Annotated in this window: 105 protein-coding genes and 1 tRNA gene (1 of these 106 running past the window's edge); 24 read left to right on the forward strand and 82 right to left on the reverse strand. The window is 40.1% G+C overall.

Going from position 1 to position 115,343, the window contains the following annotated elements; all coding sequences use genetic code 11:
- The 3 genes from AEQ18_RS15520 to AEQ18_RS14400 form a co-directional block, all read left to right on the forward strand.
- The coding region (locus AEQ18_RS15520) for a zinc ribbon domain-containing protein (RefSeq protein WP_152911862.1) at window positions 1–126 on the forward strand (126 nt) is incomplete at its 5' end.
- Window positions 127–344: 218 nt separating this feature from the next.
- Window positions 345–1,214, forward strand: a complete 870-nt coding sequence (locus AEQ18_RS14395; RefSeq protein WP_054117052.1) for an alpha/beta hydrolase — start codon at window positions 345–347, stop codon at window positions 1,212–1,214.
- A 103-nt stretch (window positions 1,215–1,317) separates the two neighbouring features.
- Window positions 1,318–2,463 (forward strand): cation:proton antiporter, encoded by a 1,146-nt coding sequence (locus AEQ18_RS14400; RefSeq protein WP_054117053.1) that lies wholly within the window; start codon window positions 1,318–1,320, stop codon window positions 2,461–2,463.
- Between the two features lie 169 nt (window positions 2,464–2,632).
- Here AEQ18_RS14400 and AEQ18_RS14405 read toward each other — a convergent pair whose 3' ends face one another.
- A complete protein-coding gene (locus AEQ18_RS14405) occupies window positions 2,633–4,462 on the reverse strand; it encodes a beta-glucoside-specific PTS transporter subunit IIABC (protein ID WP_054117054.1) in 1,830 nt (609 codons plus the stop codon).
- A gap of 69 nt (window positions 4,463–4,531) precedes the next feature.
- A complete protein-coding gene (locus tag AEQ18_RS14410) occupies window positions 4,532–7,159 on the reverse strand; it encodes a hypothetical protein (protein WP_054117055.1) in 2,628 nt (875 codons plus the stop codon).
- 145 nt (window positions 7,160–7,304) lie between these two features.
- Between AEQ18_RS14410 and AEQ18_RS14415 the strand changes: the two genes are divergently transcribed.
- Window positions 7,305–8,282: an AraC family transcriptional regulator gene (locus tag AEQ18_RS14415; RefSeq protein ID WP_054117056.1), complete on the forward strand. Its 978-nt coding sequence runs from the start codon at window positions 7,305–7,307 to the stop codon at window positions 8,280–8,282.
- A 53-nt stretch (window positions 8,283–8,335) separates the two neighbouring features.
- On the opposite strand, the gene fucO is transcribed toward AEQ18_RS14415, so the two are convergent.
- The 4 genes from fucO to rhaB all read right to left on the reverse strand — a co-directional run bounded on the left by fucO (window position 8,336) and on the right by rhaB (window position 13,113).
- Window positions 8,336–9,487, reverse strand: a complete 1,152-nt coding sequence (fucO, locus tag AEQ18_RS14420; protein WP_054117057.1) for a lactaldehyde reductase — start codon at window positions 9,485–9,487, stop codon at window positions 8,336–8,338.
- Window positions 9,488–9,568: 81 nt separating this feature from the next.
- Window positions 9,569–10,393, reverse strand: coding sequence for a rhamnulose-1-phosphate aldolase (gene rhaD, locus AEQ18_RS14425; RefSeq protein ID WP_054117058.1), 825 nt, complete (start codon window positions 10,391–10,393; stop codon window positions 9,569–9,571).
- A 7-nt stretch (window positions 10,394–10,400) separates the two neighbouring features.
- Window positions 10,401–11,654, reverse strand: a complete 1,254-nt coding sequence (gene rhaA, locus AEQ18_RS14430; protein ID WP_054117059.1) for an L-rhamnose isomerase — start codon at window positions 11,652–11,654, stop codon at window positions 10,401–10,403.
- On the reverse strand, window positions 11,629–13,113 hold the full coding sequence (gene rhaB, locus AEQ18_RS14435; protein ID WP_054117060.1) for a rhamnulokinase: 1,485 nt from the start codon (window positions 13,111–13,113) through the stop codon (window positions 11,629–11,631). Before rhaB ends, rhaA begins: the two co-directional genes overlap by 26 nt.
- Before the next feature lie 149 nt (window positions 13,114–13,262).
- Between rhaB and AEQ18_RS14440 the strand changes: the two genes are divergently transcribed.
- On the forward strand, window positions 13,263–14,156 hold the full coding sequence (locus AEQ18_RS14440; RefSeq protein ID WP_054117061.1) for an AraC family transcriptional regulator: 894 nt from the start codon (window positions 13,263–13,265) through the stop codon (window positions 14,154–14,156).
- A 119-nt stretch (window positions 14,157–14,275) separates the two neighbouring features.
- On the opposite strand, the gene AEQ18_RS14445 is transcribed toward AEQ18_RS14440, so the two are convergent.
- The 18 genes from AEQ18_RS14445 to srlA all read right to left on the reverse strand — a co-directional run bounded on the left by AEQ18_RS14445 (window position 14,276) and on the right by srlA (window position 30,021).
- Window positions 14,276–15,685 carry a glycoside hydrolase family 1 protein gene (locus AEQ18_RS14445; protein ID WP_054117062.1) on the reverse strand — a complete coding sequence of 470 codons (1,410 nt, stop codon included), beginning with the start codon at window positions 15,683–15,685 and terminating at the stop codon, window positions 14,276–14,278.
- 15 nt (window positions 15,686–15,700) lie between these two features.
- A complete protein-coding gene (locus tag AEQ18_RS14450; protein WP_054117063.1) occupies window positions 15,701–17,548 on the reverse strand; it encodes a beta-glucoside-specific PTS transporter subunit IIABC in 1,848 nt (615 codons plus the stop codon).
- A gap of 95 nt (window positions 17,549–17,643) precedes the next feature.
- On the reverse strand, window positions 17,644–18,489 hold the full coding sequence (locus tag AEQ18_RS14455; protein ID WP_054117064.1) for a PRD domain-containing protein: 846 nt from the start codon (window positions 18,487–18,489) through the stop codon (window positions 17,644–17,646).
- Window positions 18,490–18,659: 170 nt separating this feature from the next.
- Window positions 18,660–19,586 carry a metal ABC transporter substrate-binding protein gene (locus tag AEQ18_RS14460; protein WP_054117065.1) on the reverse strand — a complete coding sequence of 309 codons (927 nt, stop codon included), beginning with the start codon at window positions 19,584–19,586 and terminating at the stop codon, window positions 18,660–18,662.
- A gap of 53 nt (window positions 19,587–19,639) precedes the next feature.
- On the reverse strand, window positions 19,640–20,047 hold the full coding sequence (locus tag AEQ18_RS14465) for a NusG domain II-containing protein (RefSeq protein ID WP_054117066.1): 408 nt from the start codon (window positions 20,045–20,047) through the stop codon (window positions 19,640–19,642).
- 15 nt (window positions 20,048–20,062) lie between these two features.
- A complete protein-coding gene (locus AEQ18_RS14470) occupies window positions 20,063–20,464 on the reverse strand; it encodes a hypothetical protein (RefSeq protein ID WP_054117067.1) in 402 nt (133 codons plus the stop codon).
- Between the two features lie 38 nt (window positions 20,465–20,502).
- Window positions 20,503–20,673, reverse strand: coding sequence for a 50S ribosomal protein L32 (gene rpmF, locus AEQ18_RS14475; protein WP_054117068.1), 171 nt, complete (start codon window positions 20,671–20,673; stop codon window positions 20,503–20,505).
- A 23-nt stretch (window positions 20,674–20,696) separates the two neighbouring features.
- Complete coding sequence (locus AEQ18_RS15635) at window positions 20,697–20,816, reverse strand: putative metal homeostasis protein (protein WP_152911928.1); 120 nt, start codon at window positions 20,814–20,816, stop codon at window positions 20,697–20,699.
- A gap of 22 nt (window positions 20,817–20,838) precedes the next feature.
- Entirely contained in the window at window positions 20,839–21,108 is a 270-nt protein-coding gene (rpsN, locus tag AEQ18_RS14480) for a 30S ribosomal protein S14 (protein ID WP_054117069.1), read from the reverse strand.
- Window positions 21,109–21,123: 15 nt separating this feature from the next.
- Window positions 21,124–21,276, reverse strand: coding sequence for a 50S ribosomal protein L33 (rpmG, locus tag AEQ18_RS14485; RefSeq protein WP_054117070.1), 153 nt, complete (start codon window positions 21,274–21,276; stop codon window positions 21,124–21,126).
- Between the two features lie 252 nt (window positions 21,277–21,528).
- Complete coding sequence (locus AEQ18_RS14490) at window positions 21,529–23,487, reverse strand: alpha/beta hydrolase family protein (RefSeq protein WP_054117071.1); 1,959 nt, start codon at window positions 23,485–23,487, stop codon at window positions 21,529–21,531.
- A gap of 89 nt (window positions 23,488–23,576) precedes the next feature.
- Window positions 23,577–24,521, reverse strand: a complete 945-nt coding sequence (locus tag AEQ18_RS14495; RefSeq protein ID WP_054117072.1) for a tocopherol cyclase family protein — start codon at window positions 24,519–24,521, stop codon at window positions 23,577–23,579.
- A gap of 325 nt (window positions 24,522–24,846) precedes the next feature.
- Window positions 24,847–26,325, reverse strand: coding sequence for a xylulokinase (locus AEQ18_RS14500; protein WP_054117073.1), 1,479 nt, complete (start codon window positions 26,323–26,325; stop codon window positions 24,847–24,849).
- Between the two features lie 152 nt (window positions 26,326–26,477).
- Complete coding sequence (locus AEQ18_RS14505) at window positions 26,478–27,317, reverse strand: class II aldolase (RefSeq protein ID WP_054117074.1); 840 nt, start codon at window positions 27,315–27,317, stop codon at window positions 26,478–26,480.
- 20 nt (window positions 27,318–27,337) lie between these two features.
- Complete coding sequence (locus AEQ18_RS14510; protein WP_054117075.1) at window positions 27,338–28,009, reverse strand: triose-phosphate isomerase; 672 nt, start codon at window positions 28,007–28,009, stop codon at window positions 27,338–27,340.
- Between the two features lie 50 nt (window positions 28,010–28,059).
- A complete protein-coding gene (locus tag AEQ18_RS14515) occupies window positions 28,060–28,434 on the reverse strand; it encodes a transcriptional regulator GutM (RefSeq protein WP_054117076.1) in 375 nt (124 codons plus the stop codon).
- 21 nt (window positions 28,435–28,455) lie between these two features.
- Window positions 28,456–29,481, reverse strand: coding sequence for a PTS glucitol/sorbitol transporter subunit IIB (srlE, locus tag AEQ18_RS14520; RefSeq protein ID WP_054117077.1), 1,026 nt, complete (start codon window positions 29,479–29,481; stop codon window positions 28,456–28,458).
- Between the two features lie 21 nt (window positions 29,482–29,502).
- On the reverse strand, window positions 29,503–30,021 hold the full coding sequence (gene srlA, locus AEQ18_RS14525; protein WP_054117078.1) for a PTS glucitol/sorbitol transporter subunit IIC: 519 nt from the start codon (window positions 30,019–30,021) through the stop codon (window positions 29,503–29,505).
- A gap of 308 nt (window positions 30,022–30,329) precedes the next feature.
- Here srlA and AEQ18_RS14530 point away from each other — a divergent pair, with 308 nt between their 5' ends.
- Together AEQ18_RS14530 and AEQ18_RS14535 are read left to right on the forward strand one after the other, a co-directional pair.
- The gene (locus AEQ18_RS14530) at window positions 30,330–30,686 is read left to right on the forward strand and encodes a PTS glucitol/sorbitol transporter subunit IIA (RefSeq protein WP_054117079.1); all 357 of its coding nucleotides are present in this window, start codon (window positions 30,330–30,332) and stop codon (window positions 30,684–30,686) included.
- 20 nt (window positions 30,687–30,706) lie between these two features.
- Window positions 30,707–31,447 carry a GntR family transcriptional regulator gene (locus AEQ18_RS14535; protein ID WP_054117080.1) on the forward strand — a complete coding sequence of 247 codons (741 nt, stop codon included), beginning with the start codon at window positions 30,707–30,709 and terminating at the stop codon, window positions 31,445–31,447.
- A gap of 285 nt (window positions 31,448–31,732) precedes the next feature.
- Here the strand turns inward: AEQ18_RS14535 and AEQ18_RS14540 are convergent, their stop codons facing one another.
- The gene (locus tag AEQ18_RS14540; protein WP_054117081.1) at window positions 31,733–32,767 is read right to left on the reverse strand and encodes an oxidoreductase; all 1,035 of its coding nucleotides are present in this window, start codon (window positions 32,765–32,767) and stop codon (window positions 31,733–31,735) included.
- A 192-nt stretch (window positions 32,768–32,959) separates the two neighbouring features.
- Between AEQ18_RS14540 and AEQ18_RS14545 the strand changes: the two genes are divergently transcribed.
- Entirely contained in the window at window positions 32,960–35,122 is a 2,163-nt protein-coding gene (locus tag AEQ18_RS14545) for a HelD family protein (RefSeq protein WP_054117082.1), read from the forward strand.
- 20 nt (window positions 35,123–35,142) lie between these two features.
- On the opposite strand, the gene AEQ18_RS14550 is transcribed toward AEQ18_RS14545, so the two are convergent.
- Window positions 35,143–36,513 (reverse strand): CHAP domain-containing protein, encoded by a 1,371-nt coding sequence (locus tag AEQ18_RS14550; RefSeq protein WP_054117083.1) that lies wholly within the window; start codon window positions 36,511–36,513, stop codon window positions 35,143–35,145.
- Window positions 36,514–36,967: 454 nt separating this feature from the next.
- On the opposite strand from AEQ18_RS14550, the gene AEQ18_RS14555 reads away from it, so the two are divergent.
- Window positions 36,968–38,314, forward strand: a complete 1,347-nt coding sequence (locus tag AEQ18_RS14555) for a metallophosphoesterase (RefSeq protein ID WP_235505561.1) — start codon at window positions 36,968–36,970, stop codon at window positions 38,312–38,314.
- A 309-nt stretch (window positions 38,315–38,623) separates the two neighbouring features.
- Here the strand turns inward: AEQ18_RS14555 and AEQ18_RS14560 are convergent, their stop codons facing one another.
- From AEQ18_RS14560 to AEQ18_RS14580, 5 genes are all read right to left on the reverse strand, one after another.
- On the reverse strand, window positions 38,624–38,842 hold the full coding sequence (locus AEQ18_RS14560) for a hypothetical protein (protein WP_054117085.1): 219 nt from the start codon (window positions 38,840–38,842) through the stop codon (window positions 38,624–38,626).
- 66 nt (window positions 38,843–38,908) lie between these two features.
- Window positions 38,909–39,109, reverse strand: coding sequence for a cold-shock protein (locus AEQ18_RS14565; protein WP_054117086.1), 201 nt, complete (start codon window positions 39,107–39,109; stop codon window positions 38,909–38,911).
- Window positions 39,110–39,305: 196 nt separating this feature from the next.
- Window positions 39,306–40,766 (reverse strand): glycoside hydrolase family 1 protein, encoded by a 1,461-nt coding sequence (locus AEQ18_RS14570; protein ID WP_054117087.1) that lies wholly within the window; start codon window positions 40,764–40,766, stop codon window positions 39,306–39,308.
- A gap of 1 nt (window position 40,767) precedes the next feature.
- Window positions 40,768–42,210 (reverse strand): glycoside hydrolase family 1 protein, encoded by a 1,443-nt coding sequence (locus tag AEQ18_RS14575; protein WP_054117088.1) that lies wholly within the window; start codon window positions 42,208–42,210, stop codon window positions 40,768–40,770.
- Entirely contained in the window at window positions 42,207–44,078 is a 1,872-nt protein-coding gene (locus AEQ18_RS14580) for a beta-glucoside-specific PTS transporter subunit IIABC (RefSeq protein WP_054117089.1), read from the reverse strand. Before AEQ18_RS14580 ends, AEQ18_RS14575 begins: the two co-directional genes overlap by 4 nt.
- A 108-nt stretch (window positions 44,079–44,186) precedes the next feature.
- Between AEQ18_RS14580 and AEQ18_RS14585 the strand changes: the two genes are divergently transcribed.
- Both AEQ18_RS14585 and AEQ18_RS14590 read left to right on the forward strand, forming a co-directional pair.
- Window positions 44,187–44,987, forward strand: coding sequence for a MurR/RpiR family transcriptional regulator (locus tag AEQ18_RS14585; RefSeq protein ID WP_054117090.1), 801 nt, complete (start codon window positions 44,187–44,189; stop codon window positions 44,985–44,987).
- 147 nt (window positions 44,988–45,134) lie between these two features.
- Window positions 45,135–45,716 carry a polymer-forming cytoskeletal protein gene (locus AEQ18_RS14590; RefSeq protein ID WP_054117091.1) on the forward strand — a complete coding sequence of 194 codons (582 nt, stop codon included), beginning with the start codon at window positions 45,135–45,137 and terminating at the stop codon, window positions 45,714–45,716.
- Window positions 45,717–45,894: 178 nt separating this feature from the next.
- Here AEQ18_RS14590 and AEQ18_RS14595 read toward each other — a convergent pair whose 3' ends face one another.
- From AEQ18_RS14595 to AEQ18_RS14610, 4 genes are all read right to left on the reverse strand, one after another.
- Window positions 45,895–47,562 carry a peptide ABC transporter substrate-binding protein gene (locus AEQ18_RS14595; RefSeq protein ID WP_054117092.1) on the reverse strand — a complete coding sequence of 556 codons (1,668 nt, stop codon included), beginning with the start codon at window positions 47,560–47,562 and terminating at the stop codon, window positions 45,895–45,897.
- Between the two features lie 220 nt (window positions 47,563–47,782).
- The gene (locus AEQ18_RS14600; RefSeq protein WP_054117093.1) at window positions 47,783–48,730 is read right to left on the reverse strand and encodes a hypothetical protein; all 948 of its coding nucleotides are present in this window, start codon (window positions 48,728–48,730) and stop codon (window positions 47,783–47,785) included.
- A 161-nt stretch (window positions 48,731–48,891) separates the two neighbouring features.
- On the reverse strand, window positions 48,892–50,511 hold the full coding sequence (locus AEQ18_RS14605; RefSeq protein ID WP_054117094.1) for a C40 family peptidase: 1,620 nt from the start codon (window positions 50,509–50,511) through the stop codon (window positions 48,892–48,894).
- A gap of 337 nt (window positions 50,512–50,848) precedes the next feature.
- Window positions 50,849–52,327, reverse strand: coding sequence for a UDP-N-acetylmuramoyl-L-alanyl-D-glutamate--2,6-diaminopimelate ligase (locus tag AEQ18_RS14610; RefSeq protein WP_054117200.1), 1,479 nt, complete (start codon window positions 52,325–52,327; stop codon window positions 50,849–50,851).
- A 207-nt stretch (window positions 52,328–52,534) separates the two neighbouring features.
- Between AEQ18_RS14610 and AEQ18_RS15795 the strand changes: the two genes are divergently transcribed.
- Window positions 52,535–52,678: a hypothetical protein gene (locus AEQ18_RS15795; protein ID WP_162838233.1), complete on the forward strand. Its 144-nt coding sequence runs from the start codon at window positions 52,535–52,537 to the stop codon at window positions 52,676–52,678.
- 302 nt (window positions 52,679–52,980) lie between these two features.
- Here AEQ18_RS15795 and AEQ18_RS14615 read toward each other — a convergent pair whose 3' ends face one another.
- The 4 genes from AEQ18_RS14615 to AEQ18_RS14630 all read right to left on the reverse strand — a co-directional run bounded on the left by AEQ18_RS14615 (window position 52,981) and on the right by AEQ18_RS14630 (window position 56,537).
- On the reverse strand, window positions 52,981–53,436 hold the full coding sequence (locus AEQ18_RS14615) for a GNAT family N-acetyltransferase (RefSeq protein ID WP_054117095.1): 456 nt from the start codon (window positions 53,434–53,436) through the stop codon (window positions 52,981–52,983).
- On the reverse strand, window positions 53,429–53,755 hold the full coding sequence (locus AEQ18_RS14620; RefSeq protein WP_054117096.1) for a hypothetical protein: 327 nt from the start codon (window positions 53,753–53,755) through the stop codon (window positions 53,429–53,431). The genes AEQ18_RS14615 and AEQ18_RS14620 overlap by 8 nt, the downstream gene beginning before the upstream one ends.
- A gap of 78 nt (window positions 53,756–53,833) precedes the next feature.
- Window positions 53,834–55,147, reverse strand: coding sequence for a PTS sugar transporter subunit IIC (locus tag AEQ18_RS14625; RefSeq protein ID WP_054117097.1), 1,314 nt, complete (start codon window positions 55,145–55,147; stop codon window positions 53,834–53,836).
- 10 nt (window positions 55,148–55,157) lie between these two features.
- A complete protein-coding gene (locus AEQ18_RS14630) occupies window positions 55,158–56,537 on the reverse strand; it encodes a glycoside hydrolase family 1 protein (protein ID WP_054117098.1) in 1,380 nt (459 codons plus the stop codon).
- Window positions 56,538–56,738: 201 nt separating this feature from the next.
- On the opposite strand from AEQ18_RS14630, the gene AEQ18_RS14635 reads away from it, so the two are divergent.
- Window positions 56,739–57,437 carry a GntR family transcriptional regulator gene (locus AEQ18_RS14635; RefSeq protein ID WP_054117099.1) on the forward strand — a complete coding sequence of 233 codons (699 nt, stop codon included), beginning with the start codon at window positions 56,739–56,741 and terminating at the stop codon, window positions 57,435–57,437.
- 45 nt (window positions 57,438–57,482) lie between these two features.
- Here AEQ18_RS14635 and AEQ18_RS14640 read toward each other — a convergent pair whose 3' ends face one another.
- The 5 genes from AEQ18_RS14640 to groES all read right to left on the reverse strand — a co-directional run bounded on the left by AEQ18_RS14640 (window position 57,483) and on the right by groES (window position 62,244).
- Window positions 57,483–58,796 (reverse strand): glycosyltransferase family 2 protein, encoded by a 1,314-nt coding sequence (locus AEQ18_RS14640; protein WP_054117100.1) that lies wholly within the window; start codon window positions 58,794–58,796, stop codon window positions 57,483–57,485.
- A gap of 3 nt (window positions 58,797–58,799) precedes the next feature.
- Window positions 58,800–59,303 (reverse strand): hypothetical protein, encoded by a 504-nt coding sequence (locus AEQ18_RS14645; RefSeq protein ID WP_054117101.1) that lies wholly within the window; start codon window positions 59,301–59,303, stop codon window positions 58,800–58,802.
- A gap of 129 nt (window positions 59,304–59,432) precedes the next feature.
- Entirely contained in the window at window positions 59,433–59,990 is a 558-nt protein-coding gene (locus AEQ18_RS14650; protein ID WP_152911933.1) for a YcjF family protein, read from the reverse strand.
- A gap of 311 nt (window positions 59,991–60,301) precedes the next feature.
- On the reverse strand, window positions 60,302–61,930 hold the full coding sequence (gene groL, locus AEQ18_RS14655) for a chaperonin GroEL (protein WP_054117103.1): 1,629 nt from the start codon (window positions 61,928–61,930) through the stop codon (window positions 60,302–60,304).
- Window positions 61,931–61,959: 29 nt separating this feature from the next.
- The gene (gene groES, locus AEQ18_RS14660; RefSeq protein ID WP_054117104.1) at window positions 61,960–62,244 is read right to left on the reverse strand and encodes a co-chaperone GroES; all 285 of its coding nucleotides are present in this window, start codon (window positions 62,242–62,244) and stop codon (window positions 61,960–61,962) included.
- Window positions 62,245–62,449: 205 nt separating this feature from the next.
- Here groES and AEQ18_RS14665 point away from each other — a divergent pair, with 205 nt between their 5' ends.
- Window positions 62,450–63,094 (forward strand): CPBP family intramembrane glutamic endopeptidase, encoded by a 645-nt coding sequence (locus AEQ18_RS14665; RefSeq protein ID WP_054117105.1) that lies wholly within the window; start codon window positions 62,450–62,452, stop codon window positions 63,092–63,094.
- 49 nt (window positions 63,095–63,143) lie between these two features.
- Here AEQ18_RS14665 and AEQ18_RS14670 read toward each other — a convergent pair whose 3' ends face one another.
- From AEQ18_RS14670 to AEQ18_RS14715, 10 genes are all read right to left on the reverse strand, one after another.
- Window positions 63,144–64,571 (reverse strand): 6-phospho-beta-glucosidase, encoded by a 1,428-nt coding sequence (locus tag AEQ18_RS14670; protein ID WP_054117106.1) that lies wholly within the window; start codon window positions 64,569–64,571, stop codon window positions 63,144–63,146.
- A 23-nt stretch (window positions 64,572–64,594) separates the two neighbouring features.
- Window positions 64,595–65,890 (reverse strand): PTS sugar transporter subunit IIC, encoded by a 1,296-nt coding sequence (locus tag AEQ18_RS14675; protein WP_054117107.1) that lies wholly within the window; start codon window positions 65,888–65,890, stop codon window positions 64,595–64,597.
- Between the two features lie 146 nt (window positions 65,891–66,036).
- Entirely contained in the window at window positions 66,037–66,783 is a 747-nt protein-coding gene (locus tag AEQ18_RS14680; RefSeq protein ID WP_054117108.1) for a MurR/RpiR family transcriptional regulator, read from the reverse strand.
- A gap of 38 nt (window positions 66,784–66,821) precedes the next feature.
- Entirely contained in the window at window positions 66,822–67,628 is an 807-nt protein-coding gene (locus tag AEQ18_RS14685; RefSeq protein ID WP_054117201.1) for an MBL fold metallo-hydrolase, read from the reverse strand.
- 58 nt (window positions 67,629–67,686) lie between these two features.
- Window positions 67,687–68,541 (reverse strand): two-component system regulatory protein YycI, encoded by an 855-nt coding sequence (locus AEQ18_RS14690; protein ID WP_054117109.1) that lies wholly within the window; start codon window positions 68,539–68,541, stop codon window positions 67,687–67,689.
- Window positions 68,542–69,852 carry a two-component system activity regulator YycH gene (yycH, locus tag AEQ18_RS14695; RefSeq protein WP_054117110.1) on the reverse strand — a complete coding sequence of 437 codons (1,311 nt, stop codon included), beginning with the start codon at window positions 69,850–69,852 and terminating at the stop codon, window positions 68,542–68,544.
- Complete coding sequence (gene walK / locus AEQ18_RS14700; protein ID WP_054117111.1) at window positions 69,849–71,690, reverse strand: cell wall metabolism sensor histidine kinase WalK; 1,842 nt, start codon at window positions 71,688–71,690, stop codon at window positions 69,849–69,851. The genes yycH and walK overlap by 4 nt, the downstream gene beginning before the upstream one ends.
- Before the next feature lie 3 nt (window positions 71,691–71,693).
- Window positions 71,694–72,398 carry a response regulator YycF gene (gene yycF / locus AEQ18_RS14705; RefSeq protein WP_054117112.1) on the reverse strand — a complete coding sequence of 235 codons (705 nt, stop codon included), beginning with the start codon at window positions 72,396–72,398 and terminating at the stop codon, window positions 71,694–71,696.
- A 147-nt stretch (window positions 72,399–72,545) separates the two neighbouring features.
- On the reverse strand, window positions 72,546–73,406 hold the full coding sequence (locus AEQ18_RS14710) for a DegV family protein (protein WP_054117113.1): 861 nt from the start codon (window positions 73,404–73,406) through the stop codon (window positions 72,546–72,548).
- Window positions 73,399–73,965 (reverse strand): DUF1836 domain-containing protein, encoded by a 567-nt coding sequence (locus tag AEQ18_RS14715; protein WP_054117114.1) that lies wholly within the window; start codon window positions 73,963–73,965, stop codon window positions 73,399–73,401. Before AEQ18_RS14715 ends, AEQ18_RS14710 begins: the two co-directional genes overlap by 8 nt.
- 356 nt (window positions 73,966–74,321) lie before the next feature.
- On the opposite strand from AEQ18_RS14715, the gene AEQ18_RS14720 reads away from it, so the two are divergent.
- Window positions 74,322–74,394, forward strand: a tRNA-Lys gene (locus AEQ18_RS14720).
- A gap of 98 nt (window positions 74,395–74,492) precedes the next feature.
- Here AEQ18_RS14720 and AEQ18_RS14725 read toward each other — a convergent pair.
- The 8 genes from AEQ18_RS14725 to AEQ18_RS14760 form a co-directional block, all read right to left on the reverse strand.
- Window positions 74,493–74,861 (reverse strand): DUF7006 family protein, encoded by a 369-nt coding sequence (locus AEQ18_RS14725; RefSeq protein ID WP_054117115.1) that lies wholly within the window; start codon window positions 74,859–74,861, stop codon window positions 74,493–74,495.
- Window positions 74,862–75,172: 311 nt separating this feature from the next.
- Complete coding sequence (locus AEQ18_RS14730; RefSeq protein ID WP_054117116.1) at window positions 75,173–76,627, reverse strand: helix-turn-helix domain-containing protein; 1,455 nt, start codon at window positions 76,625–76,627, stop codon at window positions 75,173–75,175.
- A 142-nt stretch (window positions 76,628–76,769) separates the two neighbouring features.
- A complete protein-coding gene (locus tag AEQ18_RS14735) occupies window positions 76,770–80,204 on the reverse strand; it encodes an InlB B-repeat-containing protein (RefSeq protein WP_054117117.1) in 3,435 nt (1,144 codons plus the stop codon).
- A 28-nt stretch (window positions 80,205–80,232) separates the two neighbouring features.
- Window positions 80,233–81,279: a DUF916 and DUF3324 domain-containing protein gene (locus AEQ18_RS14740; protein WP_054117118.1), complete on the reverse strand. Its 1,047-nt coding sequence runs from the start codon at window positions 81,277–81,279 to the stop codon at window positions 80,233–80,235.
- Between the two features lie 101 nt (window positions 81,280–81,380).
- A complete protein-coding gene (locus tag AEQ18_RS14745; protein ID WP_054117119.1) occupies window positions 81,381–82,148 on the reverse strand; it encodes a WxL domain-containing protein in 768 nt (255 codons plus the stop codon).
- An 86-nt stretch (window positions 82,149–82,234) separates the two neighbouring features.
- On the reverse strand, window positions 82,235–83,044 hold the full coding sequence (locus AEQ18_RS14750; protein WP_054117120.1) for a WxL domain-containing protein: 810 nt from the start codon (window positions 83,042–83,044) through the stop codon (window positions 82,235–82,237).
- Between the two features lie 36 nt (window positions 83,045–83,080).
- Window positions 83,081–83,407: an LPXTG cell wall anchor domain-containing protein gene (locus AEQ18_RS14755; protein ID WP_152911929.1), complete on the reverse strand. Its 327-nt coding sequence runs from the start codon at window positions 83,405–83,407 to the stop codon at window positions 83,081–83,083.
- A gap of 192 nt (window positions 83,408–83,599) precedes the next feature.
- Entirely contained in the window at window positions 83,600–85,075 is a 1,476-nt protein-coding gene (locus tag AEQ18_RS14760) for a helix-turn-helix domain-containing protein (protein WP_054117121.1), read from the reverse strand.
- 293 nt (window positions 85,076–85,368) lie between these two features.
- On the opposite strand from AEQ18_RS14760, the gene AEQ18_RS14765 reads away from it, so the two are divergent.
- Window positions 85,369–85,671, forward strand: a complete 303-nt coding sequence (locus AEQ18_RS14765) for an ArsR/SmtB family transcription factor (RefSeq protein WP_054117122.1) — start codon at window positions 85,369–85,371, stop codon at window positions 85,669–85,671.
- A 184-nt stretch (window positions 85,672–85,855) separates the two neighbouring features.
- Window positions 85,856–87,043 (forward strand): NADH-dependent flavin oxidoreductase, encoded by a 1,188-nt coding sequence (locus tag AEQ18_RS14770; RefSeq protein ID WP_054117123.1) that lies wholly within the window; start codon window positions 85,856–85,858, stop codon window positions 87,041–87,043.
- Window positions 87,044–87,138: 95 nt separating this feature from the next.
- Here the strand turns inward: AEQ18_RS14770 and AEQ18_RS14775 are convergent, their stop codons facing one another.
- Window positions 87,139–87,672 (reverse strand): phenolic acid decarboxylase, encoded by a 534-nt coding sequence (locus AEQ18_RS14775; protein ID WP_054117124.1) that lies wholly within the window; start codon window positions 87,670–87,672, stop codon window positions 87,139–87,141.
- A 99-nt stretch (window positions 87,673–87,771) separates the two neighbouring features.
- Between AEQ18_RS14775 and AEQ18_RS14780 the strand changes: the two genes are divergently transcribed.
- Window positions 87,772–88,317 carry a PadR family transcriptional regulator gene (locus AEQ18_RS14780; RefSeq protein WP_054117125.1) on the forward strand — a complete coding sequence of 182 codons (546 nt, stop codon included), beginning with the start codon at window positions 87,772–87,774 and terminating at the stop codon, window positions 88,315–88,317.
- Between the two features lie 75 nt (window positions 88,318–88,392).
- Here AEQ18_RS14780 and AEQ18_RS14785 read toward each other — a convergent pair whose 3' ends face one another.
- The 6 genes from AEQ18_RS14785 to rpe all read right to left on the reverse strand — a co-directional run bounded on the left by AEQ18_RS14785 (window position 88,393) and on the right by rpe (window position 94,454).
- A complete protein-coding gene (locus AEQ18_RS14785; protein ID WP_054117126.1) occupies window positions 88,393–89,658 on the reverse strand; it encodes a CapA family protein in 1,266 nt (421 codons plus the stop codon).
- A gap of 129 nt (window positions 89,659–89,787) precedes the next feature.
- Window positions 89,788–90,396 (reverse strand): DUF4867 family protein, encoded by a 609-nt coding sequence (locus AEQ18_RS14790; protein WP_235505562.1) that lies wholly within the window; start codon window positions 90,394–90,396, stop codon window positions 89,788–89,790.
- 32 nt (window positions 90,397–90,428) lie between these two features.
- Window positions 90,429–92,264 (reverse strand): beta-glucoside-specific PTS transporter subunit IIABC, encoded by a 1,836-nt coding sequence (locus AEQ18_RS14795; protein ID WP_054117128.1) that lies wholly within the window; start codon window positions 92,262–92,264, stop codon window positions 90,429–90,431.
- Window positions 92,265–92,364: 100 nt separating this feature from the next.
- A complete protein-coding gene (locus AEQ18_RS14800; RefSeq protein WP_054117129.1) occupies window positions 92,365–93,294 on the reverse strand; it encodes a DUF7916 family protein in 930 nt (309 codons plus the stop codon).
- Between the two features lie 45 nt (window positions 93,295–93,339).
- Window positions 93,340–93,786, reverse strand: a complete 447-nt coding sequence (gene rpiB / locus AEQ18_RS14805) for a ribose 5-phosphate isomerase B (protein WP_054117130.1) — start codon at window positions 93,784–93,786, stop codon at window positions 93,340–93,342.
- On the reverse strand, window positions 93,783–94,454 hold the full coding sequence (rpe, locus tag AEQ18_RS14810) for a ribulose-phosphate 3-epimerase (RefSeq protein WP_054117131.1): 672 nt from the start codon (window positions 94,452–94,454) through the stop codon (window positions 93,783–93,785). The genes rpiB and rpe overlap by 4 nt, the downstream gene beginning before the upstream one ends.
- A 205-nt stretch (window positions 94,455–94,659) precedes the next feature.
- Here rpe and AEQ18_RS14815 point away from each other — a divergent pair, with 205 nt between their 5' ends.
- On the forward strand, window positions 94,660–95,664 hold the full coding sequence (locus AEQ18_RS14815; RefSeq protein WP_054117132.1) for a LacI family DNA-binding transcriptional regulator: 1,005 nt from the start codon (window positions 94,660–94,662) through the stop codon (window positions 95,662–95,664).
- A 17-nt stretch (window positions 95,665–95,681) separates the two neighbouring features.
- On the opposite strand, the gene AEQ18_RS15640 is transcribed toward AEQ18_RS14815, so the two are convergent.
- From AEQ18_RS15640 to AEQ18_RS14825, 3 genes are read right to left on the reverse strand one after another with little or no spacing between them, the layout of a single operon-like run.
- Complete coding sequence (locus AEQ18_RS15640; protein WP_152911930.1) at window positions 95,682–95,837, reverse strand: FeoB-associated Cys-rich membrane protein; 156 nt, start codon at window positions 95,835–95,837, stop codon at window positions 95,682–95,684.
- Window positions 95,834–97,972 carry a ferrous iron transport protein B gene (gene feoB / locus AEQ18_RS14820; RefSeq protein ID WP_054117133.1) on the reverse strand — a complete coding sequence of 713 codons (2,139 nt, stop codon included), beginning with the start codon at window positions 97,970–97,972 and terminating at the stop codon, window positions 95,834–95,836. Before feoB ends, AEQ18_RS15640 begins: the two co-directional genes overlap by 4 nt.
- 1 nt (window position 97,973) lies before the next feature.
- The gene (locus tag AEQ18_RS14825) at window positions 97,974–98,438 is read right to left on the reverse strand and encodes a ferrous iron transport protein A (protein ID WP_054117134.1); all 465 of its coding nucleotides are present in this window, start codon (window positions 98,436–98,438) and stop codon (window positions 97,974–97,976) included.
- A gap of 357 nt (window positions 98,439–98,795) precedes the next feature.
- Between AEQ18_RS14825 and nrdH the strand changes: the two genes are divergently transcribed.
- From nrdH to nrdF, 3 genes are all read left to right on the forward strand, one after another.
- Entirely contained in the window at window positions 98,796–99,020 is a 225-nt protein-coding gene (gene nrdH / locus AEQ18_RS14830; RefSeq protein ID WP_054117135.1) for a glutaredoxin-like protein NrdH, read from the forward strand.
- A 97-nt stretch (window positions 99,021–99,117) separates the two neighbouring features.
- Complete coding sequence (nrdE, locus tag AEQ18_RS14835; RefSeq protein ID WP_054117136.1) at window positions 99,118–101,277, forward strand: class 1b ribonucleoside-diphosphate reductase subunit alpha; 2,160 nt, start codon at window positions 99,118–99,120, stop codon at window positions 101,275–101,277.
- An 89-nt stretch (window positions 101,278–101,366) separates the two neighbouring features.
- A complete protein-coding gene (gene nrdF / locus AEQ18_RS14840) occupies window positions 101,367–102,332 on the forward strand; it encodes a class 1b ribonucleoside-diphosphate reductase subunit beta (RefSeq protein ID WP_054117137.1) in 966 nt (321 codons plus the stop codon).
- Between the two features lie 56 nt (window positions 102,333–102,388).
- On the opposite strand, the gene AEQ18_RS14845 is transcribed toward nrdF, so the two are convergent.
- The 6 genes from AEQ18_RS14845 to AEQ18_RS14870 all read right to left on the reverse strand — a co-directional run bounded on the left by AEQ18_RS14845 (window position 102,389) and on the right by AEQ18_RS14870 (window position 110,428).
- The gene (locus AEQ18_RS14845) at window positions 102,389–103,420 is read right to left on the reverse strand and encodes an alpha/beta hydrolase (RefSeq protein WP_054117138.1); all 1,032 of its coding nucleotides are present in this window, start codon (window positions 103,418–103,420) and stop codon (window positions 102,389–102,391) included.
- A gap of 80 nt (window positions 103,421–103,500) precedes the next feature.
- Entirely contained in the window at window positions 103,501–104,217 is a 717-nt protein-coding gene (locus AEQ18_RS14850) for an MIP/aquaporin family protein (RefSeq protein WP_054117139.1), read from the reverse strand.
- 1 nt (window position 104,218) lies between these two features.
- Window positions 104,219–106,039: a type 1 glycerol-3-phosphate oxidase gene (glpO, locus tag AEQ18_RS14855; RefSeq protein WP_054117140.1), complete on the reverse strand. Its 1,821-nt coding sequence runs from the start codon at window positions 106,037–106,039 to the stop codon at window positions 104,219–104,221.
- A gap of 2 nt (window positions 106,040–106,041) precedes the next feature.
- Window positions 106,042–107,562, reverse strand: coding sequence for a glycerol kinase GlpK (glpK, locus tag AEQ18_RS14860; RefSeq protein ID WP_054117141.1), 1,521 nt, complete (start codon window positions 107,560–107,562; stop codon window positions 106,042–106,044).
- Window positions 107,563–107,685: 123 nt separating this feature from the next.
- Window positions 107,686–109,131: a helix-turn-helix domain-containing protein gene (locus tag AEQ18_RS14865; RefSeq protein WP_054117142.1), complete on the reverse strand. Its 1,446-nt coding sequence runs from the start codon at window positions 109,129–109,131 to the stop codon at window positions 107,686–107,688.
- The gene (locus AEQ18_RS14870) at window positions 109,121–110,428 is read right to left on the reverse strand and encodes an NAD(P)/FAD-dependent oxidoreductase (RefSeq protein ID WP_054117143.1); all 1,308 of its coding nucleotides are present in this window, start codon (window positions 110,426–110,428) and stop codon (window positions 109,121–109,123) included. Before AEQ18_RS14870 ends, AEQ18_RS14865 begins: the two co-directional genes overlap by 11 nt.
- Window positions 110,429–110,562: 134 nt before the next feature.
- Here AEQ18_RS14870 and AEQ18_RS14875 point away from each other — a divergent pair, with 134 nt between their 5' ends.
- Complete coding sequence (locus AEQ18_RS14875) at window positions 110,563–111,366, forward strand: DUF92 domain-containing protein (protein ID WP_054117144.1); 804 nt, start codon at window positions 110,563–110,565, stop codon at window positions 111,364–111,366.
- A gap of 46 nt (window positions 111,367–111,412) precedes the next feature.
- Here the strand turns inward: AEQ18_RS14875 and AEQ18_RS14880 are convergent, their stop codons facing one another.
- The 3 genes from AEQ18_RS14880 to AEQ18_RS14890 form a co-directional block, all read right to left on the reverse strand.
- Window positions 111,413–112,123, reverse strand: a complete 711-nt coding sequence (locus AEQ18_RS14880) for an MgtC/SapB family protein (protein ID WP_054117145.1) — start codon at window positions 112,121–112,123, stop codon at window positions 111,413–111,415.
- 101 nt (window positions 112,124–112,224) lie between these two features.
- Complete coding sequence (gene nagB / locus AEQ18_RS14885; protein ID WP_054117146.1) at window positions 112,225–112,926, reverse strand: glucosamine-6-phosphate deaminase; 702 nt, start codon at window positions 112,924–112,926, stop codon at window positions 112,225–112,227.
- A gap of 171 nt (window positions 112,927–113,097) precedes the next feature.
- On the reverse strand, window positions 113,098–113,721 hold the full coding sequence (locus AEQ18_RS14890; RefSeq protein ID WP_054117147.1) for a LysM peptidoglycan-binding domain-containing protein: 624 nt from the start codon (window positions 113,719–113,721) through the stop codon (window positions 113,098–113,100).
- Window positions 113,722–113,954: 233 nt separating this feature from the next.
- Here AEQ18_RS14890 and AEQ18_RS14895 point away from each other — a divergent pair, with 233 nt between their 5' ends.
- Window positions 113,955–114,332, forward strand: a complete 378-nt coding sequence (locus AEQ18_RS14895; RefSeq protein ID WP_054117148.1) for a DUF1093 domain-containing protein — start codon at window positions 113,955–113,957, stop codon at window positions 114,330–114,332.
- A 213-nt stretch (window positions 114,333–114,545) separates the two neighbouring features.
- On the opposite strand, the gene AEQ18_RS14900 is transcribed toward AEQ18_RS14895, so the two are convergent.
- A protein-coding gene (locus tag AEQ18_RS14900) for a DUF4340 domain-containing protein (protein ID WP_054117149.1) crosses the window boundary here: on the reverse strand, window positions 114,546–115,343 show its 3' portion. The gene runs 201 nt beyond the window's last position; 798 of the gene's 999 nt are visible here — the last part of the coding sequence; the start codon falls outside the window, past its right edge; its stop codon occupies window positions 114,546–114,548.

Raw genomic sequence — 115,343 nt, forward strand, 5'->3', positions numbered from 1 at the left:
GATGGCAAGAAATCTCTCGAAATTCGAGAATGGACTTGTCCTATTTGTCATGCTCATCATGACCGAGACATCAACGCTAGTATCAATATTCTGACCGAAGGTCTAAGAATAAAATCGTTAGCTTAGATAGAATCAAGAACCGTAGGAACTACGGAGATAGCTTGGTAAATAAGAGATACCGCTGTTAGTAAAGAAATAAGCTATCAAGTATGCTCTCTTCCCAAGAAGCTCCCACTTCAAGCGTTAAGAACCGTTAGGTTTAGCTAAGTGGTGAGTAGTTCACTAAACCCCTTACACTTTCTATACTATAGGAAATCATTCTATGAAAGAAAGCAGGAATCTATATGGGAGAAAAAGTAATCAATTGCCGCTCATCACAAGAATACATCTTTGGCTATTTAGGGAAGCTTCCCTTGAAAGCAACGTTCTTCCCCGCGACTAAAGTGAAAGGTTGTATTTTGTATTTCCATGGGGGCGGCTTCGTTTTTGGACACCGCAATGATTTGCCCACCGTCTATCGTCAATTACTGGTTGAGGCTGGATACACAGTCATAACCCTCGATTATCCATTGGCACCCGAAGCGGATTTAACAACGATCTATCTTGCAGCAAAGCGTGGTGTTGATTGGTTTATCGAGGAAGGATGGCGCTATAGCGGTCACACAAATAGCGACTATATCCTATTTGGGCGATCCGCCGGTGGTTATTTGGCTACGCTGCTCACAACCGCTGCCCCCTATGCATCACAGAAGGGATTGATTCGTTTTTATGGATACCAGCAACTATTAGACCCGAGATTTTTGGCACCCTCAGCTTATTACCTGCACTATCCGAAAGTGACCCCTAGCAGTGCACAACACTTAAAGCGAACATCGCCTGTCACTTCAGGGGAACTATCTGAGCGTTTTCCCCTTTACCTTTCAGCACGTCAATTTGGAAATTGGCATACGTATTTAGGCAAGCGCCAAACATTGCTTGAATTAGATAAGCAAATACAGGACTTTCCTAACTTGATGCCAACATTCTTAGCTCACTGTGAAAACGATCCTGATGTTCCTGTCCAACAGTCGAAAGATTTTGCAAACCAATTGATTCAGACGGAAACATATTGGCTTTCTCAGGCTGAACATGATTTTGATCGCCAAGAGACCCCCTTTGCGGACCGTTGTTATCGTCAACTGATTGGCTGGCTCGATCAAGTCGGGAAGCGTTAAATAATCAGTTGGCTATAATTTGATAAAAGCAGACGTTTAGTAATCGTATGATAGATATTAAGTGCTATAATAAAATCGCACATTTATCAGAAAGGAAGATTGAATGGCTTTTATCGGTATTTTATGTTTGATTTTGATCACGACCACCTTATTTGCACAAATCGCCAAACGGCTTGGCGTACCCGCTGTGATTGGGCAATTGTTGGCTGGGATTCTTTTAGGAACTGGGGGTCTGAACTGGGTTGAGCCGGATATACTGGTGACCGATTTTTCTGAGATAGGCGTCATTTTGCTGATGTTTTTGGCTGGGATGGAAAGTGATCTCTCTTTGCTGAAACGATACTTCAAACCGGGGATGTTTGTGGCAGTCTTAGGGATTTTGCTGCCCATGGGTGTCAGTTGGCTCGCAGGATTGGGGCCAACAGGATCTCACGCAGAAAGTTTCTTTTTCGGTATTGTCTTAGCTGCTACATCCGTAAGTATCTCTGTCGAAGTCCTGAAAGAATTAGGGGTCGTCAATACCAAAGAGGGTTCGACAATTTTGGGGGCATCGGTCGTCGATGATATTCTGGTCGTATTGATTCTGAGTCTGAGTTTATCATTTCTAGGCGCAAATACTGACAGTCCGTCACTGCCGCTGACGATCGTTGAAGAGTTGCTGTATTTTGGTCTGATCTTTTTGATCGTTAAATGGTTGGCCCCTTTGTTGTTCTCATTTGCAGAAAAACTATCCACTACGGCTTCCGTGATCATCGCCTCTTTGGTCCTTTGTTTCTCGATGGCTTACTTGGCGGACATTGTCGGATTAAGTTCCGTGATTGGTGCATTCTTTGCAGGGATCGCTGTGGGTCAAACCAAAGTCAAACGCGAAGTAATGGTCAATATTGAAGCAATCGGCTATGCCTTATTTATTCCCGTCTTCTTTGTCAGCGTGGGTCTATCCGTTGATCTGTCTAGTCTGATCACACAATCTGGATTTATTCTCCTCTTTACAGCAATTGCCGTTGGCACAAAATTAGTGGGGGGCTTTGCAGGCGGAAAATTAGCTAGATTCTCAAATCAAAGTGCATGGATGGTGGGTGCAGGCATGATTTCCAGAGGAGAAATGGCCTTGATTATTTTACAGATCGGTCAACAAAACCAACTGATTGCTGCCACCTATTATTCACCGCTGGTCATCGTCGTCTTATTCAGTACCTTGATTTCCCCGTTGATACTTAAATACTTTACGCGAAAAATTTACACATAAAAACGATGCAACAATCAGCGGTTCTTTGCTGGTTGTTGCATCGTTTTGTTCTTTATACCTCCTCGACCACAATCGATGCTTGCGTCGGTGGATTTTTTTTTGACCAAGTAAGGGAACTTTTTGTACTAAAAAACCGGTCCTACACTGTGTAAGAACCGGAATCTTTTTTCTAATTTGCTAATATCAAATTGTTATTTTCATGACTAACTTTGCTAAATTTATCTGGATTGGTAATTAATATAGGTGTGATTATTTGAAAATTAGATTGTTTAAGAACTGCTAAATCAATTTCAAGCAACAAATCACCCTTGCTTATCTTTTGATCACTTGCAACAAAACTCTTAAAGCCAACTCCGTTTAGCTCAACTGTGTCTACACCTACGTGAATCAATAACTCAATACCATCAGAACTAGTCAATCCTATTGCATGCTTTGTTGGGAAGATCATTGTGACAACGCCGTCGAAGGGCGCATATACTTTTCCGTCGTTTGGAATAACCGCTAAGCCTTGACCCATCAATCCTTCTGAAAAAACTTTATCCGGCACTTCTGATAAAGCCACCACTTCCCCAGATAAAATATCATTGACATTGATTTTGGTGTTTAGCAATGTATTATTTCCGCTGTAATCATCAGAATCAACTGTACTCTTTTCCTTGAATCCCCAAGTATAAGTCAATGCAAAGCCAACAATAAATCCTACGATTTGAGATGCAATACCTCCATAAAAGCCATTATCAATACCGGATGTATTGATAATCAAAGGAATCCCTAAAAGACCAGAACCGCCAAATGAATATTGTACTGTATTAGCAATACCAGCTATAACCCCTCCAAAACTACCACCAATAATAGCAGCAATCAGCGGTTTTTTATTGGGCAATAAAACACCATAGAGAGCTGGTTCACTAATGCCAAACAATGTGGTAACTCCCGTGGACAAAGATAGGGCTTTAAGTTTATCATTCTTCGTTTTTATTCCAACTGCAATCGTTGCGCCTGCCATAGCAAATTGATTGGCCAACAACAAACCCATCATTGGGTCATAACCTTGACTTGCCATATTCGCAATAAATATCGGAATAAAAGCCCAATGCAGACCAAACATCACCATTAAAATCCACGGCCCTCCAATGACGGCACCCGCTAGTGCTGGGCTAAAATTATAAATGGCATTCACCGCGTCAGCTAGAACATTGCTTAGTAGTGTAATAATAGGTCCAATGACAATAAGCGTCACAGGAACTGAAATTAATAGAACAATTGCAGGAACAAGTAAAAACTTCAAATCTTTCGGCATGAATTTCTCAGCGATCATATTCACTTTAGAAGCGAACCAAACAGCAACAATTACTGGAAAAACAGTGGATGTATAATCCATCATATTTACGGAAATACCGAGAAAGCTTAATTCCCCCTCGGAAGCGAAAGGTATAAATGTCGGATATATCAAAGCTGCACCGAGCACGGCACCAACAAATATATCCATTTTAAAATATTTGGCAGCAGATGCACCTAAAATCACAGGCATAAAATAGAAGAAAGCATTTGATAAACCATATAAAATAATATAGGTACCAGACTCTTCCGAAAGAAGATTAGTAATTGTCAAAATCGCAAGAACGCCCTTAATCATCCCTGAACCTGCCATCGCTCCCATCACTGGCATAAAGATTCCTGAGATCATTGCAGTAAACTTGTCAAATAGAGATTTATGATGCGCTTTAGATTCAATTTTGTCAGTTGGATCAGAACCATCTAATTCTTTAAGCACCTCATCATATACTTCTGATACCTTATTGCCTATCACTACTTGATATTGGCCCCCCTGTTCAATCACAGAAATAACGCCGTCAATGCTAGCAACTTCTTCTTTATTTGGTAATGAAAAATCACGTAATACAAATCTTAACCTAGTAACACAATGCGTGACTGATTCCACATTCTTAGAACCGCCAATTTTTTTTAGAACTTCTTGTGCAGTTTCTTTAACTGACATCTAACTTCCTCCTATTTTTTACATAATTCGCAACAAATCACCTGATTCTGATCAGCTAGCTACTTCACATCAGTGTTCTGAAGAAAGTAATCTGATATTTCCAGAAATACCTAAAGGTTCTGATTCAATAAACTGTGACAGAAAATCCCGTTGATTTTTACCTAAATTATTTATCACCTCAATCTTCAATTGATTTTTATTTGTTTGATTTATAGCAGCTAAGTCAAAGCTATATGGAGAACTGATTCTTGTACCGACATATTGATCGTTTAAATAGACGATTACGATTTCAGACGCATTATCAATCGTCAGTGTATCAGCCTTCATTATTTCTGTTTTATAAGTGATCTTTCCAGCAAAGTAACTATACGCATCGCCATTCCCTAGTATTGGCAGCTCAGATACTTGAAGTTGCCTTTCAGCTTTTTCTGACAGACCTTCACCAGAAAACAAAATGTCCCACCCCTGATCATTTAAACTGGTTTCAAAAAGTTTTCTCTCATTTGTTTCCAATAGAGGAAAGATATTGGCGTGATCTTCAAAATAAATCATGGACTCGCCCTTTGCCAATTTTATATCATATAGACCATCTTTATTTTTTAATCTATAAGCTTCATTGGTTACAGGATTATAGGCAGCAATTGCAGTTGAGGTTGGGAAAATCACTTTGAACTCCATATCTTCTACAGTATTTTCATTAAACAGCATAAATACTTGCCCATCTGATTGCTGATACTGGTAAAATCTCAGAAAAGATAACTTCTTGTCTGTAATCAATCGACTTGCTGACGAATCGACAAATGCAGCAATTTCCTTTAAGTTGATCACATTGACTTGTTGCTTAAGTGCTTCCAATAATTGATCATGTTCACTAGAATCACTCACACTTATTGGCAACCCATCAATAAAAATAATTGAAATGCCCGCTTGCTGCATGATCAAAAGCCGTTGCAACAATGATAGTGGTAGTCGTTCCGCATACGGTACGATCAATGTTTTGAATTGCTGCTGGTTGATTTGATAAGAACCACGATCAATCAAAGCGTTCTCTATAAAACTTTTAGGAATAATCTCAAACTCGATTTGATTCTCAGTTAATTCTCTAGAAACTTTTTGTACGAACATTGCTTTACCCGCCCATTCAGCTTCTGCATGATAAAGAATGCCTATTTCAGCATAATGATTCCCTCCACTTAGCAAATAGCCCAAACGATTTAAATGTTTGATCAGAAGATGGAAATAAGGAAATTGGGGATTATGACCATTTCCATAAAAATGCGGCGGGCAGTCTGGATCTGGGAAAGCTTTCATCGTAAATGCATGGGGCACAAACTGATTCACCCCCCGCACGAGCATATGATCAGAAATCCATTTCATGAGTTTTGTTCCTTCTGACCAACCATATGCACCAAAAACTTCGCACATCGTTCTGCCTTGCTTCTTCGGATCTAAATGTCCTAACGATGCACCCATTTTTGCTAAAGCATAATGAAAAAACTCTCCATCCCATCCCGTTGATGTCATCGACTTAAAAAAGCTGTTGTTCTGTTGCGGCAACAATTGATGCAATACAACATCAATACCGGACATGTCTTGCCCAGCCATGGACTTAAAAAAATGTCCTGGTCCATAACCTAAACGAGCGTGCGCATTATTGTCCTCAATCACATGCCCTATATATTCAACATGATGGTTTTTGCACCAATCGCCTATTCTCTCAGAAAAGTTTTCTTTATATAAATCAGTGACTAAATCCATATATCCATACCTAACGGTTGCAGCTAAGTCAGTGTCTTCTCTAAATAGTAAGGGCAATTTCAGTAACGTTTCGTCTACAGATAGCTCGAGTTTGGCTGCTAAATCTTTTTCAAAGCCAGGACGCCACGGCAATGGCATATCAATACCTATTTTTGCATCTGGTCCTTTTATATTCCCAAACCTTGGTTCGTCTGAAAAGAAACCTTGAATAACATTTCCGAATTTATCGGAGTAGTGATCAAAATGCGCTTGATAAACAGTATCAATCAAAACATCTGTCGCTTCTTTAACGATTGGATTTAAATAGCCATTTGTCGATTCTTCACCGCCATCATTGGTTTCAGTAAAAACCAATATACTCCAATCTCCGGCTGGAATGTCCCAATATAATGTGTCCTCTTTAACATTGTCCGTAAGATTTATGAGTGTTTGCTCATCTATTCCCTCGTATCTAGTTTTTTTAGCAGCAATTACAGCTTTTATTGGGGATTCTTTTACTTCTTCCTCTTCTTTCTGATCAACACCAACTTGCATCACATTTGGTCGACCAGATAGCACCCATTTTAATAGAATTCCTGCATTTTTTTTGGGTCCTACAAAATCAAATTGTTTCATAGTCAAAAACATTTTTTGGAGCTCAGGATGATTTTTTTTGATTTCTCCATTGGCATAGCCTGTTGGAAAATGCTTGTCATCTAGAATCCATAGCTTCATGTCACGTTTTTCACATTCATCGATGATTATATCAACATCCTGCCACCATCTTTCTTCCAGAAAATCTTCATGCGGCCTAGATTCAATACATACAGCGCCTATTCCTGCGTTTGAAATTTGTCTCATATATTCACGAATTTTATCCTCATTTTCACCATGCATCCACAAAAATGGCAGGACATGATTATCATATTTATCGATTAACAAATTTTTTATTTTTTCCATTTACATTTCCACCTCAACTATTTACCTTACCGTCATGACCTAGATAAATATCTTTGTTACCTGTATAATAGTATCAAACATGATTTACCACAATGTCAGAAAGCGCTTTTAAAGTATCATATTTTACGATTTAAAGGTGGAGAAAATGGATATAAACAAATTAGAAAAAAAATTAAGAAAATTAAGTCCGCGAGAGATATTTCATCAAAAAGATGGTCAGATGTCTGACTATTATCAACGGTTAGATACCATAACAATTAATAAGGAACACGTATATGTTTTTGATAATTTGATTCCTGAAGGCCAACATTTTTCTGTAATCAAACATACGCGTTTCGTCCCTGTACCATTACACATCCATAGTTTCATCGAGTTAAATTACATTTACTCAGGAAACTGCGCACAAATAATAGCTAAAAGAAAAGTTGAACTACAGCAAGGTCAAATCTGCTTAATTGATACAGCTGTACCTCACTCGATTGAAACGACTGGAAAAGATGACATTATCATCAATGTGCTGATCCATAAAGACTACTTTGCTAAGAAGTTTTTATCAGGGAATTTTGATGGCGGAATAGTCTATGACTTCGTTTTGAATGCGCTATCAAATCGACAAACGCACAATCAGTATATCGTGTTCAACAATCATCAAGATGAACAAATTCGTACAACACTCCAACACATTATTTATGAAACGTATTATCCAGAAATAGGCAGCCATAAAATCATTGAACATTTGATAGCCATTCTTTTCACTCAGTTAGTCAGAGAATTTGACTATGAAACAAACAAAATCACGAAACAAAGCAAATTAAAGATGAAAGATATCCTAATGATCATAGAGCAAGACTATTTATCGATTACATTACCAAAATTGGCAGAGGCTTTGAATTATACGCCAACATATATTAGTTCGTTCATCAAAAAAGAAACCGGAAAGACATTTTCGGAATTGGTTCTGGAACTTAAGCTTGAGTATGCCAGTGTATTAATTACAAATACAGAAAAACCTATTTATGTCTGTGCAGAAGAAGCTGGATTTTCTAACATTACCTATTTTTACCAAAAATTCAAGAAACGTTTTAAGCATTTACCGGGTGAAATGATGCATAAAGATTCTTGAACGCAACAAAAAACCTGTTGACGTTTTACTGTCAACAGGTTTTTTGTTGTCTTTTACATTAACGAACGATAAATTGACACAATCTCTTCAATAGACGTATCTCGCGGGTTTCCGGGTGTGCACACATCTTTCAAGGCGTCTTGGGCAATAGCTGGAATATCTTCTGCTTTGACCCCCAGTTCGGATATTGTAGCAGGAATGCCGACATCTTTGCTTAACTGATCAATTGCCTCACAAGCAGCATCTCGTACCGCTTCTATCGACATGGTTTCAGCATCCTCAATCCCTAATGCTTTTGCGATGTCCCGGTATTTATCGCCGGTGAAGTCTTTGTTGTATTTCATGACAGTTGGCAATAAGGACGCACACGCGACACCATGGGGAATATTGTACCATGCAGACAACGGGTGGGCCATCCCGTGGACCAAGCCCAATCCAACATTCGAGAAACCCATCCCAGCGATATACTGACCCAGTGCCATCTCTTCACGGCCACTCTGATCGCCATTCACAGAATCTCGTAGTGAACGACCAATGATCTCGATTGCTTTAAGATGCAGCATATCGGACATTTCCCATGCACCCTTTGTGATCAAACCTTCGATGGCATGCGTCATTGCATCCATCCCTGTAGCTGCAGCAAGTGTTTTGGGCATGCCCATCATCAAATCACTGTCGACAAAAGCAACGATAGGAATGTCATGCGGATCAACACAAACAAACTTGCGATGGTTTTCTTCATCCGTGATGACATAGTTGATCGTGACTTCAGCAGCCGTACCAGAGGTTGTGGGGATCGCAAAGATTGGCAGTGAAGGTTGCTTCGTATCTGCAACGCCTTCAAGACTGATCACATTGGCAAATGTTGGATTGGTGATGATGATCCCAATTGCTTTAGCGGTGTCAATCGGTGATCCCCCACCAATAGCGATGATACAGTCTGCTTTAGACGCTTGAACAAATGCTACACCATCTTTGACATTTTGAATCGTCGGATTCGGGACAATACCGTCATACAACGCGTAATTGATAGCCGCCTGATCTAGTAAATCGGTCACTTTTGTTGCAACCTCGAATTTGACTAAATCTTTATCCGTGATCACAGCAGCCTTTCGATATCCTCTTGCTTTAAATTCTGACGCAACAGCTTCAATTGCACCTTTTCCAAAATATGATGTTTCATTCAAAACCATTCTGTTTACCATCAAAATACCTCCCATTGTTCATTTATTCACAATTAAATCCAATAGAAAAGAGATACCCTTTTCTATGATTTCCTCTTCTCATCAAACAGTTAAATATCCTGTCCGTGGCGCTACACCAAAGGCATCAGCTAATTGTTGCAGCTGATCATCTGTTATGGTCTGTAAAATCGGCCCTTGCGCTTTGACATACGTATACACTTGCGCGGCTTTTTCTGCGGTTTCAATCAGTCCGAAGACTTCGTCCATGTCATTACCCGCACCATAGATACCATGTTGTGGCCAAAGGACCAATCGGGTTTCCTTCATCTTAGCAGCTGTCGCTTCACCAATTTCATTTGTGCCAGGGACCATCCAAGGAATGATCGACACACCTTCTGGAAAAACAACCAAGCATTCGGTACACATTTGCCATAAAGTTCGTGTGAAGCTGCGTTCATCTAAAACATGTGTAAAACTCATAGCCAACAAATGTGATGCATGATTGTGCATCACGATCCGATGGTTAGGGTCAACGGATAAACGGGCAATATGACTCATAAAGTGACTAGGCAATTCACTGGTAGGAACCGCCCCATTGTCTAATCCCCAGAGCAAGTCCAATGTCCTACCATCTTCTTTAACACGAATCACGCCTAAGTTTTCTGCTGGGTGGGCCGCAACGTTCTTGAAGTATTTACCTGAGCCAGTCACAATAAAATAGCGACCTGCCAATGCACTTGCATCAAAAATCATGGGAATTTCCCGGATAACGACTGTTGGATCTAAGAAAGGCAAGACTTCTTCTTCCTGTAGCAAGTATGAAATGTTGCCTCCGTTGCGTTCATCCCAGCCTAAGCGGTACAAATTGGCGGTTGTTTCCATCATTTCTTGCACAAAATTGGCTTGTAACATATCGATTTTCTTCATTTTTTTCCTACTTTCTCTCTTGCAAGACAGTTGCTTCATATTCTTTGACGGTACTCAACCAATCGAGTCCCACGGGTACGCCTTGACTTTCACAGTAATAATTCCAGACATCCGCAAAAGGATAGTCTTTTAATTCCTCAGTTAACGCCAGTCTTGTAGTAAAGTCACCAGATAATTCAATTTCTTTCAGCTCATCGATGGGTTCAAGCATCGCTTTTAGCAACGCTTTTTGGGTATTGCGGGTGCCAATGACCCACGCTGCCACACGATTGATGGTTGCATCAAAGAAATCTAAACCGATGTGTGTCTGACCCAATAAATCATTGCGCACCAATTCTCGTCCAATCTCTTGGAGCTCATCATCCATGATCACGACATGATCACTATCCCAACGAACCGGGCGACTGACATGCAGTAAGATCCCTTTGCTGAAAAGTGCCAATGAAGATAGTTTGTTCGAAATAACTTCAGTAGGATGGAAATGCCCAGCATCTAAGCAAATTAATTTATCCCGGGTAAGTCCATATCCCATATAAAACTCATGAGACCCAACAGTATACGCTTCTGCCCCTAACCCAAACAATTTACTTTCAACAGCGTCTACTGTATATTCCGCTGGCAGTTCTTCTGCAAAAATTTCGTCTAGTGCAGTCATCAAGCGCTCTCGTGGCGTATACCGATCGATAGGATTGTCTTTATAACCATCGGGTACCCAGAAATTATTGACACAGACTTGGCCTGTTTCCTGACCCATATAGGCCGCAATCTTGCGGGTGCGCTTGCCATGTTCAATCCAAAATTGACGGACAGTTTCATCGGGAGAAGCAAGTGTAAAACCGTCTTTGAACATAGGGTGAGAAAAGAAAGTAGGATTGAAATCTAATCCTAAACCTTGTTCCTTCGCCCATGACACCCATTTTTCAAAATGTCTTGGCTCCAATTGATCTAAATCAACTGCTTCATCTGTATCCAAATAGATCGCATGAAGATTTAATTTGTGTTTGCCGGGAATCATGGCGTAAGCTGCTTCCAAATCTTGCCGCAATTCATCCGGTGTCTTTGCTGCTCCAGGATAATTTCCTGTAACTGAGATCCCGCCTGAGAGTTCTTCATCGCTTAAAAAACCTTTGACATCATCCCCTTGCCACACATGCATCGAGATTTTGACCTCATTTAATTTTTTCAATACCGCTTCAGTATCCACACCAAGTTGGGCGTATTTAGCTTTCGCTTCTTCATAGCGTTGCTGGATTTTTGTCATGTTGTTGCGCTCCTTTAAGAAAAGATTGATATGTCAATACGATCGTTTGGTCGAAAGCGCTTGGCTGATGAATCGTACATGGAAACGATCTTTTGATTGCCGCTCGTGCTTCTTCCAAAGTCGTGAATAAACCGACTGCCATCATTTGCAGGACAAGATTGCCGATTGCCGTGGCTTCCCCTGGACCGGCTTCAATGGTGCATTGGGCAATATCTGCGGTCAGCTGATTCAAAAATGTGTTATTTGATCCGCCTCCAACTATGTGAAGGGTCTGCAATGTACGGGTAGTTCCCGTCAGTGCTTCCAGTTTTTGCAGTTCACTCCCGTAACAAAGAGCCAGGTTGTCGTATACACACCGCGCGATTTCTCCTGGTGTTTCAGGAACTTTCTGATTTGTTTCTCGGCAATAATCTTGCAATTCACTGATCATATTTTCTGGATGCAAAAAGCGGGGATCGTTGACATCAATAAACTGTTGAAAACCAGGCGTTTCCTTTGCCAACTCAGCTAATTCTGCAAAGGAATAGCGATACGCTTGTTGTCTGGCAACTTCTTGGATCAACCACATACCCATGATATTTTTGAGGAAGCGAATCGTATTATGCGCCCCCCATTCGTTGGTGTAATTTTCATCAAATGCGGCTGCAGAAATCTTAGGAACATTTGTTTCAATACCTAGCAAAGACCATGTCCCACTGCTGATATAGCCCCAATCAGTACCGCTGCCAGGTGTACCAATAATTGCAGAAGCAGTATCGTGACTGGCTACGGTGATAAATGTTGCATCCGGCAAGTCATAAGCAGGAAATTGTTCATAGGCTAGTTTGCCTAAGATCGTTCCGGCATCAACTAGCGGCGGAAAAAGTGATTCATCTACTTGAATCGCCGCCAAAAGATCAGAATCCCATGATTGGGTATTTGCATTCAGCAATTGCATCGTGGAGGCATTGGTTTTTTCAGTGACCATATTGCCTGTAAACACATATCCTAAATAATCCGGAATCAGCAACAACTTATCAGCCTTCGCCAACAAGTCTTTCTCTTCAACGTACAATTGAAAAATCGTATTGAAGGGTTGCAGTTGGATGCCTGTTTTTTCGTATAACGTTTGTAATGGGTATGTTTGACTGAAGCGCTCGATGACACCATTGGTGCGCTTGTCGCGATAAGCCACTGGATCGCCTAGCCGAAGCCCCTCTCTGTCAACCAGACAATAGTCGACAGCCCATGTATCGATACCAACGCAACAGGTGTCAAAACCTGCCTGTTTGACTTTTTCTAATCCAATCAAAATCTCTTTAATCAGGTAATCAATGTCCCATCGATCGAAACCATCAAGATGACGAAAACTATTTTTGAACCGATGGATCTCGGTTAATGATAATTGCTGATTGACCCATTGGCTGAGCATCAAACGTCCACTTGATGCACCAATATCTATCGCAATAAAGGTATCCATGCTTCCCCGCCTTTCATTATCTTGCTATCAAATAAAACGATTACAAACTCTAGTTTTTTATTGATAAGCCAATTTTAACTTGACAAAACAGCTTTTACATCACACAATTTTGATAAAGCATTATACTATATTGGTCAAAGGAGGAAGGCATGGATTATTGGGAGAAAGCCAATCATACTTGGTCGACAGATTCATTACGGTATATCAATACATCCACACAAAAACAGCGGGAACTTTTTTACTATATTCAAGAAATCGGGTATTTCAAGGCGCAGAAGCCATATTTTACCGAGCGGGAAAACTTGCCTTCGTATTTGATCAAATACACGCTTTCTGGCAAAGGAGAATTGTTTTATCAAGGGAAACGTACTGTGATCGAAGCTGGCGATGTCTTTTTTATTGATTGTAAGGAATATCAGTATTATAAAACAATCAGCAATGAGCCGTGGGAAATGGATTGGATCCATATATATGGCAGCAACACACGCGCATTTTATGAGGAATTTATCAAAAACGGCAACAATACGTTCAGAACAACACAAAAAGGATTGGTTCAAAATCCAATCCATCTAATTATTCAAGATTTACTGACTTTACAGCAAGAACCGAATGCAAAAACAGCTTTTCAAAGTTCGATCTTTATTCATCAACTACTGAATGAGTTGCTGCTGCAAAAGTATCGGCAAGATTTTTCTTCCACGGATATTCCTGATTATGTTGTGGCCATGCGGGAATTGATCGATGAAGAGTTTAGACAATCGATCACATTGGAACGGTTAGAGGAAACTTTTCATCGCAATAAATACCAATTGGTCAAAGAATTCTCCAAATATATAGGCGTGCCGCCGATTGATTATCAAATCAGCAAGCGTATTTCTTACGCCAAAGACTTGCTGCGCTATTCTAAGATGTCGATCAAAGAAATTTCTTTAGCTATTGGTATCGAGAATACAGCTTATTTTAGTCGATTGTTCAAAAATAAAGCAGGGATTTCTCCTAGTGATTATCGGCATACAGAGAATGGAAGGCAGGAGGATTCATAAATTTAGATTCATTTCCCCGTATATCAATACTAAAAATTGATCCAAGCAGTTCGTATACAGATAAATTCCGTAAGAAAGCATCCTCCAAACATGGATAGATGCTTTCTAATTATTTGTATTTATTTTTCTAAATCCGTACCATTTGTTGATATAACTTTCTTAAACCAAAAGAAAGATTTTTTTCTCGTACGTGCTAAAGTGCCTTGTCCGTCATTATCGCGATCCACGTAGACCAATCCATATCTTTTTTCCATTTCCGCTGAAGCAGCAGAAACTAAATCTATTATCCCCCACATTGTATAACCAAATACGTCAACTCCATCATCTACTGCCAGCCTAATTGCACTTAAATGCTCTTTTAGAAAATCAATTCGATATTGATCATCGATTGTAGGATTACCATCTTCATCAATTTCGATTACGTCTTTTTGTCCAAGACCATTTTCTGCCACAAATAAAGGTAATTGATATTTGTCATAGTATTCATGGAGCGTCAAATACAAGCCAGTCGGATCGATTGGATAACCATATTCACTATACTCTACGTATGGATTCTTTAATCCACGCAATAAATTCCCTTCAGACTGCTCGTACTTTGTTTCATCCAATGCTACAGTTTTACTATTATAATAACTAAATGAAATGAAGTCTACAGTATTCTTTAGTATGTCAAAATCAGAGTCAATTGTATCTAACTCGACATCATACTTTTTAAAAAGTCTTTTCGTATAGTAAGGATATTTCCCTTTGCAATGAATATGGGTAAAAAAATCTACTTCTTGTTTCTGCATCTCAGCTTCCCGAACATCCATAGGATTACACGTCATAGGATATTTTGCTGAGGCAGCTACCATACATCCTATTTTTAACTGAGGATGAATATCATGCGCTAATTTCGTTACCATAGCACTTGCTACTAACATATGGTGAGCAATTTGATATCTTTCTGACATTGATATCTTTTTTTTATCAGTTAACACACCGGCAGCTAACAATGGGGAAATTAAACTAATATTTATTTCATTAAACGTAAGCCAATACTTTACTTTTGTATGATATCTTCCTAAACACACCTCGACAAACTTATAATAATGTTCAATCATCTTTCGATTTCTCCAGCCATCATATTTCTTCGCTAAATACAACGGTGTTTCGTAATGAGATAAAGTAATCAATGGTTCAATGCCATGTTTTATACATTCGTCAATTAAGTTATCATAAAATTTTAAACCTTCTTCATTAGGCGCTACCTCAATCCCAGTAGGAAAAATTCGTGTCCAAGCAATCGAAAATCTATACACTTTTATGTTCAACTCAGCTAAAAGCGAGATATCTTGCTTGTACTTATGATAAAAATCTGTTCCTATTAGTTTCAGATTATCCTCTGTTGGTGCATCTGTCACATAGCCTTTTACACCTCTAGGCATAACATCTTGTATCGATAGCCCTTTGCCACCTTCATTATATGCACCTTCGTTTTGATTGGCGGCACTGGCACCACCCCATAAAAATTCTGCTGGAAATCCCATAAAATCCTACCTTTCTTAATCTATGATTGATAGAAGCAAGTCATTTGTCGTAACGTTAGTATTTTTAGTTTCAATAACATCTAAATAATCTTGACTATTAGTTACAATAATAGGTGTAATACATGAATAACCTGCAGTGTTAATCTTGCTTTTATCAAACGAAACCAATGTTTGCCCTTTTGTTATGCGATCATTTTCAGATACGAATGTTTCAAAATATTTACCCTCAAGTTTTACTGTATCCAAACCAACATGAATTAGTATCTCGACGCCCTCGTCGGATTTGATACCTAGAGCATGCTTTGTTTTAAATAACATAGTGACTTTCCCATCAAATGGTGCTACCAAAATACCCTCTGCAGGATCAATAGCAACACCCTTACCCATTACTAAAGAAGAAAAAGCCTCGTCTTCAATTTGATCTAGTGATAATGTCTTTCCTTTGATTGGAGAAATAAGCTCTATAGTCTTCTTGTTTTTATAGATCGAGTTATTTTTTTCTGTTTCTTGTTCCAGTGCAACAGATTCCTCTTTATAAAAAACAAAGGAAAAAACAAATCCTAATACCAGTGCTATAGCCACACTTATACAAGCATGCATAAATGAATTATCTTCACCAATATATATAGGCAATGCAAATATTGTTGAAGTACCTGCAGACCAGGCTTTGACTCCCATAATCCCTGAATAAAATCCCGCAATTCCCCCTGCTAACATCGTAGCGTACAAAGGTCGCTTATACTTTAAAGTAATTCCATATAATGCTGGTTCTGTTATTCCGCATATAGCAGTAATACCTACCGACGTTGCCAAGGTTTTTATACTTTTATTTTTTGATTTTACAGATACAGCCAGTACAGCAGCAGCTTGGGCCATGTTACTTGCTAGCGCTCCTGGAGCCAATATGGTGGCATACCCAACGGAAGCTCTTTGCACAGCTTGAGCTGCACCTACACTATAATGCATTCCTGTCATGACTAATAGTGGAAAGAATCCACCCACTAAAGTAGGAACTAACCAACTTATACGCTCATTTAGAAAATTAAAGAATGTTGCTAAATAATCTCCGGCAATCGCTCCTACAGGTCCTAGTATGATTAATCCAACTGGTGCAGTAATCAGTATAGTAATAATCGGAACTAAAAACGTTTTAACAGTGTTTGGTGAGATTTTTTTTGCATATTTTTCTACATAAGATTGAAAAAATACAATCAAGATAATTGGTACAACACTTGTAGAATACGTGGCTAATCTCAGAGGAATACCTAAGAAATACACTGATTCACCTAAATCTTTCAATCCAACAAATGTTGGATGAACAAGCATTCCTGCAAAAATCAGTGCTAAGAAAGCACTTGTTTTAAATTTTTTAGCCGCTGAAATTGCGATAAAAAATGGCAAATAATAAAATACAACATCTGATATCATAAATAATATTGTATATGTTTGAGAGTCAGGCGAAAGCCAACTCATTGCCGTAGCGACCGAAAGAATCGCTTTCAACATTCCTGCTCCAGCTAAAGCACCTACGATAGGAATAAAGATTCCAGCTATCGTATCAAAAAAAACTGAAATCATATTTTGTTTTGGTTGATTTTCTTCCTTTGAATCGCTTGACAAATTAGTTGTATCTATCAACTCCTGATAAACGTCCTCTACATGTGTACCAATCACTACTTGGAACTGACCACCTTTGTTTAAAACATTTACTACTCCATCATTTTCTTTAATCAATTCTTGATCTGTTAAATTATCATCTGCTAAATTAAATCGCAATCTAGTCATACAATGAGTAACCGATTTTATATTTTTTTCACCTCCAACACCAGATATGATCACTTTGATTAATTCTTCATATTTCATTTATATTTCCTCCTCTTTATAAAAAAAAACCTAAATCAACACACATGTATTGATTTAGGTTTTGCCTGAAAAATCAGTAACAAGCCTTTTATATATTAAATTGTAACTTCTCTATTCGTAAGACGCTGTATATGAAGCATAAAGTACAACTGTTGATCTTCATTCAATTCTTGCGTAAATTTTTTTTCTAAGTAAGCATTTATTTTTTTTACACATTCATAAGATTGTGGATATTTTGTTAAAACCTGTTCAAATAAATAATTATCGGGGTTTGAAGACATCGTTTTATTTCCTATACATTCCAGATAAAATCGTATGTGTGTAACAAATCGAATGAAATTCAATGAACTTTCCTCAAATTCCATCATATAATGAACTTTTACAATATTTAAGATGTCCTGTATCGTAGCTAGCTTGACTGCAACGCTCGTTTTATTGGAACGCTCTTGTTTTCCTGTAATAAAATGAAACGCAATAAATGCTGCCTCATCTTCAGGCAGATGAATTTTGTAGTCATTTTCAATCATTTTTAGGGCTAATAATGCTATTTTAAATTCTCTAGGATAAAATTTTTTTATCTCCCATAACATGGCATTAGGGATATACTCATCTTTCTTTGCTCGTATAATCATATGATTTATATGGTCTGCTAAACCAACATAACTTCCTAACTCTGAAAAATTTCCAAATTCTTTTTCTGCAACATCTATAATTCGTTTTGTAATCATTAAGTGATCAATTGGTACTTTACTAATAAGTTCTTCAAAGTTTTCAATATTATTATCTGGTAATAGAGCATAGATTTTTTCAACTTGATGTATATCGACTTTATCTCCAACACGCTTATTAAAACCTATACCATTTCCTAATAACATTTTCTCTAAATCATTATCATCTCTAACCAAGATTACATTATTATTGAAAATCCTCTTTACTCTCACCTCATCGCCCCTTCCAAAAAAAAATACCCGAATAGAGTGAGATTTACTCACTCTATTCGGGTATTGCCTAATTTACTAGTAACAAGCCCTATGCCGTCATAATAGCAAGCGTTTTCTGATTTGTCAACCCAATAAAAATTATTATCAAATACAGAAAATAGAAATCCAGATTATTTAATCGTCTTCATCAGACTCTTCAAATTATCTTCCATGATCGATAAATAGGTCACACCATCAGCTAGATCCGCTTGGGTGATACCTTCGATTGGATTTAACACTTCGGTTGCTACGCCAGTTTCATCTGCTAATGCTTCGGCAACTTTCGAGGATGCTGTTTCTTCAAAGTAGATGATCGACAGGTCATGATCCTCAACAAATGTTTTTAGTGCAGCAAGCCTTGCTGCACTTGGTTCTTCTTCAGGAGAAATCCCTGAAATTGCCTCTTGGGTCAATCCATATTCTTTTGCCAGGTACCCGAACGCTGCGTGTTGCGTCACAAAAGAGCGTTGGGTAGCATTGTCAAATGCTGCTTGATATTTTTTGTCTAGATCAGTTAATTTTGCAATATACGCCTCCGCATTTTTTTCAAATACATCTGCTTTATCCGGGAATTGATCCGTTAAACCGGCAGTGATCGTTTCGACTTCCTGTTTTGCAAGAACTGGATCTAACCATACATGGGGATCGAGTTCTCCAGCCTCTTCACTGGCGCCATCACTTTCAGACAATGTAATGCCTTCAGCTGCTTGGATCACTTTCGTTTTGTCTGTATCCACTGTGTCCAACCCATTGGCTACCCATCCTTCCAATGCATCACTATTGTATACAAAAACATCTGCATCAGTGATTTTCGTCATGTCTTGTGCACTGGGTTCATATTCATGGGGTTCGTTCCCCGCAGGGATCAATAAGGTGACATCACCTTCATCCCCAACGACAGCTTTGGTAAACTCATACATCGGGTAGAATGTTGTCACAACATTGATTGTGTCATCATTTTTTGTGCTGCTTGCTGATGAAGCTGTGCCTTGCGTGCCGCAGGCAGCAAAGATACTGGTTGAAAATAAAAGTGCCGCAGCAAATATCCATTTTTTCATAGGTTTTCCTTCAATCTATATAGGTTTTGTCAACCTGTCGGATGATCGGCAGATCAATAGATGAAATAATCCTCTGCACCAGATTGCTTGATTTCGATCACCAATTTGTGGGGCAAGCAAATACTTGTTTGTCCGTTCTTTGAGATCCAACCTGTTTTGACGGCAATCTGATCGGGGCTATTGTCCTCCTTCACACGAATACGACCATCATCGATCTCGATAATATTGTATTGTCCTTGTGCAGGATAGTAGGTTTTTTCTAACGTTGAAAGCGTGTCTAAATTGAAACGATCAACCTCTTGTCCATTGATCCGGATGACCCCATATCGATCTCCGGTTTGGCTTTGCGCTTGAGCTTGAAACAGAACCAAAGGCAAAAACGAACCCACGATCAAGAGGAAGATGATCAAATAATCATACGGTCTTAGTATGCGCAACAACCCTCTAGCGGTCTGTTTCATTCAGCACCCCGTTGTCTATCCATGGGTTGGAAACTCTGTAGAAAGACGGTCTTCAAAGAAAGCCGTTAAGTCAATGGTTTCTTCATCGCTAAACGCTTCATGTTCCCACTGATCAAGAATGTTTTCTTGCAAAGTCAGGTCCATTTCCCAAAAGTGATCGATTTTTTTGAAATGTCTGGCATCAAATTTTTTGAAAACAGGATATAATGCTAAAAATCCTTCAAAATCCAAATCCCAGTCTTCGGTATAGTCTTTGACATAGCCTTCAGACAAAGCCGCTTCTGTCGGCTCCCCATTTTCCTGGATCAAGCCTGCTTGGTAGAAATGACGATAGATTTCTTCATTGGTCAGACTAGAGTCAAACTTCTTGCTATGGCGGTATGCTTCTTCGATAAGTGCTGGATAGATAATCTGCATGTGCATCCTGCTTTCTTTAATATAATGAAGCGCAAATGCTATTTCGGTGTGATCGGGTTTTGCGCTTTGTATTCTTTCAAGGATACATGGTGACTCCGTTTGTAAGTCCCTGTGGAACCATCGAATGAAATAGCTGGACTTGCTGCTTTGTAGTGGGTACGTCGTTTATTTTTCTTTGCTTTAGACGTTTTTCTTGCTGGAACTGCCATTTGTTTTCCTTCTTTCTATACGGTTAATTGCTTTTCTTTTTGTTGCGTTTGACGTCATGTATGATTTTCAATGCGCGTTTTCGCGTTTTGATATTGGGGCTTTTCAATCGTCGATATGCGCTGGACAAGTCTGTTTTTTCCATGAGGTGTCCTCCTTACTGAATGTTACCAGCTGGCTTTTTTGATGCCAGGAATTTGGCCTAGATGGGCATATTTACGGAAATTGACCCGTGACATGCCAAATTTGTTCATGTAGCCTCGAGGACGGCCATCGATCATATCCCGTTTTTTCAAACGATTTGGATTTGAGGCGATCGGCAGTTTGGCTAACCCCGCATAATCTTTGGCTTCTTTTAATGCCATACGTTGTGCACGATATTGTTCAACGAGATCAACTTGCTTGTTATATTTTGCGATTTTAGATTTCTTTGCCATGTAAATAGACCCTCTCTATTTTTTGATTTCTCGAAAGATTGCTTTGCGTCTTAGCTTTGGTGAATATTTCTTTAATTCTAAACGTTCTGGTGTGTTGCGCTGATTTTTATTTGTTAAATAAAGTCTTTCCCCTGTTTCCACACACGCTAAAATAATATTGTTTCGCATCCGTCTGCTCCTTCCATCGACTTTCATTCATTTCAAAAAGACAAACTGTAACAATTACGTTTTGAATCATAGCACATATCTTTATCCAGTTCAAGTATAAAAAATATTTTTTTGTTATTTAACAAGTGATGCACTTTTCATATGAGTGATTGGTCTGTTGTTTATCCAAAACAGCAATCGATAGAAAGAAAAAAACACCTGTACCTTAATGGACAGATGTTCTTTTCTGTTATATGCGGTTGGGCGAATGATTCACAGTGTACCATGGTCATCGATCCAATCAGAAATGGCTCTGATTCGCTCGATTCTTACATTTGGCAAACCATTTCGCGAGAGACCGTGAGAGGACTGCGGGAATAATATCAATTTGGTATCGACCCCATGACGTTTCAACGCCATATAAAATTGCTGACCTTGCTCTTGCGGACAACGCAAATCATTTTCCCCATGCAAAACTAAGGTCGGTGTCTTCACTTGATCTGCATACGCAAGTGGTGACAAGTTCCATAATGCAGATGCCTCATCTAGTTCTCGTAACAATTGGTACTTCACGAAAAAAGGACCGATGTCGCTGGTACCATAAAAACTGAGCCAATTCGAGATCGAACGTTGAGTGACAGCTGAAGCAAAACGATCCGTATGCCCGACGATCCAATTGGTCATAAAGCCGCCATAACTCCCACCAATGACATGTACTTTTTGTGCATCGATTTCTGGATGTTGTGCCAATACTGCATCCAGACCTAGCATCAAATCTTCAAAATCTTTGTTCCCATAATCGCCCAAAATCGCTTTGACAAAATCTTGCCCATACCCTTGCCCTCCTCTAGGATTCAACAAGATTACGCCATACCCATTGGCCGCATGGACTTGCATTTCGTGGAAGAAGGTTTCACCATAACAGACTTGAGGGCCTCCATGGATATACAAAATCGCCGGATGTTTCGTCGTAGCTTCTATCGGTGGCAGATACCAGCCTTGAATCTGCCATTTATCCGCACCTTGAAACCAGAACGGGTCAGGTTGACTGATCCTGCGTGCAGCCATCACTTCTTCATTTGGATCGTAAAGGGGCATGATCTTACCGCTTTGTAAATCAATACGCCCTAACCGACTTGGTACCACTGGTGTCGAATAGACCACGATCAACTGCTCTCTAGATTCATAGGCAGTATCGACAATATCCAATGACTGATCAACTACTTTTTCCCATGTTCCAGCCGTTGTTCCCCGATAGAAGATCAACTTGCCTTGTTCTGTTACAGGGGCGATAAAGGCATCTTCATTGAGCCAATAGAATTTGGGTCCTCGATTGCGTTGCTGAAAATCACTAATGATTGCATTGCCAAATGCTTTATCTAATCCTTCTGATAAATTGGCAGCTGTCTTTTGGGCTACATCCACCAAAAACACCTGATCTAATGTGACAAAGCCATGGCTCAAATCATTGCCTAAAAGCAATAATTGCTCACCTTGCAGTGCAGCAAAAGAATAGCTTCCCTTTGGAAGATAGTCTGCCATGCTGGTAATTGATTGTGTCGCAGTGTTGATTTGATAAATCATCGATCCATAGTGCCACTCATCATCGGGATCAGATTTACTGCTAATATAGACATAATCCCCAGCATCTGTCAGCGCCTCAAACTGAAACGGCTGGTTTTGTGTAAATACCAACTCCGGTGTTTTTTTATCAATATCGATTTGATAGATAGCCGCTGATTTTTCTTCTAAAAAACCTACGCCATCAGCTAGATAATCGACCTTATTGGTCACTTTTATCTTTGGGAAAAGCTTCAGATCTTTGGTTGAATCACTCGAATCTTGCGTTTTTTCACTTGCTTTTTGATAATAAATAGTAGACGAATCTTTCACCCAAAAATACCGACCTAATCCCTGCTCACTGACGACAGTCTGGGCTTTGCCCCCTGCAAGCGGCATAATCCATAATGTTGACGCTTCACTTCCATCTTCTTTCGATACAAAACTTAGCCATTCTTGATTGGGGGATACTTGCAAATTATCATGATGGTAACCTTGAATTCCCCATTGGCGTATTTTATTCGTTCGTGTATGAAAACTGCGTATCTCTGTTCGGTATTGATTACTTGTTTCATCGATGGTCGTTTCGATAAAAAAGACTTCATCTTTGACAAGGACCGGTTGTGCCATACTCTTTAAATCAAAAAGTGAATGCGTTGTGATCTTATGCATATATTCCTCCTGTGTCGTTTTCTAGATTCTATTTTTTCCATTATAGCAAACATTGGTGCTGGATACATGCTATCTATAGATCGCTTGCCTCAATAATGAAAGCCTTGAACATTACCGACTTCCTCAAATCCGGCTAAGTTTCCTTTTTCTGATAGGATCTCTTGACCATCTTGTGAAAGAGTAACCCGAATCGTGGTACGCGCATGTTCTCTAATGATTCGGCTCATTTCACCACTGATAGGTGCTTGAAGCGCATGTCCAGTATCTGTGGCGATCTCAATGGTCATTTGCACACGTTTTTGCGAGATCTGCAGGATCAGCTTCTCTTGTTTGCGCACAATACTTGTTATTTTTCCTCCATGGTAAGTCGCAAATCGATATTCTTTTGTTCCTATCTGCAGGACACAAATCAGCCCCAGAAACGACAGACCTAAAAAAGGAATATTCGCTGCTGAAAAAAACAAACGCATCTTATCTTGACTAAACTGATTGCATTGTACCCATACATAAGCATCCGGAAATGAGCTTCCCCAATCTTTTTCAATATAGCCTTTGCCATTATCAAAATCGATCACCGCATCCCCCCATGTCAACGATCCCGAAACCACGTGTTCCATACTTAAGATGCCATGATAGCATGCCATAAAAGACAGATAAGAAAAAGGGCCCATGACACTAGGTGAATAGATGGAACGCTTGATGGCATGCAGATCATGATAAATGAGATGTCCTTTGATCGTCAGTTCATCACTGTGCAAGTCAATTACTAACCCATTCATACTAAAAACATTATTGCCGATCTTGATTTCTTGGTTTGATTCATCTATCTTTAGTGCATCATCTGGGAAAGAAAAATAATGGGAAGACGTTTGGCTGATCACTTGAACAAAAATCTGTTTTTTTCCGTACGCATCAATCGAGATGCCAGGAATAAAGGCGTACACTTGTGCATTGATTTGGTGTTTAAAATACCAACCTTCAAAGAAGCCCCGCGTTTGGTCTTGGACATGAAAAAATCGATCGGTTGAAATCATTATTCACATCTCCTTTTAAAAACAGTTTAACACGGTCTTACACTATAGATAAAAAAATTTGACCATCGATACAAGATGTTATTTAGATACGATTTATTTGTTCATAGCTAATCGGCCGTTTACAAACACAATACTATTAGCTTTTAGCATATAAACATGATACGCATAGAATAGATTGTTAATCTTTTATAACTGCCTTTATGTTATATTTAAATAGCTATTAATACTTATCAAGAAAAAAAGATTTTTAAAAAAAGATTAAAGAATTTTTTCAAAGTCTTTAACCACGAAGTGTTTTAAATTGACTTTACTAAACCTATTTTTACTATTGTTGTTTCATTTCAAAAACTTCTTTAGCTATGTTATTCATTTTCTCTAATACAAAATTAAACTCTTCGAATTTACTAAAATAGTGATCCCGCAAATGTTTATCTGGATGGAAGAGGACTTTGCTTTTATTCGAAACACAAATTTCTTCTTGTAATCCAATCAAACCAATAATACAAGCACCAGTAACCGCTTCTATTTTTTTATTGAATCTATATACATTTGCTTGAAAAATATCCGCAATAATTTTCAGCCAAGATTCACTCTTTGCTCCTCCTCCAATTACATATAAATTTTCTACGTCTTTCGTTTTATCACTTGAAATGTTATAAAGTGCTTTTAAGGCGAATGTAATTCCTTCTAAGACAGCCAAGTTTAAATCAAATCTATCTGATCCTAATTGCAAATTAAAAAAAGTGCCTGATAAATTAGGATTTTTAAATAAATACTTTTCACCTGATAAAAATGGTAGAAATATCACTTCATTCTTCTTTATTTTTTCAGCTGTGAAAGTCTGTTCTTTATCATATTCACTTGTATCTAAAATGTTGTTAAACCACCAATCCACAGATTTCCCTCCTGTCGAAAGTGATAGTTGAGATATAATCGGATTTTCATTTCCATAATTAAATAGTATATTTTTACCATAAAAAGAGAGATCGTCACTTTCAGTTAAAACTACTCCAGAAGTCCCTAACGACAGAACTAAACTTGATTCTCCAAAACTTTTAACTGCTAAAACAGTAGCAGCATTATCTCCCGTGCCAGTATAAACAGGAATAGACTTTCCTAATGAATATTTTTTAAAAAATTCATCTTTTAAAATACCTACTATATCAGTAGACTTTTGAATTTTCGGTAATATATCTATATCATATCCGAAATAGTTGGCTATTTCTTCTGACCACTCCTTTTTGTCTAAATCCATGAAGCAAGATGTGGACGCATCACAATAATCTGTGACAATATTACCCGTAAAAATATAATTTATGTAATCTTTACACATACATACCTTTTTTATCCGTCTAAAGTTTTCTTTTTCAACCTCTTTTACCCATAAGAGGTTTGCTAATGGACTTCCCGTTGAAATTAAATTACTATTGTGAATAAGATTTAAATCATTTAGTAAAGCTTTCTTGAGACTTTCAATACTTTGCTTAGTTCTCCTATCATTCCACATTATAGCATTTCGTACTGGCAGATCATTTTCATCCAAAAATATTAACGTATGCATTTGTGCTGTCGGGCAAATACCAGATATTTTATCTGCGAAGGAACACTGAAATATTTTATCTAGCTCATTGATCAATAGCTCCTTCCACACATTAGGATTTATTTCTGTCCATTCATTATTAATTGTTTCATATTCATATTTTATAGAATTAAAATAGTATTCCTTTAAATTATTATCAACAACAGAAATTTTGATAGATGAAGTTCCAATATCTATGCCAAGCATAAGTTTTTTTTCACACATTCATCTTTCCTCCTTAGTTCTTCAAAATAAAAATAAAGATAAATCATTTCACCATTCTTCTTAAATTTAAAGTTGGCTTCCAGAATCCATCTAGAAGCCAAAATAAATATATCGATAACTATTTAAATTTATTACTTATAGTTATATATAGTTTAATTAATGCTATTCATTATGTTCACAACAGTGTTTGAAACATTTTCAATTCCTTTTTCAGATAATGTCTTAACATCAAAAGCATTATGATTTAATTCATATGCTTGACCAAATGTTGAAATAAACTCTTTCCGCAAATCCGAACCATAATTCACTTTTATCACATTAAATTCTTTGGCATGAATGACATCCTTAAATGGAATTCCTGATCCACCATGCAATACCAAGGGTACCTTGGATATTTCTGATATTTCCTTAAGTAGAGGAAAATCAATATTTGGCTTTTGATCTAGTCCATGTACGTTGCCTATCGAGACGGCAAGTAAATCACAGTTAGTCATACGGACAAATTCTTCAACATCTTCTGGATTGGTTTTTCCTTCACTTTCACTTAGTGATTCAGATTCTTCTTTTCCTCCAATAGCTCCTAATTCAGCTTCAACCGGTATATTAAAGAAATGACAATATTGACTAATTCTATCCACTTCTTTGATATTTTCTGATAAGGGTAAATGTGACATATCTACCATAATAGAAGTAAAACCAGCATCAATACATTCCTTTACATCATCAAAAGATTTACCATGATCTAAATGCAGAGCAATCGGAATATCGATAGCTAATTTCTTCATCGAAAAGTCAACCATCTCTTTAATTATAAAAGGATTTGAGAGTTCTAAATTGCTCGAAGAAATTTGTACATATCCACCTTTTTTAGTCATCTGAAATCCTTTAATTATTCCGTGTGTTAGTTCAAAATTAGTAGTATTAAAAGCAGGTAGAACTATTTTATTTTTTTTTGCATATTCCATTAAAGTATAACCATTAACTAATTCCAATTTTAACGCTCCCTTATCAATTATTTCAATCCAATAAATAAATCTTTCAGTAATTTTTCTTTGTCCATATCTTTTGCTAATATACTAGAAACTCCTGTTCCATCCGCCCCAAGTCTAATTAATCTTCTCACATCCAATCCAGTAGTTATACCTGCACCTTCCATGATCAAAATATCTGAGTTGATTTTTTTTATTGCCGATATTGTTTCACGGATGTAACTTTCATCACTCGGTTTTCCAGTTCCAATTAATTCATTAGGCTCACATAATATAATATCAGGATTTGCATGTGCTATTACTTTTGCCTCTTCAACAGTATCGACACATACTATAGATATAATATCCAGATCTTTGGCTTTATTTATAGCTGCAATAACTTCCTTAAATGTAAGTTGTGCTTCCATATGGTTAATAAAAGTTGCTTGAACGCCTATCTCTTTAAGTGATTCTAATAAAGGTCTTCCCATACCTTTTCCCAATCCAAGTCCATCTGCACTTTGAGAAGTGATTACCATATTATTTGTGCATTGCACAATATTTGCAAGCTCTGTGGGTGGAGCTGTAAAAAAAATCGTAGATTCAATCTCTTCTGCTAAACGATCAGCAATTTTAGCTAATTCTATTAACTCTTTGCCTAATAAATATGATTTGGGACTTACAGAAAAAAATGGAGTAACAATTCTGGGCTTCATTCTAAATCACCTCTTTATTTATTCAATTTATTTTTTCTACATTGAGAGAACTAATTCATTTGTTCTCTTATTTTCATACTACAAGTTTTAATTGCGTTAAAAAATATATCTTTTTCATCTTGTATATCATCAATATTTTTCCCGACTAAATCGGACCTATTTTTAAAGGCAGCTAAGTTGGTAAAACCATATAGGTATTCACATTCAAGAATTTTTCCATCAATATTCGTAATTACTATTAACATAACTTTCCTGATTCGATTAACTTTTTCAACAGAAACGCCCATGTAGCCTTGGGTTTTCCCATACTTTCTTTTATTATCAGCTATTCTTCTATTTACTTTTTTCAAATAAAATATTGAAGATAAAGAGTTTACTAACCATAAAACAATAAAGAATAGTACAACGATTAATGGATTATTCATAAATGTATCTCCCATCTACTTTTAAAGTCCAAATGAAAAAATATAGCCGATAACTACCGCTAATGGGCCTGTAATTAATTTACTAAAAAGAAATGCTGGTACACCAGCTTCAATTGTATCTGCATCTGCTTCCATAAGTGTTAAACCTACTGGAACAAAGTCTGCTCCGACTTGAGCATTTACAGCATATAACGCTGGAAGAGCATAACTTGGTGGAATAGATCCTTTTGCGATTTCGTTACCTACTAACACACTCATCACTTGCGCGAGAATTGCACCGGGAACAATTAAAGGCGACAGGAAAGGTATACTGCAAATTAATGCTAAAAGCAGTAAGCCCCATAAACTTCCTGCTAATGGCGTTAAAACATTGGCTATTAATTCAGCAAACCCAGTATAATTGATTATGCCAATTAGCAAAGATACAAACAGCATAAATGGAATAATGTTTTTCATTAAATTATCAACAGTTTCTCTTGCTGCAGCATATATTACATTAATGGCATTTCCTACCCCAACACCAATTTTATTAACCGATTCCATTAAAGGGTTTTGCTTTTTCTTACCTAAATCTGATTCCTGATACTTTTTTCTAGCCTCTTTTGTGATACTTTTTTTACCGATATTACCTTGTATGTTATTTTCTTTTAAATCTTGATTTTCATTAATTACAGTTCCATCCAAAATATTTTCAATGTTTTCAAGTTTAACACCAGAAACAAAAATATCTTCTTTAATAAATTGTGCTAAAGGTCCAGATGGTCCACCTCTTTTAATATTAATAGTTGGGATACCTAATTTAGGATATGTTCCACAGCGAGCAACACCCGCGCAATCAATTACGACACAAAAAGCCAAAGAGGTATCAATTGGATTTGAAAATTGATCAATTACCTTAGCGCCAGTCATTTCGCCGATTTTTTTAGCAACTGGATGAATTCCGCCAGTTGTCACACTTAAAACAAACTCTTTTTCACCGTTTGGAGCAAGTATTAAAGGCCCACCCCATCCACCTTCACCATGAGATATTTTAACAGCATTAGTCATAATCATACTCCTCCTATTTATCTATGCTTGTTGTCTTCTTTTAAAGAAAATTGTCAATTTCTCAGTTATAATACCTCTCATTAGCACTACAACAAAACCACTAAGTAAAAACCTGACTGCTAATTCGCTCTCATTTGCTACTTGAGCGAAACCGGCAGAGATCCCTAACCACACAAACAATTCCGAAGAGTTTGCATGAGGAAACAGCCCTGTGATTGGATGTAACATGGAAACGGTGGCATCATAAAAACCGGGTTTATGATCTTCTTCTAAAAAAGCACCGACTGTATAACACATAGGATTAGCAAAAAAGAAACAAGAAAGAAACGGAAGAATTGTGTAACGCATAATAGTATACTTGGTAAGTTTTTTCATAAATCTCATAACACGTTGCTCACCTATAAATTGAATTAACGCATTTATAGCTAAAATCATGACTGCAACTAAAGGTATTACTCCTGTAATAAAACTAACGAACTGATCTGCAGCTGCTTGAAACAGACCAGTAAAGTGTTCCGCAAACGAAGTTAAATAATTCATCTCTATTTTCTCCTTTTCGATTTGCATTTCATAAAACTTGAAAAACTTGTCGTGTACGTTTGTATATGTTAGTATACGTCTATAGACGGCCATCTATGTGTACATCATAATCTATAACGCTTTCATTTGTCAATACTTAGATAACCAGTATAATAATAAATGATTCATAAATTTTTTTAATCGTTTTAAACTTCTTTCATCAATACTTCTTTATTCAAATTTTTTTAAGGTTCTCAGAGAATGAATAGCAACAAAATTATTGTTAACAAATGTCCCTAATAACTATATAATAAAAGGAGAAATTACTGATGAGTATCTTTTCAACTGAAGTATTAGAAATAGGCAATGAGGCTTTTGATATGCTTGAGGCAGGATTTTTTATCCTATTCGGGGAAAAAGTCCCTGCTGAATTAAAAGATTATTGTTATATTATAAAAATTAATGAGATTTTTGGAGAAATCAAACCCGGTCAAAAGATAATATTAGGTGATCAACAAATCGGTATTAGTGCCGTAGGAGAAGAAGTAATGAGTAATTTGGAAAATTTAGGTCATGTAACTATCAAATTTGATGGATCAAAATCAGCTGAATTACCTGGAACAATATACGTAGAAAAAATTGAAAATTTCAATTTAGAAATTGGTGATACCATTCAAATAATCTAAATTGCATAAAGGAGTATACAATGTTAGAACGTGATTCATTAATACCATTATATGAACAGGTTGAAGCAATAATCAAAGAAAATATTTTAAAAGAAGTCTGGTCTAAAGGCTCCAAAATACCTACAGAACCCGAGTTAATGAAAGAACTTGGTGTTAGTCGAGGAACTTTGAAGAGAGCAATTTCAAGTTTGCAACAAAAAGGTTATCTAGTTCAAAAACAAGGATTGGGTACTTTTGTGCATACAGATATCGAAATTCCATTAGCTGAGGGACTTTATTCGTTTTCCGAATATTTTTATGCGAATAATATAGACTTTGAAAATATTATCTTATTAGAGAAAATTCAGTATGCTGATGAGAATATAGCAAGCAAATTGGATATTTCTGTAGGAAGTGCTTATCTTTGTTTGCGCAGATTACGAAAAGTTGATGGGGAAGCAGTGATGCTTATAGAAAATAATATCAATATTGAAAATGCACCTCAGATCGAAAATGCTGATTTTACAAAAGAAAGTTTATTTTCTATAATTGAAAAGTATTCAAAGCAAACGGTAGTATCTAGCGAAACCAAATATGCTGCTGTAGCTGCCGATATGGAAATTTCTAACTACTTTAAGATTAAAGAAGGCGGTCCGATTTTATATCAGGAACAAGTTGTCCACTTGCATAGTAATAAAATTATTGAGTTTGCTAAAGTTTGGATAAAATCTAACCACTTTTCTTTAGGTACTATCTTATATAGAAAACAAGGTAATGCCTAACACCTTCAAGCACGTTTATTAATTAACAAATTTTGAAAATACATTTCAAACAAAATTGACTAACCTGTTCGGTGTTAAATTGCGAAGTCATTTTTATTCAAAAATAATTTGCATTTAAAGTGATATTTATCTTGATTACTTCTACATTTATGATTCCCTCTAATAAAAATGCGTTAGAATTAAATATAAATTAGAAATAAGATTTTTCAAAAATTCAATTAACACAATTAACCCATTCGTTATGCATAAAGCATTGCATATCGAATGGGTTAATTAGTTATCTAGTTATTTCATCCCTCTTTGATACGATCCATTATATGCTGTAAATGTCGGATCATGTAAGTCAACAGCCGCTTGTGCCAACCAATTGACCTGGTTAAGCAGGCTTCTTCCTTGTAAGATCAAATCGGCTTCACCAGTTTGCAGGATATGCTCGCACAATGCTGGGTTATCTAATAAGCCAACAGCCGCTACTGGAATACTGACAGCTTGCTTCATTGCCGCAGCATAGGGTACTTGGTACCCATCATAAATCGGAATCGTCGGTTTCTTATCCAATAATCCACCAGTAGAAACATCTAGGCAGTCGATCCCATCCGCTTCTAACCATTGGCCAATTTGCTGCCAATCAGCAATCGAGTTCTGGCGACCTTCGTCTTCAAAATCCGTTAAAGATAAACGCATCCACAGTGAGCCCTTGAATGAAGCACGTACGGCAACAACGATTTCTTTCACGAAACGATAGCGATTTTCCAGTGATCCACCATATTGATCTTTTCGTTGATTCACCAATGGCGAGAGAAATTGACTCAACAAATAACCATGTGCCCCATGCAGTTCAATCATATCGACTCCAGACGCAGCGGCTCTTTTGCAAGCAGCAACAAATGCCTCTTGCACATTGTTGATATCTGACAGTGTCATGTCATGCGGCATTGGATACGTATCGCTAAAGGCTAATGCAGAAGGAGCGAGAGGTGTGATCGCATCTGTGGCTTTACGCCCTGCATGACTGATCTGGATTCCTGCTTTACTGCCAAAACTTTGAATCAACGCTATTAATTTGGTTAATTCATTTTGTTGCTGATCATTCCATAAACCTAAATCTTGATTGGTGATTCGTCCGTCCGGCGCAACAGCGGTTGCCTCAATCACCACTAGACCAACTTTACTTAGTGCCCGTGCACCATAATGTACGAGGTGAAACGGTGTGATCACCCCATCTTCCTTCTTCACTTCGTACATACACATCGGCGACATCACCACGCGATTTGCTAAGGTTAATTTGGGGATCTCCACAGGGGATAATAATTTTGACATCTACTCACTCCTTGATTGACTTGAGATGTATGAAAAAACAGGAAAAAAAACAAGCATCTACACGCTTGCATCCAAATCTATTAGGTTCTCTTTCTATCTTTATTATACTATATTATACCATGAATAAATAGACTGGTAATTTTACCGCATCCTCGTATAATAAACCATACCTCTACCAAAGGATGTGTCTGCATGAATCAAATGATGGAAGAACAGCAACACTTGATATTCGTGTATCAAGAATTATTGGCCCAAAAAGAAGCACTGACACACTTGATTGCCACCCAAACCTCCGCGCAATTACAAGATCTGCGGCAAGTGGGTTCCGACATTCGCTTGAACTTCGATAGTATCACCGACAGCTTAGATACCTATGCGGCAATTGAAAGTAAAAATCGTGAAATTGATCAAATGAATTTATTGTTAGCATCGGCCCAAAACGAATTAGATAAAATCAAACGATTACTCAAACGGCCTTATTTCGGCAAACTGTCTTTGCGTTTTATTGAAGAAACAGAAGAAGACGCATTTTACATTGGCGTCAACGGATTCACTGATGAAAAAAAAGAGAGCTTGATCTACGATTGGCGCTCCCCAATCGCTGCTGTTTTTTATGAGAATAATCAAGGACTGACCGCTTATCAAGTCAATGGTGAAACTATAGCTGTTCACGTTGCACATCGACGACAATTTATGATCGAGGAGGATCATTTGGAAAAGATCATCGACACATCGATCGGTCTTCAAGATGAATTCCTTTTGGCTGCGCTGGCATCAGTGAACACGCAAGAAATGAGCGCGATCACAGCCTCTATCCAAACAGAACAAAATGAAATCATTCGTGATACAAAACATCACAACATTCTTGTTCATGGTGTAGCTGGAAGCGGCAAAACATCAGTGGCCATGCAGCGGATTGCTTTTTTGCTTTATCACTATCGACAACAACTGACATCGGATGACGTCATGATTTTGTCACCAAATACCGGTTTTACACAATATATTGCTCAAGTACTCCCTTCGTTAGGCGAGAAAAATCCTCGCACTTTGACATTGACGCAACTCATTGGCTCGTTGGCTGAGCCATTCAAATCGACCGAAGTACAAACTTTCTCAACCATGTTCGCAAAACCAACAAAAGAAAAGCAGATACTACGGCAAAGTCCTTTTGTTGCCTTTTTGAAGGAAATAGCCTCTGTCCCTGCAAAAAAGATAAGTCTTCCCTTTAAACCAATTGATTATAAAGGAAAGGAAATCATTTCTATCGAAACCATGCAGACACTTTACAAGTCGACACCCGAAACTGCTACTATTCAAGAACGATTGCAAGGCGTCAAACAAAGATTACATGCGCAGTGGTACAGACGCTTAGAAAGTAATGCCAAAAACAGTACGATTCTTAGCCAAGTACTTTCCCTAACAGAAGTACAACAGCAACAAATGTTTGGCCATTTACTCCCAGATGAACAAACAAAAACCATTGAACAGGCTGCCCTTTCCTTGTTAAAAAGAAAATATGCATCCGTCACTTCCGCCATCGAAAAAATGAGCTGGGTCAATCAGCAAACCTTCACTGCTGATCTATTTCAACAGTTTAGCGGTGATTCTTTTTCCGGAAAGCCTAGCGAATCAGACATTGATTACCAAGTACTCGATCTCATCATCCAACAGCTATTTATACAAAAAATGGATGTTTCTGATTTGACGTATTTGTTTATCGATGAAGCCCAAGATTATACACCAGCTCAAATAGAATTGTTGCTGCTCCTATTTCCCAAAACCGCCTTTACGCTTATAGGAGATGAAAACCAGTCAATCTTTGAAACGACGATTTCATTTGAGGAAATAGAAGCGTTATTTAGCCAAGCTGATTCACCAATATTTCGGTACGATTTAACGAAGAGTTATCGGTCAAGTGGAACAATTACTGCTCGTTTTGCTGCATTGCAGGCAAAAAATAGCCAAAAATCAATAACGGCTATTCGGCCATGCGGTCAAGAGATCGTCTATATTGAACATATAGACGATGAACAACTGCTATCTCATTTAGCAGAAAGTCCTTTTGATCTAACCGTCCTGACGAAAAGCCAAACTGAAGCAACACGTTTAGCTGCCGAGCTTTCAACTAGCGCCCTGCACCCTATCATCACGGTCTTACCTGTTCACTTAGCAAAGGGACTTGAATATCCGCATGTACTTTTATACAACGTGAACAATGCAAACTATCAGTCAGAATTAGATCAGCGTGTCCTTTATACAGCTATTTCTAGAGCCACTGAAACCTTGACCATCACATCCAAAGAGACTTTGAGTGATTTGGTCATGTTCGCAAAAAAAAACCTCAACGATCGTTGAGGTTTTTTAAATGATTTGTATTAACGATGGATATACGTGTAACCTGATGCACTCATTGTTGCTGTATTCGGGCCGCCAGGAGAATCAAATCCCATACCGCCTTGAGAGATTGTGATCGTGTTGCTTGCAGCATCATAAGATTCTACATACGCCACGTGACCATAAGCACTGCTTGCATTCCAAGTTCCACCTACTGATTGACCAGCTGCAAATACGACAACTGCGCCTGCTGCTGGTGTACCATTTACAGTATAACCTTCAGCTGCTGCAGATGCGCCCCATTGTGCGCCATTGCCCCAATAAGTACCTACCCAAGGTGCACGATTTTTCACATACCATGTACATTGGCCCCAGGCATACATGTTGCCTGAACTTGAGTGATCCGTACCGCCGCTTGATGAAGTATTGCCTGTTGAAGCAGAACTATCATCAGATGAGCCAGCAGAGCTGTTGCTTGAAGAACTGTTGTTTGAAGAACTGCTGTTAGTTGAACTATTGCTCGATGAAGAGCTGCTATTTGACGTACTGCTTGAAGCACTTGATGTGCTGCTGCTTGCTGTTGAATTGCTTGTAGCCGTTTCAGTGACTGCTGACGCTGCCGCTTCATCTGCTGCTTGCGCTTGGGCTTCTTTCAAAGCTTGTGCTTGCGCTTCTTCTTCAGCTTTGGCTTTCGCTGCTGCTTCTTGTTGTTCTTTCAACACACGTGCTTTTTCAGCTTCTGCTTCTTCTTTTTTCTTCGTCAATGCATCTTTGTCTTTTTCAGCTGTCGCTTGTTCAGCAGCTAAATCAGCTTTCAATACATTTAAATCTGCTTGTTTCGCAGCAATCGCATTTTTTTGATCAGTCAGTTCTGCTTGGTTTGCAGCAACTTCTTGAATTTTGCTTTCGTTTTCTTTGACTTTGTCTTCGACGTCTTGCTGGTCTTGTTTTTGTTGTTCTACAAGATCATTGTTTGCATTGACGATCGTCGTCATTGCTTGTACACGTCCGATGACGTCTGTTAACGAATCTGCTTCTAGTACAGCATCAATGAAGTTTGTGCTTTGTCCATTCACTTGCACGTCACGTGCTTGTTTTTGGATAGCTTCTTCACGTTTTGCGATGCGTAATTTAAGCGTCGCGATTTTGTCTTGCAACTTTTCTGCTTCATTCCCTAATTCAACTTGTTTGGCTTCTAAAGCAGTGACTTTAGCGCCCACAGTTTCAATTTCTGCTTCTAGAGAATCGATCTGTGATTGTGCGTCAGCTTGTTGACCTTTTAAAGAATCAATCTTTTGGTCTTGCTGTTCGATTTGATCATCAATGGTATCTGCTAATGCTAAGCTAGGTGCTGCAACGGCTGTAAGTGTCAATGAACACACCATCAATGCTGATAACAAACTTTTCTTCACTCGTTTTTCCTCCGACTGGCTCTTTGATTGACAGATATTCTGTCTTTATAAAAACTTAATCTTATCTAAGAAAGTTTAACATTCGTTTTTAACGACAAATGAATTCTACCATAAGCATATGACACACAGATAAAGGAAATGTTACAAAAACATTTCAATCCTATGTTTGTAAAATGCACACTAAAAAAAACAAATCATAAAAGCTGTTAAATCAATGTTTCAGTCTTAATAAGCCTTGTTTTCTATATTTTGCCCAAGAAAAAAATACTTGTCATTTTTTCGTTTTTTTATATTCAATAGAACACTTCAAACGCAATACCTACAATAGAAGTAATGAAAAAATGGCATTATTTTAATCGTTTGATTCTCTCAAGGATAAAGCAACACATAAACCTTTTAAGTGACATTTCAGTAATCAATTTCTATAATGAATAAAAAACAAAAGGAGCCTCAAATGTTCAAAAAAAACAAACGCTTCGGATGGATCCTAGGTTTAATGAGCATCATTGCACTTGTGACAGGCATTTTTTTCACACAGCGATCAGCGAAGTCAAGTGACATGCTTATCAATGATACCCAGGCTGAGTTTTGGTTGTTAAGTGATCTTCACTTTCTGTCTGCCTCACTGCATGATGAAGGAGAAGCATTTCAACAATTCTCCGAAAGTGCCGCTGGAAAAGAAATGCATTATCAAACTGAATCTGTTACAGCTTTTGTTGACGAAGCTTTGAAACATAAACCAACTGGCATTATTTTGACTGGTGATATGACACTGAATGGCGAAAAAACCAGTGCCGAAGAATTAAGTACATTGCTTGCACCTTTACAAGAAGCCGGCATCATGGTGCTGGCCATTCCAGGTAATCATGAGATCCATAATGGTTGGGCCCGTGCATTTGCAAAAGACAAGGAATACTATGCGGATCAATTGAGTACAGACGATTTCAAAAGTATTTTTGCGGAAGGGTTTGAGAAAGCCAATAGTCTAGACAAAACTTCTCTAAGCTACAGCATCAACTTAAACGACAGCTATCGCCTATTCTTATTAGATTCATGTATCTATGATTCAGATGTGAATTGGGATGATCCAACAACAAATGGAGAGCTGAAAGAAAGTACATTGGCGTGGTTGAAAGACCAATTAGAAGATACCAAGCAAGCTGGGCAAACGCCATTGATATTTTTGCATCATAATCTTTATGCCCACAATGATTTGTTGACGGAAGGATATGTGTTGGACAATGCGGATGAGGCACTGGCGCTCTTCGATGCATTCGATGTCCCAGCGGCTTTCTCCGGCCATATCCATATTCAAGATATCGAAGAAAAAGAACAGGCACTGACCGAAGTCGTTACCGGTTCTTATAGTACAGAGAACTTAGGATATGGTGTCTTAACACTATCTAAAGAGCAAATCAACTATCAAGTACAAACGATCGATTTGAACACATGGGCAGTATCTACAGAACAAACAGATGAAAATTTACTAAACTATACAAATTATCAATCGGAGGTTTTCTCAAAAAGCACCGACGAAATGGTACGAGAACAACTGGGTTCTGTCAGTGAATTGAGTGATCAGCAAATCAGCGATATATGTACCTTTATTGATACGTTGAACAAAGCACTGTTTACTGGACATGATCAATACACAGCAGAGCAAATTCAGGTGATCAAATCATCTGATGCGTATCAACTGCTTACAACTTACTCGTACTTCTTAAAACAATATACTGATTCCTTATTAACTGACAAAACCCCAGATCAATCTGTCACGATCTCAATCCCCTTATCCAATTAGCCTAACTAGTCTAAAAAAGCCCTAAAATGAACGATAGCCTTCACATGTGTCCATGTGAAGGCTATCTGACGAGTCAATATTTATTCGTTGAAAGTTGCAGCTTACTATTACTACTATTAATCATTTCTCATTTAAACGATACAATCCCTAACCTCTATTGTATCCTTGTAACTCTGAAGTTACGCCAGGTTTGAATAAATTTCTTCAAAACAAGTAACGTGTGGTACAAAAATATTTGTCGCGTATATGTATTATAACACAAGTCACAAAAGAAAGCATCTTCTCTGCTGCAACGGATGCAAAAGAAGATTAGCTATCTAATTCCGTATAGCGAACGACCGTTTTAAAATTGATCATCGCTTTTGAAGGACTCTCGACGATGCGGATGACTGCTGTATTCTCCAACATATTTTCAATGAGGCCTTGATGCGTTTCGCCTCTAAAGCTGAATTGGATACTTTGTCCGATCGAGAATGCGCCTCCAGACTGTGAAGGCTGAGGTGCTTTGAATCCATATGTATTCGCCATAGGTTTGTTTACTCCTTTTAACTAAAAAAAGAGAAGATCGTTTCCGATCTTCTCTTAAAGTTTCATTTACGCTTTAACGATGTTTGTTGCTTGTAAGCCGCGTTGGCCTTCTTCAACGTCGAAAGTCACTGCTTGACCTTCTTCTAAAGTTTTGAAACCGTCGCCTTGGATAGCTGAAAAGTGAGCAAATACATCATTGCCGTCTTCACCTGTAATAAATCCAAAACCTTTATCTGCATTAAACCATTTTACTGTACCGTTATTCATAAACGTATACCTCCATATTACACATCGACTGTGTTTATTTTTGTAATAGAAAATGATGTGTAATTGAAGTGTGTATCAAAAAAAAGATAAACAAGTATTAACATATCAGAACTTTACTTAGCTATCATAACATGCCTATCTAGAAATAGCAATGGTCTTTTGGCAAGGTTTGTGTTTGATAAGGAATTCTTATGAATTAGAGGTTTGCGCCATTCGATGCAATGACCTCTTTGTACCAATCAAATGAGGCTTTCTTAGACCGTTCTTTTGTCCCATTCCCTGCATCGTCTTGATCCACATAGATAAACCCATATCTTTTTGACATTTGAGACGTTGACGCACTGACAATATCGATACACCCCCAGGCTGTATACCCAAAGACATCGACCCCATCATGCAATGCTTCATTGATTTGCTGGATGTGTTGGCGTAAATAATCGATACGATACGAATCATTGATGGTGCCATCCGATGCCAAAGTATCTTCTGCACCTAACCCATTTTCGGCAACGAAAAGTGGTTTTTGATAGCGATCGTATAATTGATTCAAGGCTGTCCGCAACCCTTTAGGATCAATTTGCCATCCCCATTTACTGCTTGGTAAATAAGGATTTTTGATACCACCTGTAATCAGATTGCCAACTGCACTTTCAAGTCTTTCAGGATGCGCGCTGACAGCACTGGACATGTAATAACTAAAGGAAATAAAATCGACGGGATTCTCACGAATCACTGCCAAATCTCCATCTTCTATTGCAAGTATGACAGATTTTTCTTCAAACATGCGTTTCGCATAGGCAGGATAATAGCCTCGCGCTTGTACATCGCTAAAGAATAAAGATGTGCGCTGCTGCTCAACTGTTTTTTGAATATCATCGGGATCGCAGCTATACGGTGTCAACAGCTGATAACTGATCATACAACCTACTTGGGCATCAGGGATCACGCGATGAATATAGGCAGTTGCCTTGGCACTCGCAACGAATTGATGGTGTGCACCTTGATATTTATCTTGCTCGATATGTGGATGCCCTTCTTCGATGATGCCGACACTCACATAAGGATGATGTTTCACGCAATTGATTTCATTGAAGGTTACCCAATATTTGACTTTATCTCGGTAACGATCAACCACTGTTTCGGCAAAGCGAACATAAAAATCGATGATTTGCCGATTTGGCCATCCGCCATAATGCGTGACTAAGTACAATGGCATTTCATAATGAGAGAGGGAGACAAGCGGCTCAATCCCATATTTCAAACATTCATCAAAAACAGCATCATAAAATGCTAAACCAGCTTCATTCGGAACAAGTTCGTCTCCCTTAGGAAAAATACGGGTCCAAGCAATCGACATCCGATACGTTTTAAATCCCATCTCCGCAAATAATCGAATATCCTCTTTGAAGTGATGATAGAAATCAACCCCGTGTCGTTTTGGATAATATTTTTTGCTTTCGGGATCTTGTGCTTCCTCTACTTGCTTATGGGTCATCATGTGCCATTGATCCGTCCAATGTTCTTTCGGCATATCGCCATCGAAAATATAGACATCTGATACAGATAAGCCTTTTCCATCAATATCTGAACCGCCTTCTACTTGGTTCGCGGCTGTAGCACCGCCCCATAGGAAATCTTTTGGAAAATAACTTTTCATATTAATCAGCCTCCTTCACATATGCACGATAATCTAGGTGGTCTCCATTTGACTCGATCACTTGTTTGTAATAATCAAAACTTGCCTTTTTATGTCGGGATAAATCACCGCTGCCATCGTTTTGTTTATCCACATAAATGAACCCATACCGTTTTTCCATTTCGCCAGTTCCTGCAGAAACGATATCGATAGGCCCCCACCAAGTATAGCCGATGATCGTGGCGCCATCCTTGATAGATTCCGCCATCGCTGCAACATGATCTTGTAAGTAAATCATTCGTTCCTCATCAATGATCCGTCCATCTTCTTGCACGATATCTTTTAGTCCGATTCCATTTTCAACAATAAACAGCGGTTTTTGATAACGATCTGTCAATTCACTGCACACATAACGAAGTGCCAATGGATCGATTGGCCACCCCCATGCGGTCTCTTTCAAATAAGGATTTTTCTTCCCTAAAAGACCACCGGTATTGCCAAGAATTTTCATGCCCGCTTCATGTAGCGAACTCCGATAAAAGCTAAAACCAAGGTAATCGCACACACCCGCTTTGATCAAAGCCAAATCTTCATCTGTGATATCTAGCGTTAATTGATTGTCCGCCACAATACGGTCAAAATATTCAGGATAGGCACCACGCAATTGTACATCACTATAGAACAACGAGCGTCTGCGTAGTTGATAGGATTCGAAAACATCTTGCGGGTTGCAAGTTGCTGGATAAATGGGACTAAGAGAGAGCATACAGCCAATTTGATTGTCTGGATCCACTTTTTTGCCGTTTAGAACTGCCTTGGCACTAGCAACAAACATATTATGACTCGCTTGATACAATGCGTTCAATTTTTCTTCCTCGCTGTTAAAAGCGAAGACATCAATACCTGCGGCCAACAAAGGAATCGTATGGGTATGATTGATTTCGTTGAATGTCATCCAGTACTTTACTTTTCCTTGATAACGTTCAAACACCACTTTTGTATAACGATCGAAAAATTCAATCAAAGCACGATTTTTCCATCCGCCATATGCTTTGACTAGATGCAATGGGGTTTCGAAATGGGCAAGTGTCACAACTGGTTCGATCCCTTTGGCCAGCAATGCATCAAAAAGCGCATCATAAAATTGCAGCCCCGCTTCGTTGGGTTCCGTTTCATCTCCTTTCGGAAAGATACGACTCCAGGCAATCGATGTGCGCAGACATTTTAGGCCCATGTCTGCAAACAACTCAATATCTTCTGGATAACGATGGTAGAAATCAATGGCTTCATGACTCGGATAAAAGTTGTTTTCATCCATATCTAACGACACTTTTTCGATTCTCTTTTCGCCAACTGGCAAGATGTCAGCCACGCTTAACCCCTTGCCATCTTCCAAATAAGCCCCTTCTGCTTGATTGGCGGCAATGGCGCCACCCCATAGGAAATCTTTTGGAAAAACACTCATGATATCGCTCCTTTAAGTAAATCGTTGGTGACAAATGCTGTCACTTCTTTGTTGTTCTGGTCTACTATCGCCAAAGCGTCTTCTTTCACTTCGCTCGTGAAGACCAGCATCGTGGTTGGATCATAATTTTTGTCGACGATAGCAGATAGATCAAATGTACCGATCGTTTGGCCCTTGATCACCTGATCCCCCTGTTTGATTGTCATATTGAAAATCCCTTTCGGCAAATCTACCGTATCCAATCCAATATGGACCAATACTTCAGTCCCTTGGTTTGATTGAATGCCGAATGCGTGCCCAGTAGGAAATACGGTCACGACTTCACCAGAAATTGGTGCAAAAATGGTCCCTGACGTCGGATAAACAGCCAATCCATCCCCCATTGCGCGAGAAGAAAATACTTCATCCTTCACATCATCCAATGTAATGACTTCCCCACTAACTGGTGTGACAACTTGCAAACCGTCACTTTCGCTAGTCAAATCTTGCTCTGGTGCTTCATCAAAACCGATGATATAAGTCAAGATCGCGGTACCAAAGAATGCCGCCGCAATCCCAATCACATAATAAACAAACGTATCGCCGAAGAATGCAGGCAGCGTAGTCAACGCGGGAAATACATAGACGATGGCTTTGGTCTGCATCATTCCCATAAATCCACCTGCGATCGCGCCAACAATGACTTGTGCAATCAAGGGTTTCTTTAATTTAACGGATAGCCCATAGACAATCGGTTCTGTAATGCCCCCCAATAAAGCTGGCAGCAAAGAAGATAACGCCAGACTTTTGGTATCTTTTCGCTTAGAGCGTAAGAAAACACCTAACGCTACACCTGCACTGGCAAAAGTTGCTGCAGCAATCATTGGACGTAACGTATCATACCCGTAAGTCGCCAAATTGTTGACCATGATTGGTACAACACCCCAATGAATGCCGATCATCACTAAGAAGGTCCAACCTCCCCCAATCAAGACACCTGCCAACAAACCACTCTTGTCACTGATAAAATTCATGACATTTCCTAATCCATCACCTAACATCACGCCGACCGGACCGATAATCAGCACAGTCAAAGGAACCATGATCAATAACGCCACTAAAGATAGCGCAAAGATCTCAATACTCTTTGGAATCACACGTTTTAACAATTTCTCCAATTGACTGTAGACATAAATAGCTACGATTGCTGGAATCACTGTTCCTGAGTATCCCATTAGTACTGCGGGAATCCCAAAGAAATCAACGGTTGCGCCATTCTCAGTCACCATCGCCGTAAAATTGGGTTCTAATAAAGCTGCCACGATCGCCAAAGAAATGAACATATTCGCTTTAAATATACGCGCAGCGCTGATTGCTAAAAATAAAGGCAAGAAATAAAAAACACTATTTCCAGCTGCTGCTAAAATTTTATACGTACTACCTTCTGCGTCCATCAAGTGATAGGTTGTAAAAACGACCAACAATGCTTTCAACATCCCAGCCCCGGCAAGTGCAACAATGATTGGATTAAAAATTGCGGATAAGACATTGAAAAAGCGAACAAACAGATTCCCTTGATTTTCTGTCTCCTCATCGGTTGTTTCACTTTCTAAGGCATTTTGTATCGTATATTTCTTCATTATAGTTTGGAAGACATCTGCCACATGGTTGCCAATGACTACTTGAAATTGTCCATTGCCTTCAATGACAGATAAGACCCCATCCAGTTGTTGAATCGATTCTTTGTGTTGTCTAGCCACATCGACATCTTTTAATTTAAAACGCAATCTCGTAATACAGTGATATAGACTCACTATATTTTGCTCTCCACCAACCTGTGCTATAATTTCATCAGCAAGTTTTGAATAATCTTTTGCCAAATGACTCACTCCTATTTTCAAATTATAAAGCGCTTTATGTACACAATATAGCAGAGTTTCTGTCTAAAGATTGGAAAGTTCGCAATTTGGAAACTGCTTACAAGAAAGGATTTTTTTATGGGACTGCTCATCATTCGTTTATTAAATTTATTGAACAATGCCCCCGCTAATTCAACCAACTATTTTATAGGATTGACGATGATCAATCATTATGAAGCAATCAAAACAATGAGTATTGGAGAATTTGCAGACTTATGCCATGTATCAAAATCAACCGTATCAAAGTTTGCCAGGACCCTCGGTTTTGATGATTACAGCGATTTAAAAGACAATGCAGCATTTGTCGAGAATCGCTTCAACAATCCATTGAATTATCGTTCCAACATTCTTTTTGCTATGGAACAAGACGGCATTGAGCCATACTTCGATGCTGTGATCAAGGATATGCTGTATTTAAAAGAACATTTGGACATGCCTGCGATCAAACGATTTGCCCAAGCAATTTATGATCATAAAACAGTATTTGCTTTCGGCATTTTATTTTCTGAATCTGCGGCAATCGATTTTCAATTCAAATTGGCTTATAACGGAAAATTTATCCGGACATTTCAAGATGATATCGTACAAGAAGAATTGATCAAATCTGCGGAGGAGGATGCATTATTTATTATTTTCACCAATTCCGGTGATTATTTGACCAAGCAGCAAATCCGCAACGGCACGCCTAGAAAAGATTTTTTCGTGCGCACAAAAGCAACAGTCATGGTCATTACTTCCAATCCTGCAATTTCAGATTTTTCATTTGTTGATGATGTACTAGTCTTTCCTCATCAAACCAACTATCAAACACATGCCTATATGTATCAAATGATCACTGATTTGATTGTTTCCTCATTCAAAAGAATCAATGAAGCCTAATAAGCGATTTTTCGCTTATTTTTTTATTTGCCCTGATATTTATTAAATTTCTCCTCATTTATGTTTTTTGTTTCACAAACTTACCATGTGTATGGTATAATCATTTTGTTTTTAAGAAAACTATGGGATTACAAAGGAGAAGGAATCATGAAAAAAACAAAAATTACTTTACTTGCTGCAACATTACTTATGGGAGGTTCATTATTAGCTGCATGTAGTTCAGATAGCGATACAAGCGCTAGCTCAAGTGCAGATACAACTGCATCTACTGCTACAACTGAATCAACTGATGATGTTGTATCTACTGCTTCAGTAAGTGACCAAACTTCAGTGATCGAAAAAGCTTTAAGCGCTGACGGAAACTGGATCGTTGCTGTGACTGATGATATGACTTTCGATGCTGACGTTACTGTTGATGGCGAGTTCCACGATAAAGGCGATGACGCGAGCGACATCTACCGTAAATTCGCTTTATACTCACAAGACGATGACCGCAACGTAACAGCTGAATACACAGTGACTGTACCTAAATTGGTAGTAAACTCTGAAAACTTCAATATCGTTCACGGTGTCATCAAAGGTGATATCGAAGTCAATGCAAACGGCTTTGTATTGAACGGTGCCAAAGTTGAAGGAAATGTAACCTTCACTTCTCAAGAATTCCAAGATTCAGCAACACTTGACGAAGAAGGCGCTTCTGTAACTGGTGACGTAACAGTTAGCGAATAATCGATTTTTATGTGAAATAGATTTTCATATAACGAAGATAGCAAGGACATCCACTTGTCCTTGCTATCTTTTTTTTGTTTTTTTATCATTCTTCGTATCCGTTTACAGCACTAACATTGTGTAAGTAAGAACAAGATGCATCAAAAAAAGAACTTGCACATGCAAGCTCTTTTTTTGATTATTCTTCGATCGATGCCCATTTGTAATCATATTGTGCGCCGGCACCATGAGATACCACACCTTTAACTTTTGGTGCACGTAAATGTGCTTCCACGTTTTGATAAACAGGTGTCACACCTTGTTGATCCATGATGATTTTTTCAGCGTCTAACAGATTTTGCCAACGTGCTTCTGGGTCTCCTGCATTGGTTGACGCTGACGCCTTAACAGCTGCATCGTAATCTTCATTGCTCCATTGACCACGGTTATAAGAATTACCTGTGACAAATAGATCAGTAAAGCTGCTTGCATCTGCATAGTCAGCACCCCATCCACCCATCACAACATCAAAATCGCCTGTATTTGAACGATCCAAACGTACGGAGAATGGTACTGGGCTTAGTGAGATCGTCACGCCATCTAATGTATCTTGCACAGCGCTTTGAATGTATTCAATGACTTTCTTCGTAGAGTCCGTATCAGATGCTAAGATTTCAAAATCAAGAGAGTCGATCCCTAATTCTGATTTAGCTGTTTCCCAATACTCTTTCGCTTTGTCTTGATCATATTCGATGACACTGCCAGCTTCATCGACAAAGTCTGTATTATCAGATGGACTAAATGTCATCCCTGATGGAACCAGTCCTGTTGAGGCAAGTGAACCATCCCCTAAAATCGATGTAACCAAAGCATCGCGATCAATCGCATAAGAGATTGCTTTACGCAGATTTTCGTTGCGGAAAGGAGAATCTTCATCGATTTGGTTATATTCTAGATAAGATGTCCGTGCCAATGGTTCAGATACAAACGCTTCATCGTTCGCCATTTGTTGTGCCAATTCACCGGTTAAAATCACATCATCTGCTCGGCCATCTTGGAATAGATTCAATGAAGTTGCAGATTCTTTGACTACGCTGACATTGATGGTATCAAGTTTGACACTATCTTTATCCCAGTATTGATCATTCTTTTCATAAGCCCATTCTGTATCCGTACCAGGACCATCAAATCCACTAAGAACAAAAGGTCCATTATAGACAGAATTGTCACTTGTTTGCGCATATTGATCGCCATTTTCTTCAACCACCGCTTGACTTTGCGGGAAGAAAGATGGGAACGCCAATAAGTAAGGGAAATACGGTGTTGGCGTATTCAGTGTAATTTCTAATTCATAGTCACTGACTGCTTTGATGCCTAATTCGGATGCATCCGCATCCCCTGCTGTAATTGCTTCAGCGTTTGCAACTGGTGCAAACAAATACGCATACTCAGATCCAGTTTCAGCACTCACAGTGCGTTGCCAGCCATATACATAGTCAGCTGCGGTCACTGGCTCTCCATTAGACCATTTCGCATCTTCTCTTAATTTCAATGTATAGGTTAAGCCATCATCACTGACTTCTGCTAATTCTGAAGCACCTGCAGCTTCTGGCTTGCTGTCAGCATCTAATCGATATAGACCTTCATAGACATTATTCAACGCACTAAAACTAATTGTATCTGTTGCTAATGATAAATCTGCACTAGGCATTTCTTGTTGTACAACGACATTAAACACTTGTTCTGCAGCTGCCGATCCACTGCCAGATGTGTTGCTCTCTCCAGTACTGGATGTGCCTCCAGTTGAACAACCAGCTAATACGATGCCGCAGACTGCGACGATCCCATATCCCCACTTTTTCTTCATCCTACCTACCCCTTGCTGTTTTTCTCAATTTTCAGAATAATTATAAAACTCTGAATGTAAATAAGATTTTAATAAATAATAATTATAAAAGCAAGCTTTTTTCTCATATATTTTTTATCTAATTGCTATAATTCGTTTGTTATCGTTATTTAAATGCCAAATAAAATAAAAAAACATAGAGAAAATCACTTTCTCCACGTTTTTTTATTTCAGCTGATTTTTATGACATTTTGTAACTTTCCTGCGTCTGTTTGCCATCACGCACTGCTGCAATGATCGTTGGTATGGCACCAATTGCCGTAAATAAGTACACCATTGCTAAGTTTCCATAATATTGACTTGCTTCCAAATAACCTTCTCTGATCAAATCAGGCAAAATTCTAAAAGCATAAAACAAATCAACATCCGTATAATAGTTTGCGACACTGATCGACCAATCTATCCGATTGCCGATATAGACCATCACCAACATGATGACTGAGCTAATCAAGATGCCTTTGGTCGTCATTTTTTTACCAAGCAGCTCATATCCCTTGATTGCACAAATAGCCATGACGATACCAGAAATTGCCGCAACATACCCAAATTGTCCTAATAAAATAATTGCACCTGCACCTATCAATGACCCCAAAAAGGCGCCCACTGTTCCAGATAATACATTTTCTTTAACATTTCCTTGCTCTCTATTTTGAATATTCACGGCTTCTTGTTGTTTTTTAAAACAATCATCGCAAAGAATCGCCGGTGCACCACTAACGGTATAAAGCGCAACAGTTGAATCACTTTTTCCGCATAATGCACAGGCATCTTGATACCCCATTTTTTGTAAAAATGCCGTGATCGTTTGTAAGGATGGTTCGAGCTTGTCCACCGTTTTAGAAACGGTCATTGCACCACGTAGTGTATAGGTCACTTGGTAGCCTTGAATCACACAGTCGATGATGTCTTTTGATTCTTTCACCACTTGTTTAACTTCATCTTGTTGCGGAAGCTCCCCCGCTTTATTTAAAGAAAAATTGACTGTAAACGAATAGCTGTTGTTATTTGCTCGGATCAAGTACAGATGATAGCCTTGATACACCCCATATATGACACCGTTGTTGTGATCCACAGCCAAACCGATTGGCTCAGCAAACTTACGCAGTGTGTTCTCCTCTTTTTTATTCATTTTTCCCCCTCTTTCTACACCTAGTTTCTATACCTAAAAAACGGTATAGATAAAAGTTTAAATAGAGGATAAATTTATGTCAATTAATTGGTTTATACATCTCTAATCTGTCTTCCTACAAAAAAAGCCCGGCAACAGTTTCCTGTTGCTGGACATCTTTTTTATTTCACTCTCAGTGCAAAACTTGCAGTACCGAAACCAGATTTGGCTTCCGTCACTGTATAGCCTGTACTAGGCGCATGGATATAACTTGAGTTGCTCGTAGCAATCGCTACGTGATACGTATTGCCTTTTTCTCCCCAGAACAATAAATCTCCAGCTTGTGCTTGAGAAACAGGGATGATCGTGCCGGCGCTTTCTTGCGGAACGGTCCAGTCGCCAATATTTTTCCCAGTCACTTGCAAGAAAACATAGCGGGTAAAACCAGAGCAATCAAACACATCTGGTCCTTTGCCACCCCATTGATATGGCGTACCTATGTATTTGCGGGCTTCAGCAACGATGGCTGCACCATTAACGCTTGTTGATACATTGGTATTGGATGAACTATTGCCAGTATTAAACGAGTTGCTGACTTCTTTGACATAGGCTGCTGTCACCCAGCCGCCGGTAGAAAGCTTGTACCACGTTGCAGTGCCGCTAACAGTCGTGCCTTGTTTTTGTGCTACAGCTTTGACTGTTGCATTGCTGCTTAGGCTCGATACCACACTAGCGGTTGTGGAAGCGTCTGAACGCACGTTGATACTCGTTGTCGTTTGGAGATTTTTGCTGATAGCTTGTTCTTTCGCAGTACTCGTATTGTTATTGGTTGATGTATTGCTTGACGTACTCCCCGAATTAGACGAATTGTTCGTTGTACTTGAGGAAACAGCTTGTGTGTAAGCTGCTGTGATCCAACCACCTGTGGATAGTTTGTACCAGATATTCGTACCGCCTACAGTTGTACCGCTTTTTTGTGCAACCACTTTGACCGTTGTACTATTGCTAAGACTGCCTACAACACGCCCACTGGTAGAAGCTGAGGAACGTACATTTAAGGCACTTGTCGTTTTCACATTTTTGCTGATCGTAGTTTCGGCAGTACTTGTATTGTTGTTGGATGTGTTGCTAGAAGAAGAACTACTCACGTTTTGGACATACGCCGCTGTGATCCAACCACCAGAAGACAATTTATACCAAGTTGTATTGCCATTGACAGATGTACCGCTTTTTTGTGCGACAACTTTAACAGTTGCATTGGCACTCAACCCGCGGACAACACTGGCACTTGTTTGCGCGTTGCTTCGCACGTTCAATGCCGCCGTCGTTTTGACACTTTTTGAAATAGCAGACTCAGATGATGAAGCTGTCGACGCATTCGCTGTTGATGAAGACGAGGCAGACGTACTTTGAACATAGGCGCCAGAGATCCAACCGCCTGTGGACAGTTTGTACCAAGTCGTATTGCCATTGACGGACGTACCGCTTTGTTTGGCAACTGCTTTGACCGTTGTATTTGCTGCGACACCATCAACGATCGACGCATTTGTAGAAGCAGATGCACGTACATTCAAAGATGCGGTGGTCTTAAATTGTTGATTGATCGTTGTTGCACTTGACGATTTCGACAATGTGGCTGTTGCAGAATTTGATGTGCTGCTTGTTGTTTCTGTTGCATGAACCAATGATGTAAACACACCTGATGTTGATGCAAGAGCAGCTGTGATCCCCAGTCCTTTTTGAACAAAAAGAGATCGTTTATGTTTGATTGAACGCTTGCGCATGACTTTACGAGATTCCAATTAAACACCCCCTGAAACCCCATTCTAACAAATAATCAAAATGATTGGAATTGTTTTCAACTTGTATTTTTTTACTATACCTTTAATAATACGCATTATTTTATCTTTTTCGTTATTATTATGCCTGTTTCTTTAATCTATATTGAAAAAAATCCCTGTAATCAAAGATCACAGAGATTAGCTATGTCCTTGCGGTCAAATATAGGGTTATTTTTAAATGGTCAAACGAGAATAACATTTTTTTCTGTCCCTTCTTAACGGATAGGGAACATTTACTTAAAAAACCTCAAAACAACAACTGCACCTTCATCAGTCATAAAGAAGCAGCTGTTGTTGCTTAATGATGGATTTGTTCAACTACTTGATAGGAACGAATTACTTCTCGATCATCAAAATGGCTGATTTTCTGCCCAATCGTCTGACTTGTTTCGTGTCCCTTTCCTGCAACTAAAACGATGTCCCCTGGTTGCGCGATATCTAAAGCATGAAAAATGGCCGCTTGACGATCAAGGATGATCTCATAATTCGTTCTCTCCGTTTGGGCCACCATGTCCTTCGCAATCTGTTCTGGATCTTCTGATCTTGGATTATCCATGGTGAAAATGGCGCGATCTGCAATACGTAAGGCTGCTTCGGCCATCAGCGGACGCTTTGTTTTGTCCCTTTCTCCACCACAACCAACGACACAATAGATGTTTTGTGTCGCAATCGCATGGATCGTTTGCAGCACTTTCTCTAATCCGTCAGGAGTGTGGGCATAATCTACGATCGTTGTAACTTGTTTTATATTTTCAACTGTTTGAAAACGACCAGTAATGGGTTTAAGCGCTGGAATCAACGGCACCAATGTTTCAATGTCGCAGCCTAAACTTAACATGGCACCAATAGCTGCCAAAAGATTGGCTACATTAAATTCTCCAATCAGTGCAGTAGAAACCGGATATGATTTTTCGCGAAAGGTTAACGTAAACTGTGTCTGATTGCTGGCGATACTGCAATCCACTGCTTGCAACATTCCATCACCATGACAACCATAGGTCAACACATTGGCACTGGTCAATTGGCACAACCGCTGACCATAAGGATCATCGCAATTGATCACAGCCCATTTATTGTTGAGCAGCGCTTGATTCCCTAATTGGGCAAACAATAAACTTTTGGCCTGAAAATAATTTTCCATTGTACCATGATAATCTAAATGGTCTTGTGTGAGATTGGTAAACACGGCAACATCAAAATCGACACCCCATGTACGGCCACCGTGCAGCCCATGCGAAGAGACTTCTATTGCAGCAACACGTACTTTTGCTGTCACCATTTCCGCAAGCAACGCTTGCATGCATAAACTATCCGGTGTCGTGTTGATCGTCTTCATTGTTTTTTCAGCAATTCGGTTATGGATCGTGCCGATCACACCTGGTCTATCCCCCAACAAATCCACCAATTGGCTAATCAATTGCGTGACAGTCGTTTTCCCGTTCGTTCCAGTCACCCCAACCAGCTGCAACGATTGACTCGGATGTCCATAAAATACTGCTGCAATTTGCGCCAATGCCCGTGTGGTATCAGGGACTAAAATGTAGGGAATCTCAGTGTTCGATGGTACTTCTTCCACAACAGCAACGATGGCGCCATTCTCTTTTGCTTCTGCGATTTTTGTATGTCCATCACAGTTGGCCCCACGGATTGCAACGAACAAGCTATTTTTCGCAACACTTCGGCTATCTTTGACGACCTGTTGGATGTCTAAATCTTTCACTTTTTCTGCTACAGGTGCCATCAAAAAGCAATGTTCGATCAACGTTCGTACCTTCATCATCTATCACTTCCTATATCAACTTTTGGTGTTGTTTTTTCTTCTTATCAATCATTATACCATCTGAAACTTAATGACAGCTTAAAGAATATGATTTATTTCACAATCGTTTTTCAAATAAAGGCGGTTAATTCAATGTTTCGAGCAATTATATTTGCAAGTTTGTGAAATTATGCTATAGTGTTATTAAGAAAGAGGTGACCGTGTATGAAAACCAAGACCAAAGAAAAAGTCTATGCTGAACGCCAGCACGAATATAAAAAGAAAAAAGAAGAAATTTTCAAGAAAGCCTTAGATTCCGTACCGACCACAGACGAGAAGAAACAAAAAGCCCCGAAAAAGGAAGCGTAATGGATGATTACGTTTCTTTTTTTGGGGTGATTAGCGATTAGAAAAGGATTGCCCAATCTTTTAAGTTCACAAGTTTTGTTGGAGTGTATGAATGTAAAAAATGAATTCGTTTATTTTACTTATCTAAAAGATTCAACTTTTTATATATTTGACTTTAGATAGAACAAACGAGAAAAAACACAATATTTCGTATGCGAAAATAAGTTCCCACAATATATTGTGGATAAACCTGTTGATAATGTGCATAACTAACCCCCAAGACACGTGTAACGTTACAGTGCCTTGGGGGTATTTCAGTTATACTATTCTAATGACAAATAGAATGTCACATTGTCTGGCAATGGTTTAAATCCATTTTTCCGATAAAAGTCGGCAGCAGGCATATTTGATTCGGTATCCAGCAAGATCGTGGGGATATTTTTTTGGCGCAACGCTTCCTTGATCAGCTGAATAAATACTGCTCCCGCTCCTTTACCTTGATGATCAGTCGTAATCAAAAAAGTATCGATCACATATTCTGTCCCTTGGTACCACGGTTTGATAAAACCTAATGAGAAGCCAATTGGCTCACTAGAATCTTCCTTAAGTAAGCAATAGCCGAGAAATGTATTCATCGCCGTCAGTGCAGTCACATACGCATTGATTTGCGGAACTGTCAGTTCATCATTCCAAGGTTCATCAGAAAAAACATGGATATAGTGTGCCACAGTTGTTTCAAAATATTCACTTGTCCATGGTACAATTCTTAGCTTATCCATTGTTTTGCTCCTCATCACTCTCTTTGTCTATTCTTTTAGCATAACCGTTTCCGTAAGCAGAATATTGCCTCTTCTCGTTGATCATCATTTTCGCTTGTACTTCTTTTTCTAAGTCTACCTGTAAAATTTCCGCTAAACCAAACAAATAGATCGCCACATCAGCTAATTCCTCTCCTATTGGTTCCATTTTGCGATAAGCATCGACGGCTTCAGCTACTTCTCCATAAAGTGCTAAAAATTCTTTTTCAACATTCGTGGTATTAAACTGATGGTTGATTTTATTTTGTAAGATGGCTTTTTGATATTCTTTGATATGCATAATGACTCCTTTTAGCGTGATTATAGCATTATTTACTTCATTATGTTAAGGAGCCTATGATATCATTTCGTCTATTGATTACTCTGTCTTTTCTAATTCTGCAGATTTGATTGCCACACGTTGGGCAATCTTTAAAAATGGGAAATAAATAGCCGTACACACTACAATGATCAAAACTTGTATGAACACAACTTTAAAATCACCCTTTGAAGCCAATAAGGCACTGAGTATAGGAGGTGTTGTCCATGGAACCATTACAGACAATGGTTCGATGAAACCAATTGATGTCGCAAAATAGCCAATTAAACTAGCAATGATTGGACTCGCTACAAAAGGAATGATCATCGGCAGGTTAAATACTATGGGCAAGCCAAAAATAATTGGTTCATTGATATTAAAGAGTCCAGGCGCAACCGATAGATTGACTACATCTCGAAACGGTTTGTATTTCCGGACAAACAATAAAACCGCGATAATTAAACTAATCGTAAATCCTGTACCACCAACTTGTGCAAATACTGTGACAAAAGCTGAATTCAAAATATTTGGTGGTGTTGCGCCATCCTGAACAGCTTGCATATTTTCATTCATATTCACCAACAGCAAAGGGTCCAACAGAGCACCGTTGATCACAGTTTGATGGATACCTAATGTGAATAGAAAGTTACCTGTCGAATAAATCAATAAAAATCCAAAGATAGAGGTATTCACAAGTCTTAGCGGTTCCTGTATCACGGTCGAAATAATTCGAATCAAGTCAGTATTGAATGCTGCCAAAATCGTGGCTAAAATAGCAAAGGATGAAATAACAATAATCGTAGGAATCAGCGTACTAAATGATTTACCAACTGCCGGCGGCACTTGGTCGCCTAAATTTATTTGCAAGCGCTTGTTCGAAGATAAGCGAATAAACAGTTCAGTTGAAACTAGACCGCATATAATGCCTGAAAACATCCCTTTAGTACCAACATCATCAAATAGCATCACACCACTCACTGAAACAGTTTCTTCCAAACCATTTGGTGTCACCACGTGACTCATTGCCAACATGACAACCAAACATGTTGTTGCCAAAAATGTGGCATTGATAGCACTTGGATTATTTTTATTCCGACAGAGAAAATAAGCAATCATTGGGGCGATGAGTAATCCTGCAATGTTCAGCGTTCCATTCGTGATCGAATTTCCAAAAACTTGCATACGTGCTAACATTTCACCTTCAAATACCCATGGAAAGAAAACATTGTTGAATAAGACAGCGATACCTGCAATGATAAACGCAGGCATTAGGGTAGCAAATGCATCTCTTAAACTCTTCAAATGAACTTGATTTCCTAATCGTACCGAGAACTCAGTAAATTTATCTAAAAAAGACCGCTTTTCATTGTCCATCTTTCTCCTCCTATTCCGAATACGGGTTTTGATACACAATGCTACCATTCGATGCAATCACTTCTTTGAACCAATGATAAGACTTTTTCGGTACGCGTTTCATATCTCTTAAGTCATGATTCCCTCGATTTACGTATACAAGACCATAACGTTTTTCCATATCACCTTGTGAACTTAGAATATCAATCAACCCCCAACCTAGATATCCAAGACAAATCACACCGTCTTCGTGGATTGCGCGCATCATTGCTTCAATATGCGCTTGATGATATGCAATGCGATAATCGTCTTCTATCGGCTGACTGCCGTCCCACTGTTCTCTTACACCAATACCGTTTTCAATAGGAAAAACCGGTAATCTATACCTTTGATAGACCTTATTTAAAACATCTCTGAACCCTAAAGGATCGATTTGCCAGTTCCACTCAGTGGTATCAATATACGGATTATCTTGTTTGCCATACATCATATATTGATTAGGAGCTACTCCATCAGGGATTTTCTCTGCATTCAATGTTGAAGACGCATAATAACTAAATGCAATATAATCATTTTTTTGACTAGCAATTGTTTCCATCTCTCCAGGTAAGATATGCATGTCAATTTGATTATTTTTGACGTACTGATTTTGTGCTTCTGAGTATTTGCCGTGCGCATAGCAATCTAAAAGTGTAAAATTAACAAATTCATCAAACTCCCTTGCAGCTTTGATGTCTTTAGGATTGCAAGTGGCGGGATAAGTTTCGGCATAGGCTAACATGCCACCAATTTTTGCCTGGCTGTTTTGATGGATATATTGACAAATCTCAGCGTGGCATACCATCACATTATGAAAGATGCGATATAATTCTTCAGTCGTTTCTTCACCTTTTAGGTATCCACTGATTTTGAACCCATGGTCATAATGAAAAATATTCTGTTCGTTGAACGTCAACCAATATTTGACTTTGTGGGCAAAGCGATTGACCATCTCTTTGCCAAAACGAATAAAGGCATTTTTTACTTCCTTACTTACAAATCCGTTATAGGTCTCAGCTAGATGTAAAGGCATATCAAAATGATACAAACAAATCATCGGTTCCAATCCTCTATCTATCAAGTCATCAATAAATCGGTCATAATAAGCAATACCCTCTTCATTAAATTCCCCATCACCATCGATGACTACTCTTGACCATGAGATTTGAAAACGATACATATTCATGCCTAAATCTTTCATGTAATCAAAATCTTCACTGTAGTGATGATAATTATCATTAGCAAAATGCCAATCACTTATATCTTTTGAAGCCTCCCTAATATCATAGACAGAAAGACTTTTACCTCCTTCATCCCATCCGCCTTCTGTCTGCATGCTACTTACACTGTTCCCCCAAAAAAATGACTGCATACTGATTCCTCCTTATGTTTGTATTCGCTTACAATTGTGATTATAATAAGATTACTAATCCATGTAAATTTTTTTCCTGTTCATGTAAAGTTATTATTATACATGACTGAAATGTCAGAAAAAGAGAAGCAAACAATTGGATTTAAACCAATTAACCTATATCCTAAGTCTACAAATACCTATACTTGAAGGGGTGAACCTATGACAAAATATAAGAAAATTACCGAAGATTTGCGCCATAAAATTTACAATGGTACATATTCAACGATGGAAAAATTACCCGAACAAAATGAATTATCAAAAAAATATGCTACTTCGAGAATGACGATTCAACGCGCCCTTAATTTGTTAAAAGAAGAAGGGTTGATTACTACGAAAAGAGGACAAGGTACATTTGTTAATTCTTCCAGTTATCAAGGAAAAATAAGCGAATATATTGGGTTAGTCAATAAATTCGGCGGAAGGCATCAAGTTACAAGCCAAATCATTAGTTTCAGCGCACGATTTCCCGAGGCAAATGAAATGGATTGTCTTTTATTGAAAGAAAATGATGTGGTTTATGATATTGTTCGCTTGCGTTATGTAGACCAAGAACCGTTTGAATTGGAATATACGATTATGCCCATCAAAACTATTCCCGATATCACGCTAAATATATTGGAAAAATCAATTTATCAATACATAACGGATACGTTACATTTAAAAATAGGCACCGCTATACGAAAAATACGGGCTGATCGAGCGGACACCTATGATATTAACTACTTACAAGTGGATCCTGCTGATCCAATTTTGGAATTAGAACAAGTCGCGCGTCTTTCAGATGGCCGTCCATTTGAATTTTCCCAAACTAGATATCCTTTTCAAAATAGAGAAATTTACTATATATCCGAACCTTGAACAAAAAAAGAAAGCATCTCTGCTTTCTTTTTTTGTAGCGCTACTTCATTTCTTCCCCTGACCTTGTCGCTCCGGACTGACCCAAACCCCGCTGCCAAAACCTAGAATCGTTTTAACAGCCGGAATAAACGTTGTAACGATCGTCACTGCATTGATCATCCAGAAGAAAAGCATATAGAATGGCGCAAATCGGAAATATTTCAATTTTTTACGACCATCATCTACTAATAAACTAGCTAATAATTGAATGGTACCTGCGATCATCTCAAAACAAACGAACAGAAAGGCCATCGTAAACATATGGTAGATTCGTTCAGAATTTCCCTCAATCAAAAAGTAGCCTAAGGAACCGATAAATAGAAATGACGAGATCCAAAAGAAAAATGACCAGATAATGCTCAGACTTTGATCAATGAACATAAATGTACGACCAATATTTTCAAACGGATGCAGGAAGACGCGTTTGAAATTGGTCAACCATACTTCCGTTCCGCCTTTAGCCCAACGTTTTCTTTGGCGATAAAGCATTTTGATCGACTCAGGTACTTCCATGAAAAACATGATTTTTGGCGCAAACAACGACAGCCAACCTTGAAATTGATGATCCCATGCAATACTAATGTCTTCTGTGGCCCGATTTTGACGGAATAATCCTACATCGTATAGAGCTTCTCTGCGGTACATTGTATTGGCACCACTGTATGCATAGATCACGCCCAGGACTGCTTGTTGCGTCCGTTTGATAATTCCTACTATACTCGAAAATTCCACTGTTTGCGATTTCCCGATGATCGTGGTTCGGTTTTGGACATCCATATTGGCCGTGATCGCTGAAATATTGATGGCGTCTTGCCGGATAAAGTAATTGACATACTTCCATAGTGCATCCGGTTCAGGAACGGTATCGGCATCATTACTTAAAATCAGTTTTCCTTTAGCAAAACCAATCCCGATATTAAAGGCATGGGCTTTCCCTTGATTCTTCTCGATTCGAATGACCCGTAAATTGTCATACTGTGCCATGAGTCGTGTGAGGATCGCAGGCGTTTGGTCCGTTGATCCGTCATCAGTGACTAGCACTTCATAGTTCTGGTAATTGATATTTTGCATCAAATAATGGATCGTATCCTCGATCACGACCTCTTCGTTATGTGCGGGAACCATGATCGTGATCATCGGCTCAATTTCTTCTGGGATCGGGATCCAATCCAATTGACGGAAGCGGAACAAGAAATTGTGACACAGCACACCGATGAACCAAACAAAGCCACCTAATATTGGGTAGGTAAAAAGAATCATCATCAAGATATACAAACAAGTATCCAACCAGGCATAACCTGTATTAAAAACAGAAAACATCGGCTACACCCCGTTTCTATGGAAAAGGTCTTGAATTTCAGTTTCTCCAATGTTTTGTTCCGGATCAACGACATAGTATCTGGCATTATGCCTTGCTTCTTGATCCCCAAAACGCTCTTCATAAAATGTTTCCATCAAGGCCATCCTTTTTGCCAATCCGGCTTCATCATGCAGTGATTTTTTTTGTAATTGCTGTTTGAATCGGCGATTATTCCGTCGTGTCATCAAAACGAACAAAACGCTCAAGAATAAGAAGGCACTGACTAGAAAGATAACCAAATAACGTAGTGCTAAGCGTTCTTCAAAATAAACCCGGAAATCTAACCAATCTGCCGTCATTGGAAAAAAGAACGGGATCGACAGCCATATAAATGGAACAAATACCAATATCCACGTGATGATCACACCCAGTGTTTGCCGAAATCTCAAAGGACTATGCTTTGACTCAAAGTAGGCATCTGTGACTAATTTCTGACTCACTTCTTCACGGGTCACTCTTTCTTTCATACTTTCCCCTCCAACATTTTATTCTTACAGTGTTATTCAATCCGTTTTTAAGATACGAATATTCACCATATTACACCAACACAAAACGGAAACTCAATTGGATTTAGATGAAATCTTTCACATTAATTTTTATTTTTTACTACGGTTCAACGCATTGACCAATGTATGAAACTGTCCTTTGAAAGACATCACTTGATCAAAGACATCTTCACCATCATTTAACATTTTGACTGTGACCCATCCCAATGCCTCAGTAATACCAGTAGCGACCGTTGCATTGACAGCAGCGCCAGCGACAGTCCCAACAGCCGGTACAAACTTCAATACATTGCCGACAACACTTCGGCCAAAAGTAACAACGACCAATTCTTTAGAAAAGCTTTTGGTCAACCCTTCTGTCCACGAACGGCCGAATAGTCTATATAAACGTGCCATCATCGTTAATTGTACCGGAACCAGCAAAAAGGCGTCTGAAAAAGGAATAGGCGAACAGCCAATGATCGCCGCCGTCAATGATGCCGCATGGATCGTGCGATGGGCTTTCTTTTGCGTGGCGTCATCGACACCCAATAAAAATTCATCAAACACACGGTCTGACTGGGCCTTTCCTTTTGCCATTACTTTTTCTGCTTGCTCTTTCGAACGTCCGTAGTTTTTACGGATAATCGCTGCGGTTCTTTTCGGCATCTTTTCAAGAGTGGCGTTAAAAAAAGAAGCAAACTCTGCATCTTCATCACTTAATGGTTGATTATCAAGAATCTGATTTTCTTCTTGATGGTTTACCTGGTTCTCTGGTTCTTGTTTTTTTCTCCAACTTTTCACAAAAAAAACCTCCTATGTAGTGAAAATCCTCATGTATGAGCTACTATATACTCATTCTATCGTAGTATGCTTGTGAAATCTAAAGATACAACTTACTGATTCGGTAAATCATGACAATCATAAAAATATGTAAAAAAAAGACCTCGAAAAATCGAGGTCTTACTTTTGATACGAGATTACATCATGCCGCCCATGCCCATAGATGGATCCATGGCTGGTGCTGCTGGCGCTGCTGGTTCTGGTTTGTCCGCAACAACTGCTTCAGTCGTTAGCAACAATGCTGCAACAGATGCTGCGTTTTGCAATGCTGAGCGGGTCACTTTAGTTGGGTCAACGATACCTGCTTCAAGCATGTTTACCCATTCGCCAGTCGCAGCGTTGAAACCAACACCTAGATCAGCATGTTTTAATTTATCGATGATCACTGAACCTTCGTAGCCGGCATTTTCAGCGATTTGGCGTACTGGTTCTTCTAATGCACGTAGAACGATTCTGACACCTGTAGCTGCATCGCCATCTGTTTCGATCGCTGCCACTTTGCTGATGACATTCACTAAGGCAGTTCCCCCACCAGAGACCATGCCTTCTTCAACAGCAGCACGAGTAGCGTTCAATGCGTCTTCGATACGTAATTTCAATTCTTTTAATTCTGTTTCTGTTGGCGCACCCACTTTGATCACTGCCACACCGCCGGCTAATTTAGCCAAACGTTCTTGTAATTTTTCACGGTCAAAGTCGGAAGTCGTATCTGCGATTTGGTTTTTGATCAATTGCACACGTGCATCGATGCCGCCTTTGTCGCCAGCTCCTTCAACGATTGTCGTGTTGTCTTTATCAACAACGACTTTGCTTGCTTGACCTAAGTTATCGATCGTCGCATCTTTTAGTTCAAGACCTAAATCTTCGGTGATAACTGTACCACCAGTTAAAACAGCAATATCTTCTAACATTGCTTTACGACGGTCACCAAATCCTGGTGCTTTCACAGCCACGACATTGAATGTACCGCGGATTTTGTTCAAGACAAGTGTTGGTAAAGCTTCGCCATCTACATCGTCAGCGATGATCAACAATGGTTTAGATTGTTGTAAGATTTGTTCTAACAAAGGCAAGATATCTTGGATGTTAGAAATTTTCTTGTCAGTGATCAAGATATATGGGTTTTCTAAAGCTGCTTCCATTTTGTCATTGTCAGTGACCATGTATTGTGACAAGTAACCACGGTCGAACTGCATGCCTTCAACAACATCCAATTCTGTTTCGATCCCTTTTGATTCTTCGATCGTGATCACACCATCATTGCCGACTTTTTCCATTGCGTCAGCAATATATTGACCGACTTTCTCGCTGCCTGAAGAAACTGCACCGACTTGTGCGATGGCTTCTTTTGAATCAACGATCGATGAAATGCTGTGTAATTCTTCAACAGCTGCTTTTGTTGCCATTTCGATCCCGCGACGAATGCCTAAAGGATTTGCTCCTGCAGTCACGTTTTTCAACCCTTCACGGACGATGGCTTGTGTCAATAATGTAGCAGTGGTTGTACCATCACCAGCGATATCGTTGGTTTTTGATGCAACTTCTGCGACTAATTTTGCACCCATGTTTTCAAAATGATCTTCTAATTCGATTTCTTTTGCGATCGTTACGCCATCATTTGTGATCAATGGTGAGCCATAAGATTTTTCTAAAACAACGTTACGGCCTTTTGGTCCTAAGGTAACTTTCACTGTATCTGCTAATTTGTCTACACCGCGTAACATCGCTGCGCGTGCGTCTTCTGCAAATTTAATCTCTTTTGCCATGATTGATTCACCTCAAATTATTTTTTTTATTATTCTACGACTGCGATAATGTCTTTAGCAGCCACGATCAAATATTCTGTTCCTTCAAATTTCACTTCTGTGCCAGCGTATTTCTCGAACATAACTTGTTCGCCTACATTGACAGCAACAGGAGCTTGTTCACCGTTTTCAAGTGTGCGGCCTTCGCCAACTGCAATCACGGTACCTGTTTGTGGTTTTTCTTTTGCTGCTGAAGCAAGAACGATTCCGCCTACAGTTTTTTCTTCTTCTTTTGCGACTTCGATAATCACGCGATCACCTAATGGTCTTAACACGATAAATCCCTCCAATAAGTTATAGTCAAATTTTCAATTAGCACTCTCATCCAACGAGTGCTAACTCACAGTTTTAATATTACTCATTTTCCTTTGCTTTTGCAAGCCTTTTGATTATTTTTTTCGTTTTCTTTTTGAACATTCAGGCTTTGTTTCTCTTGCTTCACTAGTTTATAATAAACCAAAGGAGTGTGATCCCTAGATCATGTCATTATCAAAATATTCATTTGCCACCATATTTACATACGGCATTGTGTTTTTCTTGCCTAGCGCTTTTGTTCACGCAGGCTTGGCCGTTCCTGCGACCACAATTGGCTACTTAGCTGGCGCCATGATCATGTTTGGTCTCTATTTTTTCCAGAGAGAACCTCTGGCTTTCGAACACAAACGCAGTAAACCATCCGCAATCGTTATTTATGGGTTATCGGGTATTATATTGGCTATCTTGCTGCAGAACGTTGCCGTCTATATTGAGTCCTTATTTGGTGAAGTGACTGCTTCAGAAAATACCGCGAACATTATCCAAATCATTTTACAACAACCTTTATTTGCTTTGGCTGCGATGGTTGGCGGACCCATCATGGAAGAATTCGTTTTCCGACGGGCATTGGTGGGTATCATTGGCAAATACACCCATGTGTGGATTGGTGTTGTCGTGAGTGCCTTTGCTTTTGCTCTTGCCCATAATGATGGCCATATCCTGGTTTATCTTTTCCTAGGTTTATTTTTCTCAGGGCTTTATGCCTACACAGGTAGTATTTGGACCTCAATGATCACCCATGTTGGTATGAATACCTTAGTGATCATCATACAAGTCCTTGTCCAAAGCGGATATATTCAAGTCCCATAACCTGAAAAAAGAGAGCAGTGCGTGATCCATGCGCACTGCTCTCTTTTGATTAAAGAATCTCTCCATTACTTGTAATGACGTTTTGGTACCATGCGAAAGAATCTTTTTTGCTTCGTGCCAGTGTTCCCTGACCTTCATTGTCTTTATCTACATAAATCACACCATATCGCTTTTTCATCTCACCAGTACCTGCCGATACAAGATCAATGATGCCCCATGGGGTATAGCCTATTAGATCGACACCATCATAGAGGACAGCTTCTTTCATCGTTTCAATATGGGCCTTTAAGTAATCGATCCGGTACCGGTCATGAATCTGTCCGTCTTCTAACTGGTCAACTGCACCAAAGCCGTTTTCAACAATAAATAGCGGCAGCTCATAGCGTTCATTAAACCAATTCATCGCATAGCGCAAGCCCGTTGGATCAATTTGCCAGCCCCATTCTGAAGCTTCGACGTACGGGTTAGTCACTAAATCTTGACTTTCATCATAGTCATACGTATGATCGTTTTCTTTCCCTTTCACTGCAAAAGACATATAGTAGCTAAAGCCAATATAATCGACGCAACCTTCAGCCAAATCTTCTTTGTCCGCTTCAGTGATATCAAGATCAAACGCTTTTCGGTCAAAGTATTGCAGTAAATATTTCGGATAATGTCCACGCACATGAACATCTGAGAACCAATACCGTCTTTGCATTGCCACTGTAGCCGCCATCATGTCTTTAGGGTCACAGGAGTATGGATAGATCGGACACATCGCTATCATCGATCCAATTTGAAAATCTGGATTGATTTGGTGACCAAGTTTTACAGCTTTAGCACTAGCAACCAATTCATAATGCGCTGCTTGATACATCACTTGTTCTCGATCTTCGCCTTCAGAAAAACGCAAACCTGAGTTTGTGAATGGGGCAAAATCCTCTTTGAAGTTTGCTTGATTGTTGATTTCGTTGAACGTCATCCAATATTTCACTTTATCTTTGTAGCGATTGAAACAGACTTCCGCAAAGCGAACAAACAACGCAATCAATTGGCGGTTTCGCCAGCCGCCGTAGGCTGTCACCAGATGATACGGCATCTCAAAATGAGACAAGGTGATCACTGGTTCTATGCCATACTTCAAACATTCATCGAACAAATCATCATAGAATTGCAATCCGTCTTCATTTGGTTGGGCTTCATCCCCTTTTGGAAAAATCCGCGTCCAAGCGATCGACGTGCGAAAACACTTTAGGCCTAGTTCAGCAAACAATTTGATATCCTCTGGATAATGATGATAAAAATCGATGGCTTCATGATTCGGGTAGATTTCTCCTTCTACGATCCCATCTGTGATACGTCGTGGAATCCCATTGGCTCCCACCGTCATGACATCCGCCACACTGATTCCTTTGCCACCTTCTCGATAACCGCCCTCCAATTGATGTGCAGCTACAGCGCCGCCCCAAAGAAAATCTTCCCGTAATGTATTCATAGCTCACATGCCTACTTTCTTGTTTAATTGACTGTTTCTGTCTCTTGTTTAAAGTTCAAACTATCTACTTTACGTACAAATGGATAATAGATAAAGAAGCCGATCGCTAAAACAACAAATTGTAGAATGGCGGTTCTAACACCGCCGACTAAAAATCCAGAAATGATTGGTGGTGTTGTCCATGGTACTTGTACCGCAGTAAAGAGTGGCACGAGACCTGTATACAATGAGAAGTACGTGATAATACCAGAAACCACCGGCGTTAGGATAAATGGAATCACCATGATTGGATTCATGACGATTGGTGTAGCAAAAATAATAGGTTCGTTAATATTAAAGAATGCAGGGATCATCGACAAGCGACCCAACTGTTTGAATTGCGCTGACTTGGCAAAAGCAACCATATAAAGCACGATACCAATGGTCATACCTGCACCGGTCACTGTCATGAATTGATCTAAAAACTGTTGTGTCACGATATGTCCGCCATTTGCGATCGTCAATTCTTTTCCTGATTCAAGAATCGCTGTATTGGCTAAAGAATTGGCTTGTAAAATGGGCCCCATGATCCCGCCAACGATCGTTGACCCATGAACACCAAAGAACCACAGAAACGGTACAAGGAATCCTAACATCAACGCACCGCCAAGAGAGTCTGTTACCCCTTGCATTGGACTTTGAATCACTTCATAGATCCATTCAACGACTGTTGTATTGAATACTTTATCAAAGAATACATAAATCACTAGTGCAACAGTTGTTAAAACAGCTGCTGGTATAAGTGCAGTAAATGAATTTGCAACGTTCGTTGGCACTTGTTCTGGAAGTTTGATTCGGATGTCCCGTTTTAGGAACCACGTGTAGCCCCAACCAACAAATAGACCGACCAAAATAGCGCTGATCATTCCTTGGCCACCTGTCCAAGTCTTGTCAATAATATTAGTGATCGTGACACCTGAATCAGCATCCGTCACACTTGATTCCATCGTCAATAAAAAGATAACCAATCCAATCATTCCCGCTGGAAGACCTTCAAATCCTTCTGCTTTTACATAGGAATAGGCAATCCCCATAACAGCAAAGAAAGCCATGATTGCGAATGAAGCTCCATACGCTTGATTGAAATAATCGCCTAATCCACTATTCGTGACCCAATCTGCAATCGATTGAACGGGGAAATTTGCCAATAATAGGAAAATCGATCCTACGATCGAAAACGGCATGGTATAGAGCATACCATTACGTAATGCAGTAATTGCTTTTGTGTTTACAAATTTTAAAACAGGAGGTAAAACTTTATCATTAATCCATTCATTCATCAAAATCACTCCTATAAAATTAATATGCGCACCGGCCGATGAATTCGCTTACATATATAGCATAGCGTAACTTGCAGAACTTTGATACTAGCTAGCCGCTCTTAGAAACAAATTCCAACAAAAAAAACAGCCGAAGCTGTTTTTTGTCATGATGTTTGCAAAATTTGATACGCCTGATGGGCCAAAAGTTCAATCAGTGCAATGACTGGTACTTGCGTAGTCAAATTCAAATACTCTTCTTCAGCTCCATTGACTACCGGCATATAGTAAGACAAATTATAATCAGCAATTTGTGCAATAGTGGATTGCTCATCATTCGTAATACTCAATACTTTGGCACCAAACCGTTTAAAGTCTTCCGCTTGTTTGATCATTTGCGTCGTTTCTCCCGATACTGATAGGAGGATCGCTAAGGTATTTTCCATTCCTCGCGGCGGTACCGGTAAGAAAGGATCAACAATACTGTACGCATTGATCCCGACATTTGCAAAATACCGACTGCCGTAAGCCCCAAGCATCCCACTCGTACCTATACCGGAAAATGCCACATGTCTCGCTGCAACGATCATCGCTACAGCTGGTTCAATAAAGTCGCGATAGTTTTCGTTATTGACTTTTTTTAGAAACATATCGACTTGGATCGTTGCATCATAAAACAAATCTAAGTCATTTGTTTCGTGCTGTTTCTTCTGACGAATAGCATATTTGAGTTCTGAATATCCATCATAGCCAAGCTTGTTGATACATCTTAAAATAGTGGAAGTAGAAACATGACAGCCTTGTGACAAGCCGCGAATGGTTAAATAAGCAACTTCATCGAAATGCTGCACAATGTAGTTATACACACGCATCTCTAATTCATTTAATGTTTTGACTTTCTCTGCATCAAACATGTATGGCTCCTCCAAAGTATCAACGGGCATAAAAACGGTTATATACCAAACAATTCCGTTGCAGTATCTGGATCTGTGTCATAGACTTCGAATGCTTCCCCGACACCTAGATCATGTTCTTTCATCGTGTTGACCATCGTTAAATGCGCCAACTCTTTCAAATTGTTTTCTTTACTTAAGTGTCCAAGATAGACCCGTTTTGTATTATCCGTCAAAATATCGGTCATCACCAAGGCACCATCTTCATTTGATAAATGGCCTCGATCACCTAAGATCCGTTGTTTCAAACTCCATGGGTACGCACCCATCCGCAACATTTCTAAGTCATGATTGCTTTCGACAAGATAAGCATCCGCACCTTTGATGATCCCACGCACATGGTCACTGCAATACCCTGTATCTGTCAACATCACAAAAGATTTGCCATCTTTGTAGAAACGATAAAATTGGGGCGCAGCAGCATCATGAGAGACGCCAAAACTTTCAATGTCAAGATCCCCCATTGTCAGGACTTTGCCCATCTCAAAAATATGCTTTTGCTCAACTGCAACATTGCCAATCATTGGATCCATTGCTTGCCAGGTCTTCGTATTGGCATACACATCCAACTTATATTTTCTAGCAAGGACGCCCACACCATGAATATGATCACGATGTTCGTGTGTCACAAGAATCGCATCTAAATCTTCCGGTTTGCGCCCAACTTCACCTAATAATGAAGTGATTTTTTTGCCACTCAAACCTGCGTCTACCAGAATACGCTTTTTACCGGTTTCGATATAAAGTGAATTACCTGAGCTTCCGCTGGCAAGAATACTCACTTGAAAGGCACTTTCTTCCTTCATCATGAATTACTTTACTTCCTCTCTGCTTGTTTCAACGTGTTCCATTATACCGATTTTTTTAAGGATTTTCTACTTTTTGTACTGCATTATTTGTAATGATCCGATTACTGAATGCATTAACAGTTTCGATTTGGACCGTATCATCGTTGTCAGATTTGAAGGCCACGAACCAAGCCGGAATATAAACATTTTTGTCCCTGACTTTCAAAATCATCGTATATGCCAACTCAGTCCATAAAATCGTTGAATGGCTAGGTAATTTATTATTCAGATATAAAGTATTGACCGCTTCTTTTTCTGAGTATATCGTCATTCTTTCTCTTAATGGCGTAATCGATGAAATATGTGTTTGACTGTATTTGGTGATTTGCAGTAAATTATCCGTATTCTCTAAGGTAATATCCATACGACTGGAACTATCATTGAATGGAATTCCTTCATAAGATTGTGCGGCAACGACTGTTGGATGAACGCCCTCAAGTGAGGATAGATTACTGATGTATTGATACTCATTGCCATACAATACCTGATCTGCTCGTTCTAAATAACCATTCACCGTTTCTTCTGCTTGGGCATCATCACTAATATAAAACCCGCCAGATGACACATGCGTCAATTGCTGTCCTTTAACCGTCGTTTCGCCGTTCAAGTTGTCAGCCGCTTGGGCTTCTTTCAAAGCTGCTGCCATATCTGTCTGCTCGCCACTCAAATAATAGCCGCTTAATGACTCATCTGACAGTTCTCCTGAAAAACGAATGTCTTCTGTGTCAAGGCGTTGCTCGATCGGAATCGTCTGATTAGATTGTGACACATTTTGCTGCTCACTGCGGGCTTCACTGTAAATGTTGAACAAAAATACATTCAAGCCTAAAAAAGCGAGGAAAAAAATCCATTCGATTCGTTTGAAATCCAATTAATTCTCCTCCCTTTCTGTCAGTTTCTCCATCAAATTATCATAGCTGATCCATTGCGCATCATAATTGACATACCATTCAGGCGTCAAATTGACCAACGGTGCATCTTTGATTTCTCCCCACTGATAGCCGACAATGATTTGTCCTAACTGGTCAGGTTCCGCACCAGCTGCCAATAGATTTTGCTTGATCGTCAAGCTGGAAGGCAATTCAACTTCAGTTTCTGAAGGAATGGGTACTTGGATCGCATTTAGACTGGCAGAAATGGCCATTTCACGACTCCCAGTTTGCCCACTATCAGAAAAAGTCACATTGATGACCCCTTGAGAGCCACTGCTGAACACTGGATAACCTTCAACAAAAACACGGTATTCCAAATGTTTGTCCTGTTGATCGAAATAACGGATCGTCCCGAAATTATTGCCTAATCGCTTAATATAGTCTGCACTGAGCATCGCTAAATCCACGTCTTCCGACTCTGAGATCGTCGTTTCGAATTTGACCAACTGCTGATCTTGTAAGACCGTCATATTCTGACCGCCTTCGTAATAATAGGTATCGACACTATCATCATTGATCTTGACATCTTTAGGAGAATTGAAGAACGCTTCTCGAAATAGGCTCTGTGATTGTGTCGAAGAATAGTAACTATATTTCTTCAATTTGATTGTGTCTTTTGTATAAAACTGATTGCTGTTTTCGGTGTCATCTTGCTGCATTTCTGTCCATTCGCGGGGATTATCCGCCAACAAACTTTTCACTTGCGCTTCATCCCAATCAATCGACCCTTCAATAACCTGATTCTTCTCTAAATCGATAAACTGGATCGTATGCGCATTTAAATCGAATTGGATTCGGCGAAAGGGCAAATGATCCTCTTCTCCTTTATCATTAAAAGATAAATCTAAGTCATAGGTTTCCTCGTAGTCTTCAAGATAAAAGGACGTATAATAGCTCAGTGAGATGCCTTGCGTCAATGTAGTTGCTTTAGCAAAATCCGTTTCATCGTCATAGGTCTTGACCGTCAAGTCACTGATCGAACTTTGATTGATCTCTTCTTGGATCGCACGGATCACCGTTTCAGAGTTGGTTTCTTTGATCTCCCCATCCTCTTGCCATGAAAGATAAAGCGGCAAAAACAAATCACTTTTTTGTTTATATGTCTGCACAGAGGGGTTGACTGTTGTATCTGTGTCCTCACTGCCACTGCTGTTGCCTGTGGGATTAAGCCAGATCATATAGGAGAAATAAAAACTCAAAGCAATCATCAAAATTAGCCCAACACGGATGACTTTTTCCGAGATTCTCATACCCACCAATCCTCCTCATACGGTTCATATGGCAACATGATGTAAAAGGTCGATCCGCGATGCTCACGACTTTCAGCCCAAATCGCCCCACCGTGTGATTTGATGACTTCGCGAGAAATCGCTAACCCAAGCCCCGTTCCCCCTTGCTGCCTAGCCCGCGCTTTGTCTACACGGTAGAAACGATCAAAAATTTTGGTCAGATCTTTTTTAGGAATCCCGAGTCCTTGGTCATTGATACTCAACACGATATTGTTGTGGGTTTCCATCAATTTGACCGTAATAATCCCGCCATCGGGAGAATACTTGATTGCATTGTTCATAATATTGTCGATCACTTGGATCATTTTATCGGTATCAACTTCGACCCACAACTCCCGCTTCGTGAATTCACGGCGGATCAAATACTTCTTGCTTTCATTGGTGACCATCATATCAAAACGGTCCAGCACAAAATTGACCAACTCATTGAAGTTGATGTACTCAGATTGTAATTGCGCATTGCCGCTGTCCATTCTGGAAAGACTAAGCAAATCGTTGATCATGCGGATCATCCGATCGGTTTCATCCAATGTCACTTTTAAGAAGTTCGGTGCAATTTCTGGATCTTTCCAAGCACCTTCACTCAATGCTTCAATGTAGCTGCGCATACTCGTTAAAGGTGTCCGTAATTCATGGGATACATTGGATACAAACTCTCGACGTTCCTGCTCATTTTGTTCTTGTTCCGTCACGTCGTGCATCACAGCCACCAAACCAGATATAAACCCAGACTCGCGGCGAATCATCGAAAAATCGATCCGCAATATCAAGTTGGCACCAGTTGCGTCGTTGCTCGGTCGCTCGATCAGCATTTCTTCCGGACTTTCCAATAGTTTGCGCAAGGTGTATTCTTCATCGATCTGCAACAAAGACAAAATCGATTGGCCGACTGCTTCTTCGGTTGTGACATTCAACAAAGACATCGCCATCTCGTTGATGGTGATCACTTTGCCTCGTCGGTCTGTCGCAACGACCCCATCGGTCATATGGGACAACACGCTATCCAAACGATTGCGTTCCGATTCCATTGCTTCTTGGGTTTCTTCGATTCGTTCCCCTAGTTGATTGAAGGTCTCAGCCAGTTGGCCCAATTCATCTTTCCCGTGGACCGCCACTTTACGACTGTAATCTCCTTTGGCGATGCGAATCGCTTGCTCCCGCATTTCACCGATAGGTTGTGTGATCGAGCGAGAAACCAACAATGCCACGACGATGGAAATCACCGCAGCGATCAAAGAAGCCGTCACAAATATCAAGGCTGTCGTACTCACTTCACTATATTTGGCTTCTAAATTGCTACGTAAATAGAGCGTGCCTAAAACTGCATCGCCTGTTGGTGATTGGATCGATTCCACAATATTGAAGACCCGTTGACCACTTGACTCATCATAGAGGACTTCACTGCGGTTTGTATCATAATCCCGATAATCATTTTTTTCGCCAACCGACCCGCGGTCATTGATATTGGTCGTTGCCCGAATGATGCCTTGTTCATCCACTACCCGCATCTCTAAGATTTCTGAGGAATTCGTGCTCGTCAAGATCCGATTCAACGATGTATTCATCGTATCCCAATCTAGACCGTTTTCTGAGTCCATGCGGCTCAATTCAGAACCTAGTGTAACGACCAGTGTACTCGCTCGTGCCTCCATGTCGCGTTTGAAGGCATCGACGGTTGTCTTTTCTAGTTCACGAATAAAATACGCCCCGATAATCTGGATCGCAATCAAGAGGATCAAGATAAATGTCAGGGCGATTTTGAAGTTCACTGATTGGAAAAAGCGAACCTTATTTTTCATCTCTTATTCCTGTTCTGGATTTCGCAAATAATAGCCTACTCCGCGACGAGTCACTAAGTAATTTGGATGACTTGGGCTATCTTCGATTTTTTCCCGCAAACGACGGACCGTCACATCGACTGTGCGGACATCGCCGAAATAATCATAGCCCCATACGGTTTGCAGCAAATGTTCTCGGGTCATGACTTGACCTAGATGTTTGGCTAAGTAATGCATCAACTCAAATTCCCGATGGGTCAATTCAATGGCACCGCCATTTTTGGTCACCATGTAGGCTTCTGGGTGGATCGTTAAATCACCAATCGTTAATTCGGCATTTGGGGCATCTTCGACTTCTTTTGCGGAAGATGAACCGCGACGCAGATTGGCTTTTACCCGTGCAACCAATTCTCGGTTCGAGAATGGTTTTGTCACGTAATCATCAGCACCTAATTCAAGGCCTAACACTTTGTCGATTTCAGAATCTTTGGCTGTGACCATGATGATTGGCATATCGTGGGTCTTACGAACTTCCCGCGCCACTTCTAAGCCATCCATTTTTGGCAGCATCAAATCTAAAATGATCAAATCTGGCTCGACTTCAGCAACTTGTTCCAGTGCTTCTTCGCCATCATATGCTGTATATACTTCATATCCTTCTTTAGTTAAGTTAAACTTGACGATATCTGAGATTGGTTTCTCATCGTCTACGACTAGGATCTTTTTCAAAAAATGTCACCTCAATTTTTTTTGGTTTCTTTTCTATTATACATGATTTGCTTATGCTTTTCATCTTTCCACAAATGTAACGGCTGTTTCTTAAGGAAAGCAAAATAAAAGAGAAAGACGAGGCCGTCCTTCTCTTTTCACTCATTCTTAGTCTTCTAATAGCTGAATCCCTATGCCTAACAACCCTGGTCCCGTATGCACGACCAGTGCAGGTGATATTTGGCCAAATAAAATTTCTTTGACTTTGGGAAATTCTTTCTCTAAGCGGATTTTCATTTCTTTGGCTTCTTGTAACGCATCGCCTTGCGCAACAGCTAAGCGTACGTGGGGATGATCCCCAACGAATTGTTTGATCAAGTCAACCGTTTTGTCCAAACTCTTTTTTCGACCGCGAGATTTGGCTACTGTATGATAAATGCCTTCTTCATTACAGGAAATGATTGGATTCAACTTCAAGGCGTTCCCTAAGATCGAAGCAACCAAACCGATTCTGCCACCTTTTTGTAAGTATTCTAACGTTGCGACATTAAATAAGACTTTATTCTTTGGTACCTCATTGGTCAGTTGGGTTTTCAATTGCGGCCAATCTGCACCGTTGCTTAGCAACTCAGCAGCCCGTATCGCTTGGAGACCCGCACCGATACCGATATTTTTCGTGTCTAGCACAAATACTTCCAAATCTGTTCTTTGCTCGCCGAGAAGGCGAACCACATTAAAGGTGCCACTTAGTCCGCTGGAAATCGTCACAGCAAAAACCTTTTCAAAGCCGTCAGCTTTGATTTGATCAAAAATCTTACCAATGGCTTCACCATCAGGCAACGATGTGCTAGGAATTTCTTGGGGCAATCGGGCATAGATTTCTTCTGCTGTGATATCGATTTTGTCTGTATAGGTACGGTCTTTATAGATAATTTGTAATGGCAGCATATACATCCCATACTGTTCCATGATATCTGCGGGTACATCTGTTCCTGAGTCAACTAATAGGGCAACTTTATCTTTATTCATGCGCGTCTCCTTTGTGGGTTTCTAAATAGATTTGTTCTAAGGCAATCATTTTTTCTGCCAATAATTTATTTGCAAAAGACCGTGAAGCCCCTTTGATAGCAATCAACTCGATAGCAATCGGCCGGGTTTCTGTTTGTTCTGGCATTCCTGCTGCTTCTTGTCCGACGATGCGAATGGCTTTTTCTTGCTCTTCACAGAACAAATTATATGCATTGCGAATCCCGACTACTTTGCCTTGGAACAAGATCCCTGTTTTGATTTCCGGAATCGTTAATACTTGTTTCAACATCGTGATAGCGATCAAAAAAGCCAAATGCTTTTGATTGTAGCGTTTTTTTTCAGGCGCTGGAATCATCCCTTTTTTGACATAATTATTGACCATTGATGAGGTCAATAACGGGTGCTTCTCCACTTGGATGACAGGTGAAAGATATTGATCGATCAAGGTAATCACTTGATCCATATATAATTCGAGGGTAGGTAGTTCATCCCAGCGCGGGAGGTGGAATGTTGCGATTGCTTCGCCCCACTTCTTGATCTCTAATTCTATATTCTCCATTGGTTCCTCCATTTTAAACAACAGAACTTAAAATCATCATAAACCAATCATCTAGTTTTGATAACTAGATTTAGTTTAGCATGGAATGAACGACATTTAAAGAGATTTAACTATGAATGTGCCATCTTTATCTCTTTTTTAACTGTTGTTATTCTCTATGGCTCATCAAAAAAACTACCCAGAAAAAATTGGGTAGTAATTAATGGACATCTGTCAGCAGCTTACAAATAGATAGGTTTGCGCTAGTTGCTCTAAAGCAGCTTTCCGTTTGGTTGCGGATTGAACCGATCAAAAACAACCTATATTTTCTGTTGCCAAGCTATCGAAATAGTGATACTATATCAAAGTAATAATTTGGGCCGTTAGCTCAGTTGGTAGAGCAGCTGACTCTTAATCAGCGGGTCGCGGGTTCGAGCCCCTCACGGCCCATTGGGTGCCAAACCCACGAGACTAGTACACTCTTGGCGCTTTCGAGCGTTTCGAAAAGAGTGTGCGTAGTCTCATTTTTTTGTTCATTTGACTATGTGTCATTTTTCACTTATATAAATCATGCTCCATAAAATGGAAGATGATTTATTTTGTCCTGTTAATTCACGATAAAAAGAACAACTATCCTCTTCTGTGATTTGAATCAATTTTTGTTCACTCATAGCCATGTCAGCGTATAAGGTATGCGGAATCAGTATTAACAGTATTTGAAACTTTGCTTCGATCAGCAACAGCTCCTTTAAAGTCGCAAAAAAAGAAACTTCTGATTCGCTGTACGTTATAAAATCCTGTTGCAGACCTTGGTAATACGCGTATACTTCCGGGAATTGATGAATATTTAAATCTTCAAAACACTGATTAAAATAGGATAAGTAATCCAAAGCAGATGTGACCTCTCTTAACTCCATTCAATGTTCCTCCTAGTTTTTTTATCACTTTATTTTTCAGCTGGACAATCCTCTAGACAGAAAGATAAGCAACTACCTAAAATCCAACTTTGTCGTCCATTATATATACTTAGACAACATGCAATAGAACTATATGGGATGATCGTTCTTTACTTAGCTTACCTGAAACGATATTGAGAATAAAATCATTATCTTCACCTTACTATGAACCGAGCAAATATCCTCGACTAAAGAAATCAGGGAAAAGTGCACAAAAACCTGCTTTGTTTAAAAAAAAGAACCGCAGATGCAGTTCTCCTAATCTCATGATGTCAATTGGCTTTTTCCATCATCCGTTCCCAATCGGCTTTATCCGGAACCGAACCAATCAACAGATAATCAGTCGTTAAGATATAATCCATCACATGTGGCGAATAATTGGTAATAATCAAATCGACTTGCCTGTCATTCAATTTTTCTTCAGTAAGATACTGTATTGGCATAAAAACCAAATCGTGTTTATCGCCTAGTAGATACTCTGCATGGACACGGATATTCTGACAAATAAAATGATCGCCCTCCAATAAAAAAACGATCGTTTTCGACTTTGGATAAAAGATATTCAAACTATCTTTCAACATTGTTAAACTGGCTGCAATATCTTTTATATATGTGTTTGAAAACGACAATAAGGATTGATTTTCGACCAAAAATCGGTAATTTTCTTTATACGAGCGGTCATGATTCGTCGTAATATACGTTGTGACCTCACTCATAACCTTGTTTAGCACAGGAGATACAGCATCATTTATTTTCCTTGATAGAAAAAAAGAATTGAAAAAGGCTGTTTTCTCTTTCAGGTCATGTTGATTGCAACCTTCCTTTTGTAAGTAAGTTGTGGTCATCTGTGCTACGCTTGGCCACAAGTTAAATCGTTCATAAAATAATACCTCATGTTTTATTGGCCCGATTGGTCGTTTGCAGATTGTCACCAAATAAACCCATGCAAATTCTTCTTCCGCCATATGAACACCGAAAACTCGCTCAATACCATGTATTAAATAAAGCAAGAGTTGATAATCTTCTTCACGATACACCATGTCACGTAATTCTTTAGGAAGCGTAATTTTGTTTCCTTGACGATAGCGCTCGATTGCTATATACAATGTGTAGTAAAAAGCTGCTGGTGTAGTCCCTGTACTCACTTCAAGATGACCAAGTTTATCCGATAACGTATCCAGCAATAAGTCACGAAGTGCTTGAGGAGGTGTCAATGTATGAGGTGTCAATTCACCTTCATAAAAAAAATCTTTGAAAAATTTTCTTAAACTGCCTTCAGCCCCAATAAAATTAACTGGCTTCAGGGATAATTCTAGCTCGTATTCTGCTAAAACAGGTTTGATTTGCAACAATAATCGACGCAGCGTACTTTCCGAATAGTTGTAGAAAAAAGCGAGTTCTTCAATTGTTTCCAGTTCCCCATAAAAAATATGTCCAACGATTTCAAACAAGACTTCCTTATCCAACAACTGCTTTTTTTGTTCCTTATATAATTCTGGATTTGTTTCGTAAAAAAAATACCCTCTGTTACGCTTATTAAAGACAGCACTCTTCGCAAAATATTCTTTAAGATAGTTCAAATCTTTAATAATGGTACGTTGGCTCACATCTGATATCTCGGTTAAGCTGACAACTGTAAATGCGCGCTCTCGTTCAATTGTATTCAACAATCGTAACCATCTCATTACAGATTGATGACCTACGAATTGTAATTGTAATTCTCGCATCTCTTCTTCCTCCTTTCTAATAAAACGCCTTCATTCTTTATGATAATACACAGTTAGAAATAAACCTACCAACAAATTTTTATTGGTAGGTTTTCTATTATCCTATGTCACATTGCTGTATGGATGTTTCCTTTTGTATTTTTTAGTTCCCTGGGACTGCACTTAATTCCCATAGCAATTTACTTTCGTAATTAGTTGCCATACTGTTTGCGGCACTTGGTACATTTAGCGCAACACTTTGATCTGCAGTGTGTGCATCACCAAAGCGATAGACCCATGTACCTTGGCCTTGTTCTCCCTCTGCATACAAGAGCGATTGTTTTTCACCTGGAATCAATTCAACTTGTCCATCAGTTTTCATTGTTGGCTCTGGATGATCCGTTGCACTATCAATCTGCCCATTAGTCAATTGGATTTGTGCGCCCAAAAGTGTATGACCTCTTTCACTTGCAAATTGCTCAAGTTGTGTGACAGATAGTTCCCATACTCCCCGGACATCTGAGGATCTACGGTCACTGATTTGAATATAATTTGGTCGTTCTTGTTTTTCACTATCATCTGACGTCACTATTGATTGAGCCTGTGCATAATATATTTGGTCCGACGCAGAAATTTTTTGTACCCCAAAATTAAATTGAGAAATGAAGTCTATACTAAATAAACCTTGATTCTCAGATAAATCTGGTTTATTTTCTGGTTCTACCTCAACTTCTGGCGCTAATGGATCTACAGGTGCGACAATTTCCGTATCATAAATATAATTCACTGTCTGTGCTGTATCTTTAAAGACGCCATTGACATTATCCGGTGTTTCAACAAGCAAATATCCTTCAATGTCTACCGCTTCTGTTTCATACTGATCCCCTATATATCCTGAGAGCACCTTTGTATCTGCTATTTTAGTACCTTTTGTATCTAGATAGTTGACTTCTACGTTTGCACCATCTATCCGTTCATAATGAACGTGAATGATTGTGTCCCCAGTGCCGAATATAAATAATAATTCTGGATCATCCGGCGCTGCATAAAAATCAGGATGATTTCCTTCAATCAATTCGAATGAATCAAAGCGATATCCCTCATTTGGTTCAGCAACGATGTAAATCAATTGGCCCGTGTTCACAAGTTCAGGTGCATGTACAGTTACCGTCCCAGCGTCTTTAGGAAATTGTACGATAGTGATCGTATACGTCGAAACTTCATATATATAGGTGACGAATTGCGCATCTTCTGTAAAGACTCCTGTGGCATTTTGTGGCATGGTTTTTACTGTCCATCCAGTAATCTCTGCTGCTTTTGTTGAGTACGTGTCTCCGTAATCGCCTATTAATTTTATAGGATCTGCCAATTGAATTCCTTTGTCACTTACAAATGTTACTGTAACAACCCCCGCTTGGATACGTTCGTATTTGGCCTGAACGATTGCATCGGTACTCCCCATCACAAAAGTCGTATTTGGCGAATCTGCGTTTTCAATGCGGCTACCAGCACCTGAAATCATTTCCCATTGAACAAATCGGTAGCCAGCACTCGGGTTGGCGCTGATAGAAGTACTTCCACCCATGACAAGGCTTGAAACATTCGCGCTAGGTTCCCCACCTTCTAGCAGGTTCGCTTGCAATGTCAGATTATACTTATCTTGTGAATAGACTGCTCGGATCGTTGTATCACTGCTTCCCATAGTGAACGTCGTATTCGCATTGGTTGCATTCGTAATACTACCGCCACTGCCGGTGATGATTTCCCAACCGCTGAAACTATATCCTGGATTTGGATTGGCATGGATTTGGGTCGTTTCACCTTGTGCCATTATTTCCGCATTCGCGCTAGGTTCCCCACCTTCTGGCAGGTTCGCTTGCAATGTCAGATTATACTTATCTTGTGAATAGACTGCTCGGATCGTTGTATCACTGCTTCCCATAGTGAACGTCGTATTCGCATTGGTTGCATTCGCAATACTACCGCCACTGCCGGTGATGATTTCCCAACCGCTGAAACTATATCCTGGATTTGGGTTGGCTTGGATTTCTGTGGTATCACCTTGTGCCATTATTTCCGCACTTGCGCTAGGATTCCCACCTTCTGGCAAGTTCGCTTGTAAAGTCAGACTATATTTATCTTGCGAATAGACCGCTCGAATCGTTGTATCACTGCTTCCCATAGTGAATGTCGTATTCGCATTGGTTGCATTCGCAATACTACCGCCACTGCCGGTGATGATTTCCCAACCGCTGAAACTATATCCTGGATTTGGGTTGGCTTGGATTTCTGTGGTATCCCCTTCAAACAAATAGTAATCATTTGCCATCGGATCTCCTGCTTCAATAAGATTTGCCTCTATGCTAAGAAAATTACCTGAAGAATACATAGGCATATCTACAATCAATGCATTGTAATCAGCTCTGGTCGCATTTGCACTATAAATACTTGAAAAATTTCCTGGTCGACTCGTGGCACTTTGCACTTCGGTAGCATTCGTACCAGATAAATATGCATCAACCATAGACCACTTTGCGATTACACTTCCAGACAACTCAGGAATGGTACTGTATAAAAGGAATTTCGCACCTGTGGTCATCATTACTTCTTCACCCACAATATACACCTTCGAGTCTGAAGAAGAATTGATAAGTAAAACATTATTAGTAGTTCCTTCATTAAGTAGACCGCCCTTATGAAGATACAATTCTGCACCATCTTGCAAAGATAAAACCGATCCATTCAGAACAGAAAAATTTTTGATTCCGGACGGAGTATCTGTGCCATCAATGAATATTTTTCCGCCATTCATTTGCACTGCAGCAGAATTACTGGCACTTAATTCAGCATATATCCAAGCACCATTGTACAAAGTAATATTACCACCATCACTTATAATCATAGATTGATTCAGAGTATTGCTCGGTATATGTCTATAAAAACTAACACGTCCTTCAATCACTATATCCGATGTTGTCCTCATTGGTGCATGAGATCTGATTAATATAGTCTCTCCAGGGTTGTTCCCACCGTGACGAATTTTAATCGCGGTTGTACGCTGATTTAAATCATTAATATTTGAAATAGTAAACCCTGATTGAATGACTATTTCCGTAACTTGTGGATTATTCCAAGCCAAACGAAAATCTATATGATCATTTACAATGATACTATTTGTCGCGTTGCGTCCTTCAAGATTAGTCTCTTCTGTAGTTGATATAGATTCAATTTCTTTTCTTTCTACTTCAGATTTTTGCTCTTCTATTTCAAGTGTATCGGAATGAGCCTCTAAGTTTTCTACTATGGTTGATTCTTCATCAGAAGCAACATCTATTGCCTCTTCTACAGTGGCTTCTTTTGCTGACGATTGAACAGTATAGACAGATTCTTTCTCTTGAATATCTGATTGCGGAATGGAAAAAGAGGTAACTCCGAAAAGATCATTAGGATCGATAGACGCTGGTTCTTCTATTGTGTCTTTGAGATCGTCGTTGCTACCTGCCTCTGCACGTAAAATCGATAGTGGCTGAAAAAATACCGATATCGTCATCGTTATTAGTACCACATGTAGCATGATTTTTTTTACTAAGTGATTCATGGCCTCTCCTTTCTTTTAAGGTGACTGATCATCTATTTCTTTGTGTCTTGCTTTTTTTTAGATAGAAACCAAGACTAGCAATAGCTAAAATAGACAACAACGCGAGCATCCCGATCATCCACCAATTGATTGGAGAGTCGATCGTCACATCTGCTCGGTTCAATGCCCGTGCTTGATTCGCCTCTATCGTAAATGTTTCTTCCCATGACCACTCCTGCCCTTCTGAGTAGGCTGTCAGTTTTAAGACATACGTCCCACTACGAAAACTCTCTCCGTTCAAATAGATAGGAAAATCAAATTGAGAGTTCGGAGCCATTTGCATGTCAGAACGACTGGTTTCGTAAAGAATATCCTCAGCACCTTCTTCACGAATCGTTGCATTGACTGTTAATTGATTTATATATGTTGATACTGGATTTTGAAGCGTTGCACTAATGACATTTCGATAATTTACTTGATTTGCAAATACATCCAACAAATCCAGTTCAGGATCGATTTTGGTTCGTTGATTACTTACTACAACCCCTAGAACATACGAAAATGCATTGGTAATTGCAATCCCCTCTTCATGACTATTCTCTCCGTCTTCTGGCAGTACTTCTTGCAACCGAATACCACCTGCAAGAACACCTTCAAATGACTCTTCGGGCATAGTAAGAGTAAGTGAAATGGTTTTTTTCTCCATCGGCTCTAAGTTTACTTCTCGTGGCGTTGTCATCAATGCATCTAGGGCAAATGGCAACGTCGAATCAGGGTCAGTTGCATCTTTGCCATACTCTACAAGACCATTCACATTCGTAAATGCCGTATGTGCACTCACTGTAACTGCGATTTCCTCATCAGAACTATTTTGAATCTCAATCTCCAATGTATCCGAGTCGCCAGCAGCTAAATTCAAATCAAAGTAACTACTCGCCCCATCATCTAGTTGACTCTCAGGTAAAATCGGTTGAACAAAAAAATTTAGTTCTGACTCTTCACCATACGCTGTTAACGCACTGATTGAAAACAACAGAAACAAACAGAAACACCCTAAAAGTTGTTTCCATGGTACACGTAGTTTATCTATACGCACGTAAGGTGTACTCCTTTCAAAAATAGGCAGAGAAGTCGTTCTCTGCCTATCTCAATTCTCTCTTTTTTATAATGGTGCACAAAGAAATGATTTCTATTTTATTAAGCACCTGGTACCGTTTCACCACTAGCTGCCACTGTTGAAGACAAAATCCATGTCAATTCAGCATTATATTCTGTTGCTGACTGGCTCGTTGCGCCTGGAACAAACAAGCGAATATGAGGATTTTCTTCGCCATCGTTCATCCAATAGACACTTGAACGTCCAGCCCCTTGTCCATCGTCTGCAGATAAAATATTCTGCGCTGCTCCCCCTGCAGCAAGCTCTACATCATGTGCTGAAGGTGTACTATTTTCAAGATGGCTCTCATATTCAACAATTCCACCATCAAAGGCAAGGGCTGCCCCTGACAATACGTCTCCTGCTGCATTGCTAAAATCACTGACGTTTACAGATAATACCCACCCTTCATGAGTTCCCCGCGTATCAATAATCTGTGCAAAGGAAGCATAGGGAACGGTACTTGTTCCTCCATTTGCTGCATATTGCTCAGCTGCCATATCATACCATTGATCATTAACAGAAATGGTGTTTGTGTTAAAGTCAAACGTTTCAGGTACATAAAGAATACGCAATGGGCCATTTCCACCTTGTTCAGGATCAATCGGATCAACAGGATCAATCTCTTCCGGTACTTCTGGTCCTCCAGGAATTTCCACATCGATATCTTCATCTTCGGCATCTGAAGCCTCAAAAGATACAGTATTATCAGTTATCCCAAAGCCCACTTCTTCAGCAAAAGCATTTAAACCTCCTGCAAAAATAGTGGTTGTTAACGCTGCTACTGTTGCCAAACGGATCATTTTCATAAAAAAACCTTCTTTCATTTTTTAGTTAAATATTATTCTTATTTTTTGAAACAACTATTGTTGGTAATTGATTATAATCAGACTAATTAATTGATTGTTTCTCCTGCCATACCTGGTGATTGATTCAGTTCCCAGGTTAATGTCGCTGCGTATTCAACTGCATCTTTGGCAGTTGCACCTGGAATATGAAGTAAAATCCCTTCATTTCGAACAATATCAGATGTGCTATTATTCAACTCCATTTGGTCACCCCAGACAACAGAAGATGTTCCTGCTCCTCTACCAGTTTCGGCAGCTAAAACAGATTGTGCTTCTCCTCCTGCTGACAAAACTAGATTTGCTGCATGTACCACCGGCTCATTCCCCTCATTTCCAACATACTCTAACGTTGGTGAGGTAAATTCGATTTCTGTTCCATATAAAGTAGTATTTCTTGTTTGGGCATCATTATTTTCGAAGTCAGATAATGTTACCCGTAAATCCCAACCTTCGTTTGTTCCACGTGTGTCTTGTACTTGAGCGAATGATACGTACGGGACATCGCCACTACCATCTTTTAACGGTTGTTGTTCAGCAATCATCGTATACGTACGATCTTGATTAGAAATCACTTGTTGACCAAAGTCCATCGTCGGTGCATATGCAATAGTCAAAGGTCCGGTATTCCCTTCGCCTTCTGGATCAATCGGAGCGATCTCAACATCTGGCCCGCCGTCTTCAGGTGCCACAGGATTGATGACTACTGTATCTTCTCCATTTCCATCTTCATCTACTGCAGAAAAATTTACTGTTGCATCGGTATCTGCTTTTTGAACTTCATTAGCAACCGCGCTTACGCCTCTTGCAAGAATCGTAGTAGACAACACCGCAACCGTAACCAATCGTATGAATTTCATTTTCTTTCCTTCTTTCGTTTAGTATTTCAAGAGTGCTTAAGTAGTTCTTTTTTGTTTCGCCCATAAAAACAACGCGGTTCCTATAAGGCATCCCCCAACACCAGCAAGCCAATGATAGGCAATTTCATCGGTTTGCGGCAATCGCTCTTCGGCTTTCGCCACATCTTTGATTGGGTTATTTGATGGGGGAGCTGGGTCTGGAATTTCACTTGGATCTTTCCAAACACCGGTGAAACGAATAGTTCCTTGCGTTTCAACTTGCTGTACTTCTTTTGCCATTCCATCAAGAGAAAACGCAGTAAAACAAGAGAGTATAGCAATCAATAAAACAAATGCTCCTAACCTTTTCCTTTTCTTTTTCATGTCCCTCCTCCTCTATTATTCGACTATTGGTTTTAGTCAAAAATCTTCTTTCCTATGGATGTTAGCAGAATGAAAAGACTTAAAACTATCTATGTAAGCATGCCTATCTCTTACTTGGCTAAGTATACATAGACGCCTAAGCGAAATACATTCAATAAGTTCACATGTAAGTGAACCCAATTTAGAACAATTCTAAAACAGCATTTTTTTCATCGACGGATTCACTTTTTCGATCACCCGTTCCCAGTCTTTTTTATTCATGATCGAATTAACCAAAACAAAATTTGTGTCAATATTTAAATCTGTTAGGAATTGTGCATAGTTGGTCACGATCAAATCTATTTTTTCACGTTTAATAATTTCTTTAGATAGTTTACTCAATGGAAGTGTAACGATTTTATTTCGATAGCCTAAAATATGCTGCGCAAGCATATGCATACTTTGGCAGATTAGATGGTCGCCTTCGAGTAAAAATAAAACTTTTTTGGGCAAACTATAAAATTCAATCAACATTTCACTATACATAGTCAAACTGACGCAGATATCTTCGAGGAAACAGGCGCTAAACGCCAACATGTCTTGATGCGCAGTCAAAAAACAAAAATTACGCGCAAAAGAGGCAGGATAATTTTCTTTTACAGCTCGCGTCACTTCATTCATCACTTTGTTTTCTGAAGGACTAAACGAATTATTGATTTTTTTTGAAAGAAAGAATGAGCGAATAAACGTTTCAACATCATTTTGATTCCACATATCAATGCCATTCTCTTGTATATAGTCTGTAGCAACTTGTGAAAGTATCGGCCACAAATTATACTTTTCATAGAATGTTCGTTCTTGATCTGAGCGATCAATCGTTCGTTTTCCAATTGCCACAAGATATACCCAACCAAATTCTTCCATAGGTAACCGTATATCAAATGCAGCTTCTAGCTCAGTATAAATCGAATAAAGCAACAAAAAATCTTTATCATTATGCAAAACTACTTTCAAATCAGCGGGAAGTGCGATCGCAAAACCATTTTGATAACGCTCAATCGCTATAAAGAAGCTATAATAAAAAGCGGCTGGGGTCATCCCTGAACCGACATCATAGCTTTCCAGATGGTGAACAAGCTGATTGATCACTTTATATAGATGGTTTGGGGGAAACAATGTATGAGACGTTTGCTCGCCAATGTAGTAAAAATCTTTAAAAAATTTGCGTAACGCCCCTTCTGATCCAATAATATCAATCGGATAAAGTTGCAGTTTCAGCCCATACGTTTCTAATGTTGGCTGGATTTGTAAGAGCAAACGTCTGACAGTACTTTCTGAACTATTGTAATAGTCCACCACATCTTCAATTGTCTCTTTTTCACCAAAAAAAATATTTCCGATGATCTCAAACAACAATTCACTTTGTATCAGTTTTCGTTTTTGTTTTTTATACCTCAGCAAATTGATTTCTTCAAACTGGTAGCCATTAACACCTGAGACAAAGTCAGCACTCCCTTCAAAGAAATTTTTTAAATAATTGATATCTTTGATGATCGTTCGTTGTGATACACCGGTTCGTTGTGCTAAATTTTTAATCGTAAAACAACGCTCATCTTCAACGATATTCAGGATTCGAAACCAGCGAACATTGGTATGACTACCAATAAATTTCATTTGTAAATCTCTCAAATTCAGTTTCCCCCTATCTAAATATGTACTTATTTCTGAACTTATATAAGACCTGCAGATCTATCATGCACGCTAAGCGTGTTCTTTTGGATAGTGATTTTCTTTCCTGTTTTTTATACCTTAGCAACAATAAAAAAGATTGTTAATTCATTATTTTCACATATCAGTGAAGTTTGATTGATCTTTCACATTTATTCTTCTCTACACTAAAATAAGAACATTTCAATTTGAGGTCGCTTGACGAATAAAGTTTTCCACTTTACATATCGATAAAATTAGATATAATAAAACACATGGAAACTATAGATATGTTTAAAGCGCTAGCGAATGAGCATCGCCTCCAGATTCTAAACTGGTTAAAAAATCCCACAGACTATTTTGTTCATGAAACAAATGTTGATATGGAAGAAGTCGGTGTGTGTGTGGGGGAAATCCAAAGAAGGCTTGGATTAACGCAATCCACCACTTCACACTATTTATCGATTTTACAAAAAGCCGATCTATTGACGGCTACTAGAATCGGCAAATGGACCTACTATCGACGGAATGAAGCAACACTTGCTGCATTGAGTGATTTCATCCGCTCGGAATTATGATCGTCGCAGGGCAGTATCCTTGCCCATGCGGCATCATCACATATCAATCGTCCTCCTTCTACTCTCATGTATCGATAAAATTAGATATGTAGTTTTGACCAATCTGCTTTTTTCGTTTGCCGTTCTAAAATCTGTCTATTTTCAGCAGCATTATTCTATGACTAATAAAGGAGTTCACATAAAGATGACCAAACAGTTAACTGATTCAATCAAATTAAGACATGGCGCGGTGTTAAACAATCGCATCGTCATGTCCCCTATGCAAACCCATTCTGGTCTACGAGATGGCTTTGCCTCTGAAGATACCATTGCGTATTACGCTGCCCGCTCAAAAGCAGCTGGCATGCTGATCACTGAATTTCATTATGTGAGTGAAAATGGCGGTCCTTCTTATGTACCAGGCTACCCTGAGCAACTTGCTGCTTATTCAGATGACCACATCAGCGGTCTGACTGAAGTAGCCAGTGCGTTGAAAAAAGACGGTAATAAAGCGATTCTGCAGATTCATCACGGTGGCAGAGCTGCCATTGGACAAGCCGTCAGTGGGCAGGATGTCGTTGCGCCTAGTGCCCTTGATTTTCCATTTTTGGATTATCCAGTTCGGGCATTGACTGATCAAGAGATCAACGCAATCATTGCTGACTTTGGCCAAGCAACCAGACGCGCGATTACAGCTGGTTTTGATGGTGTGGAGATCCATGGTGCCAATCACTATTTGCTGCAACAGTTCTTTTCTTCATGGTCAAATCAAAGAACAGATGACTGGGGCGGCGATTTGAACCGGCGAATGGCCTTTCCTTTAGCGGTTGTCCAGGAAGTCAAACGTGTGATTGCTGAAGAACAGGCCGCGGATTTTATTGTCGGGTATCGTATCAGTCCAGATGAGATCCATGGTGACAATGTCGGCTATACGTATAAAGAATCTGTTCAACTGGTTGCAGAGATTGCCAAACACGAACTCGACTATATTCATCTTTCCTTATGGGGCGGGTACGGTTCAAGCCCAAGTGGTGTAGATGCTTCTTATGCCTCATTATTTAAAGAGGTGCTAGATGATCAAACACAACTGATTATTGTTGGAGGCGTATTTGATGCCCAAAGTGCCGCTGACGCTGTTGCCAATTATTCAGACTTGATCGCAGTTGGTCGTGGTACCCTTGTTGATCCTCAATTTGCCAATAAGATCGTTACGGGGAATGGCGCTGATATTTTCCATGAAGTCTCGCCAGAAACGATGGCATATGTACAATGGACACCAGGCTTGAAAGAGGCTTTTACCCGTAAAGATGCCTTGGGATTGCCGCCTTTACCCGGTGGGGAAACGATTCAGTCGTTGCATACTGGTCGTTTTGATATGTATCGCAAAGCATAAATGCTATTCACTTAAATACGACTATACAAATGACAAAAAAAAACAGGTTGCCAACCGTTCATTCGTTGGCAACCTGTTTTTATTGAGATAGTGACTTATTGATTGATTTTACGATAGTTTTTGTCAAAATAGCGACCTTCACGGATGTCGGCCGGCATGCCATCATAAGGCTCTTCGCTAATCACATCTTCGTTATCGATACCGGCATCCCCCATATAAGTAATTGAAGCAAATTCAGGAACGACCAATTTAGGATATGTTTCATATTTTTCCCGTGCGGCTTCCATTTCTGCAATATGTTCATTTTGGAAAGTTACCGTGATCTCTGGGTGTTCTTCCACCCATTTAGGAAAGAAGATCGTTCCATGTAATTTCTTTTCGTTTGGCATAAAGTCTAATGCGACATCGGTGCCTGTAGGTTCCGTCCAAGTAATTTTGAAGACGCCTTCTGTTAATTTGACCATATCAACGGCTTGATCTTTGACCCAACGGCCTTTGACCATCCCTCCATGGATACGGTAATCAACGGTATGGTCATTTTTTGCATACCATTCGTATTCCCAACCGTTATCATACGTATAAATAAAATGTGTGCCAATAAAATCTGCTAATTCTTTGAATTCTTTCATGCCGAAGCATCTCCTTTGATTAACATGTAATAATTTACATGTTTTTGATTACGTGTTTATGATATAATGGTTTCAGACATTTGTCAAGGAGGAAATATCATGGCACGAAAAAATACCCTACGTTACATATTATTAGGTTTATTAAGTAAAAAAAGGATGTCCGGCTACGATTTGCGTCAATCATTCCAAAATGAGATTGGTGAGTTTTGGCAAGCACAACATAGTCAAATCTATCCAGAGTTAGCAAAGATGGAAGACAATGGATTGATCACTCATGCCATCAAAATTTCAGGAGAAAAATTGGAAAAAAAAATCTATCAATTAACCCCTGATGGCGAAAACGCATTAAAAGAATGGATCCATACTGCAACCGATGAACTGCCCGTTAATCGGGATGAGTTTGTCTTGAAGCTGTTTTTTATCAGCGATATTCATGATCCAGCTTTGATTGATATCGTCCAACAGCAATATGATCTCCATGAAGCCAAGCGTCATCATTTGGTCGCTCGAGAACGGGCCTTGTTTCCGACAGCATCGGACCAAGAAGCCAACTACGGTCATTATTTGATCCTGGCCCATGCCATCAACCGTGAAACAGAGTATACTGGATGGTTGCAGCAGGTGTTAGCAAAGATTACTGTTTAGCTAAGTTTTTGTCTTTATCGCTAAGTACAAATAAAAACGACGTACCTCTTGATCGTGGGGTTCGTCGTTTTTCAATTATTCCCATTTCAAATCCAAATGTGTCAACATCTCTTGATAGGCTGTCGAAATACGTTGCTGTGTGTCTTCGTCTACTTTGTCGACGTTTTTTCCACCTGCAATATAGTCTTCTGCTAAAACAACCTGAAAATCATAGGCTTGCACGGTACCAAATTCCCAATCGTGATAGGTACGTCCTTCAATTGGTACCTTTGATACCCACGTTGGATGAAGTGTGACATTGCTTAAAAAAGTACGTCCTGCTTCTTTGGTGACTTCAACTTCAGGAATCACGCCCCGTTCGGTCCAATAATTGCCATCGATCGTTTCATACCGTTGATTGGACAATAGATTGCCCATTGAATAAATAATAAATTTCTTTTCCCCATCTTTATCGATCACCTCAGTTGGTTGCGCTACATGAGGGTGACCGCCGAAAATAATATCGGCACCAAAATCCACCATTTTTCGATAGATCGTTTGCTGTTCTTCCGATGGTTGCATGGCATACTCCACACCAGCTTGGGGCATAATGATGGTTATATCCGCAATCTGTTCTGCCTCCTTGATATCTGCTTCAAGTTGCTCTAAGGAAAGATCATTCAAATACTGTGCGCGCGCTTCTTGACTCAAGCTGTTTTCTAATCCATTAAATCCATAGGCATAAGCCAGCATTGCGACTTTTATGCCCTTGACGTCCTTCACTAAAATCCCGGAATCGTCTACATTGACCCCTATCGTATCTAAGCCAATATCTCGAAAAGCAGCAGCTGTTGATTTCAGCCCATCGAGTCCTGTGTCTAGAATATGATTGTGTGCCAAATCAATGACATCAAATCCTGCCTCTTTTATACTATCCACAACATTTGGCGGTGCATTGAACAAAGGAAATCCTCCAAGCTCTGCCTCTGGATTGATCGTGCCTTCAAAATCGCCGAGTGCAAGATCGGCACCTGAGATGAGCGGTTTGATTTCCGTATAATCGTTGTCAAAATCATACGTTTCGCCATCAAAGGCACTCAAATACAACGGGCGATGATAGAGCATATCCCCACTAGCTGTGATCGTGATAGTTTGGCTTTCTGGTTCTTGTGTCTGACTGGTTTCAGCTGTCGTTGCTTGGCTATTTGTTGTTGTGATCGATGATGCTTGTGTATCTCCCGCAGAATAGAAGGTCTCCCATGGAATCAAAACGTACATTGACAGTAAGAGCAACAATGTGATGGATGTCCCAAAAATCAATCGATATATTTTTCTTTTTCGTATGGCTTGTTCCTTTCGCATCAACTCTGCCTCCTTTTTAAACCCCATCATTAAAAAGCATTCCCATTATACTGTATTATACCAAATGATTATTTTTATACCTAGTAAAAACAAAAAAACAGCTCATGATCGAGCTGTTTAAGGTATTTGCTAAATTCTTTGATTCTTCAAATTGGGGAGTGCGCCTGCTGCGATCTTATCCTCTCTTGACGCATGCACGATCATATATTTATTTTTTGCTAACAATAAAGGATTTTGGCTTGCTTGTGTCAACAAATCATTGGTTCCTCTTAAAAGGGCCACTAAAGTCGTATAGCCTTGGTCATCTTTTTTTAACGGGCTATAATGTAATGTTGTACTATATAGTTCAACAGCTTGGCCTTTTTTCAATAAAAAAGTCTCCATCTTTGCCACATCATAATGGGCCTCAATCATATCTGCTTGTGCACCTAAAGGCAGCAAACAATCGGTCAATGCAATCACAACTTCACTGCCCATGTGGTATTCAACAGCCGTTGTTTCAGTATTTTGGCCGGCACAGATGCCTAATTGGATCTCCATATTGCCGTATACATTCTCTTTCAGCCAATCATACAATGATGTGCTTTCTAAGTTAGCTGTACTTGCCTCATAATGATTGCCTGTTCGTGGAATCTTTTCTATCAGTTCTTCATGGTGTGTGTTAACAAAATCAACAAAATCGAAGCCTTTTAATTCTTGCCCATAGCGTGCAAATGTTTGTTCATTTATCTCTTTCATGCCATTTGTCATCCCAATCCTCGTCTATCTTTTTACGCTTGTAATACAACATTCAAAATCTGTGTATCTTCTTCTGCCTGGCCATTGTCTGAAGTAGTCACTTCCGCAAATTGTGCAGTATTTGTCACGATCACTGGGGTAATCGTTTCGTAACCCGCTTCTTTGATCGCCGCTAAATCAAATTCTACTAGGGTATCTCCTCGTTTGACTTGATCACCGACTTGTTTATGAACGGTGAAAAACTGCCCTTCCAACTCGACTGTATCCAAACCAATATGCATCAGAATCTCTACACCAGATGTGGTCATCATGCCAATCGCATGCCCTGTCGGGAATGCGACAGTGATCTCACCATCCGCTGGGGCTGTCAACTTGCCTTCACTCGGAATGATTGCAACCCCTTTCCCAAGCATACCGGTTGAAAATACAGTATCGGGCACTTCACTTAAAGCCACGATTTGACCGGCTAGCGGGCTAGTCAAAACCAAATTATCTAATTCAGTTTGATTGTCTGTATTTTTTTCTAATACTTTAGGATCGTATCCGAATAAGAAAGTACCAACTGCTGCTCCAAAAAATGCAACCGCTAAGGCGATGAGAAATGGTACGAATCCTTCACCTAAGAAAACTGGAATACTTAACAAACCCACTGGACCTGCTGCAAGGGCAGCACTATTGCCCGCACCAGCAATACCACCTGCAACACCGGCAGCCGCTAAAGCAACATAAAACGGCTTTTTAAACTTCAAATTGATGCCATAAATGGCTGGTTCTGTAATACTGAATAAAGCCGTGATCGTCGATGACAACGCTAATTGTTTAACCTTAACATCTTTCGCTTTTAGAAATACGCCGAATGCTGAACCAGCTTGAGCAAAATTTGATGGGCCAGTCATTCCATTGATTGTATTTCTTCCGTACAAAGCTAAATTATTATAACTAATTGGGACGATTCCCCAATGGAGTCCAAAAACGACCAATAATTGCCATGCAGCACCTAATATGACCCCACAAACGATTGGACTGAGAGAGTACAAAAATTCATACCCATTCCCAACAGAATTACTTAAAAATGAAGTGACCGGACCAATGATCAAATACGTTGCTGGTATTGTAATACCCAAGCAAATCATTGGTGTTAACACATTTTTAACGACCGGATGAATAAATCGGTTACATAAATATTCGATTTTTGACAGAAAATATACTGCGAAAATAATCGGTAGCACAGAGGAAGTATATCTTGCCAAAATGACTGGTACACCGAAAAAGTCTAAAGACGCACCATCATTAAATGCTTGTACCAAAGTTGGATACAACAATGCTCCACCGACTACAGCTGCTAAAAAACGATTGGCATCAAATTTTTTAGCAGAGGTGTATGCGAGTAATATCGGCATGAAATAAAAAACTGAATCTGCCGTTGCATTTAAAATCATATAGCCCCCGCTGTCAGCAGACAGACCCAACTGCGTTGCAATCATCAACAACCCTTTGATCATTCCTCCACCAATCAATGCAGGTAATATCGGTGTAAATATGGAAGAAACAAGGTCAATTGCCTTATCGATAAACTTTTCATTTTTCTTGTCAGCTGAAGAAGATACATTGTCAAAATGGTTCAGCTGTGTTTGTTTATTAATTGCTTTATACACGTCTGAAACAGTATTGCCTATGACAACTTGATACTGACCGCCACTTTGGATAACGCTCACTACACCATCCAAATTTTCTAAATTGGTTTTATTCGCTTTTGATTCATCTTTTAGTTTAAAACGTAAACGTGTCGCGCAATGGACCAATGAGTTTACATTTTCTTCCCCACCAACATTATCAATGATCAAAGAACCTAATTTATTAAAATCCATTTTATTCTCTCCATTCTTGTTCAATCAACTACACCTTGTTAGCGATTACATTTACCGTCAATTACTTCATAAAAGTTTACAAAGTAATTGAACAACCCAACTAACGATTTCGACTCGCCATTCTAAAGTACGTATATGGTTTGCCTTTCAATGATATGGACAACTGCATCACATTTTCTGGGGTCGTACATCCTGCAAAACCACCATCGCCGATTGCATGGATATCCGCACCTGTTTCTTTCATCATCAACGCAATCATCCGGATCGTATCTTGATCAGCACCTTCTACAGAACTATTCAAGAAGGTCATCGCTAACGTACCAGGTTTATACGTATGAACAAACTGCACCAAATCTTGGATCATATGCACACTGATACCATGGCGTGAACCTGGTGCAGGCAGATCGATGACATCGGCTCCTGCATCAATCAATTCTTTGATGATTTCTTTGGCATCGCGTTTGGCCAGAGGATCACCTAAAACTTTTTCATCGATGCCATCTTCCCATTTACCAGAGAAGATCAGCGTATCCTCTCCTAAAATTTCACGGGCTCTTTTGGTGGTTTTGATAATATCATCGATCGATGTGCCTGAACCTGGATTTCCACCTAAAACAATAAAATCTGCGCCTAAATCTTTGGCTTTTTGGATATGGGCATCAGTTGCCAACATACCTTCTACATCATACAGTTTTTTCTCTACAACTTTATTTTTCCCAGGGCAACCTAGATAAATCCCCACTGGAATATTTACGCGTTTTTTTAACTCGGCTAAAGACAGCCCTTGCAGACCAGGATTATTGGTTTCATCATTTAAATTGAATGTATTCAACATGACCATATCGGATCCGAATGCTGCCATCAATTCTGTATTGGTCACACCACGAACTAATCCTTGACTCGCAAAAAGCAAATGCTGTGCCATCACGACCCTACCTTCGGATTTAAAAATTGAACGCTTTAAATCTCGCCCACTCATTTGCTCTATGTCTGTTTTTGATGCACTGATCAAACGTGTTACTTCTGCCATCGCTATTCGACTCCTTCAATAAATAAACTTTTCTACTATTTTACTTTACTCATTTTCCGCTTCAATTTCTGCAATCATTTGTACACGATTGGCATGTCTGCCGCCTTCGAACTCTGCATCCAGCCATTCTTTAACGATCATTTTAGCCAATTCACTGCCAATGACACGAGAACCAAAAGCCACAATGTTGGTATTGTTGTGTTCTTTTGACAATTTGGCTGAGTACGGTTCACTACAAACAACGGCACGAATGCCTTTGACTTTATTTGCAGAAATCGAAATACCGACACCTGTGCCGCAAATCAATATTCCTCCATCAAACCTACCACTAGCCACTTCTTCCGCGACTTTTTTTCCATAGCTTGGATAGTCTGTTCGCTCTGAAGAATACGGACCAAAATCCTCTATTTCATGGCCTAATTCTTTTACATAATCAATAATTGCTGGTTTTAATTCGATGCCTACGTGATCACTGCCAATTGCTAATTTCATTTGTTTTGTTCCTCCTTATTGTTTTCTCTTAAATTTGTAAGAGATTCTTGATAGCTTGCTTCCTTTCCAAATAAGGCAGAAGTGCCTAATACAAAACCGACAACGCCTTTTTTATGCAGCGAAGCTACTTTCTCTGGCGAGATTGCACCGTCAACCATGATTTGATAATTATACTGGTTGGCTAACGCTGCGAGCTGGTCAATTTTTGGATCCACATAGTCCAAATATTTTTGTCCCGCAAAACCAGGGTTGACCGTCATCACCATCACATAATCGACTAAAGGCAATAACCCTTGGATACTCTCTACCGATGTTCCTGGATTGATGGCGATCCCCGCTTTCTTTCCTTTTTGGCGGATGACATCTAGTGTTCTAGCAGCTTGTTGATCGGCTTCCGGGTGGATATAGATGATATCAGCCCCTAAATCTGCAAATTTTTCTACATATTTGCTGGGCTCCTGGATCATGAGATGGACATCGACTGGTTTATCAGTTGTGGCTCTGACAAGCTCAAAGTCCTGTAGCCCCATACCAAAGTTTGGAACAAAACTGCCGTCCATAAAATCCATGTGAAAAATATCGGCACCGGCCGCTGATAATCGTTGTGTATCCTTTTCTAAATTTGAGAAGTCCGCACACATCATTGAGGGACATAATAATAAGCTCATCCTTTTCCTCCTTGAGATAACGATTACCCATCGGTCAAAAAAATATTTGAGTAATCGTTTTCCTTTTGTTAAAGCTAATATAGCACCCTCTTTTAGTGATGTCAATCATTTTTTGCGCGATTCATGTTGAATGACTGGGTCAAATATGAGAAAATATGATGAAACAATCGTTTGAAGTGATAACGATTACTCAAAGGAGAAACCCATGAAAAATTACTCTATCAAAGATATTGCTGCTATCGCAGGTGTTTCTGTGGCCACGGTCTCACGGGTGATCAATGACAATGGTCGTTTTTCAGAAGAAACCAGAAAAAAAGTCCTGCAAGTGATTGAAGATACCGGTTATAAAATGAATTATACTGCCAAGAATCTAAGGATGAATAAATCTTTTTCGATTGGTATTTTAGTACCTGATATTAGCAATTATTTCTTTGCGACAGTGGTTCAGCAGTTAGAAGAGAGCCTATTTGATAAAGGTTATTCAACCATCATCTGCAATACCTCTCGCAGTTTAGAAAAAGAACGGGCTTATTTGCGAATGCTAGAAGGAAAAGGTGTTGATGGGTTGATCGTGATTTCTGGCGCCGAGGCCTTTGAATTTGATTCTTCTGGTTCTGACAAAAAAATTCCCTATGTTTGTATCGACCGTGAGCCAAAGATCAAAGCAGATACGATCTTTATTTCATCGAATCATTACCAAGGCGCATTTGAAGCGACAGAAGAATTGATTCGCTCAGGTTGCCTTCATCCAGTCATTGCCATGCACAATCAAAAGTCAACAAGTGCGAAAGAGCGGTTGAAGGGCTTCAAAGATGCCCTCAAAAAAAACAATATCGTTTTTGTCTCCCACAAACATCTGCTGACACTTTCTTTGGATGAGGCCCATTTTCCGCAAAATATTGCCTCATTTCTGGCAGAAAATCCGACAGTTGATGGCATTTTTTCAATCAATGATTTGATTGCGTTGCAACTGTTGGCTTATTTCCAAAAGCACGATGTATCTGTTCCCTCTCAATTGAAATTGATTGGATTTGATGACACGATATCAGGTCAATATACGACTCCGACATTATCTTCTGTGCGCCAAAACACAACTTTGATTTCTGAGCATGCAGCAGAAGCTTTGTTAGGTTTGATCAATAAAGAAGGTGCCTTAAACAGAGAAATTATGGTCCCTGTAACATTGGTCTTACGAGAATCGACACGATAAAACAACGCAGGAAGGACTCACACTTTGTGTCCTTCCTGCGTTGTTTTGTTTTTATCTTCTGAAACCGGACAGGCACAATGACAGTCCGAACAGCTATCTTTTCTGAGCATTTTGACAATAACCTTTGCGGTATACCCAAATATCAACAATGCGATGATAATCGTTGCGATCATTTGCTCCCTCCTATGACTTGAATCGTTGGGGTCGTTTGATGGATTGGTTTCTTCACCAGCGCAAAAATCAGACCGCAGATAAAGAGAACTGCGATACCTGTTCCTAGCGTTAAAGATCCGCCTTCAAATAGGACATGCCCTAGCTGATAGACAACGAAACTGGCACAATAGGCCAATCCACATTGATAGCTGATAGCCAACCAAGTCCATTTGCTGTCGCCCATTTCACGATGGATCGCACCGATGGCAGCAAAACAAGGCGCGCATAACAAGTTAAAAATCAAAAATGAATAGGCCGCAACTGCTGTATAGTCATTTCTCAACAACTGCCAGATTTCATTGCCACTTTCTGAGATTTCTCCTGTTTGTCCATAGAGGATACCAAATGTGCCAATCACATTTTCTTTGGCAATCAGCCCAGTGATCGTTGCCACCGTTCCCCGCCAAGTCCCCCAGCCTAAAGGTGCAAAAATAGGGGCCATCAAGCGACCGGCTGCTGCCAAAATACTTTGATCCTCCGTCACCCTCGCCAGTGAAAAATCATAACTTGAGGCAAACCAGATCAATACACAGGCGGCAAAGATGATCGTTCCTGCTTTCTTGACAAAGGCAATACCGCGATCCCAGGCACTCTTGAAGACGGATGACACCTGCGGTAAATGGTATGCGGGCAATTCCATGATGAACGGCGCAGGATCACCAGCAAATAACGCTGTTTTCTTTAAAACGATACCAGATACAACAATTGCGGCCATGCCAATAAAATAGGCCGATGGCGCAACCCACGTACGACCTGGGAAAAAGGCACCGGAGATCAACGCGATGATCGGTAATTTCGCAGAACAAGGCATAAAGGTCGTCACCATGACTGTCAAGCGCCGGTCTTTTTGGTTCTCGATCGTGCGACTAGCCATAACACCAGGTACGCCACAACCAGTGGCAATCAACATGGGGATAAAGGATTTCCCAGACAAGCCGAATTTACGGAACAGCCGATCCATCACAAATGCGATTCGCGCCATATAGCCGCAATCCTCCAAAATTGCCAAACAGAAAAACAACACGAAAATCTGCGGCAAAAAACCTAATACTGCCCCGACACCAGCAACGATCCCATCTTGGATCAATTCCTGCATCCACTGTGCGACATGCCATTGATTCATCCATTGATCAAGAATCTCTGGGATCCAAGATCCGAATAAAACATCATTGACCCAATCGGTACCAATCGTCCCCACTGTCTGGATCGACAAGTAATAGATCAACCACATAAAAAATGCGAAAATCGGCAGCGCCAGCACACGATGGGTCAATAAGCGATCAATGTTGTCACTGATCGATAGTCGCTGGTCTTCCTGGCGGATAACAGCCAATGAAAGCAGGTCTTCAATAAAGCCATAACGTTCATTCACCAATATGGCATCACTGCTTTCTTTGAATATCATCTCTGCGATGGCGATCGTTTCAGCGATTTCTTTTTGCTGTAGAGGCGTTAAATCGATCTCTTGTGTGACCAACGGGTCTTTCTCAAATAGTTTGATCGCTGTCCATCGCCGTTTTGCTTCAGATAAATCAGCTGGCAATTGATGACCAATTTCAGCTAAAGCCGACTCCAGTCGTGGATCATACCTGAGAATGGCGGCTTGTTTTTTTGCAGACTGTTTGGCCGTGGACATCATTTTTTCCATTCCCTGCTGCTTTAAGGCGCTGATTTTCACGACGGATATGCCTAAGCCATAGGCCAGTTTGTCAATATTCAGCTGAATGCCTTTTTTCTTCAACAAATCACTCATGTTAATGGCGACAACGATGGGCAATCCCATTTCTAACAGTTGCAGCGTAAGATACAAATTTCGTTCTAAGTTTGTCCCATCTACGATATTTAACACCGCATCGATCGATGCTTCTTGCAAGTAATTGCGGGAGATGACTTCTTCTGGTGTATATGGAGACAATGAGTAGATGCCTGGCAGATCCTGGATCGTGATCAGCTTATCTTTTTTGTATTTGCCTGACTTACGTTCAACTGTTACACCAGGCCAATTGCCAACGGTCTGTTTTGCACCAGTCAACTGATTAAAGGTACTTGTTTTGCCGCTATTGGGATTACCGACCAACGCACATTGCAACTGCATCTTACACCCCCTCCTTTTCAACAAGAATGTGGGCCGCTTCATCTTTACGCATTGACAACTCGTATCCCCTGATCCGAATCTCAATCGGATCTCCGAGTGGGGCCAACTTGACAACTTTTAGGGGAACTTTTTTCGTCAAGCCCATATCCATGAGTCGGCGTCGTAGCGCCCCCACGGCAGCAATACTGGTTATACGCGCTTCTTCTCCGACGACCAATTGATCTAAAGAAGTGATTGTTTTCTCTTGCAGGATTGGCGTGACATCGATTCTTTCCATCACGGAGGTGTCTAATGCAATCCGGTTGTCTTGATATAAGAGGATTCCCCCTTGATGATTCTTTTGTAAAATGATGACTTCTGATCCCTTACGCAACCCCAAATCATGAAGATGGGCTGTTACGGATGGTTCTGTCCGGATCGAATCGATCCGGTAGGTAGAGGAACCCTGAGTTTGCGCCATTTTCATCTATTTATACGCCTCCTAGCAAATCATTGTGTGATAAAGCACAATCAAATGAGAATGATTATCATTATAATAGAGCCGATTATACTGAAAGTCAATGGTCTATTCGATTTGATTTGACATTCACTTCACAATCAAATTTTTTTTTAATCATTCCGTTTGCATATCGCCTTTCTACCATGAGGATAAAGCCCGATTCCATCCTATTTTAGCGTAAATATTCCTTGTATAAAAAACGTGTTAACACTATAAATAGTGTATGCGATTTTCACAAGCACAATATATAGTGTTTTTCCGTTGACTTTCTCCGAGAGTTATTTATACTAATGTTTATAGAGAAATTACGTGGAGGAATGACACATGAATATTAAATTATTTTCTAAAAACAACTGCATGCAATGTAAAATGGCCAAACGCTTTTTAAGCGAAAATCAAATCGCTTTTGAAGAAGTAAATATTGACAATGAACCAGAAGCTTTAGAATTTTTGAAAGAACAAGGGTTCCAAAGTGTACCTGTCATTACATCTGACGCACAAACAATCATTGGTTTCCGTCCAGATCAATTACGTCAATTGGCGAGCTAAGATTTTTTTCAATTCGCTGCTTTTTGAGGGATTTGTCAGTCGCAAGACCGCAAATCCTTTTTTATACGTACAAAATAAGAAAAGAGGTTAGCCCGATATGAGCTTGAAAGAAATCAAAGATGTCAGCTATTTCAAATTAAATAATGAAATCAATCGTCCAGTCGACGGTCAAATTCCATTGAACAAAGACAAAGATGCTTTGGCGGCATTTTTTAAAGAAAATGTTGAACCCAATACACTGACTTTTGCGACTGCAATGGATAAAATCAATTATCTTATTGAACATGACTACTTAGAAGAAGCATTTATCCGAAAATATGACCCAGCTTTTATTGAAAAATTATATCAATTCTTAGACGACCAACACTTCACCTTCAAATCATTTATGGCTGCCTACAAATTTTATTCGCAATATGCCTTAAAGACCAATGATGGGACTGCTTATTTAGAACGTTATGAAGACCGGGTTGCTTTCAATGCACTGTACTTTGCGGATGGCAATGAAGAATTGGCCTTAAGTTTAGCTGATGAAATGATTTATCAACGATACCAGCCAGCAACACCTTCTTTCTTGAACGCTGGCCGTAAACGCCGGGGCGAATTGGTGTCTTGTTTCTTGATCCAGATCACCGATGACATGAATGCGATTGGGCGCGGGATCAACTCTGCACTGCAATTATCGCGGATCGGCGGCGGTGTCGGTATCACCCTTTCTAACTTACGTGAAGCTGGCGCACCAATCAAAGGATACGAGGGTGCAGCAAGCGGCGTGATGCCTGTGATGAAATTATTTGAAGATAGCTTCAGCTATTCGAATCAATTGGGACAACGTCAAGGTGCCGGTGTGGTGTACTTAAATGTCTTCCACCCAGATATCATCAGCTTCTTATCTGCAAAAAAAGAAAATGCTGACGAAAAAATCCGTGTCAAAACGTTGTCACTAGGTGTGATCGTCCCTGATAAGTTTTACGAATTGACCCGCAAAAATGAAGATATGTATTTATTCAGTCCATATAGTGTAGAAAAAGAATATGGTGTACCCTTCTCCTATGTGGATATCACCAAAGAATACGACAATCTGATCGCGAACCCACGGATCCGCAAAACAAAAATCCGTGCGCGAGATTTAGAAAACGAAATTTCTAAACTACAACAAGAATCAGGTTATCCTTATATCATCAATATCGATACAGCCAATCGTGCAAATCCAATTGATGGCAAAATCATCATGAGCAACCTATGTTCTGAGATCTTGCAAGTACAAGCACCTTCTGACATCAATGGCAAACAGGAATATGACGTCCTTGGTACGGACATTAGTTGTAACCTCGGTTCAACCAATATTGTTAATTTGATGGACAGCCCTGATTTTGGGCGCTCTGTGAAAGCGATGACCCGGGCCCTTACATTCGTCACAGATGCTTCAGATATCGATGTTGTGCCTTCGATCCAAAATGGCAATGCCTTGAACCATACCATTGGTTTAGGTGCCATGGGCTTGCATACCTATTTCGCCAAAAATCAAATGCATTATGGTTCTCCAGAATCGATTGAATTCACGGATCTTTACTTTATGCTCTTGAACTATTGGACATTGGTTGAAAGCAATGCGATCGCTAAAGAAAAAGGCGAAGTCTTCCACAACTTCGAAAAATCAGCCTATGCAGATGGCAGCTATTTTACACGCTACATCGAAGGTTCATATCAACCTACCTCTGACAAAGTCAAAGCATTGTTTGATGGGATTTTCTTGCCAACTGGCGAAGACTGGGCAGCGCTCGCGCAAGCTGTCAAAGAAACTGGTTTGTACCACCAAAACCGTTTAGCAGTAGCGCCGAACGGATCGATTTCTTATATCAACGATACGAGTGCAAGTATTCATCCTATTACCCGAATGATCGAAGAGCGCCAAGAAAAGAAAATCGGGAAAATCTATTATCCTGCGCCTTATTTAAGCAATGATACGATTGGGTACTACCAGTCCGCCTATGATATGGATATGCGTAAAGTGATCGATGTCTACGCTACTGCCCAAAAACATGTAGATCAAGGAATGAGTATGACTTTATTCATGCGCTCTGATATCCCAGAAGGGCTGTATGAATGGAAAGAAACCACCAAACAAACAACCCGTGATTTGAATATTCTGCGTCACTATGCGTTCCATAAAGGCATCAAATCGATTTATTACGTACGGACCTTTACCGACGATGCAGAAGAAATCGGCAGCAATCAATGTGAAAGCTGCGTGATTTGATCGTCTCTCACGCATCACATGCAGCAGCCAGCCGTTCATGATCAGAGCAGCTGGCTTCATGCGTACAATCAGTATTGGAGGAAATGAGTATGGGTAAAACCTATTATGAAGCAATCAACTGGAATGAGATCGAAGATATTATCGACAAATCAACTTGGGAAAAATTGACCGAACAATTTTGGTTAGATACCCGTATCCCTTTGTCTAATGATTTAGATGACTGGCGAACCCTTTCTGCTTTAGAAAAAACTACTGTCGGTTACGTATTTGGCGGATTGACTTTATTGGACACCGTCCAGTCTGAAAGTGGAATGGATCAACTGCGCAAAGATGTGCGTACCCCCCATGAAGAAGCAGTCTTGAACAACATCCAATTCATGGAATCTGTCCATGCCAAAAGCTATTCATCGATCTTCAGCACATTAAATACCAAAGCTGAAATTGCGGATATCTTTGAATGGACCAATACCAATCCATTTTTGCAAAAGAAAGCAGAACGCATCAATGAGATATACAAAAACGGTACGCCTTTAGAGAAAAAAATTGCCAGTGTTTTCTTAGAAACTTTCTTGTTTTATTCCGGTTTTTATACGCCCTTGTATTACTTGGGCAATAACAAATTAGCCAATGTTGCTGAGATCATTAAACTGATCATTCGCGACGAATCTGTCCACGGCACCTACATTGGGTATAAATTCCAATTAGGCTTCAATGAATTGCCTGCAGACGAACAACAAGCCCTCAAAGACTGGATGTATGACTTGTTGTATGAGCTGTATGAAAACGAAGAACGCTATACCGAGGAATTATATGACGAGATTGGCTGGACTGAAGAAGTAAAAACCTTCTTACGCTATAACGCCAATAAAGCGCTGATGAACTTAGGGCAAGATCCATTGTTCCCAGACACAGCCAATGATGTCAATCCAATCGTCATGAACGGTATTTCTACTGGTACAAGCAACCATGACTTCTTCTCGCAAGTCGGTAACGGCTATTTGCTCGGCTCAGTAGAAGCCATGAAAGATGATGACTACTTGATTGGCTTAGATTAGACGATAAAAATTAAACAGCCAATGATCAACGTATTCAGTTGATCATTGGCTGTTTTTTATTTGCGTTGGTCACGTATGAATGCAATCGTTTCTGTCAAACAAGCGCGCGCCTCTTCTGTCTGAAAATCAAATTGATATTCGTGGGTCACTGTCTTTGGATCATCTTGATAAAAGCGAGAAGTCACAGGAACTGCCAACTCAATCAATTGTTTAGAAAAAGCAAGCCCTTGTTCTTCAAAGGAATAGGCATTGCCATCGGTGATGTAACTCGGAGGAAATGTGACTGTCAGTTTGTCTACTAAGGATATTTGCTGCAATTCAGCACTCGTTTGCCATTCTTTGCGGCCCAGCAGCGACCAAGCAACTGTATGCACAAAAAATTTCATAAAAGCATCATCTGATGATACAGCGGCAGTTTGCTTTAGATCTAACGGTGCGCAATAAGAAATAAAGCCCTTGATTGCCTGGGCATCCACATCTTGCTCGATGTGCATGTCATTGGCATAGCCTTTATTGGTTTGAAGTGCAACATATTGTCCGGCAATTTGCCCGCCAGCTGAATCGCCGCCAAAAAACAACTGACCAAAATCAATCATAGGATATGCGTCCGCTGATGTCGTTAAATCCTGGACAGCTTGCTGCATTTGCAAAACCTGACCGGGATACTGCAAGTCCGGCGCAGTTTCATAGTTGAGAGACACAACGGCGACTTGTGCTTTGTCCGCAATATAGGCCGCAAATTCTTCTACACCTTCCTTATCGCCGCCCACATAGCCGCCACCATGCATCCAAAACAATACAGGGACTGGTGTATCTATATTCTGCGGGTAAAACAAATCGAAGGTATTTTGTTTATATTCTGACTGGTAATCGAGATCCTTTTTTACAGAAATATGGTTCAGGCTCGCTTGATAGGCAGCAGGGTCTTTGATCGTCACTTCTTGATTGAACATGCGTCCAATCAAGAAGGCGCCAGGCCGAGGGGACAATTGGAATGCCAAAAAAACACCACTTACGCATAAAACAATCCCCACTAAGATCCAACATAATACACGATAGCCTCTCTTCACTCCTGCACGCCCTCTCATCATTGTTCTTTCATTAAACCATGTCGTGCTATGCTTTTCAAATGAAAAAAAGGATACCCTTAGGCATCCTTTCCAATGGTTTATAAAGGCAACATCATGAATAATCCAGCAGCCAACGCAGCGCCAATGAATGGGCCAACGATTGGTACAAGTGCGTATCCCCAATCAGAAGTTCCTTTGTTTTTGATTGGTAAAATCTGATGGGCAATTCGTGGACCTAAGTCACGGGCTGGATTGATCGCATACCCTGTTGGTCCACCTAGAGAAAGACCAATTGCGAGAATCAAGATCCCAACTACGATAGGATTCAATCCGTCTGTAAAGGTATTGGCACCGAAAGCCAATAAGCCAAAGACCAAAACAAATGTGCCAATCACTTCTGTCATTGTATTAGACACGAGATTTCTTACCGCTGGACCAGTCGCAAAAGTTCCTAAGATCGCACCTTGATCGTCAGTCTCATCCCATAATGGCAAGTAGTTCAACCATACAAGTACAGCACCAACAATAGCACCAGCGACTTGCGCCAACATAAATGGTACAGCTAATGCCCATTCAAAGTTTCCTGTCATCGCCATCCCTAAAGTTACAGCCGGATTCAAATGGGCAGGTCCCATAAATCCTGATGCATAGACAGCAATCGTCACGGCCGTAGCCCAGCCCATGGCAATCACGATCCAACCAGATGCCTCAGCCTTGCTTTTTTTCAAGTTAACTGCCGCACACACCCCATCACCCAACAAAACCAAGATCGCTGTACCTAAAAACTCACTAAATATCTGTGTTGCATCGCTCATTTTATTTTCCTCCTTTTAAGGCAGTCAAATCAGACTCGGCAATGACTTGATCCATTTCTTCCACATATGCTGTTTTCTGCGCTTCATCCCAACCAAAGTAATCAGTCATCGCTGCAACGACACCCGCTTTCACTTCATCCAGCGTATCTCTCATAAATAAGATATGGTTTGTCCGACGCAGCAGATAATCTACTGGGGTCAATACCAGTTCTTCATGCAATGCATAATTCAATGCGGTGCTTTCTTTTTCATCTAGTCCTTCAAACGTTGTTTTGTAGGTCAACACTTTCGGCAAGTTAGACCCATAAAGATTTGCTAAATAGGTAGCAGCTGCCTCATCAAATCCAGCAGCTTCTGCTTCTGACGCTAAACGAGCCAACGCTTCTTCCACATTTGACGCATCGATCTCACCACCGGAAACCGGATACTTGGTTGAATCGACCAAATCAAACGTTCCCCCTTGTTCTTTCAACAAAGTATGGATGCGTTTGACTGCACCTTCTGCCATCAAGCGATAATCCGTGATTTTCCCACCAGCCAAGGTCAATAACCCATCTTGTGACCGCTCTAAACTACTGCCGCGAGACACCTGTGACGGATCTACTTTATTGGCTTCGATCCGTTTTTCTGCATCCTTGACCGCTTTTTCAACTTGTGGTTTTTGCCGGTCGTCCGCTAAGTATAGTTTGACACTTTCAACGATTTGATCAAAGCTTTCATCTGTCAACTCGCTTTTTGATCCGCCGTTATAGTCAGAACCACCATTGGCGGTGATCAAAGGCCGTAAGCCTGCCCAACTGGCTTCAATATCATCGATCGTCACAGCAGCTTCTGGGAACCGTTCGTTGACAATCCCTAACAGATAATCAACATCTTCTTGTGTCACTGTTGGATGGGCAAAATCGCCTGTATAATCCGTATCTGTTGTCCCAAAGTAGGTCTTGTTCTCTCTCGGAACCACAAAAACCATCCGGCCATCATTCTTGCCGGTATCGAAATAAGTCGGTTGCGGCACTTTAAGTTTTTCGCGATCGACGACCAAATGGACCCCTTTTGTCGGGCGCATTTGTGGGGGCAAATCATCATTGCTGTCTAATTTTCGGACGATATCAGACCATGGGCCTGTTGTGTTGATGACAACTTTGGCATGGACTTCAAAAACTTCTTTGGTGAGCTGGTCCTCTGCATTGACACCATTGATCGTGCCGTTCTCATCATGGAGAATCCCGATGACCTTCGCTTTACTGATCATTGCTCCGCCATCAGCCTGTGCCCGCTTGATATTTTCGATCACCAGACGTGCATCGTTATTGCGAAAATCAAGATAGACACCGCCGCCTACCAAATTTTCAGCTTCCAGTTGTGGTTCTCTTTCTAAAACTTCTTCTTTTGATAAAGTGTAGTTTTCATATTTTGATCCTGTGACATTCGCTAACCGATCATACAGATCCATCGCAACTTTCACAGAAAACATCGAGAAGGTTGCACCAGGTTCATCATAGATTGGCAGCAGCATCGGATCTGGTTTGGGGATATGCGGGGCAATCTGTTGGACGATGGCGCGTTCTCTAACTGTGTCAGCGACCACTTCAACGTCAAATGTTTTTAAGTAGCGAATGCCACCATGTACCAATTTTGTTGAACGAGAAGATGTCCCTTCAGCAAAATCCTGCATGTCCAATAAAATAGTCTGCATGCCAGCAGCAGCGGTTTGCACCGCTACCCCAGCACCTGTGATCCCGCCGCCGATCACCAGCACATCATAGGTGGTCTCTTTGGCTTTTTCGATGGCTTGTTGACGCTCTTTGTATGAAAAAGTCATGGCTATTCGCCTTCTTTCTTCGCTTTAAATTTAAAGACTTGAGTTGCAGCGACCGCTTGTTTCCATCCTTCATATAGATTTTCTCGCTCGTCGTTGTCCATTTCCGGTGTGAAGGTTTGTCCTTCTTCGGCCATCGCTTTCAAATCATCTAAATCTTTCCAAAAACCAACAGCTAACCCAGCTAGATATGCCGCACCTAGCGCTGTGGTTTCAAGATTCGCTGCCCGTTGGACATCAATATCTAAAATGTCCGCTTGGAATTGCATCAATAAGTCATTCTTCGCTGCACCGCCATCGACTTTTAACAGTGGAATATCGATGCCAGAGTCTTTTTTCATCGTATCGATAACATCTTTTGATTGATACGCGACTGCCTGCAATGTTGCCCGTACAAAATCTTCTTTGGTTGTGCCTCGGGTCAGTCCAAAGACAGCGCCTCGTGCATCTGAATCCCAGTATGGTGCGCCTAATCCTGTAAAGGCTGGCACGACATACACTTCATTGTCGCCTTTGGCATTGGCAGCCAATTCTTCAGATTGCGGTGAAGTTTCGATCATTTTCAAGCCATCTCGCAACCATTGGATGGCAGAGCCAGCAACAAAGATACTTCCTTCTAATGCATAATAGACTTTGCCATTGATCCCATAGCCAATCGTCGTCAAAAGATCATTGTCTGACAGTTGCGGTTCTTCGCCAGTATTCATGACAATAAAGGCGCCGGTACCATACGTGTTTTTGATCATCCCTTTTTCAAACGCCATTTGCCCGAACAAAGCAGCTTGTTGGTCCCCTGCCATACCAGCAATAGGCACTTCACTGCCATAAAAATGATAGCTGCGGGTGTGACCGTAAACTTCTGAATTGCTTTTGACTTCTGGCAGCATTGAACTTGGAATATTTAAAATATCTAAAATTTCTTGATCCCACTCTAGTTTATGAATGTTGTAAAGCATTGTTCGGCTGGCATTGGAATAATCTGTCACATGGACTTGTCCATCGGTTAATTTCCAGACGAGCCAAGAATCGATCGTGCCAAACAGCAAGTCACCCTTGTCCGCTTTTTCTTGTGCACCTTCCACATTGTCTAATAACCAGCGGATTTTTGTTGCAGAGAAATAGGCATCGATCACTAAACCGGTTTTTTCATGGATCATATCTTTATGGCCATCTTCTTTTAATTGATCCGCGATAGGCGAAGATTGGCGTGACTGCCAAACAATCGCATTGGCGATGGGCTGGCCAGTGTTTTTGTCCCAGACAACAGTTGTTTCACGTTGATTGGTGATCCCAATACTTGCGATTGCTTCAGGACGAATCCCTGATTCAATAAAGGCACCTGCAATAACAGATTGAACGGAGTTCCAAATCTCATTGGCGTTATGTTCTACCCAACCCGATTTAGGAAAGTACTGTGGAAATTCTTTTTGAGAACTGCCGACATTTTTCCCATTGCGGTCAAAAATAATTGCTCTTGAACTTGTCGTCCCTTGATCGATCGCCATAACATAATTTTTTTCTACCATTTTATTCGCTCCCTTTAATTTAATACGTTATTGATAACGTTTTCTTTCATGTCTTTACTATAACGGAAATTCAAGTATGCAACTCGTCAACTTTTTTTGAATTTTTGAAGAAAGTGACGAAATCTAGGAATCAAAACGTTCTCGAACGATTTTTTTGATTTGCTCGATGTCGTAATTCGTTCCCAGCTCACTGATACGATACGTAGGTGTGTCTGTTTGTAAAGGATGATTCGTCAGAATCAAATCATAGGTTTTGTCGGCCGCATAGGTTTCTACCACTACTCCGTTTACATTTTTTAAATACAGCAGCCACATATAATAAACTGCTTCTTTAAACAACTCATCCATCTTCAAGGCAATCCCTACGCGAAACGCGCGATTGATTTGATAATCGATGATGGCAATGACACTGAGGTACTTGACCTTTGTCATTGCAAGCAAGCTATTCTGCGGGTTTTCTTTGATCTGCATATCCGTCGTCGCCGCATGCAGCAGTTTATCGCTGACTTGCTGGATGTTGCGGCTTGATAGTTTGGCTTCGAGCTGCCAAATATTATGTCGATCAAATACTTCAATATCACCTTGAAAAAAATAGATGCGACTGTGGATCTGAGACAAATGAAAGTAACAAGCTGCCTCGATTTCCCGCGGCACAGGTTTGGGCCGATATAGATGTAAAATGTGTTCCAAAATCAAGGTATCGGTCAACGCTGTCGGCGTAAAACGCGAGCGCTGCAGCATGTATGTCCGAAAGTCCTGCTCCGAGAAAATGGAGAAAGACAGCAGGAACACGAAGTGAAGCATCGCCTCCTCTTCACGTACTTCAAAAGCAAAGTGACCAAAGCTCCGGAAAACCAATTCCCGCAATTGCTGATACAACGAATCCTTCAAATAGGGGGCCATTTTATGCCGCAATTCCTGATATGATTGACCGCCTGTTTTTAAACGTGCTTTCATAATATACAGCCATAAGGACAAGCGCTGTTGGGCTTCTTCAGAAAAAGTAAACTGCAGTCCTCTGGCAATCAGCCCGATAAATTTTTCGTCGATCGCCATTGGCTGATTGCGTAAAGCAGAGACATGCCAAAACAATTCAAAATAGAAATAGCGAATCTGCGGCTCCTCTCCTGTGATCTTGCCTTGCCAAATTTCTAGCCCAAATTCTTTCAACAGTCCATTCAGCTCTTTGATTTTTCTAAATAGCGAAGATTCACTGACTGCTAACTTTTGTGCCAAAGGAATCATTGCAGTCTCTTGATGTTCTAACAAGTGGACCAAAATTTGAACCTTGATCGCCTCTTGATAAAAATCTCCCTCGATTTGACTCAAGGAAAAAGAAGGGACCATTTCATAGACTAAGTAGTTGTCTTCGTAGGATAATTGACATTGACCTTGATACTTTTGCAGCACTTCCATGAGTTCTTCAGCGTACTTTTCTAATGACGGTTTACTGATGTTGAGGTACAAGGCCATTTCCGAGAGGGACAATTTGCCGCCAACCAACAACAGTTTTTTTAGCAATTGTAATTGTTTGGCTTCTTTTTTTTCCAATAATTGATCAAGTTTCATTGGCGTCCCCCTTTGACCAACTGAATGTTTCATCAGTGACAGACGAAAATTTAGGCTGGTAGAAAAAGTCTTTCTGCGCCAACTCAGCAAGGGTTGCCTCCTTTTCGATCGCAAATGCGAGTAGATTGATTTTCTCTAGGATGTTGGCTTTTGATAACAATTGCGCCCCCAATAATCGTTGACTCTTGGCATCAATAATAAATTTCCCGTAAATAACGGTTGATTCAAAGAGAGACACTTGTGATTCAACATGATGACAGGCTATATCGTCTTCATAGAAGAATCGATCTGATTCTGTCAATCCGGTACTCGCTAAGTACCAGTCAAAAAGTTGTGTGCCTACTGTCCGCAAGCCACCTCTAAAGGGGGTCTTTTTTTCTCTTAGATTGCGGGCAGCTGCTACACCTGATCGGATGGCATTGTTCACCAATGGCATATAGGTTCTATCTTGGGTGACACCATGCGGGATTTGGATCAAGTCACCCACTGCAAATACATCTTGATGGGAGGTTTCCAAATAGTCGTCTGTCCAGATCGTTTGATCGCTGTGGCGACGAAAGGCTGTAAAGGCTGGTTGCGTACTAGGATGGACATTGACCGTTGTCAGGACTAAATCACTGTCGATGACCTGTTTCGCCGTTTCGACTTGAAAACCAGTATCTGTTTGTCTGATGGCTAATGTTGGCTCAGACCAATAAAAGTCCAACTTAGGTATTGTTGCCAAAGTTTCCAGAAATGGCGCCAAAAACGTTTGATCAAAATATTTGAACAAGGGGTAATCCATCGATTCGATCACCGACACTGATTTCCCAATCGACACCATTGTATTGGCTGCCTCCATACCCGCTTGGCCTGCGCCAACGATGCTCACAGAATCAGCGTGAGCCAAGCGATCAATAAATTGCGCAGCACCAGCAAATTCTTTGTATGTTAAATGGGATTCATCTGGTTGCGGCAAAATCTGTGAATCTTGGCTCGATCCCGCAGCTAAAACCAAGCGATCGTAGCTGACACTGCGTTGATCCGTTTGTACTATATGTTTTTCCGGTATAATGTCAACAACCGATTCTTTCAGAGCCACGTCAATCCCTTCTGCCCGCAGTTGCGTTGCAGTGTAGAAGTAGGCATCCTGTAAAGAGGGCATCCGTCCTTCGATATACAGCAGCATACCGCTAGGAATAAAGCCTATCTCGTCTTTCTTTTCAATCAATAAAATGTGCGCTTTTGGATACAAGCGCCGCGCTTCTCGTGCGCAGCTGATTCCACCAAAAGAGCCACCTATAATCACGATATTCATCTTGATCACCTCATACTATAAGCTTAATTGAAACGCTGTCATTTGACGAGTAAAAAGCAACCGAATCTACTATTTTACACAAAGTGCGCGAAATGTGCTGCTTATGCTACACTATAAAAAAAGGGGGAATTCCATTGTTGCTCTTTTATCAGCTGGCTTTAAGTGTACTATTTAGCAGTTTGGTGGCTTTCACTGCTTTATTTTTGCGTTGGCTCACGCCGTCAGGAACGGTAGCCGCTATTCTTTCAGGTACCTTGATCATGGTTTGCGGTCCTTGGTACAGTATTTTCTTGATTGGCTTCTTTTTTATGAGTTCTGGCATCATCAGCATCGCCAAACGAGCTATACAGCCAACGGAAGTTTCTTATGTAAATAAAGGCAGTCAACGCGACCTGTTCCAAGTGCTGGCCAATATTCTGCCCAGTTTGATAGCCTTGTGTTTATATCAGTTTTTCCAAATAGATGCTTTTTTGCTGGCCTACGTTGCGGGAATCGCTAGTTGTACCGCTGATACATGGGGATCGGATATTGGTGTCTTGAGTCGAAAGCCACCGCGTCATTTGCTTTCAGGGAAACGATTGGCACCTGGTCTCTCCGGTGGCGTCAGCTTGCTGGGTACTTTCGCTTCATTCACCGGCAGCGTCCTGATCACTGCTGTTTACGCTGTCTGTGTATGGCTCAGCGGCAAATCCTTCCTACCTAGACAGCTGCTTCTATTGATTGCTCTGGGCTTTTTTGGTAGTTTGATCGACAGTCTTTTGGGGGCAACGATCCAGGTTCGCTATCAGTGCCCTGTATGCGGCCAATTTACAGAGAAAAAAAAACACCATGATCAGGCAACCAAGCCCGTCAGCGGATGGACATTTATAACCAATGAAGGGGTCAATTTACTGAGTAACCTTCTGATTGTGGTCTTCGCCATCTTGCTGTTCAGCTAAAAAAATACGCCATCGGCGCTTGTCATAAGCCGTGGCGTATTTTTTCTTATGCAATATCCACCAGACGGATTTTGGTGATATTTTTGTAGACTGATAGTTCTTCAATGACCTCAGAAAAACGCAATCCTTTGGGCAAATTGATGGTGTAGATATTCGTATAGACCCGATAATCTTCCATAAATTTGACGTCAAAATTAACATCTTCGATATTGATCTTTTTCACCTGAAAATATTCAGTCAAAAACTCTTTGGTTTCTGCGCGGTGGAAATACTGGATCTCCAATTTTTTGGCTGTAGGTACTTTGACGATGCGCTTCACAATGGCTAAAGCGAAAAAGATCCCCACAAAACTGCTGATAGCGATGGGATAAAAACCCATACCGATGGCAATACCCAATCCTGCGATTGCCCATAACGACGCTGCAGTGGTCAATCCAGTGACCGATCGTTTGGTGACAATGATCGTACCTGCGCCTAGGAAACCGACACCACTAACCACTTGCGCGATCAACCGCGCTTCGTCTGACCGGATGACCCCAGCTAAATTAGGATGATTCAAGGCATCCCGCATCGCACCACTCGCAATTTCAACTTGGATCAAGGCGATCACACAGGCACCCATACAAACTAAGATATGGGTCCGTAATCCGGCCGGCCGGCTCTTGTATTGCCGCTCAAACCCAATCGCCCCCCCCATAAACATTGCCAAAATGAGACGCAAGGCAATCTCAGGAATCGTTAAATGGATATCCGCCATTTCAATTCACCTCTTTATATTCTTAGTATTCTTTGTATTCACTATAGCACGCCTTTAGGCAAAAGAAAAACCAGACTCTTCAACGTCTGGTTTTCTTTTTCTTATAATTTGCTGGCTGCTGCTTCATCAATGATCACAATCACATCGTTGTGATTTTGCAAGACTGAAGCAGGTAAATGTGTCGTTACTGGTCCATCGATCATTTGTTTGATTGCATCAGCTTTGACTTCGCCAAATGCCATCAAAATGATTTTTTTGCTGCGCATGATTGATCCGATCCCCATCGAGATCGCTGTTGTAGGGACGTCTTCTACTTTGTCAAAATAACGTTTATTGGCATTGATCGTTGACTCAGTCAAGTCAACAACAGATGTCGTCCCTTCAAATGACGCACCAGGTTCATTGAAACCGATGTGTCCATTTTGGCCGATGCCCAAAATTTGGATATCGACTGGATGCGCTGCGATCACATCATCATAACGTTGACATTCTGCGGCTAAATCACTCGCTTTGCCATTTGGCACGAAAGTTTCTGAGAATGGTTTTTTGTCAAACAAATGAAGATCCATAAAGTGACGATAACTTTGATCATCTTTGCCGCCTAATCCAACATACTCATCTAAATTCACAGACGTCATCTGTGAAAAATCAACGTCACTGGCTGTCATTTCAGCATATAAGGTTTCTGGCGTGCTGCCTGTTGCAAGTCCTAGTACTTTGGCCCCATTGTTCATACCTTCTTGAATCAATTCAAAAGCTTTCTTTCCGCCTTGTGCAGCATCTTTTACGCGAATAATTTCCATAGTCAAGCGCTCCGTTCTTTTTGGTATAGTCCAATAATACCATACCTTGTTTATTTTGACAAGAATTTGTCTAGACCAGATGGGTTTTCTTTAGCTACAGAAACAAGGCAAAAAAAAAAGACAAAACCGCCGAAGCTGGTTTTGTCTTTAGTTGGTGCGAATGACTCGTGTTTACCAGTTGGTATAAACATCAATACCACTATGACCAACACCCGTATCGTACACTTTATAAGCGCCTAAAGAAGATTGACCGGTTGATCCTTTGGCTTGATTGTCACTTGCTACGACGATATATCCATCTGTATCGCGAATCGTTCCATCTGATGCAACGTGACGTCCTGGGATCGATAAGCCGCCGCCAGGCAATACTTTTTGAGAATAGTAAGACTCTCTCACACCATTATAGTAATTGATCCCGTCTACCGGATTCAATACACCTGATCCGGCGCCTGGTGTGCTTGATTGTGTTTGACTGTTAGTTGCAGCTGCTGTATTCTCCTCAGCCGTTTGGCTTTGCGTTTCAGTTGGCTCCGTTGTACTACTTGAAGTCGTTGTACGATCAACAGGTTGTCCATCGCTGAAGATCAGCAATGTTTCGCCATCAAAAATCAAGTTAGGGTCTTCGATCGAGTCATTCAATGATAGAATATCGTCAATCGTCGTTTGGTAAGTTGCTGCCAAGCTAGATAATGTATCACCTGGTTCAACAACGTGGGTTTGTTCGTCTGCAAAGGCAACTGATGTCCCTGCGAATAACCCGAATCCTGCAACAAGTGTAAATGCGAATTTTTTCAAATGAAAAAACCTCTCTTTGAATTATTTGTCCCTATGTCGGGCACAATTAACAGAATAACATGACAATGTTGCACGCATGTTGCAATCCGATTGGACAATATCACAATTGTTTAACAGAAAATTACAGCGATTTTATTCAAAAAAAAAGAACTTACAATTTTGTTATCCAATTCGATGCATTTTTTTAGCCTCTGCGTGGTATATTGGCTACAGTCAAGAAAGGAACGATCCACATGAAAAAAATCTTAGTAACCCTCGGTATGTTGATTCTAGCAGTAGGAGGATACTTTGGTTATAAGTATTATGCAAATACCTACCAAGCTGTCACGGCTTATGCTCTCACACCTGAAAAAGTACCGACTGCCCATCAAACAGTCGATCAGTCGGGAAATAAAATCGACGGTTGGACTTCTTATGATTATACATTTGAATTCATTAAACAAAATGGTGAAAAAGAAATCATGACCTATGAACTTTCAGGAGAAAACGTCACGCCATTTGCGCCCAATACATTGATCAAAGCAGAAATCAGTCACACCCGTATCGTATCTGGACCAAATGAGATCAAACAATCTGAGATCCCCGCGACGATCTTAGCGGAACTGGAATAGATAGTATCCAAGACGTAAGCGGCCTATCTCCTTTAAAAAAACTTTACTTTTTTTAAGCTTGATTTAGCGTCTCACAGCTATACTTGATCCATACCAAATATATTTTTCTTCCTCTTGCCAGTCACCGCCGACTGGTTTTTTTGTGTCCATATGCCCTTGTGCATATCAAAAAACAAGTCAGCTCCTCCATCGGAACCGACTTGTTTTTTGGTTTTATTTTGCTGCATCAAATGCGGCATCTAACGCTTCGATCATAGAAACACTGACCAAATAGATTGATTTGTTGTCTTGTACTTGAATATACGTAGTGGTGTCCTCTTCATCCGTGTTCCCGGCATAAAAGACAAATGTTGTTTCTTGATCCTCATCATCTGTATAAGTCAGCGTATAGGTCTTGCGGCTGTCACTGGTCAATCCATCACTTTCTAACTCATCCGCAGTTGGTTGTGCAGTTTGAATACTGTAGATCATCGATGACGCAATCGCCGTGATGCCATCCTCAAATGGAGATGTCGTTTCATCCTCCGTGCTTGATTCAGTACTTTCCGCTTCCTCGCTGGAATCAGCAGTCGTGTCTTCCGCAGATTCGCTTGCCTCAGTGTCAGCGGTTAAACTGATTGTTTCCTCGCCAACGGATCGTGTCAGCTCAATGGTATTGTCCGTCGTCAAGCCTGGAAGCGATGGAATCTCAATCAAATCACTTACGTCAAAGACCAAATTCGTCACCACTGAAGCATCGATCACATAAATCGTATCCTCCGTGGCTGTTTTGGCATAATAGTAGGTATCACTTGAAAATGAGTTGCCGATCAAGATCTCTGTTGTTTCTCCCTCACTGGAGATGATCGATAATGTATAAGACGGATCATCCAATCCATAATCGGACAAGTCATCTATGCCCTCTGTCAGCGCTCTAGAAGCGGTTAGTTGTGCGAAGGAGGCAGCAACAGATTGGAGGGTGGTCTGATTGATCTTCAGTTCATCATCTTCTGTATAGGACCAAGTCGTATT

It is taken from the genome of Enterococcus sp. RIT-PI-f, from assembly GCF_001297065.1.
GTDB lineage: Bacteria > Bacillota > Bacilli > Lactobacillales > Enterococcaceae > Enterococcus_D.

Excerpts from the sequence above, each read along its gene's own strand:
- AEQ18_RS14540 (WP_054117081.1), bottom strand. The coding sequence starts at position 32,767 with ATGTCAAAATTATTATCCCCTGTGGAGATCCCCAAATTAACCTTAGCA.
- AEQ18_RS14755 (WP_152911929.1), bottom strand. The coding sequence starts at position 83,407 with ATGAAAAAGAAAAGGAAAAGGTTAGGAGCATTTGTTTTATTGATTGCT.
- AEQ18_RS14570 (WP_054117087.1), bottom strand. The coding sequence starts at position 40,766 with ATGAAAAGTTATTTTCCAAAAGATTTCCTATGGGGCGGTGCTACAGCC.
- AEQ18_RS14490 (WP_054117071.1), bottom strand. The coding sequence starts at position 23,487 with ATGCATAAGATCACAACGCATTCACTTTTTGATTTAAAGAGTATGGCA.
- AEQ18_RS14515 (WP_054117076.1), bottom strand. The coding sequence starts at position 28,434 with ATGAATAATCCATTAATCGTTGTACTATTCTTTATTGTTTTATGGTTA.
- groL (WP_054117103.1), bottom strand. The coding sequence starts at position 61,930 with ATGGCAAAAGAGATTAAATTTGCAGAAGACGCACGCGCAGCGATGTTA.
- AEQ18_RS14465 (WP_054117066.1), bottom strand. The coding sequence starts at position 20,047 with ATGAAACAGACCGCTAGAGGGTTGTTGCGCATACTAAGACCGTATGAT.
- walK (WP_054117111.1), bottom strand. The coding sequence starts at position 71,690 with ATGAAAAATAAGGTTCGCTTTTTCCAATCAGTGAACTTCAAAATCGCC.
- AEQ18_RS14635 (WP_054117099.1), top strand. The coding sequence starts at position 56,739 with ATGACAAAATATAAGAAAATTACCGAAGATTTGCGCCATAAAATTTAC.
- glpK (WP_054117141.1), bottom strand. The coding sequence starts at position 107,562 with ATGGTAGAAAAAAATTATGTTATGGCGATCGATCAAGGGACGACAAGT.
- feoB (WP_054117133.1), bottom strand. The coding sequence starts at position 97,972 with ATGCAGTTGCAATGTGCGTTGGTCGGTAATCCCAATAGCGGCAAAACA.
- AEQ18_RS14775 (WP_054117124.1), bottom strand. The coding sequence starts at position 87,672 with ATGAAAGAATTCAAAGAATTAGCAGATTTTATTGGCACACATTTTATT.
- rhaB (WP_054117060.1), bottom strand. The coding sequence starts at position 13,113 with ATGGATACCTTTATTGCGATAGATATTGGTGCATCAAGTGGACGTTTG.
- AEQ18_RS14850 (WP_054117139.1), bottom strand. The coding sequence starts at position 104,217 with ATGAGCGATGCAACACAGATATTTAGTGAGTTTTTAGGTACAGCGATC.
- glpO (WP_054117140.1), bottom strand. The coding sequence starts at position 106,039 with ATGACTTTTTCATACAAAGAGCGTCAACAAGCCATCGAAAAAGCCAAA.
- AEQ18_RS14620 (WP_054117096.1), bottom strand. The coding sequence starts at position 53,755 with ATGCATATCAAAGAATATCAAAAAGCCATCTTACAAAATAAAATCAAC.
- AEQ18_RS14495 (WP_054117072.1), bottom strand. The coding sequence starts at position 24,521 with ATGATTTCAACCGATCGATTTTTTCATGTCCAAGACCAAACGCGGGGC.
- AEQ18_RS14610 (WP_054117200.1), bottom strand. The coding sequence starts at position 52,327 with ATGAAGGTACGAACGTTGATCGAACATTGCTTTTTGATGGCACCTGTA.
- AEQ18_RS14645 (WP_054117101.1), bottom strand. The coding sequence starts at position 59,303 with ATGAAAGAAAGAGTGACCCGTGAAGAAGTGAGTCAGAAATTAGTCACA.
- AEQ18_RS14780 (WP_054117125.1), top strand. The coding sequence starts at position 87,772 with ATGGCACGAAAAAATACCCTACGTTACATATTATTAGGTTTATTAAGT.
- AEQ18_RS14680 (WP_054117108.1), bottom strand. The coding sequence starts at position 66,783 with ATGTTTGATGCAGAGAAAGTCAAAACATTAAATGAATTAGAGATGCGT.
- AEQ18_RS14800 (WP_054117129.1), bottom strand. The coding sequence starts at position 93,294 with ATGGCAGAAGTAACACGTTTGATCAGTGCATCAAAAACAGACATAGAG.
- AEQ18_RS14600 (WP_054117093.1), bottom strand. The coding sequence starts at position 48,730 with ATGAATAAAAAAGAGGAGAACACACTGCGTAAGTTTGCTGAGCCAATC.
- AEQ18_RS14710 (WP_054117113.1), bottom strand. The coding sequence starts at position 73,406 with ATGAATAAAGATAAAGTTGCCCTATTAGTTGACTCAGGAACAGATGTA.
- AEQ18_RS14845 (WP_054117138.1), bottom strand. The coding sequence starts at position 103,420 with ATGAGAGGGCGTGCAGGAGTGAAGAGAGGCTATCGTGTATTATGTTGG.
- srlE (WP_054117077.1), bottom strand. The coding sequence starts at position 29,481 with ATGACTAATGCTGTTAAAATATCTCATGGTGAAGGTGGATGGGGTGGG.
- AEQ18_RS14825 (WP_054117134.1), bottom strand. The coding sequence starts at position 98,438 with ATGAAAATGGCGCAAACTCAGGGTTCCTCTACCTACCGGATCGATTCG.
- nrdE (WP_054117136.1), top strand. The coding sequence starts at position 99,118 with ATGAGCTTGAAAGAAATCAAAGATGTCAGCTATTTCAAATTAAATAAT.
- AEQ18_RS14730 (WP_054117116.1), bottom strand. The coding sequence starts at position 76,627 with ATGCGAGAATTACAATTACAATTCGTAGGTCATCAATCTGTAATGAGA.
- AEQ18_RS14395 (WP_054117052.1), top strand. The coding sequence starts at position 345 with ATGGGAGAAAAAGTAATCAATTGCCGCTCATCACAAGAATACATCTTT.
- AEQ18_RS14715 (WP_054117114.1), bottom strand. The coding sequence starts at position 73,965 with ATGGAGAATATAGAATTAGAGATCAAGAAGTGGGGCGAAGCAATCGCA.
- AEQ18_RS14625 (WP_054117097.1), bottom strand. The coding sequence starts at position 55,147 with ATGGACAATGAAAAGCGGTCTTTTTTAGATAAATTTACTGAGTTCTCG.
- rpsN (WP_054117069.1), bottom strand. The coding sequence starts at position 21,108 with ATGGCAAAGAAATCTAAAATCGCAAAATATAACAAGCAAGTTGATCTC.
- AEQ18_RS14555 (WP_235505561.1), top strand. The coding sequence starts at position 36,968 with ATGTTCAAAAAAAACAAACGCTTCGGATGGATCCTAGGTTTAATGAGC.
- AEQ18_RS14530 (WP_054117079.1), top strand. The coding sequence starts at position 30,330 with ATGAGTATCTTTTCAACTGAAGTATTAGAAATAGGCAATGAGGCTTTT.
- AEQ18_RS14470 (WP_054117067.1), bottom strand. The coding sequence starts at position 20,464 with ATGCAGATTATCTATCCAGCACTTATCGAAGAAGCATACCGCCATAGC.
- AEQ18_RS14665 (WP_054117105.1), top strand. The coding sequence starts at position 62,450 with ATGTCATTATCAAAATATTCATTTGCCACCATATTTACATACGGCATT.
- AEQ18_RS14870 (WP_054117143.1), bottom strand. The coding sequence starts at position 110,428 with ATGAATATCGTGATTATAGGTGGCTCTTTTGGTGGAATCAGCTGCGCA.
- AEQ18_RS14785 (WP_054117126.1), bottom strand. The coding sequence starts at position 89,658 with ATGCGAAAGGAACAAGCCATACGAAAAAGAAAAATATATCGATTGATT.
- AEQ18_RS14670 (WP_054117106.1), bottom strand. The coding sequence starts at position 64,571 with ATGAATACATTACGGGAAGATTTTCTTTGGGGCGGCGCTGTAGCTGCA.
- AEQ18_RS14895 (WP_054117148.1), top strand. The coding sequence starts at position 113,955 with ATGAAAAAAATCTTAGTAACCCTCGGTATGTTGATTCTAGCAGTAGGA.
- rpiB (WP_054117130.1), bottom strand. The coding sequence starts at position 93,786 with ATGAAATTAGCAATTGGCAGTGATCACGTAGGCATCGAATTAAAACCA.
- AEQ18_RS14545 (WP_054117082.1), top strand. The coding sequence starts at position 32,960 with ATGAATCAAATGATGGAAGAACAGCAACACTTGATATTCGTGTATCAA.
- rhaD (WP_054117058.1), bottom strand. The coding sequence starts at position 10,393 with ATGAAGAAAATCGATATGTTACAAGCCAATTTTGTGCAAGAAATGATG.
- rhaA (WP_054117059.1), bottom strand. The coding sequence starts at position 11,654 with ATGACAAAAATCCAGCAACGCTATGAAGAAGCGAAAGCTAAATACGCC.
- AEQ18_RS15795 (WP_162838233.1), top strand. The coding sequence starts at position 52,535 with ATGAAAACCAAGACCAAAGAAAAAGTCTATGCTGAACGCCAGCACGAA.
- AEQ18_RS15640 (WP_152911930.1), bottom strand. The coding sequence starts at position 95,837 with ATGATCGCAACGATTATCATCGCATTGTTGATATTTGGGTATACCGCA.
- AEQ18_RS14450 (WP_054117063.1), bottom strand. The coding sequence starts at position 17,548 with ATGAAATATGAAGAATTAATCAAAGTGATCATATCTGGTGTTGGAGGT.
- AEQ18_RS14750 (WP_054117120.1), bottom strand. The coding sequence starts at position 83,044 with ATGAAATTCATACGATTGGTTACGGTTGCGGTGTTGTCTACTACGATT.
- AEQ18_RS15635 (WP_152911928.1), bottom strand. The coding sequence starts at position 20,816 with ATGGAAAAAACAGACTTGTCCAGCGCATATCGACGATTGAAAAGCCCC.
- rpmF (WP_054117068.1), bottom strand. The coding sequence starts at position 20,673 with ATGGCAGTTCCAGCAAGAAAAACGTCTAAAGCAAAGAAAAATAAACGA.
- AEQ18_RS14400 (WP_054117053.1), top strand. The coding sequence starts at position 1,318 with ATGGCTTTTATCGGTATTTTATGTTTGATTTTGATCACGACCACCTTA.
- AEQ18_RS14445 (WP_054117062.1), bottom strand. The coding sequence starts at position 15,685 with ATGGGATTTCCAGCAGAATTTTTATGGGGTGGTGCCAGTGCCGCCAAT.
- AEQ18_RS14590 (WP_054117091.1), top strand. The coding sequence starts at position 45,135 with ATGAAAAAAACAAAAATTACTTTACTTGCTGCAACATTACTTATGGGA.
- rpe (WP_054117131.1), bottom strand. The coding sequence starts at position 94,454 with ATGAGCTTATTATTATGTCCCTCAATGATGTGTGCGGACTTCTCAAAT.
- nrdH (WP_054117135.1), top strand. The coding sequence starts at position 98,796 with ATGAATATTAAATTATTTTCTAAAAACAACTGCATGCAATGTAAAATG.
- nrdF (WP_054117137.1), top strand. The coding sequence starts at position 101,367 with ATGGGTAAAACCTATTATGAAGCAATCAACTGGAATGAGATCGAAGAT.
- AEQ18_RS14575 (WP_054117088.1), bottom strand. The coding sequence starts at position 42,210 with ATGAGTGTTTTTCCAAAAGATTTCCTATGGGGTGGCGCCATTGCCGCC.
- AEQ18_RS14650 (WP_152911933.1), bottom strand. The coding sequence starts at position 59,990 with ATGCCGAAAAGAACCGCAGCGATTATCCGTAAAAACTACGGACGTTCG.
- AEQ18_RS14535 (WP_054117080.1), top strand. The coding sequence starts at position 30,707 with ATGTTAGAACGTGATTCATTAATACCATTATATGAACAGGTTGAAGCA.
- AEQ18_RS14770 (WP_054117123.1), top strand. The coding sequence starts at position 85,856 with ATGACCAAACAGTTAACTGATTCAATCAAATTAAGACATGGCGCGGTG.
- AEQ18_RS14640 (WP_054117100.1), bottom strand. The coding sequence starts at position 58,796 with ATGTTTTCTGTTTTTAATACAGGTTATGCCTGGTTGGATACTTGTTTG.
- AEQ18_RS14510 (WP_054117075.1), bottom strand. The coding sequence starts at position 28,009 with ATGAAGCCCAGAATTGTTACTCCATTTTTTTCTGTAAGTCCCAAATCA.
- AEQ18_RS14615 (WP_054117095.1), bottom strand. The coding sequence starts at position 53,436 with ATGGATAAGCTAAGAATTGTACCATGGACAAGTGAATATTTTGAAACA.
- fucO (WP_054117057.1), bottom strand. The coding sequence starts at position 9,487 with ATGGTAAACAGAATGGTTTTGAATGAAACATCATATTTTGGAAAAGGT.
- AEQ18_RS14735 (WP_054117117.1), bottom strand. The coding sequence starts at position 80,204 with ATGAATCACTTAGTAAAAAAAATCATGCTACATGTGGTACTAATAACG.
- AEQ18_RS14595 (WP_054117092.1), bottom strand. The coding sequence starts at position 47,562 with ATGAAGAAAAAGTGGGGATATGGGATCGTCGCAGTCTGCGGCATCGTA.
- AEQ18_RS14765 (WP_054117122.1), top strand. The coding sequence starts at position 85,369 with ATGGAAACTATAGATATGTTTAAAGCGCTAGCGAATGAGCATCGCCTC.
- AEQ18_RS14415 (WP_054117056.1), top strand. The coding sequence starts at position 7,305 with ATGGATATAAACAAATTAGAAAAAAAATTAAGAAAATTAAGTCCGCGA.
- AEQ18_RS14460 (WP_054117065.1), bottom strand. The coding sequence starts at position 19,586 with ATGAAAAAATGGATATTTGCTGCGGCACTTTTATTTTCAACCAGTATC.
- AEQ18_RS14725 (WP_054117115.1), bottom strand. The coding sequence starts at position 74,861 with ATGGAGTTAAGAGAGGTCACATCTGCTTTGGATTACTTATCCTATTTT.
- AEQ18_RS14560 (WP_054117085.1), bottom strand. The coding sequence starts at position 38,842 with ATGGCGAATACATATGGATTCAAAGCACCTCAGCCTTCACAGTCTGGA.
- nagB (WP_054117146.1), bottom strand. The coding sequence starts at position 112,926 with ATGGAAATTATTCGCGTAAAAGATGCTGCACAAGGCGGAAAGAAAGCT.
- rpmG (WP_054117070.1), bottom strand. The coding sequence starts at position 21,276 with ATGCGAAACAATATTATTTTAGCGTGTGTGGAAACAGGGGAAAGACTT.
- AEQ18_RS14500 (WP_054117073.1), bottom strand. The coding sequence starts at position 26,325 with ATGTGTGAAAAAAAACTTATGCTTGGCATAGATATTGGAACTTCATCT.
- AEQ18_RS14745 (WP_054117119.1), bottom strand. The coding sequence starts at position 82,148 with ATGAAAATGATCCGTTTGGCAACAGTAGCAGCGTTAACAACCACTATT.
- AEQ18_RS14815 (WP_054117132.1), top strand. The coding sequence starts at position 94,660 with ATGAAAAATTACTCTATCAAAGATATTGCTGCTATCGCAGGTGTTTCT.
- AEQ18_RS14675 (WP_054117107.1), bottom strand. The coding sequence starts at position 65,890 with ATGAATGAATGGATTAATGATAAAGTTTTACCTCCTGTTTTAAAATTT.
- AEQ18_RS14865 (WP_054117142.1), bottom strand. The coding sequence starts at position 109,131 with ATGAAACTTGATCAATTATTGGAAAAAAAAGAAGCCAAACAATTACAA.
- AEQ18_RS14585 (WP_054117090.1), top strand. The coding sequence starts at position 44,187 with ATGGGACTGCTCATCATTCGTTTATTAAATTTATTGAACAATGCCCCC.
- AEQ18_RS14790 (WP_235505562.1), bottom strand. The coding sequence starts at position 90,396 with ATGAAAGAGATAAATGAACAAACATTTGCACGCTATGGGCAAGAATTA.
- yycH (WP_054117110.1), bottom strand. The coding sequence starts at position 69,852 with ATGAGAATCTCGGAAAAAGTCATCCGTGTTGGGCTAATTTTGATGATT.
- AEQ18_RS14440 (WP_054117061.1), top strand. The coding sequence starts at position 13,263 with ATGGATTATTGGGAGAAAGCCAATCATACTTGGTCGACAGATTCATTA.
- AEQ18_RS14405 (WP_054117054.1), bottom strand. The coding sequence starts at position 4,462 with ATGTCAGTTAAAGAAACTGCACAAGAAGTTCTAAAAAAAATTGGCGGT.
- AEQ18_RS14410 (WP_054117055.1), bottom strand. The coding sequence starts at position 7,159 with ATGGAAAAAATAAAAAATTTGTTAATCGATAAATATGATAATCATGTC.
- srlA (WP_054117078.1), bottom strand. The coding sequence starts at position 30,021 with ATGAATTATTTAACTTCGTTTGCGGAACACTTTACTGGTCTGTTTCAA.
- AEQ18_RS14795 (WP_054117128.1), bottom strand. The coding sequence starts at position 92,264 with ATGGATTTTAATAAATTAGGTTCTTTGATCATTGATAATGTTGGTGGG.
- AEQ18_RS14630 (WP_054117098.1), bottom strand. The coding sequence starts at position 56,537 with ATGCAGTCATTTTTTTGGGGGAACAGTGTAAGTAGCATGCAGACAGAA.
- AEQ18_RS14565 (WP_054117086.1), bottom strand. The coding sequence starts at position 39,109 with ATGAATAACGGTACAGTAAAATGGTTTAATGCAGATAAAGGTTTTGGA.
- AEQ18_RS14880 (WP_054117145.1), bottom strand. The coding sequence starts at position 112,123 with ATGGCGGATATCCATTTAACGATTCCTGAGATTGCCTTGCGTCTCATT.
- AEQ18_RS14685 (WP_054117201.1), bottom strand. The coding sequence starts at position 67,628 with ATGAAGGAAGAAAGTGCCTTTCAAGTGAGTATTCTTGCCAGCGGAAGC.